Annotated in this window: 94 protein-coding genes and 2 tRNA genes (2 of these 96 only partly in view); 43 read left to right on the top strand and 53 right to left on the bottom strand. The window is 61.4% G+C overall.

Annotated features, from left to right (window positions below):
* From C4J83_RS02975 to C4J83_RS02950, 6 genes are all read left to right on the top strand, one after another.
* Nucleotides 1-1,824: the 3' portion of a TonB-dependent copper receptor gene (locus tag C4J83_RS02975; protein WP_124416313.1), read on the top strand. The gene continues 237 nt to the left of window position 1, outside the view; only the last 1,824 of its 2,061 coding nucleotides appear in the window; its start codon lies off the left edge, out of view; the stop codon is at nt 1,822-1,824.
* A gap of 117 nt (nt 1,825-1,941) precedes the next feature.
* Nucleotides 1,942-3,324 carry a PepSY-associated TM helix domain-containing protein gene (locus C4J83_RS02970; RefSeq protein WP_124416312.1) on the top strand — a complete coding sequence of 461 codons (1,383 nt, stop codon included), beginning with the start codon at nt 1,942-1,944 and terminating at the stop codon, nt 3,322-3,324.
* A 151-nt stretch (nt 3,325-3,475) separates the two neighbouring features.
* The gene (locus C4J83_RS02965) at nt 3,476-5,584 is read left to right on the top strand and encodes a TonB-dependent receptor (RefSeq protein ID WP_124416311.1); all 2,109 of its coding nucleotides are present in this window, start codon (nt 3,476-3,478) and stop codon (nt 5,582-5,584) included.
* Nucleotides 5,585-5,724: 140 nt separating this feature from the next.
* Entirely contained in the window at nt 5,725-6,513 is a 789-nt protein-coding gene (locus C4J83_RS02960; RefSeq protein ID WP_119737830.1) for an ABC transporter ATP-binding protein, read from the top strand.
* Entirely contained in the window at nt 6,510-7,457 is a 948-nt protein-coding gene (locus C4J83_RS02955; RefSeq protein WP_124416310.1) for an ABC transporter substrate-binding protein, read from the top strand. The genes C4J83_RS02960 and C4J83_RS02955 overlap by 4 nt, the downstream gene beginning before the upstream one ends.
* Nucleotides 7,454-8,464 carry a FecCD family ABC transporter permease gene (locus tag C4J83_RS02950; protein WP_119737834.1) on the top strand — a complete coding sequence of 337 codons (1,011 nt, stop codon included), beginning with the start codon at nt 7,454-7,456 and terminating at the stop codon, nt 8,462-8,464. The genes C4J83_RS02955 and C4J83_RS02950 overlap by 4 nt, the downstream gene beginning before the upstream one ends.
* A gap of 7 nt (nt 8,465-8,471) precedes the next feature.
* On the opposite strand, the gene C4J83_RS02945 is transcribed toward C4J83_RS02950, so the two are convergent.
* Nucleotides 8,472-13,046 carry a hypothetical protein gene (locus C4J83_RS02945; RefSeq protein WP_124416309.1) on the bottom strand — a complete coding sequence of 1,525 codons (4,575 nt, stop codon included), beginning with the start codon at nt 13,044-13,046 and terminating at the stop codon, nt 8,472-8,474.
* A gap of 259 nt (nt 13,047-13,305) precedes the next feature.
* Here C4J83_RS02945 and urtA point away from each other — a divergent pair, with 259 nt between their 5' ends.
* From urtA to ureC, 11 genes are all read left to right on the top strand, one after another.
* Complete coding sequence (gene urtA / locus C4J83_RS02940) at nt 13,306-14,571, top strand: urea ABC transporter substrate-binding protein (RefSeq protein WP_124416308.1); 1,266 nt, start codon at nt 13,306-13,308, stop codon at nt 14,569-14,571.
* Between the two features lie 141 nt (nt 14,572-14,712).
* On the top strand, nt 14,713-16,215 hold the full coding sequence (gene urtB / locus C4J83_RS02935; protein WP_124416307.1) for an urea ABC transporter permease subunit UrtB: 1,503 nt from the start codon (nt 14,713-14,715) through the stop codon (nt 16,213-16,215).
* A complete protein-coding gene (gene urtC / locus C4J83_RS02930; RefSeq protein WP_119737840.1) occupies nt 16,215-17,294 on the top strand; it encodes an urea ABC transporter permease subunit UrtC in 1,080 nt (359 codons plus the stop codon). The genes urtB and urtC overlap by 1 nt, the downstream gene beginning before the upstream one ends.
* A complete protein-coding gene (urtD, locus tag C4J83_RS02925; protein ID WP_124416306.1) occupies nt 17,291-18,151 on the top strand; it encodes an urea ABC transporter ATP-binding protein UrtD in 861 nt (286 codons plus the stop codon). Before urtC ends, urtD begins: the two co-directional genes overlap by 4 nt.
* 166 nt (nt 18,152-18,317) lie before the next feature.
* Entirely contained in the window at nt 18,318-19,016 is a 699-nt protein-coding gene (gene urtE, locus C4J83_RS02920) for an urea ABC transporter ATP-binding subunit UrtE (protein ID WP_106577671.1), read from the top strand.
* 31 nt (nt 19,017-19,047) lie between these two features.
* Nucleotides 19,048-19,887 carry an urease accessory protein UreD gene (locus C4J83_RS02915; RefSeq protein ID WP_124416305.1) on the top strand — a complete coding sequence of 280 codons (840 nt, stop codon included), beginning with the start codon at nt 19,048-19,050 and terminating at the stop codon, nt 19,885-19,887.
* Between the two features lie 161 nt (nt 19,888-20,048).
* The gene (ureA, locus tag C4J83_RS02910) at nt 20,049-20,351 is read left to right on the top strand and encodes an urease subunit gamma (protein ID WP_003171437.1); all 303 of its coding nucleotides are present in this window, start codon (nt 20,049-20,051) and stop codon (nt 20,349-20,351) included.
* A 9-nt stretch (nt 20,352-20,360) separates the two neighbouring features.
* Complete coding sequence (locus C4J83_RS02905; RefSeq protein ID WP_124416304.1) at nt 20,361-20,873, top strand: GNAT family N-acetyltransferase; 513 nt, start codon at nt 20,361-20,363, stop codon at nt 20,871-20,873.
* A 5-nt stretch (nt 20,874-20,878) separates the two neighbouring features.
* A complete protein-coding gene (locus C4J83_RS02900) occupies nt 20,879-21,412 on the top strand; it encodes a GNAT family N-acetyltransferase (protein ID WP_124416303.1) in 534 nt (177 codons plus the stop codon).
* Nucleotides 21,409-21,714: an urease subunit beta gene (locus C4J83_RS02895; RefSeq protein WP_049710249.1), complete on the top strand. Its 306-nt coding sequence runs from the start codon at nt 21,409-21,411 to the stop codon at nt 21,712-21,714. The genes C4J83_RS02900 and C4J83_RS02895 overlap by 4 nt, the downstream gene beginning before the upstream one ends.
* A gap of 119 nt (nt 21,715-21,833) precedes the next feature.
* Nucleotides 21,834-23,534: an urease subunit alpha gene (gene ureC / locus C4J83_RS02890; RefSeq protein WP_106577666.1), complete on the top strand. Its 1,701-nt coding sequence runs from the start codon at nt 21,834-21,836 to the stop codon at nt 23,532-23,534.
* A gap of 16 nt (nt 23,535-23,550) precedes the next feature.
* Here ureC and C4J83_RS02885 read toward each other — a convergent pair whose 3' ends face one another.
* Both C4J83_RS02885 and C4J83_RS02880 read right to left on the bottom strand, forming a co-directional pair.
* Complete coding sequence (locus tag C4J83_RS02885) at nt 23,551-28,713, bottom strand: dermonecrotic toxin domain-containing protein (RefSeq protein ID WP_124416302.1); 5,163 nt, start codon at nt 28,711-28,713, stop codon at nt 23,551-23,553.
* Between the two features lie 120 nt (nt 28,714-28,833).
* A complete protein-coding gene (locus C4J83_RS02880; protein WP_106577664.1) occupies nt 28,834-29,778 on the bottom strand; it encodes a DnaJ C-terminal domain-containing protein in 945 nt (314 codons plus the stop codon).
* Nucleotides 29,779-30,016: 238 nt separating this feature from the next.
* Between C4J83_RS02880 and C4J83_RS02875 the strand changes: the two genes are divergently transcribed.
* Complete coding sequence (locus C4J83_RS02875; protein ID WP_012721959.1) at nt 30,017-31,285, top strand: Hsp70 family protein; 1,269 nt, start codon at nt 30,017-30,019, stop codon at nt 31,283-31,285.
* A 245-nt stretch (nt 31,286-31,530) separates the two neighbouring features.
* Here the strand turns inward: C4J83_RS02875 and C4J83_RS02870 are convergent, their stop codons facing one another.
* The gene (locus C4J83_RS02870) at nt 31,531-32,025 is read right to left on the bottom strand and encodes a peptidylprolyl isomerase (protein WP_119737857.1); all 495 of its coding nucleotides are present in this window, start codon (nt 32,023-32,025) and stop codon (nt 31,531-31,533) included.
* Nucleotides 32,026-32,773: 748 nt separating this feature from the next.
* Between C4J83_RS02870 and C4J83_RS02865 the strand changes: the two genes are divergently transcribed.
* On the top strand, nt 32,774-33,043 hold the full coding sequence (locus tag C4J83_RS02865; protein ID WP_177416143.1) for a hypothetical protein: 270 nt from the start codon (nt 32,774-32,776) through the stop codon (nt 33,041-33,043).
* 42 nt (nt 33,044-33,085) lie between these two features.
* Here C4J83_RS02865 and C4J83_RS02860 read toward each other — a convergent pair whose 3' ends face one another.
* The 3 genes from C4J83_RS02860 to C4J83_RS02850 all read right to left on the bottom strand — a co-directional run bounded on the left by C4J83_RS02860 (nt 33,086) and on the right by C4J83_RS02850 (nt 35,477).
* On the bottom strand, nt 33,086-34,099 hold the full coding sequence (locus tag C4J83_RS02860) for an AI-2E family transporter (protein WP_106577662.1): 1,014 nt from the start codon (nt 34,097-34,099) through the stop codon (nt 33,086-33,088).
* Nucleotides 34,100-34,305: 206 nt separating this feature from the next.
* Nucleotides 34,306-34,617, bottom strand: coding sequence for a PsiF family protein (locus C4J83_RS02855; protein ID WP_106577661.1), 312 nt, complete (start codon nt 34,615-34,617; stop codon nt 34,306-34,308).
* 71 nt (nt 34,618-34,688) lie between these two features.
* Nucleotides 34,689-35,477: an AraC family transcriptional regulator gene (locus C4J83_RS02850; RefSeq protein WP_119737859.1), complete on the bottom strand. Its 789-nt coding sequence runs from the start codon at nt 35,475-35,477 to the stop codon at nt 34,689-34,691.
* Between the two features lie 97 nt (nt 35,478-35,574).
* Here C4J83_RS02850 and C4J83_RS02845 point away from each other — a divergent pair, with 97 nt between their 5' ends.
* On the top strand, nt 35,575-36,462 hold the full coding sequence (locus tag C4J83_RS02845; RefSeq protein WP_106577660.1) for a DMT family transporter: 888 nt from the start codon (nt 35,575-35,577) through the stop codon (nt 36,460-36,462).
* A gap of 114 nt (nt 36,463-36,576) precedes the next feature.
* Here the strand turns inward: C4J83_RS02845 and C4J83_RS02840 are convergent, their stop codons facing one another.
* Nucleotides 36,577-37,467, bottom strand: a complete 891-nt coding sequence (locus tag C4J83_RS02840) for an esterase/lipase family protein (protein ID WP_119737861.1) — start codon at nt 37,465-37,467, stop codon at nt 36,577-36,579.
* Nucleotides 37,468-37,545: 78 nt separating this feature from the next.
* Entirely contained in the window at nt 37,546-38,187 is a 642-nt protein-coding gene (locus tag C4J83_RS02835; protein WP_124416301.1) for an FMN-dependent NADH-azoreductase, read from the bottom strand.
* Nucleotides 38,188-38,313: 126 nt separating this feature from the next.
* On the opposite strand from C4J83_RS02835, the gene C4J83_RS02830 reads away from it, so the two are divergent.
* Nucleotides 38,314-39,225, top strand: a complete 912-nt coding sequence (locus C4J83_RS02830) for a LysR substrate-binding domain-containing protein (protein WP_164487903.1) — start codon at nt 38,314-38,316, stop codon at nt 39,223-39,225.
* Between the two features lie 98 nt (nt 39,226-39,323).
* Nucleotides 39,324-39,854, top strand: coding sequence for a ferritin-like domain-containing protein (locus tag C4J83_RS02825; protein WP_106577657.1), 531 nt, complete (start codon nt 39,324-39,326; stop codon nt 39,852-39,854).
* A gap of 1,074 nt (nt 39,855-40,928) precedes the next feature.
* Here the strand turns inward: C4J83_RS02825 and C4J83_RS02820 are convergent.
* Nucleotides 40,929-42,995, bottom strand: coding sequence for an AsmA family protein (locus C4J83_RS02820; RefSeq protein WP_124416299.1), 2,067 nt, complete (start codon nt 42,993-42,995; stop codon nt 40,929-40,931).
* Nucleotides 42,996-43,363: 368 nt separating this feature from the next.
* Between C4J83_RS02820 and C4J83_RS02815 the strand changes: the two genes are divergently transcribed.
* Both C4J83_RS02815 and C4J83_RS02810 read left to right on the top strand, forming a co-directional pair.
* A complete protein-coding gene (locus C4J83_RS02815) occupies nt 43,364-43,735 on the top strand; it encodes a hypothetical protein (RefSeq protein ID WP_119737868.1) in 372 nt (123 codons plus the stop codon).
* Between the two features lie 151 nt (nt 43,736-43,886).
* Nucleotides 43,887-44,519, top strand: coding sequence for a TetR family transcriptional regulator (locus C4J83_RS02810; protein WP_053254084.1), 633 nt, complete (start codon nt 43,887-43,889; stop codon nt 44,517-44,519).
* 5 nt (nt 44,520-44,524) lie between these two features.
* Here the strand turns inward: C4J83_RS02810 and C4J83_RS02805 are convergent, their stop codons facing one another.
* On the bottom strand, nt 44,525-44,995 hold the full coding sequence (locus tag C4J83_RS02805; protein WP_124416298.1) for a C40 family peptidase: 471 nt from the start codon (nt 44,993-44,995) through the stop codon (nt 44,525-44,527).
* 339 nt (nt 44,996-45,334) lie between these two features.
* On the opposite strand from C4J83_RS02805, the gene ureE reads away from it, so the two are divergent.
* The 5 genes from ureE to C4J83_RS02780 all read left to right on the top strand — a co-directional run bounded on the left by ureE (nt 45,335) and on the right by C4J83_RS02780 (nt 49,047).
* A complete protein-coding gene (gene ureE, locus C4J83_RS02800; RefSeq protein WP_119737872.1) occupies nt 45,335-45,835 on the top strand; it encodes an urease accessory protein UreE in 501 nt (166 codons plus the stop codon).
* Nucleotides 45,832-46,506: an urease accessory protein UreF gene (locus C4J83_RS02795; RefSeq protein WP_124416297.1), complete on the top strand. Its 675-nt coding sequence runs from the start codon at nt 45,832-45,834 to the stop codon at nt 46,504-46,506. Before ureE ends, C4J83_RS02795 begins: the two co-directional genes overlap by 4 nt.
* A 26-nt stretch (nt 46,507-46,532) precedes the next feature.
* Nucleotides 46,533-47,147 carry an urease accessory protein UreG gene (ureG, locus tag C4J83_RS02790; RefSeq protein WP_017849719.1) on the top strand — a complete coding sequence of 205 codons (615 nt, stop codon included), beginning with the start codon at nt 46,533-46,535 and terminating at the stop codon, nt 47,145-47,147.
* 24 nt (nt 47,148-47,171) lie between these two features.
* Complete coding sequence (locus C4J83_RS02785; RefSeq protein WP_119737876.1) at nt 47,172-47,744, top strand: HupE/UreJ family protein; 573 nt, start codon at nt 47,172-47,174, stop codon at nt 47,742-47,744.
* Between the two features lie 181 nt (nt 47,745-47,925).
* A complete protein-coding gene (locus C4J83_RS02780) occupies nt 47,926-49,047 on the top strand; it encodes an AGE family epimerase/isomerase (protein ID WP_119737878.1) in 1,122 nt (373 codons plus the stop codon).
* 120 nt (nt 49,048-49,167) lie between these two features.
* Here the strand turns inward: C4J83_RS02780 and C4J83_RS02775 are convergent, their stop codons facing one another.
* From C4J83_RS02775 to amaB, 9 genes are all read right to left on the bottom strand, one after another.
* The gene (locus tag C4J83_RS02775) at nt 49,168-50,073 is read right to left on the bottom strand and encodes a cation diffusion facilitator family transporter (RefSeq protein ID WP_106577649.1); all 906 of its coding nucleotides are present in this window, start codon (nt 50,071-50,073) and stop codon (nt 49,168-49,170) included.
* 196 nt (nt 50,074-50,269) lie between these two features.
* Complete coding sequence (locus tag C4J83_RS02770; RefSeq protein ID WP_064450434.1) at nt 50,270-51,034, bottom strand: SDR family oxidoreductase; 765 nt, start codon at nt 51,032-51,034, stop codon at nt 50,270-50,272.
* An 822-nt stretch (nt 51,035-51,856) separates the two neighbouring features.
* The gene (locus C4J83_RS02760) at nt 51,857-52,573 is read right to left on the bottom strand and encodes an ABC transporter ATP-binding protein (RefSeq protein WP_069786861.1); all 717 of its coding nucleotides are present in this window, start codon (nt 52,571-52,573) and stop codon (nt 51,857-51,859) included.
* Nucleotides 52,570-53,445, bottom strand: coding sequence for an ABC transporter ATP-binding protein (locus C4J83_RS02755; RefSeq protein ID WP_119737880.1), 876 nt, complete (start codon nt 53,443-53,445; stop codon nt 52,570-52,572). The genes C4J83_RS02760 and C4J83_RS02755 overlap by 4 nt, the downstream gene beginning before the upstream one ends.
* Nucleotides 53,442-54,719 carry a high-affinity branched-chain amino acid ABC transporter permease LivM gene (gene livM, locus C4J83_RS02750; protein ID WP_106577647.1) on the bottom strand — a complete coding sequence of 426 codons (1,278 nt, stop codon included), beginning with the start codon at nt 54,717-54,719 and terminating at the stop codon, nt 53,442-53,444. Before livM ends, C4J83_RS02755 begins: the two co-directional genes overlap by 4 nt.
* A 2-nt stretch (nt 54,720-54,721) precedes the next feature.
* A complete protein-coding gene (locus C4J83_RS02745; protein ID WP_053254074.1) occupies nt 54,722-55,636 on the bottom strand; it encodes an ABC transporter permease subunit in 915 nt (304 codons plus the stop codon).
* Nucleotides 55,637-55,868: 232 nt separating this feature from the next.
* A complete protein-coding gene (locus C4J83_RS02740) occupies nt 55,869-57,005 on the bottom strand; it encodes a branched-chain amino acid ABC transporter substrate-binding protein (RefSeq protein WP_106577646.1) in 1,137 nt (378 codons plus the stop codon).
* Nucleotides 57,006-57,391: 386 nt separating this feature from the next.
* On the bottom strand, nt 57,392-58,675 hold the full coding sequence (gene amaA / locus C4J83_RS02735) for an L-pipecolate oxidase (RefSeq protein ID WP_124416295.1): 1,284 nt from the start codon (nt 58,673-58,675) through the stop codon (nt 57,392-57,394).
* Nucleotides 58,676-58,846: 171 nt separating this feature from the next.
* The gene (amaB, locus tag C4J83_RS02730) at nt 58,847-60,337 is read right to left on the bottom strand and encodes an L-piperidine-6-carboxylate dehydrogenase (protein WP_124416294.1); all 1,491 of its coding nucleotides are present in this window, start codon (nt 60,335-60,337) and stop codon (nt 58,847-58,849) included.
* Nucleotides 60,338-60,490: 153 nt separating this feature from the next.
* Here amaB and C4J83_RS02725 point away from each other — a divergent pair, with 153 nt between their 5' ends.
* From C4J83_RS02725 to nadE, 3 genes are all read left to right on the top strand, one after another.
* Complete coding sequence (locus C4J83_RS02725; RefSeq protein WP_106577643.1) at nt 60,491-61,387, top strand: LysR family transcriptional regulator; 897 nt, start codon at nt 60,491-60,493, stop codon at nt 61,385-61,387.
* Between the two features lie 226 nt (nt 61,388-61,613).
* Nucleotides 61,614-62,828: a nicotinate phosphoribosyltransferase gene (gene pncB / locus C4J83_RS02720; protein ID WP_065900159.1), complete on the top strand. Its 1,215-nt coding sequence runs from the start codon at nt 61,614-61,616 to the stop codon at nt 62,826-62,828.
* A gap of 3 nt (nt 62,829-62,831) precedes the next feature.
* Nucleotides 62,832-63,659 (top strand): NAD(+) synthase, encoded by an 828-nt coding sequence (gene nadE / locus C4J83_RS02715; protein ID WP_106577642.1) that lies wholly within the window; start codon nt 62,832-62,834, stop codon nt 63,657-63,659.
* A gap of 195 nt (nt 63,660-63,854) precedes the next feature.
* Here the strand turns inward: nadE and azu are convergent, their stop codons facing one another.
* The gene (gene azu / locus C4J83_RS02710; RefSeq protein ID WP_124416293.1) at nt 63,855-64,301 is read right to left on the bottom strand and encodes an azurin; all 447 of its coding nucleotides are present in this window, start codon (nt 64,299-64,301) and stop codon (nt 63,855-63,857) included.
* Nucleotides 64,302-64,632: 331 nt separating this feature from the next.
* Here azu and C4J83_RS02705 point away from each other — a divergent pair, with 331 nt between their 5' ends.
* Nucleotides 64,633-64,815 carry a hypothetical protein gene (locus C4J83_RS02705; RefSeq protein ID WP_106577640.1) on the top strand — a complete coding sequence of 61 codons (183 nt, stop codon included), beginning with the start codon at nt 64,633-64,635 and terminating at the stop codon, nt 64,813-64,815.
* A 46-nt stretch (nt 64,816-64,861) separates the two neighbouring features.
* Here the strand turns inward: C4J83_RS02705 and C4J83_RS02700 are convergent, their stop codons facing one another.
* The 13 genes from C4J83_RS02700 to rnr all read right to left on the bottom strand — a co-directional run bounded on the left by C4J83_RS02700 (nt 64,862) and on the right by rnr (nt 83,231).
* Nucleotides 64,862-65,752 carry a transglutaminase family protein gene (locus C4J83_RS02700; RefSeq protein WP_119737897.1) on the bottom strand — a complete coding sequence of 297 codons (891 nt, stop codon included), beginning with the start codon at nt 65,750-65,752 and terminating at the stop codon, nt 64,862-64,864.
* Nucleotides 65,752-68,238, bottom strand: a complete 2,487-nt coding sequence (locus tag C4J83_RS02695; RefSeq protein ID WP_124416292.1) for a circularly permuted type 2 ATP-grasp protein — start codon at nt 68,236-68,238, stop codon at nt 65,752-65,754. Before C4J83_RS02695 ends, C4J83_RS02700 begins: the two co-directional genes overlap by 1 nt.
* A gap of 157 nt (nt 68,239-68,395) precedes the next feature.
* Nucleotides 68,396-71,686 (bottom strand): transglutaminase family protein, encoded by a 3,291-nt coding sequence (locus C4J83_RS02690; RefSeq protein WP_124416291.1) that lies wholly within the window; start codon nt 71,684-71,686, stop codon nt 68,396-68,398.
* A 188-nt stretch (nt 71,687-71,874) separates the two neighbouring features.
* On the bottom strand, nt 71,875-72,312 hold the full coding sequence (locus C4J83_RS02685; RefSeq protein WP_106577636.1) for a hypothetical protein: 438 nt from the start codon (nt 72,310-72,312) through the stop codon (nt 71,875-71,877).
* The gene (ssp4, locus tag C4J83_RS02680; RefSeq protein WP_106577635.1) at nt 72,312-73,238 is read right to left on the bottom strand and encodes an Ssp4 family T6SS effector; all 927 of its coding nucleotides are present in this window, start codon (nt 73,236-73,238) and stop codon (nt 72,312-72,314) included. The genes C4J83_RS02685 and ssp4 overlap by 1 nt, the downstream gene beginning before the upstream one ends.
* A 213-nt stretch (nt 73,239-73,451) precedes the next feature.
* A complete protein-coding gene (locus tag C4J83_RS02675) occupies nt 73,452-75,755 on the bottom strand; it encodes a YgiQ family radical SAM protein (RefSeq protein ID WP_106577634.1) in 2,304 nt (767 codons plus the stop codon).
* A 191-nt stretch (nt 75,756-75,946) separates the two neighbouring features.
* Nucleotides 75,947-77,344 (bottom strand): replicative DNA helicase, encoded by a 1,398-nt coding sequence (gene dnaB, locus C4J83_RS02670; RefSeq protein WP_017526410.1) that lies wholly within the window; start codon nt 77,342-77,344, stop codon nt 75,947-75,949.
* Nucleotides 77,345-77,454: 110 nt separating this feature from the next.
* On the bottom strand, nt 77,455-77,901 hold the full coding sequence (gene rplI / locus C4J83_RS02665; RefSeq protein ID WP_003171376.1) for a 50S ribosomal protein L9: 447 nt from the start codon (nt 77,899-77,901) through the stop codon (nt 77,455-77,457).
* 18 nt (nt 77,902-77,919) lie between these two features.
* Nucleotides 77,920-78,813 (bottom strand): YybS family protein, encoded by an 894-nt coding sequence (locus C4J83_RS02660; protein ID WP_106577633.1) that lies wholly within the window; start codon nt 78,811-78,813, stop codon nt 77,920-77,922.
* 36 nt (nt 78,814-78,849) lie between these two features.
* Nucleotides 78,850-79,080, bottom strand: coding sequence for a 30S ribosomal protein S18 (gene rpsR, locus C4J83_RS02655; RefSeq protein WP_002551829.1), 231 nt, complete (start codon nt 79,078-79,080; stop codon nt 78,850-78,852).
* A gap of 28 nt (nt 79,081-79,108) precedes the next feature.
* Nucleotides 79,109-79,531 carry a 30S ribosomal protein S6 gene (gene rpsF, locus C4J83_RS02650; RefSeq protein WP_003217491.1) on the bottom strand — a complete coding sequence of 141 codons (423 nt, stop codon included), beginning with the start codon at nt 79,529-79,531 and terminating at the stop codon, nt 79,109-79,111.
* A 314-nt stretch (nt 79,532-79,845) separates the two neighbouring features.
* Nucleotides 79,846-80,601 (bottom strand): 23S rRNA (guanosine(2251)-2'-O)-methyltransferase RlmB, encoded by a 756-nt coding sequence (gene rlmB, locus C4J83_RS02645; protein WP_010213600.1) that lies wholly within the window; start codon nt 80,599-80,601, stop codon nt 79,846-79,848.
* On the bottom strand, nt 80,598-83,231 hold the full coding sequence (rnr, locus tag C4J83_RS02640) for a ribonuclease R (RefSeq protein ID WP_124416290.1): 2,634 nt from the start codon (nt 83,229-83,231) through the stop codon (nt 80,598-80,600). The genes rlmB and rnr overlap by 4 nt, the downstream gene beginning before the upstream one ends.
* Nucleotides 83,232-83,455: 224 nt before the next feature.
* Between rnr and C4J83_RS02635 the strand changes: the two genes are divergently transcribed.
* The 4 genes from C4J83_RS02635 (at nt 83,456) to C4J83_RS02620 (ending at nt 86,542) form a co-directional block, all read left to right on the top strand.
* A tRNA-Leu gene (locus C4J83_RS02635) sits at nt 83,456-83,542 on the top strand.
* Nucleotides 83,543-83,718: 176 nt separating this feature from the next.
* Nucleotides 83,719-83,805, top strand: a tRNA-Leu gene (locus C4J83_RS02630).
* A 146-nt stretch (nt 83,806-83,951) separates the two neighbouring features.
* Complete coding sequence (locus C4J83_RS02625; protein ID WP_124416289.1) at nt 83,952-84,977, top strand: extracellular solute-binding protein; 1,026 nt, start codon at nt 83,952-83,954, stop codon at nt 84,975-84,977.
* The gene (locus tag C4J83_RS02620) at nt 84,977-86,542 is read left to right on the top strand and encodes an ABC transporter permease (protein WP_124416288.1); all 1,566 of its coding nucleotides are present in this window, start codon (nt 84,977-84,979) and stop codon (nt 86,540-86,542) included. The genes C4J83_RS02625 and C4J83_RS02620 overlap by 1 nt, the downstream gene beginning before the upstream one ends.
* 90 nt (nt 86,543-86,632) lie before the next feature.
* Here the strand turns inward: C4J83_RS02620 and C4J83_RS31245 are convergent, their stop codons facing one another.
* From C4J83_RS31245 to C4J83_RS02560, 12 genes are all read right to left on the bottom strand, one after another.
* Entirely contained in the window at nt 86,633-88,567 is a 1,935-nt protein-coding gene (locus C4J83_RS31245; protein ID WP_124416287.1) for a methyl-accepting chemotaxis protein, read from the bottom strand.
* A 139-nt stretch (nt 88,568-88,706) separates the two neighbouring features.
* Nucleotides 88,707-89,996 (bottom strand): adenylosuccinate synthase, encoded by a 1,290-nt coding sequence (locus C4J83_RS02610; protein WP_106577628.1) that lies wholly within the window; start codon nt 89,994-89,996, stop codon nt 88,707-88,709.
* A gap of 54 nt (nt 89,997-90,050) precedes the next feature.
* Nucleotides 90,051-91,238, bottom strand: coding sequence for an ATP phosphoribosyltransferase regulatory subunit (locus tag C4J83_RS02605; protein ID WP_119737922.1), 1,188 nt, complete (start codon nt 91,236-91,238; stop codon nt 90,051-90,053).
* A gap of 305 nt (nt 91,239-91,543) precedes the next feature.
* Entirely contained in the window at nt 91,544-92,410 is an 867-nt protein-coding gene (gene hflC / locus C4J83_RS02600; RefSeq protein WP_017138460.1) for a protease modulator HflC, read from the bottom strand.
* Nucleotides 92,410-93,585 (bottom strand): FtsH protease activity modulator HflK, encoded by a 1,176-nt coding sequence (hflK, locus tag C4J83_RS02595; protein WP_106577626.1) that lies wholly within the window; start codon nt 93,583-93,585, stop codon nt 92,410-92,412. The genes hflC and hflK overlap by 1 nt, the downstream gene beginning before the upstream one ends.
* 96 nt (nt 93,586-93,681) lie before the next feature.
* A complete protein-coding gene (gene hflX, locus C4J83_RS02590; protein WP_106577625.1) occupies nt 93,682-94,983 on the bottom strand; it encodes a ribosome rescue GTPase HflX in 1,302 nt (433 codons plus the stop codon).
* Nucleotides 94,984-94,995: 12 nt separating this feature from the next.
* Nucleotides 94,996-95,256, bottom strand: coding sequence for an RNA chaperone Hfq (hfq, locus tag C4J83_RS02585; protein WP_083355553.1), 261 nt, complete (start codon nt 95,254-95,256; stop codon nt 94,996-94,998).
* A 93-nt stretch (nt 95,257-95,349) separates the two neighbouring features.
* A complete protein-coding gene (miaA, locus tag C4J83_RS02580) occupies nt 95,350-96,321 on the bottom strand; it encodes a tRNA (adenosine(37)-N6)-dimethylallyltransferase MiaA (protein WP_124416286.1) in 972 nt (323 codons plus the stop codon).
* Entirely contained in the window at nt 96,321-98,234 is a 1,914-nt protein-coding gene (gene mutL, locus C4J83_RS02575) for a DNA mismatch repair endonuclease MutL (RefSeq protein WP_124416285.1), read from the bottom strand. Before mutL ends, miaA begins: the two co-directional genes overlap by 1 nt.
* A complete protein-coding gene (locus C4J83_RS02570; RefSeq protein ID WP_124416284.1) occupies nt 98,234-99,655 on the bottom strand; it encodes an N-acetylmuramoyl-L-alanine amidase in 1,422 nt (473 codons plus the stop codon). Before C4J83_RS02570 ends, mutL begins: the two co-directional genes overlap by 1 nt.
* Nucleotides 99,656-99,672: 17 nt before the next feature.
* Nucleotides 99,673-100,143 (bottom strand): tRNA (adenosine(37)-N6)-threonylcarbamoyltransferase complex ATPase subunit type 1 TsaE, encoded by a 471-nt coding sequence (gene tsaE / locus C4J83_RS02565; RefSeq protein WP_106577621.1) that lies wholly within the window; start codon nt 100,141-100,143, stop codon nt 99,673-99,675.
* Entirely contained in the window at nt 100,131-100,991 is an 861-nt protein-coding gene (locus tag C4J83_RS02560) for an NAD(P)H-hydrate dehydratase (RefSeq protein WP_119737928.1), read from the bottom strand. The genes tsaE and C4J83_RS02560 overlap by 13 nt, the downstream gene beginning before the upstream one ends.
* Nucleotides 100,992-101,054: 63 nt before the next feature.
* Here C4J83_RS02560 and queG point away from each other — a divergent pair, with 63 nt between their 5' ends.
* Complete coding sequence (gene queG / locus C4J83_RS02555; protein WP_124416283.1) at nt 101,055-102,119, top strand: tRNA epoxyqueuosine(34) reductase QueG; 1,065 nt, start codon at nt 101,055-101,057, stop codon at nt 102,117-102,119.
* Here queG and C4J83_RS02550 read toward each other — a convergent pair.
* Both C4J83_RS02550 and orn read right to left on the bottom strand, forming a co-directional pair.
* Nucleotides 102,116-102,733 (bottom strand): trimeric intracellular cation channel family protein, encoded by a 618-nt coding sequence (locus C4J83_RS02550; RefSeq protein ID WP_177410090.1) that lies wholly within the window; start codon nt 102,731-102,733, stop codon nt 102,116-102,118. The two genes, queG and C4J83_RS02550, sit on opposite strands and share 4 nt — an antisense overlap.
* Before the next feature lie 191 nt (nt 102,734-102,924).
* Nucleotides 102,925-103,467: an oligoribonuclease gene (gene orn, locus C4J83_RS02545; RefSeq protein ID WP_124416282.1), complete on the bottom strand. Its 543-nt coding sequence runs from the start codon at nt 103,465-103,467 to the stop codon at nt 102,925-102,927.
* A 108-nt stretch (nt 103,468-103,575) separates the two neighbouring features.
* On the opposite strand from orn, the gene rsgA reads away from it, so the two are divergent.
* Nucleotides 103,576-104,607 (top strand): small ribosomal subunit biogenesis GTPase RsgA, encoded by a 1,032-nt coding sequence (gene rsgA, locus C4J83_RS02540; protein ID WP_003171340.1) that lies wholly within the window; start codon nt 103,576-103,578, stop codon nt 104,605-104,607.
* A gap of 36 nt (nt 104,608-104,643) precedes the next feature.
* Here rsgA and motB read toward each other — a convergent pair whose 3' ends face one another.
* Complete coding sequence (gene motB, locus C4J83_RS02535) at nt 104,644-105,660, bottom strand: flagellar motor protein MotB (protein ID WP_106577617.1); 1,017 nt, start codon at nt 105,658-105,660, stop codon at nt 104,644-104,646.
* A 3-nt stretch (nt 105,661-105,663) separates the two neighbouring features.
* Nucleotides 105,664-106,515, bottom strand: coding sequence for a flagellar motor stator protein MotA (motA, locus tag C4J83_RS02530; RefSeq protein WP_003217532.1), 852 nt, complete (start codon nt 106,513-106,515; stop codon nt 105,664-105,666).
* A gap of 166 nt (nt 106,516-106,681) precedes the next feature.
* Between motA and C4J83_RS02525 the strand changes: the two genes are divergently transcribed.
* The 3 genes from C4J83_RS02525 to asd are packed head-to-tail and all read left to right on the top strand — an operon-like array spanning nt 106,682 to nt 109,967.
* Complete coding sequence (locus C4J83_RS02525; RefSeq protein WP_124416281.1) at nt 106,682-108,217, top strand: HDOD domain-containing protein; 1,536 nt, start codon at nt 106,682-106,684, stop codon at nt 108,215-108,217.
* A 57-nt stretch (nt 108,218-108,274) separates the two neighbouring features.
* Complete coding sequence (locus tag C4J83_RS02520; protein ID WP_124416280.1) at nt 108,275-109,090, top strand: rhodanese-like domain-containing protein; 816 nt, start codon at nt 108,275-108,277, stop codon at nt 109,088-109,090.
* A 16-nt stretch (nt 109,091-109,106) separates the two neighbouring features.
* On the top strand, nt 109,107-109,967 hold the full coding sequence (asd, locus tag C4J83_RS02515; protein WP_106577614.1) for an archaetidylserine decarboxylase: 861 nt from the start codon (nt 109,107-109,109) through the stop codon (nt 109,965-109,967).
* Between the two features lie 124 nt (nt 109,968-110,091).
* Here asd and serB read toward each other — a convergent pair whose 3' ends face one another.
* Nucleotides 110,092-111,306, bottom strand: coding sequence for a phosphoserine phosphatase SerB (serB, locus tag C4J83_RS02510; RefSeq protein WP_124416279.1), 1,215 nt, complete (start codon nt 111,304-111,306; stop codon nt 110,092-110,094).
* Between the two features lie 134 nt (nt 111,307-111,440).
* Between serB and C4J83_RS02505 the strand changes: the two genes are divergently transcribed.
* Nucleotides 111,441-112,973 (top strand): AhpA/YtjB family protein, encoded by a 1,533-nt coding sequence (locus C4J83_RS02505; RefSeq protein WP_106577612.1) that lies wholly within the window; start codon nt 111,441-111,443, stop codon nt 112,971-112,973.
* A gap of 207 nt (nt 112,974-113,180) precedes the next feature.
* Here the strand turns inward: C4J83_RS02505 and C4J83_RS02500 are convergent, their stop codons facing one another.
* A complete protein-coding gene (locus C4J83_RS02500; protein ID WP_164487902.1) occupies nt 113,181-113,888 on the bottom strand; it encodes a PqiC family protein in 708 nt (235 codons plus the stop codon).
* Between the two features lie 176 nt (nt 113,889-114,064).
* Nucleotides 114,065-115,343 carry the 3' portion of a DNA topoisomerase IV subunit A gene (gene parC / locus C4J83_RS02495; protein WP_106577610.1) on the bottom strand. It continues 986 nt past the right edge of the window, so 1,279 of the gene's 2,265 nt are visible here — the last part of the coding sequence; its start codon lies off the right edge, out of view — the gene reads right to left on this strand; the stop codon is at nt 114,065-114,067.

Genomic DNA, 115,343 nt, shown 5'->3' with positions numbered 1-115,343 from the left:
GTGCGCAACGGCGGCACCAATGGCGACCCGGTGCTGCGCGGCATGTTCGGCTCGCGCCTGAATATCCTCACCAATGGCGGCATGATGCTCGGCGCCTGCCCAGGCCGGATGGACGCACCGACCTCCTACATTTCGCCGGAAACCTACGACAAGCTCACCGTGATCAAAGGCCCGCAAACCGTACTCTGGGGCCCGGGCGCGTCGGCCGGCACCATTCTGTTCGAGCGTGAGCCGGAGCAGTTCGGCGAGCTGGGCACGCGGGTCAACGCCAGCGTGCTGGCCGGCTCCAACGGGCGCTTCGACAAAGTCATCGATGCCGCCGCCGGCGGGCCGCTGGGCTACGTGCGCGTGATCGGCAACCAGGCACACGCCGATGACTACAAGGACGGCAACAACGACACGGTTGCCTCGCGCTACGACAAGTGGAACGGCGATGTCGCCGTCGGTTTTACCCCCGACGCCGACACCCTGCTGGAACTTACCGCCGGCCGTGGCGATGGCGAAGCACGCTACGCCGGGCGCGGCATGGACGGTTCGCAGTTCCTGCGCGAAAGCCTGGGCCTGCGCTTCGAAAAATCCAACATCGGCGAGGTGCTGGATAAATTTGAAGCCCAGGTCTACTACAACTACGCCGACCATGTGATGGACAACTACAGCCTGCGCACGCCGTCCGGCACCGGCATGATGGCCGGGCCCATGGCCTCCAACGTCGACCGCCGCACCCTCGGCGCGCGGATCAAGGCCACCTGGCGCTGGGCCGATGTGCAACTGATCAGCGGCCTGGATGCGCAGACCAACGAGCACCGCCAGCGCAGCAGCATGGGCGTCGACACCTACAAGGATCTGCCGCGCAACAAGGACGCCAACTTCCACAACTATGGCGTGTTCGGCGAACTGACCTGGTACGCCGCCGACCGCGATCGCCTGATCACCGGCGCGCGCCTGGACCGCGCCTCGGCCAAGGATTTTCGCCAGACGACCGGTTCAGGGATGATGTCCCGCCCCAACCCGACCGCCGACGACACCCGCGCCGATACGCTGCCGTCTGGCTTTGTGCGCTATGAGCACGACTTGGCCGACAGCCCCACCACTGTCTACGCCGGGCTGGGCCATTCGGAACGTTTCCCGGATTACTGGGAGCTGTTTTCCCCTAATACCGGCGCGGTCGGTTCAGTGAATGCTTTCGAGGGTGTGAAGCCGGAAAAAACCACCCAACTCGACTTCGGCGCGCAGTACAAAACCGCTGACGTGGAAGCCTGGGCCTCGGCTTATGTCGGCCAGGTGCGCGACTTCATCCTGTTCGACTACACGCCCGGCATGATGGGCACCACCTCCCAGGCGCGTAACGTCGATGCCCGCATCATGGGCGGCGAACTCGGCGCGGCGTACAAGCTGACGCGCCACTGGAAGGCCGATGCCAGCCTCGCCTACGCCTGGGGCAAGAACACCAGCGACGGCAAGGCCCTGCCGCAAATGCCGCCGCTGGACGCGCGTTTCGGCCTGACCTACAGCGAAGACGACTGGAGCGCCGGTGCCTTGTGGCGCGTGGTGGCAGCGCAAAACCGCATCGACCCGAACAAGGGCAACGTGGTCGGCAAAGACTTCGACAAAAGCGGCGGCTTTGGCGTGTTCTCGCTGAACGCGGCGTACCGCATCAATAAGCACTTCAAGGTCAGCACCGGCGTCGACAACCTGTTTGGCAAAGCCTATGCCGAGCACTTGAACCTGGCCGGCAACGCCGGCTTCGGCTACCCGGCCAGCGACCCGCAAGCCATCAAGGAACCGGGGCGCACGCTTTGGACCAAGGTGGACATGAGCTTCTAAAAGCTTCGCGAGCAAGCCCGCCCCCACACTTGGAATGCATTTCAAATGTGGGAGCGGGCTTGCTCGCGAAGGCGGCATAACTGAATAAAATTTTTAAAGCCTTTGCGGAGCATCCTGATGACCACTCAAAAGATTTCCTTCTACAACCTGGCCTGGCGCTGGCACTTCTACGCCGGGCTTTTCGTCGCGCCTTTCATGGTGCTGCTGGCCCTCACCGGCATCATCTACCTGTTCAAACCCCAGCTCGACCCGCTGATGTACGCCGACCTGCTCACCGTGCAAAGCGCCGAACACGCCTTGAGTGCCGACGAGCAATTACAGCGTGCGCAGGCAGCCTTTCCCCAGGGCAAAATCAGTAAATACCTGCCACCGGCCGACGCCACCAGCAGCGCGCAGTTCGTGATGCATGACAACGGCCGCGAAGTGACCGTATTCGTGGACCCGTACCGCGGCACCGTGCTTGGCGAACAGGATGCCAAATACAACCTGCAAGCCATCGCCCGCGCACTCCACGGTGAGCTGATGATCGGCACCGTCGGCGACCGCCTGGTGGAACTCGCCGCCGGTTGGGGCGTGATGCTGGTGGTGTCCGGCCTGTACCTGTGGTGGCCGCGCGGCAAGTCGTCGGCCGGGGTGTTATTGCCACGGTTCAACGCGCGTGGGCGCGTGTTCTGGCGCGACATGCACGCCGTCGCCGGTTTCTGGGGGGCGGCGTTTTTATTGGTGATGCTGCTCAGCGGCATGACCTGGACCGGCTTCTGGGGCAAGCAATACGCCGCGTTGTGGAATCGCTTTCCGGCGGCGATGTGGAACACCGTGCCGCAGTCGGATCAGCAGGCGCGCAGCCTCAATACCGCCAGCCAGCAAACCGTGCCGTGGGCGATGGAAAACACGCCGATGCCAATGTCCGGCGACCACGCCGAACACATGAACCACGGCGCCATGCATTCGGGCCCGGCTGCGCCAACCGTGCGTTTGCAGCAGGTGGTCGATCTGGCCAATGCTCGCCAGGTTGAGCCCGGCTACAGCATCACCTTTCCCAGCACCGCCGACGGTGTGTTCACCGTCGCGGTGTTCGCCAACGACCCACGCAACGACGCGACCCTGCACGTGGACCAATACACCGGCAAGGTGCTCGCCGATGTGCGCTGGGAACACTACAACACGGTGGCGCGCGCCACCGAAACGGGTGTGATGCTGCACGAAGGCAAGATGTTCGGTTGGGTCAACCAACTGATCGTGCTGCTGATCTGCCTGATGATTTTGCTCAGCGCGGTGAGTGGCGTGGTGATCTGGTGGAAACGCCGGCCTGCCGGTGGCCTGGGTGTGCCGCCGCTGCGCCATGACGTGCCGAAGTGGAAAACCGCGATGGGGATCATGCTCGCGCTGGCGATCATTTTCCCCTTGGTCGGCGCCTCGTTGATCGGGGTGTGGGCATTGGATCGGCTGGTATTGGCGCGCGTGTTCAACCAACGTGAATCTACCTCAGGTTCTGCATGAGGCAGGCGAGATGCCCACGGCAGAGCCCTTCTGTAGCCTTGCGCGACTTTTGTCCCGCAGCCAATAAGTGTTAACTTATAACACTTTCTGCGTTATCGTTGCTCGCCGCGCACTGCGGCGAGTACCCCTCCAAGAAGTGATTGATTGATCGATGAACAAGTACCTAGCGCCCGGCCTGTGCCTGCTCGCCCTGCACACCAGTGCCCAGGCCCTGACCCTGCCCGCCAGCCCCGTCACCGCAACCGCCGTGGATGACCAACGCGTCGACCTCAACACCCCGACCACTGCGGGCTCGCGCCTGAACCTTACGGCCCTGCAAACCCCTGGCAGTGTTGAAAGCCAGACCGGCGAAAGAATCCGCGAACGCGGCGACGCCAGTGTGCAGGACGCTATCTCGCGCGCCACCGGCATCAGCCGCACCGGCACGCCGGGCGACGGCGGCACCTCGTTGCAGGCGCGCGGCTTTACCGGGCAGAGTGCAGTGCTGCAACTGTACGACGGCCAGCGCATGTTCGATGGCGCGGGCACGTCCACCTTCCCGGTAGACACCTGGTCGGTTGAACGCGTGGATGTGTTGCGCGGCCCCGCCTCGGTGATCTACGGCCAGGGCGCCACGGGCGCGGTGATCAACACCCTGCCGAAAAAGCCGTTTGAGGGCGAGATCGAAAACCACCTGCGCCTCGGCTACGGTTCCTATGACCGCCAGCAGCAAGCCCTGGACAGCGGCGGCTCGCTGACCGACACCCTGAGCTACCGCCTCAACATCAACCGCCTGCGCAGCAACGGCTTCGTCGCGCGTGGCGACTCTGCCAGCGACTTTGTCAGCGGCGCCCTGCGCTGGCAGCCGGCCGACAACCTGAGCGTCACCCTGGCACACGACTATGGCGACCAGACCCCGCAGAATTACTACGGCACGCCGCTGATCAATGGCCAGTTGCACAAAAGCCTGCGCGACAAAAACTACAACGTCAGCGACGACAAACAGCACTACAACGACCAGTGGACACGCCTGACCAGCGAGTGGCAGATCAACGACAACGTCACGGCCACCAACGAGCTGTCGTACCTGAAAAACCAGCGTCGCTGGCAAAACGCCGAGAGCTACAACTATGTGGACGGCGGGCTCGTACGCCAGAGCTACCTGGGCATCAAGCACGATCAGGAGCAGGTCGGCGATCGCCAGACCTTCACCTTCAAACACACCCTGTTGGGCCTCGACAGCCAGACCGTGACAGGTATCGAGTACAACCGTATTCGCTTCCGTCTGGCGAGCAACGCGCCCTTCGACGACCTGCCGGGTGGCGGCCAGCCGGTGGACATCAACCATCCCGTGCCACAACCGTTTGAAAGCGACAGCCCCTTTATTGCGCAGTCGGTCAGCACCACCAAACAGCTCGCCGCCTTCGCTGAAAACCGCCTGCAACTGACCGATAAACTGTCGCTGATCACCGGCGCGCGCCGTGACTATCTGCACATCGACAGCAACGACCTGACCACAGCGAACCAGGACGCCGACAGAACCCTCACCGGCAACAACTGGAAAGCTGGCCTGGTCTACGCGATCACCCCGGACACTTCGGTCTACGGCCAATACGCCACCAGCACCGACGGCGTCGGCAGCCTGATCAGCTTGAGCCCGAGCCAGCAGCAGTTTGGCTTGTCCACTGCCAAGCAAGCCGAAGTCGGTATCAAGCAGGCATTCTGGGACTCGCGCGGCGAGTGGACGCTGGCGGCCTATCACATCGTCAAAAAGAAGCTGTTGACCAACATCCCCGGCACCACGCTGCAACAACAAGTCGGCCAGCAATCCTCGACCGGCCTGGAAGCCAGCCTCGACCTGCAACTGCCGAACGCCTGGCAATTGCAAGCGAACGCCGCCATCGTGCGGGCCAAGTACGACGACTTTTCCGAAGTGGTGAATGGCCAGGCGGTGTCCCGCGCCGGCAACCGCCCGGTGGACGTCCCCAACCGTACTGCCAACCTGTGGCTGAGCAAGGCCGTGACCGATAATGTGCGCGCCGGTGCCGGGGTGCGTTACGTCAGCGCGCGGTATGCCGACACCGCCAACAGCAGCGAGGTGCCGAGCTACACCGTGGCCGACGCGACCGTGTCGTGGAAGGCGATGCGCAACACCACGCTGGGCCTGGAGCTGAACAACCTGTTCAACCGCACTTACGCTGTCAGCCAGTACAACAACGGCCAGCAGTGGATTTTGGGTGAGCCACGTTCATTCTTCGTGACGGTGGATTACACCTTTTAACGGATACACCATGGAACCCTGTGGGAGCGGGCTTGCTCGCGAATGCGGTGTGTCAGCCATCACGTCTTTCACTGAACCACCGCCTTCGCGAGCAAGCCCGCTCCCACGTTGTTTGATCTGCGCTGACCTTGAGAATATGAATGGCCTCACTCTCACTCACCGACCTGACCTGGACCCCGCCGGGCCACGACCACTGCAATCACCAGTTCCAACTGCGTGACGCCAGCCTGCAGGTCGGTGCGGGGGAGTTTGTCGGGCTGATCGGTCCCAATGGCAGTGGTAAAACCAGCCTGTTGCGCTGCGCCTATCGCTTCACCAAACCGGAGCACGGCGACGTACTGCTCGAACACCAAAACGTCTGGAAGCACAGCGCCAAGTGGTGCGCACAACGCATCGCCGTGGTGCTGCAGGAATTTCCCGACGCCTTCGGTGTACGCGTGGATGAAGTGGTCGCCATGGGCCGCACGCCTCATAAAGGCTTGTTCGATGGCGACACGCTTCACGACCGACAATTGATTCAAGCAGCGCTGGCATCAGTCGGCATGCAGGGCTTTGAAGACCATGCGTTCGCCACCCTCTCGGGCGGTGAAAAGCAGCGCGTCATCCTCGCCCGCGCGTTGGCCCAGCAACCGCAATTGCTGATCCTCGACGAACCGACCAATCACCTCGACCCGCGTTATCAGCTTGAGCTACTGCGGCTGATCAAACGCCTGAACATCGGCACCCTGGCGAGCATCCACGACCTGAACCTGGCCGCCGCCTTCTGCGACCGCCTGTACGTGATCAACCACGGGCGCATCGTCGCCAGCGGCACACCTCACCACGTGCTGACCGCCGAATTGCTGCGTGACGTGTTTGGTGTTGACGCACTGATCGACACTCACCCCTTGTCCGGCTACCCCCGAATCACCTGGATAACCCAACCATGACCCTGCGCGCCCTGTTGTCTCTCGCCCTGATGTTCGGCACTGCCCAAGCGTTCGCCCAAGCGACCCATTACCCGGTGACCGTCAAAAGCTGCAACCGCGACGTGACCTTTCAGCAAGCGCCCAAACATGCGGTCAGCCACGACATCAACATGACCCAGATGATGCTCGCGCTCGGCCTCAAGCCGCAGATGGCCGGCTACAGCGGAGTGACCGGCTGGAAGTCGGTCACTCCGCAAATGGCCAGCAGCCTCGACGGCCTGCCGGAGTTGGCGAGCAAGTACCCGTCGGTGGAAACGCTGCTCAATGCCAACGTCGATTTCCTCTTCGCCGGCTGGGACTACGGCATGCGCGTGGGCGGCGACCTCACGCCGCAAACCCTGCAACCTTTGGGCATCAACGTGTATGAGCTGACCGAGTCGTGCGCCTTTGTGATGAAGCGCCCCGCCGCCACCCTGGAAGACACCTATAACGACCTGCGCAACCTGGGCAGGATCTTCGACGTGCAGGACCGCGCCAATGCCTTGATCGCGCAGATGCAGGCGCACGTTGCCGAGGTGCAAAGACACCTGCCCGCCGAGAAGCCTCGCGTGTTCCTCTACGACAGCGGCGAAGACCGCGCCATGACCTCCGGCCGCCTGGGCATGCCGCAGGCGCTGATCGAGGCCGCCGGTGGGCGCAATATTCTCGATGACATCGACGCCAGCTGGACCCGCGTCAACTGGGAAACGGTGGTGGAACGCAACCCGCAGGTGATCGTGATCGTCGATTACAGCGAAGTCACAGCCGAGCAAAAGGCGCACTTTCTGCTCAACAACCCGGCCCTGCAATCGGTGGACGCCATCCGTAATCAGCGCTTTATCGTGATCCCCTACGTGCAGGCCACGCCGGGCATCGATAACGTGCTGGCGGTGGAAACCCTGGCCAAGGGGTTCCACGGCGAATGATCACGCGGCGCTACGTACTGCTGTTAAGCGCCCTGGGTGCGTTGCTGTTGGTCTCCTGCGTGATTTCGCTGGGGTTCGGCTCGGCGCGGGTGCCGGTAGACGTGGTGTGGCACATTTTGCTGAACAAGGCGTTCGGCCTCGGTGAAGTGAATTGGAGCACCGGGCAGGAACACATCGTCTGGCTGATCCGCGTGCCGCGCATGCTGCTCGGTGCACTGGTGGGCGCCGGGCTGGCGCTGATCGGTGCGGTGTTGCAAGCGGTGACGCGCAACCCGCTGGCCGACCCGCACCTGCTGGGCGTGACCTCCGGCGCCACCCTCGGCGCGGTGATCGTGGTGCTGCATGTGGGGGAAATCATCGGCCTGCTCACGCTGCCCATCGCCGCCTTTATCGGCGCGCTGCTGAGCATGCTGGTGGTGCTGGCGGTGGCGAGCCGCAACGGGCGACTGGAGAGCGATCGCCTGCTGCTGTGCGGCGTGGCCGTGTCGTTTGTCATGATGGCGGCAGCCAACCTGTTGCTGTTCATGGGCGACCACCGCGCCGCGTCGGCGGTGATGTTCTGGATGCTTGGCGGGCTCGGGCTCGCACGTTGGGAGCTGCTGACGATTCCGTGTATCACGGTGCTGCTGGGCCTGTTGTTGTTGCTGAGCATGGCGCGCCCGCTCAATGCCTTGATGGCCGGCGAACAGACCGCCGTGACCCTCGGCCTCAACGCACGCACTGTGCGGCTGAAGGTGTTCCTGGTCGCCTCGTTGATGACCGCAGTGCTGGTGTCGATCAGCGGCTCCATCGGTTTTGTGGGGCTGATGGTGCCGCACATTGCCCGGCGCCTGGTCGGCGCCGAGCATCGGCGTCTATTGCCGGTGTGCGTGCTGCTGGGCAGCGTGTTCCTGGTGTGGGTCGACGTGGCCGCACGCACGCTGATCGCCCCCGAGGATTTGCCGATCGGCGTGGCCACGGCGGCGATTGGCGGGCTGTTTTTTATCGGGCTGATGCGCAAGCGCTGATAACACCTCAGAGTTCGTCCTTGTCCCGACCGTACTGGACGTCCAGCGGGTCAGGTTCGGCCTGCAGGTTGGCTTGCCACGCCGTGCCCAACACCCCTGCGTGGGTCCAGAAGGCGTCGGTTTCCAGCACCGCAAGCTGGCCGGCCGCCCACAAACCGCTGACCAACGCGCTGGGCAAAACCGACGCACCGGCACTCAGCAATTGCGTCTCGGCCGCCGTAAAACCGGGCACATACTTGAGCAGCGCGCCGCCTCGGCACGTCAGGTACACACTCTCGGCGACGGGGCGGTTGATCTTGACGATGTCCAGGTACGACCTCAGCTCGTTGCCGGAGACAAAATTGTTCAGCAGCTTCCATTCCTGCGCCTGCAGGTTCGGCACGGCAGCCATGCCTTTGTAGAAGGCCTGGACGGCGTTGACGGCGTAGCCGAACAGCGGGTGGGCGACGGTGACCTCAAGCCCGGCGCGCTCGAACCGGAACAGTTTCACAATCGTGTCCTGCAGCCAGGCGTGGCGGTCCTCTATCGGGTCAAGTGGCACAAACCCCGTAATCCCGGGACAGGTCAGCACCGCGCCGAGGTATTCGACGCCCTTGAACGGGCCCACCTGTTTACGAGCCCAGCGCGCCGCGTCATCGGCATGACTGAACAACGGCCCACAAAATGACAGCACGTGCGGGTTGTGTTCGAACGGCCAGGGTTCGGCGTTGGGCTGCCACTGCGCCGTCACGGCCTGCTCCTTGCCCCACACGGTGCTGCGCACCCGCACCTCCAGCGCGCCCCTGGTCGCCAGTTCTCTGACAAAGCTTGCGACGGTCGAGCTGCCCTCAAGCATGCGCCGGGCGATGGCGCCCGCTTGGCTGAGCATCGCGTAGGCCAATTGCCGGCCGTTCTTGTTGACCACATAGCTGAGCAGCGCCCCGTCGGCACACAGCAGGTAAAGCGGCAAGCCTCGGCTTTTGGACACATTGCTGACGAAGCCGACGCCACCGGCCAACGCCTGGGGAGTGAAGAAGCTGGTGGCCATGGCATCGCTGGGCGGCGCAATCGCAGCGGTAGAGGCGCATAAATACAGGCCATCCAAGCCATAGCCCTGGGGCAGCAAGCCGTCGGCAAAAACCTGTGCGAGCCGCGTGTAATCCCCGCGCACCAGCGGCAGAGTGGTCATGTAGGCATTTTTATTGACGGCCTTGAGCACGTAACCGAACTGCACCTCTGGCCGGGGCGATGCCAATCGTTGTGCATAACGTACGGCGTCGTCGGCGCGGGCAAAGATCGGGCTGCACGGCGCATCGGCGAATACCTGCTTGATCTCCAGGGCCGGCAGGGTCGCCAGATTCGCCACGAAAGGCGCGCTCACGCGCCGGGCAAACCCCCACAACGCATTGCCCTTGATAACGCGCAGGTCGCCGGCCTTGGCGACCTGGCCGACGAAGTCACCCGGCAGCAGGGTACCGGCCCGCAGTTGGCGTTCAACCTCGGTGTCTACTTGGTTGCCGTTCAGTGGGTTCAGGGGCACCAGACGCGCTTTCAGCGCCGCTTCCTCCACCGAGCCGGTCAACTGGTAACGCAGGATCGTGCCGTGGGGCCCGAACAGGTATTCGCGCTGTATGCGCGGGTCACGGTGCAACAGGTTCGACAGCACGGCGGTGGGCAACATGCTCTGGTAGATAGCCTTTTGCTCGGCGGCCAACAGCATTTGCGTCTCCTCGCCAAGCACCGAGCGGTAGCGCGCCACGACAGTGCTGCCATGGGGATAAAGCCCGCCAGTGACGGCCACATCGGGGTACACCCAGTTCAGCGCAACACCCTGGGGCGGCAAGGCCAATGGGTCCGTCGCCACGTACAGGCCATCCGCCTGCCGCAGCAGCACTCCGCCGTACGTGCGGCGGCGTCCCTCGCCGATAATGTCGGCGGCATAACGCGCCGCATCATCCGCGCTGGCGAAGGCCGGGCTCAACCGGCGTCGAGCCAGGTGCTCGTAGCCGGCCCAGGTACGCGATACCACGCCCGGGGTGTCCCAGCACTGGCTGGTGTGGATCACCTTGAGTTCACCTCGGTCGGCCCAGTCGCGGACAAAGGCTTGCGCCGTCTTCTGGCCCGAAATCAACAAGCGTTCGTCTTCCTCAAGGACCCTGTCCACCGGGCCGCCACTTCCCACGTTGAAGGGCAGCGACACGTACCGCAGCAAGGCGCCCTCCTCGGTCGAGAAGTACACCGGCAGGTTTTTGCCATGGTTATATTTTTCGCCCGCGCGCTTGGTGTCGTAGAGGGCGACGTACAGCACCTTGGGCATCACGAAGTAGCGGGTCAGCCAGGCGGTCGGGGCAGGCAGGCCCGCCGGTTGCCACTGCTGCGAACGAAACAATCCACACAGAACGAACCCGTCAGGAAAACGGAAATCGCCGCCCGCAATCGGGGCAAACACACGGTTGAGCTTGAACAGGGCATTCTGGTCGCCCGCGCCTGCGACCTCGCTCGCCAGGTATTGCTCGGTGTCCTTGTGCTTGAGAATAAAACCGAAGTACGCCTGCTCGGCAAGGTTGCGCCCATGAACCCGTGCGTGAAGGTTGCGAGCGGCCGCGTCTGCGCTGGCAAACAGCGCGCCATAGGTCGCGTAGTCCGGCGCGCCGACTCTTGGCGCATAGTCAAAATACGCAGTCCAGTCGTCATAGACCGGCGAGCGCGGGCCCCACAAGGCATTGCCCAGGATCACCCGCAAATCACCGGCTTCAGCCAGCACGATGACCCATTGCGCAGGCTTGACCTGCCCGCTGTCCAGCCGTTGCTGAGCGGCACTGCCACCCGGTTGCGGCGCAGTTTGGCTCAGCAGCCGTTGCTCAGCACTGGAAAAACTCGGCGTGTACGCCAGTAAACAATCCTCGGCGGCCGACAGATAGGCCGGCTGCCTGTGACTGATCACAGCGTGGATTTCATCGGCGGAAAAAACCTGCAGGTTGATCAGCGCGTCTTCACGGCTCCAGCGTCGTTGCGCCACCCACTCGGGGTCGATCATCGACAGCCCGGGGTGCGAGCCGTAACGCGCAAATACCTGATACGGCTCAGGCGGAATCATCGGGCCTTGCCCATCCGCAGAAAAAAACAGCAACTGGGCGAACGGGTTGGCATCACTTGCCTCAGGCGCGGTGATAAAGAAATGTCCTTTAGCGTCTTTGAGCACGTAGCCGCCGTAGGCATGCTCGCGGCGCCGCCCTATCTGCTCGTGCGCATACACCGCCGCATCGTGAGCCGAAATAAAGGCGCGGCTTATCACCGCCCGCGAAACACCGTCCAGCACTGCCGAGCGATTGTCTACCGGGCCGACCGTTCGCCAAAGCAACCCCGCCGCCACTACCGACACCGTCGTTGAGGCAATCACCCGGCGCACATAGCCACGCGGGCTCAGCGAGCCGGCCAGCAGCGCGGCCTGGGCGCCGTTGTCGTCAACATCAGCGCCGGCCAGGTCGGTCTCGGCGCCGGGCACTTGCAGTTTGAGCAGTGCGCCATCCGACGCCTGCAGATACAGCTGGAGCCCACGCGCCTTGTCCTGCAGCGCCAGGGTCGCGCGCGACTGGGTGATGGCGGCAGCCACTTCGGCGGGGGTAAAGAAGGTGGAATACAGCCAGGGTTCACGTGCGGGAATGTCCACGGCCAAGGGCGTGGCGCGGTAATAGATGGCCTCCAGTCGAAAGTTTGAGGGCAGGCGTAACTGGCCATCGGCGCGCAACGGAAACCGGGCTGCGGGAGAGAACAACGGCGTGCCAAGCGCCTCGGGGTAAGTCGCCACATACGCTTCGCCGCGCGTGTGCTTAAGCACAAAGCCCTGGGCTGAGCCTTCAGGGAACAACGCGCGCGCGGCCATCAGCGCCAGGTCTGCACGCTCGAAGACCGACGTGCAGAACGGCTGTTCCTCTGTCACCTGCGTGACGGCGGCGTTGATCCGCCAGCCGTGCTTGACCCGCCCGCGCACGCCGCCCCAGTGAGCGTTGGCCACCACCACACGCAGATCGCCGGCTTGCGCGGCCTGCCAGATCAACGACTCGAAATCTGCAGAGGGCGCGAATGGCTCCTCGCCGGCAATGCGCTTTCTCAATAGCACTTCGGCCGCCGAGCCACTGCTCACGTATTTGAGCAATGAGCCTTCGGGGCCGAACACATAGTGCGCCACCACTGAACGCCGGTGTTCGATGATAAAACGCAGGTCGGCAGGCGAGAAAAAACTGATGAACACCGAGGCCTGCTCATCGCTCATGCCGGGGTTGTGCCGCTTCACCTGCGCCATGTCCGGCGGGTGCGAGTGATAGAGCGCCTCGCAGGTATAGCCCTCGGGGGCGATGAAATTATCCTCGGCGTCGGTGGCCAGCACGATCCGATGATCGAAGGTGACGTGCTGGTCGGCCACAGGCGTTGTGGCAAACCAGTAGTGGCCCTGCTTGAGAATCGCACCACCCAATTCCTTGTCGGCCGCTGCGTAGTCGGCCTGCCCATAGGCCCAACGCGCGGCATCGTCGGCGCTGATAAACGGCGGGCTCAAGACCGGCAGGGTCGGCTGCGGCGCAGCGACTCTTGGGGTACGTGGCATAAGTTCAGTCCTTGGAAAGTGAGGAGCGGTCACTGTTCCATCAACGCGATTCCAGGCGGCGCTAGATAGTTGTCGACCCCGGCACCACTTCAGCGCACCCCGTGCACGCCCATCCCGCCAGCGCGCCGATCTGGTGCGCGCGCCCGGCCCTGCAGCGTCCGTCTGCTGCGCAAACAAGCGCCCGCGTGCACCTCGGCACAGCCTTTGCAAAAGCCTGTGCAATGCCCTCATAACAACTTGAGTTTCTGGAGATCGCACCATGAAGCGTCGCAGTTTGATCAAGGCTTTCACCCTGTCCGCCTCCATTGCCGCCATGGGTCTGACCTGGACCGTGCAGGCCGCCGAGACCATCAAGGTCGGCATCCTGCACTCGCTGTCCGGGACCATGGCAATCTCCGAGACCTCGCTCAAAGACATGGCGTTGATGACCATTGACGAGATCAACGCCAAAGGCGGCGTGAACGGCAAGATGCTCGAGCCAGTGGTGGTCGACCCTGCATCGAACTGGCCGTTGTTCGCCGAAAAAGGCCGTCAGCTGCTGACCCAGGACAAAGTCGCCGTGGTATTCGGCTGCTGGACCTCGGTGTCGCGCAAATCCGTGCTGCCGGTGTTCGAAGAACTCAACGGTTTGCTGTTCTACCCCGTGCAATACGAAGGCGAAGAGATGTCGCCGAACGTGTTCTATACCGGTGCGGCGCCCAACCAACAGGCGATCCCGGCGGTGGAATACCTGATGAGCGAAGAAGGCGGCGGCGCCAAGCGCTTCTTCCTGCTCGGCACCGACTACGTGTACCCGCGCACCACCAACAAAATCCTGCGCTCGTTCCTGCACTCCAAAGGCGTAGCCGACAACGATATCGAAGAGGTCTACACCCCGTTCGGCCACGCCGATTACCAGACCATCGTGGCCAACATCAAAAAGTTCTCGGCCGGTGGCAAGACCGCGGTGATCTCCACCGTCAATGGCGACTCCAACGTGCCGTTCTACAAAGAGCTGGCCAACCAGGGTTTGAAAGCCACCGACGTACCGGTGGTGGCCTTCTCCGTGGGTGAAGAAGAACTGCGCGGCATCGACACCAAGCCACTGGTGGGCAACCTCGCCGCCTGGAACTACTTCCAGTCGGTGGAGAACCCGGTGAACAAGAAATTCGTCGCCGACTGGAAGGCTTACGCCAAGGCCCACAACCTGCCGGGCGCGGATAAAGCGGTGACCAACGACCCGATGGAGGCCACGTACGTCGGTATCCATATGTGGGCGCAGGCGGTGGAGAAAGCCAAGTCCACCGACGTCGACAAAGTGCGCGAAGCCATGGCCGGGCAGACCTTTGCCGCGCCGTCGGGCTTCACCCTGACCATGGATAAAACCAACCACCACCTGCACAAGCCGGTGATGATCGGCGAGATCCAGTCTGACGGGCAGTTCTCGGTGGTGTGGCAGACCCAGGAGCCGATTCGTGCGCAGCCATGGAGCCCGTACATCCCTGGCAATGACAAGAAGCCGGATTACGCCGTCAAGAGCAACTAAGGCCCCTAGCGCAGATTAAAAATGTGGGAGGGGGCTTGCCCCCGATTGCGGTGCATCAGGCAACACATGCAGTGCCTGACACCCAGCCATCGGGGGCAAGCCCCCTCCCACACTGTCCGCGCATGATCAGGACATTTTGTTATGCCCACTGCCCTGCACCGTTTCATCCTCACGGCCTTGTTGCTGCTGCCTTTGGCGGTATATGCAGGCGACGCCGAAGACTTCCTCACTGCCAACCCGCCCCAACAAGCCAAGCTCCTCCAGGACTGGGCCGCCCAGCCTGACCCGGCACGCATCGAGCTGGTGGACGCCCTGCAACAAGGCCAGATCACGCTCAACGGCGAAACCAAAACCGTGCGCCTGAACAACCGCCTGCGTGGCTTGATCGACAACGTGCAGGCCAGTCAGCAGTTGCTCGCCGCCGACCCCAAGGTGCGCCTGGCCGCCGCGCAAACCCTGCAAAAAACCGCGCAGCCTGCGCAGCTCAAATTCCTCGACCAGCAAGTGGCCGCCGAAACCAACGAAGACGTGCACACCGCCCTCAGCCTGGCCCTGGCCAACCTGCAATTGGTTGATACCGACCCCGTGGTGCGCCTTGCTGCCGTGCGCTTGCTCGGCAGCACCGGCGACCCGCTGGCGCGCACGCGCCTCGAAGCCCTGCTCGCGCCGGGGGTCGAAACCGACGCCGCCGTGCATACCGCCGCCGAGACCAGCCTGGCGCAGGTCAAACGCAAATTGATGGTCGGCGAGATCCTCGGCCAGGCCTTCAGCGGCATGTCCCTGGGTTCGATTCTGCTGCTTGCGGCCCTGGGCCTGGCGATCACCTTCGGCCTGCTCGGCGTGATCAACATGGCCCACGGCGAGATGCTGATGCTCGGCGCTTATTCGACTTACGTGGTGCAACTGATGATGCAGCGCTACGTGCCAGCGGCCATCGAGTTCTACCCATTGATCGCGTTGCCGGTGGCGTTTTTTGTCACCGCCGCCATCGGCATGGCCCTGGAACGCACCGTGATTCGTCACCTCTACGGCCGTCCGCTGGAAACCCTGCTCGCCACCTGGGGCATCAGTTTGATGCTGATCCAGTTGGTGCGCCTGGTGTTCGGTGCACAGAACGTCGAAGTCTCCAACCCGCAGTGGCTGTCGGGTGGCATTCAAGTGCTGCCCAACCTGGTGCTGCCGTACAACCGCATCGTGATCATTGCCTTCGCGCTGTGCGTGGTGGTGCTGACCTGGCTGCTGCTGAACAAGACGCGCCTGGGCCTCAACGTGCGTGCCGTCACCCAGAACCGCAACATGGCCGCCTGCTGCGGCGTGCCCACCGGGCGTGTGGACATGCTCGCCTTTGGCCTGGGCTCCGGCATCGCCGGCCTGGGTGGCGTGGCCCTGAGCCAGGTTGGCAACGTCGGTCCGGACCTGGGCCAGAGCTACATCATTGACTCGTTCCTGGTGGTGGTGCTCGGCGGTGTCGGCCAGTTGGCCGGTAGCGTGATGGCCGCCTTCGGGCTGGGCATCGCCAACAAGATTCTCGAACCGCAGATCGGCGCCGTGCTCGGCAAGATCCTGATCCTCGCGCTGATCATTCTGTTTATCCAGAAACGCCCGCAAGGACTCTTCGCACTGAAAGGACGGGTGATCGACTGATGAACCAGCCATTGATGCTTACGGCCACGCGAAAGGCCGGCCCCACGCTGACAATAGCCGTCGGCGCGGTGATCCTGATCCTGCTGCTGGCGTTGCCTTTGTGTTCGCTGCTGGCGCCGGAAAACCCGCTGCACGTGTCGGCCTACACCCTCACGCTGGTGGGCAAGATCCTTTGCTACGCCATCGTCGCCCTGGCCCTGGACCTGGTGTGGGGCTATGCGGGCATGCTGTCCCTCGGCCACGGTTTGTTCTTTGCCCTCGGCGGTTATGCGATGGGCATGTACCTGATGCGCCAGGCCTCCGGCGATGAGCTGCCGGCGTTCATGACCTTTTTGTCGTGGACCGAACTGCCCTGGTATTGGGTTGGCACCGAGCACTTCCTCTGGGCGATGTGCCTGGTGGTATTGGCGCCGGGGTTGCTGGCGCTGGTGTTTGGCTTCTTCGCCTTCCGCTCGCGGATCAAGGGCGTGTATTTCTCGATCATGACCCAGGCTTTGACCTTTGCCGGGATGCTGCTGTTTTTTCGCAACGAGACCGGGTTTGGTGGCAATAACGGCTTCACCAATTTCCGCAGCATTCTGGGCTTTGGGATTACCGAACCGGGCACGCGGGCGGTGCTGTTTTTTGCCACGGTCGTGTTGCTGGTCGCCAGCCTCTACACCGGCTGGCGCCTGGCGCAGAGCAAGTTCGGCCGCGTGCTCACCGCCCTGCGCGATGCCGAGAACCGCTTGATGTTCTGCGGCTATGACCCGCGTGGCTTCAAGCTGTTTGTGTGGGTGTTGAGCGCGGTATTGTGTGGCCTGGCGGGCGCGTTGTATGTGCCGCAAGTGGGCATCATCAACCCCAGCGAAATGTCGCCGACCAACTCCATTGAAGCCGCCGTGTGGGTGGCCTTGGGCGGGCGTGGCACGCTGATCGGGCCATTGCTCGGCGCCGGTGTGGTGAACGGCATGAAGAGCTGGTTCACCGTGGCCTTCCCGGAATACTGGCTGTTCTTTCTGGGGGCGCTGTTCATCCTCGTCACCTTGTATTTGCCCAAGGGCGTGATCGGCCTGTTGAAGAAACGGGGTGAACAATGAGAGTCACAGCGACGGCGGAATTTATGCTCGAACCCATTCTTGAGCCAAACAAAGACGCGGGCAGTAGCCGCGATGCGATCGGCCTCGGCCAGGCCGCCGGCAAGGGCCTCAATACCCGCCACGGCACAATCCTGACCCTGGAAGACATCAGCGTCAGCTTCGACGGTTTCAAGGCGCTCAACGACTTGAACCTCTACATCGGCGTCGGCGAATTGCGCTGCATCATCGGCCCCAACGGCGCGGGCAAGACCACGCTGATGGACGTGATCACCGGCAAGACCCGCCCCAGCCACGGCAAGGCCTGGTTCGGCGAAACCCTCGACCTGACAAGCATGAGCGAGGTGCAGATCGCCCAGGCCGGCATCGGCCGCAAGTTCCAGAAACCCACCGTGTTCGAAGCCCTCAGCGTGTTCGAAAACCTGGAGCTGGCGCAGAAAACCGACAAATCCGTGTGGGCCAGCCTGCGCGCACGCTTGAGCGGCGAGCAAAAAGACCGCATCGATGAAGTGCTCGACACCCTGCGCCTGAGCGCCTCGGCGCAGCGCCCGGCGGGCTTGCTGTCACACGGGCAAAAGCAGTTCCTGGAAATCGGCATGCTGCTCGTGCAAGACCCGCAGCTATTGCTGCTGGACGAACCCGTGGCGGGCATGACCGACGCCGAAACCGAATTCACCGCCGAACTGTTCAAGCGCCTGGCAGGCAAACATTCGCTGATGGTGGTGGAGCACGACATGGGCTTTGTCGGCTCGATTGCCGACCACGTGACGGTGTTGCACCAGGGCAGCGTGCTGGCCGAAGGGTCGCTGGAACACGTGCAGGAAAATGAGCGAGTGATCGAGGTTTACCTCGGTCGCTAACCCAAGATGCGGGCTGCTTACTGTAAGAACCGATGCAGATGTGGGAGCTGGCTTGCCTGCGATGGCATCACTCGGTCCATCAGGCATATCGAGTTGCCTGCATCGCAGGCACGCCAGCGCCCACAGTTGATCCGGTTCCTACCAGGGATTTGAGGAGAATTTGAACATGCTGCAAGTCGACAAGCTGCATCAGTACTACGGCGGTAGCCATATCCTGCGCGGGCTGTCTTTTGACGTGAAGATCGGCGAGGTCACCTGCCTGCTCGGCCGTAACGGTGTGGGCAAAACCACCCTGCTCAAGTGCCTGATGGGTTTGCTGCCGGCCAAAGAGGGCGCCGTGAACTGGGAAGGCAAAGCCATTACCGGGCTCAAGCCGCATCAGCGCGTGCACGCTGGCATCGCCTACGTGCCACAGGGCCGGGAGATTTTTGCGCGGCTGACGGTGGAAGAGAACCTGTTGATGGGCCTGTCGCGCTTTCCGGGTTCTGAGGCCAAGCAAGTGCCGGCGTTTATCTATGAATTGTTCCCGGTACTGCTGCAAATGAAACACCGGCGCGGCGGTGACTTGTCCGGCGGCCAACAGCAACAGTTGGCGATTGGCCGCGCCCTGGCCAGCCGCCCGCGCCTGTTGATCCTCGATGAGCCCACCGAAGGCATCCAGCCGTCGGTGATCAAGGAAATCGGCATGGTGATCAAGAAGCTCGCCGCACGCGGCGATATGGCGATCCTGCTGGTGGAGCAGTTCTATGACTTCGCCGCCGAGCTGGCGGACCAATACCTGGTGATGTCACGCGGCGAAATCGTCCAGCAAGGCCGCGGTGAAAATATGGAAAGTGAGGGTGTACGCGGGCTGGTTACCATCTAATCTGTAGCGTCCTGACGATAAGCACTCAACCATGAACCTGCCCGTTTCCCCTGCCCTGTTCACCCCCAGCTGGCATGCCGAGCTGGACCTCGGCTACGCGCGTTTCGGCGACACCACGCGCCCGGTGATGCGCCGCCACCTCGGCCCGCTGCGCGTGCAAAAGCACCTGTACGCCGAAGGTCCCCAGGTGTGCCAGCACATCATCGTGCACCCGCCCGGCGGGATTGCCGGCGGTGATCGCCTGGACATCCGCGCCCATGTTGGCGCCGGTGCCTGGGCGCAATTGACCAGCCCCGGCGCAGCCAAGTGGTACCGCGCCAGCGGCCCGGCCTTTCAACAGCTTGAATTGACCGTGGAAGCGGGCGCCACGCTGGAGTGGCTGCCCCAGGAAACCATCGTGTTCAGCGCCGCCCAGGCCGAACTCACCACCCGCATTGACCTGCAAGGCGATGCCCGGCTGTTCTACTGGGACGTGGTCGCTCTCGGCCGGCCAGCCAGTGGCGAGCGTTTTGACCTGGGCCACTTTCAAGCGCACCTGGATATTCGCCGCGACGGCCAGTTGCTCTGGCATGAGCGCCAGCGCATTGTAGGCGCCGACGGGTTGCTCGACTCGCCCATCGGGCTGGACGGGCAACCGGTGTTCGCCACACTGCTGCTCACTGGCGATATCGAGCCTGACTTATTGGAAAGCTGCCGCGCCTTGCCCCATGCGGTGCGCGGCGACCTGACCCAACTGCCCGGGCTGCTGGTGGCCCGCTGTTTGGCCAGTGAAGCGCTGCTGGCGCGGGGCTGGTTGATTGATCTGTGGAAACTGCTGCGTCCGACCGTACTGGGGCGAGAGGCGGTTCCACCAAGAATTTGGAGCACATGACGATCTGAAGTGGAACCTGTCCCCTGTGGGGGCTGGCTTGCCTGCGATGCAGGCAACTCGGTATAGCTGATGTACCGAGGTGATGCCATCGCAGGCAAGCCAGCTCCCACTCTCGGATCTCTGTTGTTTTTAAGAATGCTGTCTATGAAGGACCTTGAACCATGGATTTGACCCCACGGGAAAAAGACAAACTGCTGATCTTCACCGCAGGCCTGGTCGCCGAACGCCGCCTGGCACGAGGCGTGAAGCTCAACTACCCGGAAACCATCGCCTACATTTCCGCCGCGTTGATGGAAGGTGCCCGCGATGGCCGCACCGTCGCCGATTTGATGCACTACGGCACCACCCTGCTCAGCCGCGAGCAAGTGATGGAAGGCATCCCGGAAATGATCCCGGATATCCAGGTGGAAGCCACCTTTCCCGACGGCACCAAGCTGGTCACCGTCCACCAGCCTATCGCGTGAGAGCCGATCATGATTCGTGATGCAACCGAGCAAGACCTGCCGGCCATTCGAGACATCTACAACGACGCGGTGCTCAACACCACGGCGATCTGGAACGAACAACCCGTCGACCTGGCCAACCGTCAGGCCTGGTTCACGGCGCGTCAGGCCCAGGCGTACCCGATCCTGGTGGCGGTGGAAAACGATGAAGTCACCGGCTACGCCTCGTTCGGCGACTGGCGACCCTTTGAAGGCTTTCGCTACAGCGTCGAGCACTCGGTGTATGTGCGCAATGACCAGCGCGGCAAAGGCCTCGGCCCGCGTCTGATGCAAGCGCTGATCGAGCGCGCCCGCAGCGCCGGCAAACACGTGATGGTCGCAGCCATCGAAAGCGGCAACCAGGCGTCTGTTCGCCTGCATGAGCGCCTGGGTTACACCACCACCGGGCACATGCCGCAAGTGGGCATCAAGTTCGGCCGCTGGCTGGACCTGACCTTTATGCAACTGACATTGAATCCGGGCGCCGAACCGCCCAAGGAGTGAGATCGATGAACACTGCTCAACTGCGTCGAGTAAATGCTGAAAGTTTTGCCCATTACCGTCTGGGCTTGATCGAGCTGTTGCTGGACGCGGTGAAGCATGGTGCGTCGGTGGGCTTCATGGCGGACTTCGATGAAGCCCAGGCCCGCGACTATCTGAAGGGCGTACAAGCCAGCATCGAAGACGCCAGCCTGCTGCTGTGGGTGGTGGTGCGCGATGAACAGGTGATCGCCAGCGTGCAATTGGCGCTGTGCCAGAAAGCCAATGGCCTCAACCGCGCCGAAGTGCAAAAACTGTTGGTACACAGCAGCGCCCGCCGCCATGGCCTGGGCCAGCAATTGATGAGCGCTCTGGAACTCGCCGCGCGCCAGCACAAGCGCGGCCTGCTGTACCTGGACACCGAAGCCGGCTCCGGTGCCGAAGCCTTTTACCAGTCGCTGCGCTACACCAAAATCGGTGAATTGCCCGACTACTGCCAAAGCCCGGACGGGCGCTACAGCCCGACCGCCATCTACTTCAAGACCCTGGGGCAACCTGCATGATTCCTGGTGAATATCAGATCCAGCCTGGCGATATCGAACTGAATGTCGGCCGGCGTACCGTCACCCTCAGCGTGGCCAACAGCGGCGACCGGCCGATCCAGGTGGGTTCGCATTACCATTTTTTTGAAACCAATGACGCGCTGACGTTTGACCGCGCGGCGAGCCGTGGCATGCGCCTGAATATTCCGGCCGGGACGGCGGTGCGGTTCGAGCCGGGGCAGAGCCGTGAGGTCGAGCTGGTCGATTTGAGCGGCGGGCGGCGGGTGTTCGGATTTGCCGGACGGATCATGGGCGACCTTTAGGGCCTCATCGGGGGCAAGCCCCCTCCCACATTTTGACCGCGTCCACAAACCGAAGGTGGGAGGGGGCTTGCCCCCGATAGCGGACTCACATTCAACATAATTTTTCAGGGTTCACACACATGAAAATCAGCCGCCAAGCCTACGCCGACATGTACGGCCCCACCGTCGGTGACAAGGTCCGCCTGGCGGACACCGAGCTGTTCGTCGAAGTCGAAAAAGACTTCACCGTGTATGGCGAGGAAGTGAAGTTCGGCGGCGGAAAAGTCATCCGCGACGGCCAGGGCCAAAGCCAGTTGCTCGCCCATGAGGTCGTGGACACGCTGATCACCAACGCGCTGATCATTGACCACTGGGGCATCGTCAAGGCCGACGTCGGCCTGAAGAATGGCCGCATTCACGCGATCGGCAAAGCCGGCAACCCGGATATCCAGCCGGGCGTAACCATGGCCATCGGCGCCAGCACCGAAGTGATCGCCGGAGAAGGCATGATCCTCACTGCCGGCGGCATCGACTCCCACGTGCATTTCATCTGCCCGCAGCAGATCGAAGAAGCGCTGACCAGCGGCGTCACCACCATGATTGGCGGCGGCACCGGCCCGGCCACCGGCACCAATGCCACCACCTGTACGTCAGGCCCGTGGCACCTGGCGCGCATGCTTCAGGCCAGCGATTCGTTCCCGATGAACATTGGCTTCACCGGCAAGGGCAATGCCAGTTTGCCGCAGCCCTTGATCGAGCAGGTCAAGGCCGGCGCCATCGGTTTGAAGCTGCACGAAGACTGGGGCACCACGCCTGCGAGCATTGATAACTGCCTGAGCGTCGCCGATGAGTATGACGTGCAGGTCGCGATCCACAGCGACACGCTGAATGAATCCGGCTTCGTCGAAACCACGCTCGCCGCGCTCAAGGGCCGCACCATTCACACCTACCACACCGAAGGCGCAGGAGGCGGCCACGCGCCAGACATCATCAAGGCCTGCGGCTTCCCAAACGTGCTGCCCAGCTCCACCAACCCGACCCGGCCGTTCACCCGAAATACCATCGACGAGCACCTGGACATGTTGATGGTCTGCCATCACCTGGACCCCAGCATTGCCGAAGACGTGGCCTTCGCCGAAAGCCGCATCCGCCGCGAGACCATCGCCGCCGAAGACATCCTGCACGACCTCGGCGCGTTCTCGATGATCAGCTCTGACAGCCAGGCCATGGGCCGCGTCGGTGAAGTCATCACGCGCACCTGGCAGACGGCCGACAAAATGAAAAAACAGCGCGGTCCGTTGCCGGGTGACGGCGAAGGCAACGACAACTTCCGCGCCAAGCGCTACATCGCCAAGTACACCATCAACCCGGCGATCACCCACGGCATCAGCCATATCGTCGGCTCTATCGAAGTCGGCAAGTGGGCCGACCTGGTGCTGTGGCGCCCCGCATTTTTTGGCATCAAACCGACCCTGATTCTCAAAGGCGGCGCGATTGCCTCAAGCCTGATGGGCGACGCCAATGCGTCGATTCCCACGCCGCAGCCGGTGCACTACCGCCCCATGTTCGCCAGCTTCGGCAGTTCGTTGCATGCCACCAGCCTGACCTTTATCAGCCAGGCGGCGCAGGCAGCCGGATTGCCCGAAGCTCTGGGCCTGAAAAAGCAGATTGCGGTGGTCAAGGGGTGTCGCGACGTGCAGAAAACCGACCTGATCCACAACGACTACCTGCCGGCTATCGAAGTGGACCCACAGACCTACCAGGTCAAGGCCGACGGTGTACTGCTGTGGTGCGAGCCGGCCGACGTGCTGCCGATGGCGCAGCGTTACTTCCTGTTCTGACGCCTCGGCGGCCAGGTCATGGGGTTCTGCCCAAGGCCTGGTCGCTGAGCTGACGCAGCAGGTTTTTGCGCGCCACGCCCATTGCGCTCAACTGCGCGAAGTACACCTCATCCGACATCACCTGCCCCGGGCTCAGCTCGCTGGCAGGCAACCCCAGGCGCCGTCCGGCTTCTTCGATGGTCTTGCGCAGCGCGAGTTTGTGCGGCGCGGCCAGACCGCCGTCGGCAGCCCACGTTTGCTGCGCCACCAGCAAGTCGTCCAGGGCATCGGCCTTGGCTTTCAACTCATCGAACTGCGCGCGGTTGGCACCTTCCAGGTAAGTGCACCAGAAATCCTGTTCCAGCAGGTTTTCCCTGAGCAGGTCACCTTGCTCCAGGCGCGTGACACGCTCAAACGCGGCATCCAGCATCGCCGCCGTGACGTCCGGCTCGCGGAACATCATGCTGCGCGACTGCCAGGGCAGGTCCAAGCGTTGCGCGAGCCCGGTGACGTACGCCAGGTGGATCTCGACTTCGTCAATCGGGCGCAACACCCTGCCCTGCGCATCGCGGTGAACAATCGGGTCGCCATTGCCGTTGTACTGGGCAAAGCGCCGGCCGCTCTTGAGCAATTCGCCTACGCGGGCATGGGCAATCCGGCCAAGCTCGTCCAGGCGTGATTTGCCCTTGGCGAGGTCCAGCAGTTCAAGCCCGACCAACTGCTCATTGGGCACCGAATAAGCTTCGCTCAGGAGCACTTCAACCCCCATGGCGTTGAACAGTTGCGCACCGGCATCGACACAGGTGGTGGGCGCACTGGCCATCTGGAACAGTTTGTCGCGCAGAGAGGCATCGGCGTACGCGGCCTCCAGCATGCGCCAGACTTTAGCCGCCAATTCATGCTTGTAGGCCGGGGAGGCCGCGTCGGACGACTCGGAGAGCTTTCTGATTTCGTCAAAAAAACCCTCGGCGCCCGGCGACGCCTCCAGTGCGTCCCACAGCGGTTGCTTGGCTTCCCACTGCGTCGGCGTCAGCTCGCCCTTCCAGTGGATACTGTCTTGCGCGCCCCGTGGCGGAAACCGACGTTCGGGGTCCAGGCCAATCGATTCGATATACAGCTTGAGCCTGGCGAGCACGTCGGGGCTCAACAGGTTGCGGTCTACCACCGTGCGGGCAATCAGCGCCGCGCGGTCAGAGCCGGGTGCCACATCGGGTATACGGCTCAACCGATTGGCAGTCATGTTCAGATAGAACCCACGCGGCCTGACCCGCCCGAACAGGCCGGTGGGCCAACGGTCCAGCCCGGTATTGCTCAGCAACAGCATCTGCAGGTTGGGCATTTGGCTGACATCCGGCGCCAACCCCAGCGGGTTGCCTTCGAGTTCGAGCATCCACAGGCTTCGCAGTGCACGTAACTGCGCCACGCCGTGCGCGTCCAGCACGATGTGGTTTTCCGAGAGGCTCAATACCCCCAGGCGCGGCATCCGCGACAGCGGCGCGGGCAGGCGGGTCAACCGGCAATTCTCCAGATTGAGGCTGGACACGCCGGTGAAGTACGTGAGGAAGCGGTGGTTATCATCGCCAAAATCGCTTTCGGACAGGTTCAATTCACTGACGTGACCAAAGCGGGCCGTCAACGCCGGCAAACTGTCGAGCTGGCGGCGAATGCGCACCCCACTCAAGTCGATCTGCTGGCCCAGGTAGTTGCCCAAGTGATCGATATGCCGGGGCCCGATGCCACGCCAGGCGTCCTTGAGCGCGCGCACAATTTTGCTGCGCACCTGCAGTTGCCGCCGGTAAGCGGCACTGCCGAATTCACCGACACCTTCGATAGGCGCGCTCAGCCAGGTTTGCAAGGTGTGATCCAGGGTCTTGTATTCACCTTCCAGGTTCTTGAGCCACTGGTCATTGAAGGGGTCGTTGTCTGCGCGCAATTGCGTCAGTTCTTCGGTGCTGATGTCCGGGAACAATGCACGCACACGCTCCTCAATAATCTGCCCCCAGGTGCCTTGCCCTCTGCCGCTCAGCGGATACCCGCGGCGGCCGTCCGGCAGTCGCCGCGCCGGGACAAAAAATGGCCGGCTGTCGGGCTGCATCCCCAGTACCTTGAGCAATTGCTGACGGGGCAGCGCATACCGTTGAATCAACGCTTTTAGCGCCAGCCCTTGCCCAACATGAGGCAGGCCCAACGACGTCCGGTGCGCGTCAGTCAGCGCGTGCTGCAACGAGTCGTAGAAACTGTTGATGCCATGCAAGGCGTTGGCCTCCTCGTCGAAGGCCTGGTACTGCCCGTCCGCTACCTGCACGATCACTTTGCGGTGGGAGGCATTGACGGGCCCATAGCTGGCCCGCAACGCGCCATTGAACCCCTCGGCACGCACCTCCAGGCGCAAGTCGTCTTGCCAGCCCGGCAGGGTTTCCAGGGTATTGAGCACCAGCGCCTCGGTGTCCGGGTTGGCCAGGGCATCCAGGTAAAGGCCTGCATAGGCGCGAACCAAACGCATCTGGCGTTGCAGTTGATGCGCCTGCGTGGCCAACGCCAAAGGCACTTTGCCGCGGGTTTCAAGCGCGCTCACCTGACTGGGCCGCGCCCGCGCCAGCAGCTCGCGGGCCATGATCGCGGGCACCCCTTTGAAGTCGCGCTGCAACAGCTGCACAGCCTTTTCGGTGGGCGGTTGCTGGTCGGCATAGAAGCTTTGGAACAGCGTGGATCGATACTGCCGGGCGTGCTGCGCCAGCCGGTTCTGCAGCAACGTCGCACGCTGCAACGGGTCGTGGGGCGCGTGTTGCCCGAGCAGCTCGCGGGCATGCTCATCACTGAGCGCACGCGCCACCCGCTCGGGGAGCTTGCCCGCCATCAGGTCCGGAAGGCTCATCCGGATCACCTTCTGAACCGGCGTAATCCCATCGCCATAAAGCACCGCGTCGCCGCCCTCGCCCCTGAACCCCTCAATCGCCCAGGCACGCGGCCAACCTGGCAGGTGCACCATCAGCGCCGCCGCATAGCTGGCCAAACGGCTCGATAAACGCCCACGGTCGATTTGCTCACTCACACTCACCGCATCGGCGTACGCACGAAACTGCCGCGCGGTGTCGATCAACACCGCAGGCACCGGTTCACTTTCGACATGCAAGCGGCGCAACACGCTTTCGTCAACGTCACTGACCCGCCGAATCTGCTCAAGCTGGGCGTCGCTCAAGCCATCCAGAAACGGCCCGAGGCGCCGCATCAGACGCGGCTGCTCCCAGCCCAGCGGATACTCCGCCTCATGCACCCAGCCACCGGCACCGTTATGGCGCACCTCAGGCTGATAAGCCTCCAGCCGGCCAGGATGCTGGAGGCGACTTTTACCGGGATACGGCTCGCGCTTGAGCACAAACGTCCTGCCTTCCAGGTTCAGCACGTGCTGATTGGCACGTCGATATACGCCCTCCTCAGAGGCGACAGACTCAGGCGCCAAGGCAATGTCCGCCACATAGGGCTGGATGTCGGGCTTCCATAAACGGGTTTTCCCGCCGGGCAGCCGCACGCTTTTAAGCTGTTCGATAAACGGCGACACCGTGAAGTGAAACGCCACGCCACCGGCGGCCAGCATCGCCAGGTTTTCCACGACATCGTTGAGGTGTGACCAGCCAGCTTCACGGTCCCCTTGCGCCATGTCGAAAACACCCTCGAAGGTCTCGTACAGCAACTGCCCGGCCGTCACCGCGAGCATGGCGTAACCCAGCGGCGGCACTGCCATCGAGACCACATTGACCACCAACAGCCCCAGGTTCAGGTAGTGCGACAGGCGCCTGGAGCGGTCGCGCGCATCCGCTTCGGCTGTCGGGATGGCCTGTGTTTTAGCATCGTCGAACAGGCGCAGCAGCATGCCTTCATACAGCTCCTCCCACAGCTCGACCTCTTCCCAGATCTGTTTGAACGCTACGCCATTGATGTGCAGATTCGGCCCGCTGACCGGCACGCGCGAGGTGTGCGCCGGGTCGCCCAGGCTTGAGCTCGCCCAGCGCGTCTCGGGCGCCAGCACACCCGACCAGAAGCGCCCTTGCTCGGAGCGCAGCCACTGGGCAGCCTGCGACTGCAGCGGCGCGTCGACGACCAGTTCGGTCAGCCGATGAAAATAATAAGGTCGATCTTTTTGCGCCACGAAGCGGCTGAAAAACAGTTGGAAGTCGTTGGGCGACCATGGCTGCGAACGGTCGGCCCGGGCTGCCCCCTGAGTCAATCGGTCGGTCATGGCCTGCACAAACGTCGAAGACGTTTCGTAGCGTTTGATCGGGTGCTGCGGGTCGTTGGGGAACCAGGCGATAAACCAGGTGCTGTAGCGGTATTTGACGCACGGCTCGATCAACACGCAGCCCTGCAAACGCAGGTTCATCACGGTTGGCGTGCGATACCAGAGCTGTTTGTCGCCGACCCGGATGTTTTTCTCGCCGCTGGCCACGCGCATCAGCAAGGCGAAATCGCTGTCGCCAATGTCGCCCTTGAGCAGCGCCAGATGGGCTGCGGCGCTGAACGCATCTTTTTGGGCGGTGAGATAGCGCTGGCGCAAGACGGCCTGGGACACCACGTCATCAGAACGCAAATGCGACTGCAGGTAGGCCTGGTACTGGCCGCCCAGATCGAGGTCGCGACACAGCCGGGCAAACGCTTCAAGCCTCATGCGCGTGGGGTGCCGCTCGAAATGGCCGCGCTCATCGGGTTGAGTGATAAAGCCGGACGCGCTGTTGAAATAACCGATGGCTGTTTCAGGCGCCTCGAAATTGTTTAGGGCCGCCTGCAGCAGGGAGAAGGTCTTGGGCACGAAACCCCCGGTCGCTCTGCCGAACGTATCCTGGACCGGGCTATAGAGGCGCACAAAGGTCTGCTCTACGTCCAGTTCATGCCCCGCTTGTTTCAACGCGGTTTCCAGCAACGGCCGGGCAAACGCAACGAGCGTCTGGACCTTGCCCTGGAGCTTTTCCCAGGCGTTGGTTGACTGCCAGGTGGCGTCCAGCACGGTTTTGAGGGCGTCTTTTTGCGCCGGTGTCGCTTGCGCATACCAGGGCGCTACAAGGGGTTTGACGCCGCGCAAGCCAGAACGGTTTTGCGTAGACGCCTGCACCAGATACGGCGGGATGACAGAGGACAGAAACGCGTAATGCTGCCCTTGGTCCCCCGGCAGCGCGAGCGCCGGGGGAAGGGTGATGTGAAGGTCCATGGCGGGTTCCCTTGGGAGGTGATAAAGCGCTGGAGCTTATTCACCACCCGCCATTGGCTGGGCCTATCTATGCAGTGCTGCCCCTGCAGTGCTCGGCGCCTGGACGCAAGGGTCCTGGCGTCAGCTGTTCCAGTTTTCTCGCGGATCGAACGCGGCTTTTTTCGCCAGTTCCTGCCACAACGCCTTGACCTCATCGTCGCTGGTTTTCGGCATCACGGCCTTGAGCTGCACGAACAGGTAACCGCGCTGCCCGGCCTTGTTCAGCAGGCCATGACCTTTGGCGCGCATGCGTTGGCCGTTCTGGCTGCCGGCCGGCACCTTGAGGTTGATCTTGCCGGTGAGGGTCGGCACGGCCACTTCTGCGCCCAAGGCCAATTCCCATGGCGCCAGGGGCAGGTTGATGATCAGGTTTTCACCGTCCACTTCAAACCGTGGGTGCGGCGCAAACTTGATGATCAGGTACAGATCGCCATTGGCGCCACCGCCAATGCCCGGCGCACCCTGGCCCTTGAGGCGGATGCGCTCGCCGTCGGCCACGCCGGCGGGGATTTTCACGTTCAGGCTTTTGGTGGTGTTGCTGACGTGACGACCCGAGGCGTCGTATTGCGGCACCTGGAAGCTGATCTGCTTGGACTCGGTGGACAGCGTCTCTTCAAGGAATACCGACAGCTGCATTTCCACGTCCTGGCCCTTGCGCCCGGTTGGACGGCGCTGACCGCCGCCAAACGCGTCGCCGCGCGAGCCGAAGATCGAACTGAAGAAGTCCGAAAAGTCGCCCGCGTCCTGGCCGCCGCCAAAGCCGCCACGGCTCTGCCAGCCCGGCGGCCCCTGGAACGGCTGGCCATGTTGGCCATATTTGCGCAGTTCGTCGTATTCCGCGCGCTTATCGGCGCTTTTAAGCGCTTCATAGGCTTCGGACGCGTCCTTGAATTTCTCTTCGGCGTCTTTTTCCTTGCTCACGTCCGGGTGATATTTGCGTGCGAGCTTGCGATAGGCGGCCTTGATTTCCTTGTCATCGGCGCTCGGCTCGACACCCAGAATCTTGTAGTAGTCTTTGAAATCCATCGGCGGTTCACCATCCTTAATCGAGATCGCACAGCCCGGGGCACAACGTGCGCTGCATTGCACCTGTTGAGTGATGTGGCCTGGGGGTGCGTCAAAGTGTTATCGGCGCTAGCCGTATGCAACAGATGTGGGGGCAAATCCCGCACTTTCAAGCACGATTTAACGGATGGTCGGCCTACGCATCCGTGCCCGACTGGCATACACTGCGCGGCCGTTTTTCAACCGGAACCCGATAGACATGAAAAACCCATCCCCAGCCCGTGCCTGCGGTATCGACTTCGGCACGTCCAACTCCACCGTCGGCTGGATCCGCCCCGGCATGGAAACGCTTATTGCGCTGGAGGACGACAAGATCACGTTGCCGTCGGTGGTGTTCTTCAACTTCGAGGAGCGCCGCCCGGTGTACGGTCGCCTGGCCCTGCACGAGTACCTGGAAAACTACGAAGGCCGGCTGATGCGCTCGCTCAAGAGCCTGCTGGGTTCCAAGCTGATCAAGCACGACACCAGCGTACTCGGCACGGCAATGCCGTTCACCGACCTGCTGGCGCTGTTTATCGGCCAGCTCAAGAGCCGCGCCGAAGCCAACGCCGGCCGTGAATTCGAAGAAGTGGTACTGGGCCGCCCGGTGTTTTTCGTCGATGACGACCCGATGGCTGACCAGGAGGCGGAAAACACCCTGGTCGATGTCGCCCGCAAAATCGGTTTCAAGGACATTTCCTTCCAGTACGAACCGATTGCAGCAGCGTTCGACTACGAGTCCACCATTGAGAAGGAAGAGTTGGTACTGATCGTCGACATCGGCGGTGGTACGTCCGACTTCTCGCTGGTGCGCCTGTCACCGGATCGCCGTCACAATGACAACCGTCACGACGACATCCTTGCCACCGGCGGCGTGCACATCGGCGGTACCGACTTCGACAAACAGCTCAGCCTGCAAGGCATGATGCCGCTGTTCGGCTACGGCAGCCGCATGAAAAGCGGCGCCTACATGCCCACCAGCCACCACATGAACCTGGCCACCTGGCACACCATCAACTCGGTGTACTCGCAAAAATCGCAGCTGGCCCTGGGCAGCATGCGCTACGACATCGAAGACACCGGCGGCATCGACCGCCTGTTCAAGCTGATCGAACAGCGCGCCGGGCACTGGCTGGCCATGGAAGTGGAAGAAACCAAGATCCAGCTGACCCACGAGGACAGCCGCCACGTGCTGCTCGACCGGGTTGAGCCGGGGTTGAGCGTGGAACTGAGCCGCGCGCTGTTCGAGTCGGCCATCGATGGCTTGCTCGAGCGCGTGCGCAACAGTGTCACGCAGCTGCTGACCGATGCGTCGGTCAGTGTGGCGCAAGTGGACACGGTGTTCTTTACCGGGGGTTCCAGCGGCATTCCGGCACTGCGCCACAGCATTTCGGCGATGTTGCCGAATGCGCGGCACGTGGAAGGCAATATCTTCGGCAGTATCGGCAGCGGTTTGGCGATTGAGGCCAGCAAGCGTTACGGCAGCTGACCGGCCCCGATTTCACCAACACAGCAAATCCAACATGTGGGAGCGGGCTTGCTCGCGAAGGCGGTGGTTCAGTCGATATCTCTGTCGACTGACACACCGCTTTCGCGAGCAAGCCCGCTCCCACATTTTTGACCTGCGAACGCTCGAAGCCCCAGTCGTCATCGCCCCCCTCGTGGGGAACGGGCTTGCCCCGCGTTGGACTGCACAGCAGCCCCAAGACGATCCACGGCCGCGCGTTGTTGTTATTAGACTTCGCCGCTGCTTGAAATCGTGATCCTGCTCTTGGGTGCACCGCTATCCAACCCTAACTGCTCAATCGCCTTCACCAAATCCATACCTTCGACGACTTCACCGAACACGACGTGTTTACCGTCCAGCCAACTGGTGATAACTGTGGTGATAAAAAACTGGCTACCGTTGGTGTTCGGACCTGCGTTAGCCATGCTCAACAAACCTGGCTTGTCATGTTTCTTATAAAAGTTTTCGTCAGCAAATTTTTCTCCATAGATAGACTTGCCGCCTGTGCCGTTATGTCTGGTGAAATCTCCGCCTTGCAACATAAAGTTCGGAATGACCCGGTGAAATATGGACTTTGCGTACCCAAACCCATTTACGCCTGTACAAAGTTCGCGAAAATTTCTGGTGGTTTTCGGGACAATGTCGTCATAGAGCCGCATGACGATTCGACCTGCGGGTTTGTCGGCGATAGTGATATCAAAATAAACATCCGGCCCGGCCATAAAATCACCCTTTCCTTGTCAGTCATTAAAGAACAGGAAATACCCGGTATTTTCTGTTATCCGTTGATGTGCCACAGAAGTAAGGTAGGTGTTACGAGCCGGTTAAAAAACTGTGAAGAATGACAGTTTTTTAGATGGTTTCGCGATCAGCCCAAAAGCCAATGCCCACTCGAGTTGGGCACTGTTTGAGCAGGCGATTGATGGGTCGTTAGGACAGCTGACCGGCCCCGATTTCACCAACACAGCAACAAAATGTTGGAGCGGGCTTGCTCGCGAAGGCGGTGTGTCAGTCAGGACATCTGATACTGAACCACCGCTTTCGCGAGCAAGCCCGCTCCCACATTTAGGCCTGCACACACCCTAAATCCCAGTCGCCACAGCCCTCCTGTGGCGAGGGAGCTTGCTCCCGCTGGGGTGCGCAGCAGCCCCAAAACCATTCAACCCACTCTCCCGCCTGAATGCTGTAACCAAGCCATCCTGCGCCTTGCACCATTGACTCAATGACGTTTATAGTCCGCCCGTCGCCCCCATGGCGATCAGGTTTGGCGACCTGAATCCACGTTCAAAAATGCCTGCTTTCTTGGCAGGCATTCTTGTACCCGCAAAGCTGCGTCTATGGTAGCTGTGCGCGGGAGACCTTCGGGTCTGCCGGTTCCGTGGTTTCCGGTTCGCCAACCTGCGTACAGCTGCCACCCTATTGTTTGGCGACAATCGAGTGGAAGCTCCCTATAGACCACGGAGTTTCACTATGAATCGTTACATGCCCTTAACCGGCCACGACTGCACCATCCCCGCGTTAATCATCGACACCCAAGCCCCTCTCGATGTGCTCTATGAAGCCGCCGCCTTTCGCATTCGCGCGGTGACACAGCTGTTGGAGAACCTCGCTTTTCGAGAGGAGATCAGCAGCGACGCCGTGGTACTTCACGACTTCGCACAACTGATGGCTATCCCATTGCGGGATGGGTGTGACTTGATGGATGTGATTGGGCGCCGGCTAACTTCACAAGCGTCCTAAGCGGGAACAGGGCGGCTCTTCAGTCGCCCTGCCGGAACACAGTCAAACCATGCCGGCGAGCTTCAGCTCACTCTTCAGGTACGCATAGTAAATCGGCCCCGCCACCACACCCGGCAGGCCGAATGCGGCTTCGAACACCAGCATCGCCAGCAACAATTCCCACGACTTGGCGCTGATCTGCCCGCCAACGATGCGCGCGTTGAGGAAGTACTCGACCTTGTGGATCACGATCAAATACCCCAGCGCCGCCACTGCGACCCAAATCGACAGCGACAACGCGACGATGGTGATCAGCGTATTGGAGATCAGGTTGCCGATCACCGGCAGCAGGCCGACCAGGAAGGTCAGCACGATCAGGGTCTTGGTCAGCGGCAGGTGAATCCCGCACAGCGGCAGCACGATCCCGAGGAAGATCGCAGTGAACAGGGTGTTGAGCGCGGCGATCTTGATCTGGGCGAAGACGATGTTGCGAAACGCCTGGACCAGCAGGTGCAGGCGGTCGAACAACGCGGCGGCCAGCGGTTTGCGCTTGGTCAGGTCGGGCACGCGCTGCAGGGCAATGATCGCGCCCAGCACCATGCCGATGAGCAGGGTGACGAACATGTGGGCAGCGTCTTTGCCGACCAGTTGCAGTTCGCTCAGGTGCTTGCTCAGCCAGTCGCCGATGGCCACGCGAAACTCGGCGGCGCTGGCGGGCAGGTAGGCGTCGAAAAACGGCGGCAGCTGGCCGCGCGCGCGATCGACCACGCCCATGAATTTGTCGAGGGAAGCCCCGGGATTTTCCGCTTCGTGGAGCAGGAAACTGATGGCGCCGGCAAAGATCAGGGCCAGCACGCTGACGATCAAGGTGCCGAGCAACGCCACAGCGAGCCAGCGCGCGCGCCGACCTTCGATCAGCCGCTGCAATTGCGGGGTGAGCATGTTGACCAGTTCATAAACCAACAGGCCGGCCAGCAGGCTGGGCAGCAGCTTGAGCGGCAGGACCAGCAGTAATCCACCGAAAATGATGATGCAACTGACCAGCAACAACACGTGACGCTGAGAAAACGTTGGCATACAGCCTCAAAACGAACGGCGTTAAAGGATGGGCAGTCTGCCAGCCTTGAGGGAATCAAGCGAGAGGCCAGGGTGTGAATGCGATCAACTGTGGGAGCTGGCTTGCCCGCGATAGCATCACCTCGGTTTGCCTGATACACCGAGGTGTCTGCATCGCGGGCAAGCCCGGCTCCCACACCTGAACGCCAGCGGGCGCGAAAGCGTGATCAGCTACCCTTGAGGCAAGTGCTCATAAAGGTCTTGCGTGCATCGCCGGTCAACGCCTTGGTTTTCGCCGTGGCATTGCAGTCTTTCATCTTCTGCTGCTGGGGCGTCAGGGTCTTGGCGTCGTTGGCTGCCGGAGCGGCCTTGAGGCACGTGCTCATGAATGTTTTGCGCTCGTCGCCCGTCTTGCCTTTGGCTTCGGCGTTGCAGGTGGTCATTTTTTGTTGCTGGGCGGTCTGTGCGGCGGTGGCGGCAAACCCTTGGGAACACAGCAGCAGGCCCATCATCAACAGCGGAATACGCAGCATCTTCATGGAGTTTTCTCCCTGTTACCGTGCCGGGGGGCACGGCCTACGCAGGAGTGTAGTCAAAGCCCGTTACATCTTCACCGACCGCGAATATTAGTTCGACGATACTGCTCCGGTGTGCAGCCGGCGTGGCGCTGGAACATCGCGATGAACGCCGAGGCGGTGCTGTAACCCAGGTCAAATGCCACGTGTTGCACGCTGCGCTCGCTGTCGAGAGCTTCGATGGCGGCGAGGTAGCGCAGGCGCTGGCGCCATTCGCCAAAGCTCATGCCCAACTCCCGCACAAATTGCCGCGCCAGGGTGCGTTCGCTCACATGCACCTGCTCGGCCCAGTGCGCCAACGGGCGGTTGTCCCCGGGCGCGGCCTGCATGCCTTCAAGCACACCGAGCAGGCCGGGGTGACGCGCGTAGGGCAGGAAGCAATCGTGAATCGGCGCTTGTTTGAGTTGGTCCACCAGCACCTGGGCCAAACGGATATCGGCTTCGGTCTGCGGGATATTGACGTCACGCTGGGCAAAGTCGCTGAGGATGGCTTTGAGAATCTCGCTGATCGCCAGGGTGCACGGCGCCTGCGGCAATTGCTCGCAGAGTTCCGGGGCCAGGCCTACCGAACGATAAACAATCGCCTGGGCGTTGTAGGAGCTGTGCTCGGTGTTCGGCGGGATCCACACCGCGTACTGCGGCGGCGACATAAAGCGGCTGCCGGCCACCTCCATGCGCATCACGCCGTTGGCCGAATAGTCCAGCGAACCCCAGAAATGCCGGTGCGGGGTGCACTCGGTATCGGGGGCGAAATCGGAGTAACGGAAGTAGACCGGGCTTGGCAGGCTGTGGAAATCCGCGAGGCGTACGGTGTGTCTGGCCATATTGTCTGGATACAAAGGTCGGTTGTCTGGATCGCAGTATAGGCTTCGATCCAGACAGGGGATAATCCCGCCTCATCAACACACCTGGTTCCTTTCAATGCAATACGCGTATCCCCTGCTGGCCATCTTCATTTGGGCCGGTAATACCGTGGTCAACAAACTGGCCGTGGGCACCCTCTTCCCGGCAGAAATCGGCTTTTACCGCTGGTTGCTGGCGGCGCTGCTGTTTACCCCGTTCATGCTCAAGCCGGTGATCGCCAACTGGACGCTGATTCGCCCGAACCTGGGCAAGATCTTCATCCTCGGTGTATTGGGCATGGCGGTGTATCAAAGCCTGGCCTACTACGCCGCGGCCCTGACCTCGGCGACCAACATGGGCATCATCCTCTCGCTGATGCCGTTGATGGCATTGACCGCCGCCATTATCAGCCTCGGCCAGCGCCTGACCTTCGGCGCGCTGACCGGTGCGGTACTGTCGTTTGCCGGCGTGGTGGTGGTGGTGTCGGCCGGCAGTCTGGGCGCGTTGCTGCAACACGGGCTCAACCTGGGCGACGCCATGATGCTGATCGCCACCCTGGCCTATGCGGTTTACAGCACGCTGCTGAAAAAATGGCAGTTGCGCCTGCCGCCCCTGGTGTTGCTGTATTTGCAGGTGCTGGTGGCGGTGGTGGTGCTGTTTCCATTGTTCCTGTTCTCGAACAAGGCTGGCCTGGGCTGGGCGAATATTCCGCTGGTGCTGTATGCCTGTCTGCTCGCCTCGATGCTCGCGCCGTTGGCGTGGATGCATTCGGTGAAGACCTTGGGGCCAAGCCGCACCACGCTGTTTTTCAACCTGTTGCCGTTGATTACCGCGCTGATTGCGGCGGTGGTGCTCAAGGAAGAGCTGGCGATGTACCACTTGGTGGGTGGATTGCTGACATTGGGCGGGGTGATTTTGTCGGAGCGCTGGACCACGCCGGTGCGCCAAGAGGTCAGCGTCGCCTGATAGACCGCTATCGCGGGCAAGCCCGGCTCCCACAGCTGACCGTGTTCCAACCTTGGAATGGGGGCGAATGTGGGAGCTGGCTTGACTGCGATGAACGATGACGCGGCCCACCTGCTAAACCCCGGCAGCCTTCAACCGCTGCGCATGTTCAACAAACAACCGAATCGGCTCCGCCCCCTTGCCTACCAGCCCCATCGACTGGTTGACGATATCAAAGTGGTCGAGCGGGTAGTCATCGCCAATCACCAGCCCCAGGTGTGAGCTATACCGCCCGACCATGCCGTCGCACTGGCCTTTTTCGCGCACAAAACTGCGCGCAAACAACCGACAACTGCGGTGTGTGCCGTCCAGCAGGTTACGCCCGCGATCGGTCTTGCCCGGCTGCAAGGTGCCGGACCACGAGTAATAACGCACGCCGTTGACCACCTCGGCGCCCTGCCCGCCCCATGTTGACGGCAAACCCTGGGGGAACTGACGGTTGAACAGCGCCACGCCTTCGCAGGTCAGGGACTGGTGCGAGGCCTGCACATCCACCTTGAAGCGCGGCCCGCGATAGCCGGTCTCAAGCACGCCCATCACCCAGGCAGCCAAATGCAGCACCGCGCTTACGAGCCGGCCCTTCCAATGGTCTGCGGGGTAATGAACCTGGAAGTGGTCTGCCAATTCCGAGCCATGGTTAGGCCCGGCCACCGATGTCACCGACGCCACCCAATCTGGACGCCTGGCCGCCGCGTAACGTGCCGTCAGCGAGCCCTGGCTGTGCCCGATCAGGTTGACCTTTTCGGCACCTGTTTGCCGGCGAATGCGCTCGATCTGGGCCAGCAACTGCTCGCCGCGCACCTCACTGGCGTTCAGCGGTGCCACCTGCACCGGGAATACCTGCGCGCCGCCCGCCTGCAACGCCGGGACAATGCCGTACCAGTAGGGGAACAGCCCCAGGCGCACAAAACCCAGCATGCCGGGCACCAACACAAGCGGGTAACGCGTGGCGAGGGATTCGTCCATGCAGCGGATATCCTGATCGGGAAGACGATACGGTCATCCTAGACCACGCGAGATGACCGCCCCGTGACCGCCAGCGCTTTAGAAATGCCCCGCCAGGTCGTGCAGCTGGCGCTCGGCTTCCTCACAGGCACGCAGGAACACGCTTTTGTCCGACTCTTCACCTTCGGCAGCGATCACCCGAATGTCATCGATGCCGATGTAACCCAGCACCGTGCGCAGGTGCGGGTCGGCGTGGTTCATCGCCTCGTTTTCGCCACCGGGGCCAAACCCGTTGCCGCCGCGGCTGGTGATGATCAGTGCGCGCTTGCCCTTGAGCAACGGCTGGTAGTGCGCGATGCCCTGGCTGTCGTGACTGATGTCGAAGGTCAGCCCCATGCGCACGATTTGATCGATCCAGGCCTTGAGGCCGCTGGGTACACCGAAGTTGTACAGCGGCATGGAAATCACCAGCCGCTCATGTTCAATCAGCTCGCCGACCAGCTCGTCACTCAGTTGCAGGTCGGCCTTCATCACCTTCGGCAGGGACTGCGGCTCGGGGTAAAAATTTGCCGCGACGAACGCCTCGCTGACATGCGGAATAAAAGCCCGACCGACTTCGCGCCGGGTGATCTGCGCATCAGGGTTGGCCGCCTGCCAGGCATCGAGAAACGATTCGGCCAAACGCCGGGAGTGAGAACGTTCGCCACGCGGGCTGGCGTGGACCACTAGTATTTTTTTCATCTGTTAGAACCTTCACAGGGTAGACTCGGGCAATCGGTATAACTGCCGCGCTTGCTCGCAAATCTAGAGCCGGGCGCGCTGACCGACAAATGAGCAATAGTTATTCCAGATGAATTCATCTCATTCATGGAGCCCCTGATGTTTGCCTCGCTGCCCCTTACTGCCCTGCGCACCTTTGAATCAGCCTCGCGCCTGTTGAGCTTCAAGGCTGCTGCCCAGGAACTGTCGGTCACACCCACGGCGGTGTCCCACCAGATCCGCGCGCTGGAAACCTGGCTGGGCGTGCGATTGTTCGAACGCCTGCCGCGGCAGGTGCGCCTGACCGAAGGCGGCGAGCGCTTGTTTCACAGCGTGCACGGCGCCCTGCTGGACGTGGCGCAAAGCGTCGACAGCCTGCGCCCGCAGCGCAGCGCCGGCCATCTCACGGTGTCCACTACGCCGGCGTTTGCAGCCCTGTGGCTGGTGCCTCGACTGGGACGCTTCTATACCGCCCACCCGGATATCAATTTGCGCCTGGACACCCAGTGCGAGGTGGTCGACCTGCAGCAGGACGCCAGCATCGATCTGGTGATTCGCTACAGCATCGGCGATTACCCGAATCTCTACGGCCAGTGCCTGTTCGATGAGTGCTTTGCGGTGTATGGCGCGCCTGACGTGGTCGCGCGGGCCAGCGCGCAAGTGCCGACGCTGATCAGCGTGCGCTGGCACAATTCCCGGCTCTATGCCCTCGGCTGGCAAGCCTGGTGCGAAAAGGCCGGCGAGACTTGGCTGAACCACGCACTGCCGTTGCGCGAATACGACGAAGAGCATTACGCGCTGCAGGCGGCGATCGCCGGCCAGGGCTTGGTGCTGGCGAGCAATATTCTGGTGTCGGAAAGCGTTGCCACCGGCTTACTGGTGCCCTACCGGCCGCAGATCAGCGTGCAAGGGGCCGGTTACAGTGCGCTTTGCGTGCCGGGCCGTGAACGGCATCCGCCGGTGCGCGCGTTTTTCCAGTGGGTACAGGCGCAAGCGAAGCTGCCCGGTCAGGCACTTTAAAATCCGATAAAACTTTTTGCGTCGCGCAGCACTCACAACTTGGAGCGATCACGCCGGCAGAGCGTGGCGTAAAACCGGATTAGCACCAGGAGATTGAGATGACTGAAGCACATTTGACTGACGTTGCGACCCTGCGCTCACGCGCCCGCCAGAACGTCGAAAACGGCGCCGTCACCGAAGGCTACGACGCTGACCGCGAAGAAATCATTCGCCTGCTCAATGCGTCGCTGGCTACCGAGCTGGTGTGCGTGCTGCGCTACAAACGCCACTACTTCATGGCCACCGGCCTGAAAGCCAGCGTCGCGGCCGATGAGTTCCTGGAGCACGCCACCCAGGAAGCCGAGCACGCCGACAAACTGGCCGAGCGCATCGTGCAGCTGGGCGGCGAGCCGGAATTCAACCCCGACTTGCTGTCGAAAAACTCCCACGCTCAATACGTGGCCGGCAACAACCTGAAGGAAATGGTCTACGAAGACCTGGTAGCCGAGCGCATTGCCGTGGACAGCTACCGCGAAATCATCCAGTACATCGGCGACAAAGACCCGACCACGCGTCGCATCTTTGAAGAAATCCTGGCCCAGGAAGAAGAACACGCCGACGACATGGCGGATATTCTGCAGGACCTGTAACCCGCCACACCGCTGAACCCTTGTGGGAGCGGGCTTGCTTGCGAAAGCGCTGTGTCAGTTGATGAAGGTATCTGAACCACCGCTATCGCAGGCAAGCCAGCTCCCACATTTGGTTTTGGGTTGCGTCAGTTACTTTTTTAGCGTGTTTGGCGGCTGATCAGGGGGGATATTTTGCCAGCCCTGCCATCCGCCACACCGCTGAACACTTGTGGGAGCGGGCTTGCCCGCGAAAGCGGTGGGCCAGCCAATAAAGATATCGACTGAACCACCGCTATCGCAGGCAAGCCAGCTCCCACATTTGGTTTTGGGTTTCGTCAGTTACTCTTTCACCGTGTCCGGCGGCTGATCAGGGCGGATACTTTGCCAGCCCTGCCACCCGCCACACCGCTGAACCCCTGTGGGAGCGGGCTTGCTCGCGAAAGCGGTGGGCCAGTCAATGAAGATATTGACTCAGCCACCGCTATCGCAGGCAAGCCAGCTCCCACATTTGGTTTTGGGTTTCGTCAGTTACTCTTTCACGGTGTCCGGCGGCTGATCAGGGCGGATACTTTGCCAGCCCTGCCATCCGCCAAACCGCTGCCCCCTTGTGGGAGCGGGCTTGCCCGCGAAAGCGGTGGGCCAGCCAATAAAGATATCGACTGAACCACCGCTATCGCAGGCAAGCCAGCTCCCACATTTGGTTTTGGGTTGCGTCAGTTACTCTTTTAGCGTGTCCGGCGGCTGATCACGGCGGATACTTTGCCAGTCCTGCCACCCGCCACACCGCTGAACCCCTGTGGGAGCGGGCTTGCCCGCGAACGCGGTGGGCCAGTCAATGAAGATATTGACTCAGCCACCGCTATCGCAGGCAAGCCAGCTCCCACATTTGGTTCTGGGTTTCGTCAGTTACTCTTTCACCGCGTCCGGCGGCTGATCAGGGCGGATACTTTGCCAGCCCTGCCATCCGCCACACCGCTGACCCCCTGTGGGAGCGGGCTTGCCCGCGAAAGCGGTGGGCCAGCCAATAAAGATATCGACTGATCCACCGCTATCGCAGGCAAGCTAGCTCCCACATTTGGCTTTGGGTTTCGTCAGTTACTTCACGGTTTTCGGTGCTTTGCCTTCCTTCATCTGCTGCAGCAACGGTGCGCACTGGTTCGGCTCATCGCCGCTCGGTGCTACCAATGCCAGCAACCCGGCGGCTGGGCCGGCGATGACGCCCAGCGCGACCATGCCGGCGCCGCGCAGGGCCAGAGGAATGGCTTTCACGCCCGCATTAGGCTTGATAAACGGACCGTTGACGTACAGCGGCGAACGCAGGGAGAACAGCCGAAAGCCCTTGGACTCCGGCGTGATGGTGAGGTCCAGCTGTTCGGTCGCCATGTTCGCCGTGCCGTCGATGTAGATGATCGCGTTCTCGGTATCGAACACAAACAAGCGTGTCGTGGCCAGGCCGGTCTTGATACCGAAGTCTGCCGCCGCGCAGTTGATCTTCACTTCCTTGTCGCCAAACAAGCGGCCCACCACGTAGTTGCCTACGTTGAGCCCGGCAATTTCCATCAGCCCACGGCTGATCGCGCCATCGTTGATGAGCATTTTCAGGTCGCCGTTGGACGTGCCCAGCAGCGCCGCCACGGAATTGCCGCGCCCGGAAATGTCCGCGTCGCCGTTGAGTTCACCGAAGCTGGTTTTCATTGGCTCGAAGGTTGGGAACAGCTGCTTGAGCTTGAAGTTACGCGCCGTGAGTTTGGCGCGACCTTCCATCGGCACGGTGCGGCTGTTCAAGCGAATCTGCGCATCCAGCTTGCCGCCGGCGACGCCGAAACGCAGCGGTTCCAGGCTGAGTTCGCCGTCATTGAGCACCAAGTGGGTGTAGAGGTCGGTGAACGGTAATTCGGCGCTGTGCACGATGCGCTTGCCGGTGAACTCTACGTCGGCGTCCATCTCGCGCCAGCGCTCGGTGCGGAACTCTTCCACCGGCAGCACTTTGGTCGCCGGTTGCTTGCTTTCACCACCGCGGGCTTTTTGCTTGGCGTTGGAGTCGGCGCCGATCAAGGGCGCAAGGTCCGCCATCAGCAGTTGGTTGGAAACCAGCGCGCCACTGAGTTTGGGCCGTGGCTGGCTGGCGACGTAAGCCAGGTTGCCATGGATGTCGCTGTCGCCGATCTTGCCGTTGAAGTTCTCGTAGCGGAATGACGCGCCGCTGGTTTCATGCAGTTTGGCGATCAGGTGGCCGTCAGTGGAATAGGCCGGCGAGTCTGGCAGCGTCACGCCGGTCAGTGGGTACAGATTGCCCAGGCTGCTGCCGGCGAGTTTCAGGCGCAGGTCCAGGGCGCCAAGGTTCAGCGGGTCGGTCAGGGTGCCGGCCAGCGCGATGCTGGTGTCGGCGATTTTCACCTGGGCTTGCAGCGGGAACGGCTTGGCCGCGTCCTGCAAGGCGAGCAGGCCGCCGATCTTGCCCGTGCCCTCGAGTTTCTGGCCGTGGTACTGGCCTTTGACCTTGAGGCCAAACGCGTAGTCCTGAGGCGCCGAACCTTTTTCCAGGGCCTTCTTGGCATCGGCGTCGCCGACGATCTCGCCGAAGGGAATTGGTTTACCCAGCGGGTCAATGATGACGTCCAACTGACTCTTGAGCGTCTGGTCGTCCAGGGTCACGTGGCCCTTGTCGAAGCCGATGGCACCGATGTCCACCACCCAGCTGGACGGCTCGGCGTTGGGGTCTTTGGGATCGAACTTGAAGGTCCAGTTGGCGCGACCGTCGGCCAGGCGCTGCAGGTCGGCACTCGGCTCGGTGAGGTCGATACGTGGAATCACGACACGCTGCGCCAGCAGCGCCAGCGGTGAAATGCGCAGTTCCACACGTTTGAGCGTGACCATCTGCGGTTTTTTCGACCAGTCCGGGTTACCCAGCGTCAGGTCTTCGGCAATCACGTGCGGCCACGGCACCCAGGCACGCCAGCCGCCTTCGTCAGGCTCACGCGCCCACACCACCGCCAGGTTGCCATTGATGGCAAAGGGGCGATGCAGTTCTTCGGAGACCTTGGCATTGATCGGCGGTTTTATGCGGTTCCAGTCAAAGAACACCAGCACCAAGACCACCACGGCGATTAACAGAACGAAGCTGGCGCAGCTCCAAGCGACGATTTTACGAGTGCGCGTCATTGCACAGGACTCCTGGTTACGACTGAGGGTGCGCGTTGCCACGCACCTTTTGACTACAGCTTATAAGGCTACGACTGACAAATGGCGTGGGGGTTTAGCCCAAGTACGAATTCCGAGCAAAAAAAGCGATTCCTCCTACAGCTCGAATCGACCAAACCATCAACAATGCACCGGTGTTACCCATGAACGGGTCGAAAATACCCACCATGGTGCAAAACCGCGGGCTTGAGAGGCGCGTTCTAGAGCCTCTGATGGGAACAATCAATTCTGTTGATTATTACCATTGTGTTTATGAACTTTTATATCGACTTATCGAGAGTAGCATTAACCCTGTACCCACTTTATCGCCCTCCTAAGGAGCAACCCTCATGAAACGCCAAATACTCGCTACTGTTCTGCTGTCTGTTCTGGCTTCCAGCGCCTTTGCCCTGCCAGCCGCTGAACAAGCCACCCCACAGAACAAAGCTCAAGCCGTTCAATCCAGCCAAACCCTGGCTCGCAGCGGTTCGCAAGAAGACGAAAACCGTGACTACGCCAAAGGCGCCGTTGCAGAAAATGGTTCGGAACACGCCAACAAACGTGCTTACACCGAAGGTGTTGCTGAAGGTGGCCGTGATCGCCTGGAACAGAAAGGTCTGGTAGAAGGCGGTGCTGAACAAGCCAACAAACGCGCCTACACCGATGGCGTTGCCGAAGGCGGTGCTGATCGTCTGCAAGAACTGCATCAAGCACAGAGCTAAGCCCGTGGTGGCCGAGAAAAAAGCCCGATCAGCCGATCGGGCTTTTGCTTTTTGACAGACCGCCTCACGCCTCACTCCCGCCAAGTTCGACGCCGACGAAGCTGTTTTGCTAGAGTGCGTCGCTGTACTTGCCGACAAAGTCCGCCCGCCGATGCTGCCCCGCGCTGAACAGAAGCAACAGACCCGCCTCGCTTTGATGGACGCAGCCCGCCATCTGATGGAGTGTGGCCGCGGGTTCGGCAGCCTGAGCCTGCGCGAAGTGGCCAAGACCGCTGGCATTGTGCCGACCGGCTTCTATCGCCATTTTGACGACATGGATCAGCTGGGCCTGGTGCTGGTAAGTGAAGTCGGCCAAACCTTCCGCGCCACAATTCGCCTGGTACGCCACAACGAGTTCGTGATGGGCGGCATCATTGATGCATCCGTGCGGATTTTTCTGGATGTGGTGTCGGCCAACCGATCGCAATTTTTGTTCCTGGCCCGCGAGCAATACGGCGGCTGCCTGGCCGTGCGCCAAGCCATCGGCGCCTTGCGCGAAGACATCACCAGTGACCTGGCGGCTGACCTCACGCTGATGCCCAAGCTCCAGCACCTGGATGCCGAAGGCCTGCACGTGATGGCCGACCTGATCGTCAAAAGTGTATTCGCCACCCTGCCCGACATTATCGACCCGCCGGCCCAGGCCCTGCCTGCCCACCTCACGCCCCAGGCGAAAATCACACAGCAATTGCGCTTTATCTTCATCGGCCTCAAGCATTGGCAAGGCCTGGGCAGCACCGAGTAAGCCGATCAGCCCGCCGCGTGAAAGCGTTTGGCGGTGGTGTAGTGCTTTTTCCAATAGCGGCTGCTCAACGAATCGATGCGCACGCGTTTGCCGGTGCTGGGCGAATGGATAAATTTGCCTTTGCCCACATACAGGCCGACATGGCTGACCTGCCCACTGCCATTGCCTTTGAAAAACACCGCATCGCCCGGCTTGAGCGCGGCTCTCTGAACCGTCGCGGCGCTTGATCGGTGCATCTGCGTTGTAGTGCGCGGCAGGCGGATGTTGGCTTCGGTCTTGAACAGGTAGACCAGCAGGCCGCTGCAATCGAACCCTTGGCCGACGCTGTTGCCGCTGCCGTTATAGGGTGTGCCGAGCAACGCATGGGCGCGGTCGACAACACGCGTGATCGGCGCGCCAGGCAGCGCATTGGCCGCAACCGACCCCGCGGCGCACCACAGACTGAAAATGACCAGACACGTAAAGCCTTTGAACATGATCGACGCCGCGGTGAATTAAGGACGGCGGATATCCTAATGAAACAGCCCGTAGGTGCTTGAACGCCCTATCCGGCGTTCGTGTAGGTCAATTCCTGGAAAATTCCAGCACGAATCAGATGAAAGAAATTTCATGCAGCGCGCTACGGATCTCAACGCAAAACGCCCACATCCGGTGCTATAAATCCTGTCACGCACCAATTAGAAGCACTATCAGAATCGACTGACGCCCTATTCGGTGGCACGCCGGTGCTTGCCTACAAGGATTTCCCACGCGCGTGCGTGATTGGCAAGCCCCTTGCTCTAGCACTCTTATCGCTCATAGCTGGAAGCCTCCTGATGCTGGTGATCCACCGCCGAATCGCGCCTCAAACCCTTTGGGCCGCTGAGCTGCTGCTGAATTTCGAAGCACGCAGCAAAAGCCGGCTGCGCTGTTTCAGTGCTGACGGCGAAGACGTCGGCCTGTTTCTGGAGCGCGGTCAGCCGCCGTTGCATGATGGCGAGTTCCTACAGGCTGAAGACGGACGCGTCGTACGCGTCGTCGCGCGCCCTGAACAACTGCTGCACGTCACCTGCAGCAGTGCGTTTGAATTGACCCGCGCCGCCTACCACCTCGGCAACCGCCACGTCGCCCTGCAAGTGGGCGATGGCTGGCTACGCCTGCTGGATGACTACGTGCTCAAGGCCATGCTCGAACAGCTCGGTGCGCAGACCGAAACCCTCGAAGCGCCGTTCCAACCGGAACACGGCGCCTACGGCGGCGGCCATCATCATTCGCGCCATGGCGACGAAGACTTCAACTACCCGCCCAAGCTGCACCAGTTCGGCGTACGTCCATGAACCCAGCCTGGGCGCTGTTGCGTCTGGCCAGTCCGCAATTGCCGATTGGTGGCTACAGCTATTCCCAAGGCCTGGAAATGGCCGTGGAAAATGGCCGCGTCAATGATGCCGCCAGCGCCCGTCGCTGGATCAGCGACCAGTTGCTGCTCAACCTGGCGCGCTTCGAAGCGCCCTTGCTGCTCGCCCATTGCCGCGCGGCGGCGGACCAGGACTGGCCGCGCCTGACACAGTTATGCGAAGAACACCGCGCCAGCCGCGAAACCCGCGAGCTGTACCAGGAGAGCCGGCAAATGGGCTACTCCCTGCAGCAACTGCTCAGTGGTTTGCCGGAACTGGACGCCGCCGCGCGCGCATTTGTGGACAGCTGCGCCGAACCGCACCTGGCCCTGGGCTGGGCGCTGGCGGCCCGCGCGTGGCAGATCAGCCCGGATGACGCCCTCGCCGCCTGGCTATGGAGCTGGCTGGAAAACCAGCTTGCCGTGCTGATGAAAACCTTGCCGTTGGGCCAGCAAGCCGCCCAGCGCCTGACCAGTGAGCTGCTGCCATTGCTGCAGCAAGCCCAACACGACGCCAGCCGCCTGGACCCCGACTCTTTTGGCAGCGCCGCCTTCGGCCTGTCCCTGGCGTGCATGGCCCATGAGCGCCAGTACAGCCGCCTGTTCCGTTCCTAAGCCCTTTTACTTCTGTGGAGAAGCACATGAACACACAACCCTTGCGTGTCGGCATCGGCGGCCCGGTGGGCTCCGGCAAGACGGCCCTGACCCTTGCGCTCTGCCTTGCGCTGCGCGATCGCTACAACCTGGCCGTGGTGACCAACGACATCTACACCCGCGAAGACGCCGACTTCCTGGTGCGCAACCAGGCCCTGGCGCCGGAGCGCATCATCGGCGTGGAAACCGGCGGCTGCCCGCACACCGCGATTCGTGAAGATGCCTCGATCAACCTCGAAGCAGTGGACCAGCTCAATCGCCGCTTCCCCGGCCTGGACCTGATTCTGGTGGAGTCCGGCGGCGACAACCTGTCGGCCACCTTCAGCCCTGAACTGTCAGACCTGACTATCTACGTGATCGATGTGTCGGCCGGCGACAAGCTGCCGCGCAAGGGCGGGCCCGGTATTTGCAAATCCGACCTGCTGGTCATCAACAAGATCGACCTGGCGCCGCTGGTGGGCGCCTCGCTGGAATTGATGAACAGCGACACTCAGCGGATGCGCAACGGCAAGCCCTTCGTGTTCAGCAACCAGAAAACCGGCGTCGGCCTGGATGAAATCGTCGCCTTTATCGAACGTCAGGGCTTGCTGACCGCAGCCTGACATCACCCTAAAAGGAGCCTGTTCATGGGTCTCAACAAACTTCTCGCGACCGCAGCCTTGCTGCTCACCCCGGCCCTCGCCTTCGCTCACCCCGGGCATGGTGATAACGGGCTGGTAGCCGGCATCAGCCACCCACTGGGCGGCATCGATCACTTACTGGCCATGGTCGCCGTCGGCCTCTGGGCGGCGCAGCAAAAAGGCAACGCACGCTGGGCGCTGCCTTGCGCCTTTGTCGGCACCATGCTGATTGGCGGCCTGCTGGGCTTTGAAGGCCTGGAACTGCCGGCACTGGAAAGCGGGATCGCGGCCTCGGTGCTGGCGCTGGGCCTGGCCGTGGCGCTGGCGGTGCGGCCGCCACTGTTCGTCGCGGTGGCTGCCACGGCGTTGTTTGCACTGTTCCATGGCGTGGCGCATGGCTTGGAGCTGCCGGACATGTCCAGCCCTTGGGCGTATGCGGCCGGTTTCGTCGGCGCGACGGCGGTGTTGCACGCGGCCGGGTATGCGGTGGTGCGTTTTCTGCCGGCGGCGGCTGCGCCGTTGGTGCGGGTGGCCGGGGCGGCTTCGGCGGCGACGGGGGTTTGGTTGCTGGCGGGCTGATGTGCGGCGCTGCTGAAGGCCTCTTCGCGAGCAAGCCCGCTCCCACATTTAACCGCGTCCTGGCGTTGGAAAGCGGTCGAATGTGGGAGCGGGCTTGCTCGCGAAAGTGGTCTCAAAACCACCAGCCATCCCAAGCCTGCTACCATGCGCGCCTACACCCCTGCCGTGACGACGCCAGCCGATGCCCACCGCTCCAAGTTCCGCCTCCCAGCCTTCGTTGAATGCCGTGCTCACGCACTTCCATGACCTGATCGTGCCGCTGTGGCAGGGCCCGGGCTGGAATGCCGAGCTGGCGTTGCCCTATGAGGCGCTGGACGCCCATCACCAGCCTTTGCCCCCGCAACGCTACCGGGCCATGGCCTGCGCGCGGCAGCTGTACCTGTTCGCCAGCCTGATCGGTGAGCCCCAGTCGGCGTTTGCCGAAGCGCGCGCGGCGGCGCTGTTTCGCTCCCTGCAACGGCACTTTCACGACGCCGAGCACGGCGGCTGGTTCTACAGCATCGACGCGCACGGCAAGCCGCTGGATAAGCGCAAAGACCTCTACACCCACGCCTTTATCATCTTCGCCTGTGCCCACTACTGGGCCAAAGTGCGTGAACCGTTGGTGGAATCGGTGCTCGATGCGGCGCTGGCCGTGGTCGCCGACCGTTTCGCCACAGGCGACGGCCTGTACGAAGCAGTATTGGAACGCAACTGGTCATCCCTCAAGTCCGGCCCGCTGCAAAACCCGCTGATGCACTTGGCCGAAGGCTTTCTCGCCACCCTGGCCGTGCGTGAAGACGCCGTCACCCAAGATGCACTGCTGGACCTTGCCACGGCCATGCAGAAGCGCTTCATCGACCGCCAGCACGGCGTGATGATGGAAAAACCACTGGGCGCTGTGGATAACTGGTTTGAGCCGGGCCACCAGTTCGAATGGTTCTTTTTGCTGGCGTCTTCAGACGTGCTTCGCGGCACCGCGCTGCATGCCTCGTTGACGCGGGCGTTTGCCTACGCCGAGCTCAAGGGTGTGGATAAATCGAGCGGCGCGGTCAGCGGCATGCTCGCCCTGGACGGCACGGTGCGCGATGGCACTCAACGGATCTGGGCCCAGGCTGAATACCTGCGCGCGCTGACCTTGCGGCCTGCCAGCGAGGCGGTGCTGCAACGCCAATTGCTGGCGCTGCAACAGCACTTTTTGCATGACAAAGGCTGGCATGAATGCCTGGATGCCAAGGGCGCCGTGAGCCGACGGGACATGCCGTCGACCACGCCGTATCACTTGGCGACCTGCTATCAGGGTTTGATCCAGTATCTAGGCTGACTTTAAGGGCCTCTTCGCGAGCAAGCCCGCTCCCACATTCGGCCGCATTCCAAGGGCTGGCCGCGGTCAAGTGTGGGAGCGGGCTTGCTCGCGAATGCCTCACCTCGGTCTATCTGCCTGTTAGGCAATCCACTTGCGATCCCCGGTAAAGCTGATCGTCAGCCACCGCGCCGCATCCGGCGTGCCCAGCGCTGTGGATATCTCTTCGCGCAGCGCGTCGAGGGTCGCGACATTGTCCACCGGGTAATCCGCCGGCAGCACCACATGAATCTCGATAAACCGCGCCCGCCCGTGTTTTTGCACGTAGGACTCGTAGTCATCGAAACCATGCTTGGCTAGCGCCGCATCCATCACTTCGCGCACCTTGTCGTCCAAGTGATCGGGGGCAATCCCCAGCACTTCGCGCAAGGCCGGGCGCAAGATCTTGAACGCCGGCGCCAGCATGCTCAGGGCCAACAGGATCAAGATCAGCGGGTCGACATACACCGCCCACTCGTCATACCCCTGAGACTTGAGCAACAGCGCGGCGAGAAAGCTGATCAGCAAGCCCACCGAAAGCATCGCGTCCACCAGCCAACTGATGTTGTCGAACTGGATCAGCGAAGATTTCAGCTTGCGATTGCGGTAGCGCACGTAGAAGAAGTAGGCGAATTCGACGACGGTAAACACCGCCGCATAGACAATCACCAGGCCCAACTCGATCTCGCGCCCGCCATTGATAATGCCGAACACGCCGTTGAGAAACGCGTAGATGGCAATCAGCAGCAAAAAGCTGCCTTCAATCAGCAATACCATCGGCTCCAGGTGCCAATAGCCAAACTGGAAACGCTCGTTGCTTTTTTTGGCGATCAGCTTGGCCGTGATCAGCATCAACACCTTGATGGCGGTGGCGATCAGCGAGAAAAAGCCGTCGAACAGAATGGATTGGGCGCCAGATATCACACCCGTGACAATCCCGGCGATCGCTACCGCGAACATCAGGATCGTCGATTGTTTGAGCAGTGCCTGCTCACCTCGGTTGCTCACATTTCCTCCCGTCAAAACCTTTAAACCGCACAGTGCGGAGGGGTTTTCAGGGGTGGAGTGTACCTTATGTCGTGTTTTGGCCGATTTGACGCCATCGGGGGCAAGCCCCCTCCCACACTCAACCGAGTTTCAACTTTGAAATGCGGTCAATGTGGGAGGGGGCTTGCCCCCGATGGCAGCGACTCGGTCTTAAGCCTTACTTGGCCCCACGCTCAATCGCAAACCCAGCCCAAGTCTGGCTAACCGGCATCAATTCCAACCGGTTGATATTCACGTGCGCCGGCGTGTTCAGCACCCAGAAGATGGTGTCGGCAATGTCCTGCGGCTGGATCGGCTCAGCACCGGCGTAGGTCGCGTCGTAACGCGCCTGGTCGCCGCCGAAGCGCACCAGCGAGAATTCACTCTCGCACAGGCCTGGTTCGATGTTGGTCACGCGCACGCCGGTGCCTTGCAGGTCGCAACGCAGGTTCAGCGAGAACTGCTTCACGAACGCCTTGGAGCCGCCATACACGTGGCTGCCCGGGTACGGGTAGCTGCCGGCGATGGAACCCAGGTTGATGATCCCGGCGCCACGGCCGTGAGCGATCAGGCGTGGCAGCAGCAGGCTGGTGGTGGTCAGCAGGCCTTTGATGTTGGTGTCGACCATGGTTTCCCAATCGTCGAGGCTGCACTTGGGCGCAGGGTCAGTGCCCACGGCCAGGCCGGCGTTGTTGATCAGCCCGCGCAGCTTGGCGAACGATGGCGGCAGGTTGGCGATGGCGTCTTCCATGCCCTTGCGGTCACGAACGTCCACGACCAGCCCGTGCACTTCGGTTTGCTTGGAAAGCTCTTCGACCAGTGCATTCAAACGGTCGGCACGACGGCCGGTGAGCACCAGTTTCCAACCGGCGTCGGCAAAGCGGCGGGCGCAGGCTTCGCCGAAACCTGAGGTTGCGCCAGTAATAAACAGCGTGTCGGACATGGTGTTCTCCTTGCGGGCATCTGGGAAAAAGTTGCCAGCAGAATGCCCTTACGCCGCGATTGCGGCAACCGCTGTGCACACACCTTCATGCCATGCTGGTCAATTTTTAACCATCGCGAGCGAGGCCTTATAGACCGTGGCCTGCAGCCATATGCGCGCAGGTTATCCACAACTGCGCCCACAGTCTTTGGGGGCAAGTACAAAAAGCCAAAAGCCGCTGTGTACAAGGCCTGCAGGCAGTTTTAGAAAGTTTTTTGCTTGACCTTGGACGGGCCGTATGTAGGCCCGGTTAACAACGGCAAACTCGAACGATGGCTCCAGGCCAGTCATTCCGGCCTCTGCGGCCGTCTTTCCAGAGTTTAGTCACAGACTTATCCACAGGCCAAGACGACATAAATCGGTCATATACCTGTGTCTTTAAACAGGTTGACAAAGCGCTCGACAGGTCCCGAAAAAACCGCTGATCAATAAACAACCACCGCCCTGCAAGCCACGGTTTTAAAGGCGTCCAGCCAGCTACTCCCACGTTACCCACAGCCGGTTCCACAGCGGATGGGGACAAGTCAAAACTGTGACAAAACAGGGATTTGCGGCGGCTATATGTCGCGCTTTGGAGGGTGGCTGGATTTGTTTTCCACAATTTGGCGGGGAGCCTGTGGACACCCCAAAAACAAATGTGGGAACCGGCTTTATGTGGGAGCCGGGCTTGCCCGCGATAGCATCACCTCGGTTTGCCTGACAGACCGAAGTGTTCGCATCGCAGGCAAGCCAGCTCCCACATAAAGCTGGTTCCCACAGGGGTTATTGCATCAAGCCTTCAGATCAGTGCCCGCCCAAGTAGGCATTACGCACTTCCTCGTTCACCAGCAGCTCCTTCCCAGTGCCGGTCAGGCGAATCTCACCGTTGACCATCACATACGCCCGGTCCGACAAGCGCAACGCATGGTTGGCGTTCTGCTCCACCAGGAAGATGGTCATCCCGGTCGCCGCCAGTTCACGCAAGGTCGCAAAGATCTGCTTCACCACAATCGGCGCCAGGCCCAGGCTCGGCTCGTCGAGCAGCAACAGCTTGGGCCGGCTCATCAGCGCGCGGGCGATGGCGAGCATTTGCTGCTCGCCACCAGACATGGTCATGGCGCGCTGGGTGCGCCGCTCCTTGAGCCGCGGGAACAACTCGAACATGCGCTGCATGTCTTCCTGCGCGTACTTGTCGCCGATCGGGATGGTGCCCATCAGCAGGTTTTCCTCGACGGTCATGTCGGGGAACACCCGCCGCCCTTCGGGCGACTGCGCAATGCCGTTGGAGGCGATGTAGTGGGACGACTTATGGGTAATGTCGACGCCGTTGTAGAGGATCTGCCCGGACTCGGCGCGCGGTTGGCCGAAAATCGACATCAGCAGCGTGGATTTACCCGCGCCGTTGGAGCCGATCAGGCTGACGGTTTCGCCTTCGTTGATGTGCAGCGAGACTTTTTTCAGGGCCTGGATCGGGCCGTAAAACACGTCCAGGTCCTTCATTTCGAGGATAGGTGCACTCATACCAGCTCCTCTTCGTCGGCGCCCAGGTAGGCGGCAATCACTTTCGGGTCGTTGCGGATCGCTTCCGGGCCGCCCTCGGCGATCACGTTGCCGTGGTCGAGCACCACAATGTGGTCGGAAATACTCATCACCATGCCCATGTCGTGTTCGATCAGCACCACCGTGAGGTCGTGTTCGTCGCGCAGCAGGCGAATCATCGCGCTGAGCGCTTCGGTTTCCTGTGGGTTAAGGCCGGCTGCCGGTTCGTCCAGGCAGATAATCTGCGGCCGGGTGCACATGGCACGGGCGATTTCCAGGCGGCGCTGCTGGCCGTAGGAAAGCTCGCCGGCCAGGCGGTTGGCGCAGTCCACCAGGTCGACCACCTCCAGCCAGTAGAAGGCGTGGTCGAGCGCATCGCTCTCGGCCTTGCGGTAGCCCTTGGTGTTAAGGATACCGGCGAGCATGTTGCGGTTGACCCACATGTGCTGGGCCACCAGCAGGTTCTCCAGCACCGACATTTCCTTGAACAGGCGAATGTTCTGGAAGGTGCGCGCCAGCCCGGCACGGTTGACCAGGTGAGTGCCGCCAAACATCTTGTAGTAAACGCGGCTGAAAAAGCTTTTCGGCGACACAAAGTCGGTGACCTTGAAGCGCTCGCCCAACAACTGGATCACGTTGGTCTGCTTGCCGCGGATGTTGAGTTGAATCTTGCCGCCACTGGCCTTGTAGAAACCGGTCAGGCAGTTGAACACCGTGGTCTTGCCGGCGCCGTTGGGGCCGATCAGGGCGAAGATCGAGTTGCGTTCGACCTTGAGGCTTACATCGCTCAAGGCCTTGATGCCACCGAAGTGCATCATCAAATGTTCCACGGACAGGACGACTTCCTTGCTCATGGCGCCACTCCTTTACGTGGGGTCACACCGGTACGGCTGATGCGAATCAGGCCGCGTGGCCGCCAGATCATCATCACCACCATCAACACGCCAAACAGCAGCACGCGGTACTCCGAGAAGCTGCGCAGCAACTCCGGCGCGACGGTCAATACAAACGCCGCAATCACCACGCCGACCGTCGAGCCCATGCCGCCCAACACCACGATGGCCAGGATCAGAGCCGATTCGAAGAAGGTGAACGACGACGGGTTGACGAAGCCTTGATAGCTGGCAAAAAACACCCCGGCCAAACCAGCAGTCGATGCGCCGATGGTGAACGCCGAGAGCTTGACCAACACGTGGTTCAGGCCCATGGAACGGCAGGCGATTTCATCTTCGCGCAAGGCTTCCCAGGCGCGGCCGACCGGCATGCGGGTCAGGCGATGCTTGATATACAGCACAGCCAGCACCACCAGGAACAGCACGATGTAGATGAACATGAACTTGATATTGGGGTTGTAATCGATGCCGAAGAACTCATGGAACGGTATTCCACCGTCCTTCGCCTTGCGCCCGAACTCAAGGCCCAGGAAGGTCGGCGAAGGCACCGGCATGCCGTTCGGGCCGCCGGTAAACGACAGCCAGTTGTTCAGCACCAGGCGGATGATTTCACCGAAGCCCAAGGTCACGATGGCCAGATAGTCACCGTGCATTCGCAGTACCGGGAAGCCGAGTATGCAGCCCGCTAACGCGGCGGCAATGGCCGCCAGTGGCAGCACGCTCCAAAAGCCCAGGCCCAGGTATTGATAACCCAGCGCCAGGCCGTAGGCACCAATGGCGTAGAACGCCACGTAACCCAGGTCGAGCAGACCGGCCAGGCCCACCACGATGTTCAGGCCCAGGCCGAGCAACACGTAGATCAGCCCGAGAATGACCACGGTCAGCAGGTACTTGTTGGCGAAGATCGGGAACACGATGGCGATCACGATCAGCGCCGGGATGATCCAGCGCAGGCGTGATTTGTAGTCGGGCGGCAACACGTGCACGCCGGAGCCACTGCTCTCGAAACCCTGCAGAATCTTCAGGCCCTTGGGGGTTTGCAGGAACAGGCTGAGGGCAAAACGGCCAGCCATCACAATGGCGACCAGGATCGCCACGCGCGCCGGTTCCAGGTTGAAGCTGTAGCCGTCGAGCACCACGCCGACAATCGGACCGAAAACGATCAACGAAATCAGCCCGGCGAGGACCGTATCGACCACACTTTTCTTGATATCGATAGATTTGGCAGCAGACATGTTTACACCTTCGCCACGAGCGGACGACCAAGCAGGCCCTGAGGACGGAAAATCAGAATCACCACCAGCAGGGAGAAACTGAACACGTCTTTGTAGTCAGAGTTGATCAACCCCGAGAACAGCGACTCGGAGATACCCAGGATGATCCCGCCGAGCATGGCCCCAGGCAGGGAACCGATGCCGCCGAGTACCGCTGCGGTAAACGCCTTGATGCCGATGATGAAGCCGGCGTAGAAGTCGAACGTGCCGTAGTTGAGGGTAATCAGCACGCCAGCCAGGGCCGCCATCGCTGCACCAATCACGAACACGTAGGAGATCACCCGGTCGGTGTTGATGCCGAGGATCGACGCCATCTTGCGGTCTTGCTGGGTCGCGCGGCACATGCGGCCCAGCTTGGTGTACTTGATGATGTAGGTCAGCAGCCCCATGCCCAAAAACGCGGCCACCAGGATGAACACCTTGGTGTAGGTCAACTGCACGAACCCACTGCCGATATCGACGCGCCAGGCGCCGGCCAGCAGGGTAGGAATGCCTTGTTGTTTCGCGCCCTGAGCGATCTGCGCATAGTTTTGCAGGATCAGGGAGATACCGATGGCGCTGATCAGCGGTGCCAGTCGGGTGGAGTTGCGCAGCGGTTTGTAGGCGACACGCTCGATGACCCAACCGTAAACGCCGGTGACGACCACGGTGAATATCAGGGTGCCGAGAATGAGCAGCGGGAAGGATTCGATGCCGAAGTAAGCCAGCAGTGCCAGACTGATCGCCGCGAGGTAAGCGGAAATCATATAAACCTCGCCATGGGCGAAGTTGATCATGCCAATGATGCCGTAGACCATTGTGTAGCCGATGGCGATCAGGCCATAGACCGACCCGAGGGTCAGGCCGTTGACCAGTTGCTGCAGGAAAATACCATCCATAACGCAATCTCACGCGGTGAGCACCTGCACACCGGTGGGTGTGCGGCGCTTCTGGAGGAAAAGACAGACTTGTCGCCTGACACGATGGTGCGAGCAACCGCGCTCCCTGTGGGAGCCGGGCTTGCCCGCGATGACGGACTGACAACCAACACCTGTGTTGAAGGTGAAACCGCTATCGCAGGCAAGCCAGCTCCCACAGGGGATCGAGGCGCTTAAACGATCGTGCTTGTTCTTACTTCTGCTTTTCCAGCTGGTGGTATTTGCCGTCTTTATCCCACTGGTAAACCACGTAGTCGGAGATCTTCAGGTCGCCCTTGGCGTCCCAGTTTTTCTCGCCCATCACGGTTTTGACCGGGTGCGATTTCAGCCATTTGGCGGCGTCTTCGCCTTTATTGGACTTGGCGCCGTTGAAGCCGGCGGCCAGGGCCTGGATCGAGGCATAGGCGTACAGGGTGTAGCCTTCAGGCTCGGTGCCGTTTTTGCGGAACTCTTCCACGACGGTCTTGCTGTCTGGCAGCAGGCGCGGGTCGGCGCCGAAGGTCATGTAAACGCCGTCTACGTATTGCGCGCCGCCTGCGGTGGCGACCAGTTCGTCGGTGACGACGCCGTCATCGGACATGAACTTGACGTCCTTGAGGCCCGCTTCACGGATCTGGCGCACCAGTGGACCGGCTTCAGGGTGCAGGCCGCCGAAGTACACCACATCAGCACCGGTGGAGCGGATTTTGGTGACCAGGGCGCTGAAGTCTTTCTCGCCACGGGTCAGGCCTTCTTCCAGCACCGGCTTGACGCCACGCTTGGTCAACTGCTGAGCGGTGGCGTCGGCCAGGCCTTTGCCGTAGGTGTCTTTGTCGTTGATGACCGCGACTTTCTTGCCCTTGAGCACGTCGACGATGTAGTCGCCGGCGACGATGCCTTGCTGGTCATCACGCCCGCACATACGGAACACCGCGCCCAGGCCACGTTCGGTCACCTGTGGGTTGGTGGAGCCCGGGGTGATCATGATGATGCCGGCTTCGTCGTACACCTCGGAGGCCGGGATGGTGTTGGAGGAGCAGAAGTGCCCGACCACGCCGATCACTTTGTCCTGGTCCGCCAGGCGGTTGGCTACGGCCACGGCCTGCTTCGGCTCACAGGCGTCATCGCCGGCCACCAGCTTGAGTTGCTCGCCGTTGATCCCGCCGGCCTTGTTGATCACATCGGCTGCCGCTTGGGCACCCTTCATGTACTGCTCACCGAAAGCTGCGTTGGCGCCCGTCATCGGCCCCGCTACGCCAATCTTCACATCAGCTTGAACAAACGCAGAAACACCCAGCGCCGCTGCAACGGCGAGGGCCAGAAAACCTTTCTTGTAAAACGTCTGGGACATGAGTGGTGCTCCGAGGTTTTTGTTTATTGGCACTACGATTTCACTGCGAACCTTCAACTGAAACTTTCAGGGAAAGCCCAGAGCAAGCCGCGTGCCATTACGTTTTTATTCTTCAAAAAGACACGGTGTCATTGTTATTACAGGCGTTTCGACTCCTTTTGCCAGGACGTGCAACCGTCTAGCATCGAGAGGTGCAACCTATGGCACGAAAAAGTACAACCCTGGCAGGTCGCACCTGCAACCAGACGGATAAACGACAGTTCCTACGCCTGTAACAATGTGCGTAACGGAACTGCACATTTACAGTGCGTGATTGCTACGACTTGCACCAATACAGATTAGTAGCCTGCTAAGAAAATGCAGGCATCTGACAGGTATTTCGCTGATCAGATCACGATCCGCAGGCATTGGCCCGCGTGGTACAGCGAAAATCCGGCTTCATACAGGCAGCTGCGCAGACCCACGCCGGCCAGCGGTTGCATCGGTGCAAAGGGAATTGGCAGGGCTTGGGGATTCTGGTGACACAAATAGTCGGCAAATGCCTTGCCCACCACGCTGCCGGTGGTCACGCCCCGCCCGTTATAGCCGGTCACCGCCACCAGGCCCGACGCGGGTTCGAACAGACGCATCAGGTGGTCCGGGGTGAAGGCGATGCAGCCGGTCCAGGTGTATTCCCATTGCACCGATTTGAGGTACGGGAAGTAATGCTGCTGCACCCGATCGGCCCACGCCTTGAGGAACCACGCAGGTTTCTGATGACCGTTGCCCAGGCTGCCGAGCAACAGGCGGCCGTCTGCATCGCGGCGGATGCTGCTCAACACCTGGCGCGTGTCCCACGAACCCTGCCCGCCAGGCAGGATCTGTTTGGCAGCCTCGTCCGTCAGCGGCGCCGAGGCGACCTGGTAGTAATAACCTGGGAAAAAGTTGCGCCGCAGCTCGGTCCATTCGCCTTCGGTGTAGGCATTGGAAGCAATCACCACTTGTGCAGCCTGCACCGAGCCCTGCGCGGTTTGCACCGACCAGTTTGCGCCCTGGCGCTCCAGTTGGGTGACCGGGGAATGGTCGAAAAGCTGCCCACCCAGGCCAACCGCCGCATTCGCCAAACCACTGGTGTAGGCCATCGGGTTCAAGGTGCCCGCGCGCCGATCCAGCAGCGCGGCGGCGATCTTTTTGGTGCCGGTGGCGTGTTCGCAGGCTTGCCCGGTCAGCAACTCAACCGGCGCGCCACGGCGCTTCCATTGTGCTTCACGACTGCGTAAATCCGCCTCGCCACGGGCATTGTGCGCCATGTGCAACGTGCCCTCGCGGCGCAGTTGGCAGTCGATGCCGTACTTGTCGATCAAGCTGAACACCAACGATGGCGCTGCGCCCAACATGCGGTTGAGCTGGCTGCCCACCGCCTCGCCAAAACCGGCTTCGATCTCGTCCGGCGGAATCCACATGCCGGCGTTGACCAGCCCGACGTTACGCCCCGAACCGCCGTGGCCGGTGCGATGGGCCTCCAGCACGGCGACGCTTTTACCTTGCTCCAGCAAATGAACGGCGGCCGACAACCCGGTGATTCCGGCGCCGATCACGCATACATCCACCTTGACCTCGCCCTTGAGCGCGGCCCGGTCCGGGCGGCCAGGGGTCAGGTGCTCCCACAAACATGCTTCGCGTAATGCCATTGCCAGACTCCGATGAGACCCAACAAACCACTTTTCCGAACTGCAAATGAAGTCAAATGTGGGAGCGGGCTTGCTCGCGAAAGCGGTGTGTCAGTCAACAGATATACAGCTGATCCACCGCATTCGCGAGCAAGCCCGCGCCCACATTTTCAACCGCGTTTCGACAGGGATTCAGTCGAAGGTAATACCCTGCGCCAGCGGCAATTCCAGCGAGTAGTTAACGGTATTGGTCTGGCGACGCATGTAGCCGCGCCATGCATCCGAACCCGACTCCCGCCCGCCGCCAGTCTCTTTCTCTCCGCCAAACGCGCCACCGATTTCCGCACCGCTCGGGCCGATGTTGACGTTGGCGATGCCGCAGTCACTGCCTACCGCCGACATGAACTGCTCGGCTTCACGCACATCGGTAGTGAAGATGCACGACGACAGGCCTTGCGGCACGGCGTTATTCAAACGCAGGGCTTCGGCAAAGTCGCTGTAGCCGATCACATACAGAATGGGCGCGAAGGTTTCGGTGCACACCACGTCGCTTTGCTCGGGCATTTCCACAATCGCCGGCGACACGTAGTAGGCATTCGGGAATTTATCTTCCAGCTGACGCTTGCCGCCGAACACCTTGCCGCCTTCGCTCAAGGCCTGCTCCAGGGCGTCCTGCATGTTTTCGAAGCCGTGTTTGTCGATCAGCGGACCGATCAGGTTGCCTTCCAGCGGGTGGCCGATGCGCACCTTGGAATACGCCGCCTTGAGGCGGGTGACGATTTTTTCTTTGACCGACTCATGCGCGATCAGGCGGCGCAGGCTGGTGCAACGCTGGCCGGCGGTGCCGACGGCGCTGAACAGGATGGCGCGTACGGCCATGTCCAGGTCGGCGCTTGGGCCGAGGATCATTGCGTTGTTGCCGCCCAGCTCGAGAATGCTGCGGGCGAAGCGGGCGGCGACTTTGGGCGCCACTTCGCGGCCCATGCGGGTGCTGCCGGTGGCGCTGATCAGTGCCACGCGCGGGTCATCCACCAGCGCGGCGCCGGCGTCGCGGCCACCGATGATCACTTGGCTCAGGTACTCGGGCGCATCGGTGAATGTTTTCAGCACACGCTCGAACAGCGCCTGGCAAGCCAGCGCGGTGAGCGGGGTCTTTTCCGACGGTTTCCAGATCACGGCGTTGCCGCACACCAGCGCCAGCGTGGTGTTCCACGCCCATACGGCCACCGGGAAGTTAAAGGCGCTGATCACGCCGACCACGCCCAGCGGGTGCCAGGTTTCACGCATATGGTGGCCCGGGCGCTCAGAGGCGATGGTCAAGCCGTACAACTGGCGCGACAGGCCGACGGCGAAGTCGCAGATGTCGATCATTTCCTGCACTTCACCCAGGCCTTCCTGGGTGATCTTGCCGGCTTCCCAGGACACCAGCTCGCCCAGGTCTGCCTTGTATTCACGCAATACGTCGCCGAACTGGCGCACCAGCTCGCCACGGCGCGGTGCCGGCACCTTGCGCCAAGCCTCGAATGCATGCTCGGCGCGACTGACCTGTTGCTCCACCTCGGCGGCGCCTTCCCAGTGCACACTGCCGATACGGCTGCCGTCGATCGGCGAATGCACGGGTTGTTTTCCCGACTGGTACAGCGCCGGGTTCACCCCGAGACGATCAAGCAATGCGGCAACCATGGGTCACTCCTTCAATTCCAAACAGAAAATTCGCGCCGCCACAGACACGGCGATCCAGGCCTTATTTGTAGCTGGCCCAAGACTTGCCAACAAACGACGATTAGGCGAGATATCATTCCGTTTATTCATGCAAAGAATAAAAAGAGGCGCGCCGTGCTGAACAAAAGACATTTGCCCTCGATCACCGCCCTGCAGTGTTTCGAAGCCGCCACCCGCCACCTGAGCTTCACCCGCGCCGCCGAGGAACTGAACCTCACGCAAAGCGCAGTGAGCAAACAGGTCGCGCAGTTGGAAGAATTGCTGCAACACCTGCTGTTTCGCCGGGTGCGCCGCCGCTTGCAGATGACCCCGGCGGGTGATTTGTACTTGGTGGAAGTGCGAAAAATCCTCACGCAGGTGGAGATGTCCACCCATTACCTGCGCTCCTACGGCGGAGAGACCGAAGTGCTGCGGGTGTCCACGCCCTACACCTTCGGCGCGCGCTGGCTGGTGCCGCGCCTCAAAGGCTGGCGTTTACGCCATCCGCACATCCATTTGGACCTGTGCAACGAGCAGGAGCCGGACGAACTGCTGCAAGGCAAGGCCGACATGGCTTTTTACTTCGGCCAGGGCTCACGGCCCGGCACCGAGAGCCTGAAACTGTTCAGCGAAGCATTGGTGGCGGTGTGTGCGCCGGAAAGCCTCCCTGCGCAGCCGTTCACCGACCCCACGCAACTCAGCGACCTGGTACTGCTGCAGAACGCCTCGCGGCCCCAAGGCTGGCATGACTGGTTCGCCAGCCAGGGTTTCCACACCGAGCACAGCTACCACGGGCCGCGTTTCGACACCTTCTATATGTGCATTCGCGCGGCGCAAGTGGGCTGCGGCGTGGCCTTGCTGCCGCGCTTTCTGGTGGAAGAAGAATTGGCCGAGGGCAAGCTGGTGATTCCCTGGCAGCACGCATTGCCCAGCCAGGATGCGTATTACCTGGCGTATCCGGAGCATTCGGCGGAGGTGCCCAAGGTGCGCGATTTTGTGAAGTGGATGATGGAACAGGTAAAGCCTGTTTGAGGTGCGTCGCCTGCAATACCGCCTTCGCGAGCAAGCCCGCTCCCACACTTGGAATGCATTCCAAGTGTGGGAGCGGGCTTGCTCGCGAAGGCGCCAGTGGCCACAACAACAGTGCCAAGCTGAAAAAACACTGGCAAAACCCCACGGGTCTATGCGCCACTAGCGCCATTCCTTAATAGTGCGTAAAGGTCGGCGCCCATCGTCGACCCGTCTGGAGATTCCCGTTATGAGCGAGAGTGTGTTTGCCGATCGCATCGTGCAGAACTTGCTCGACACCGACTTCTACAAGCTGACCATGATGCAGGCGGTGCTGCACAACTACCCGAATGTGGAAGTTGAATGGGAGTTCCGTTGCCGCAACAGCGAAGACCTGCGCCCGTACCTGGCGGAAATCCGCTACCAGATCGAGCGCCTCGCCGAGCTGAGCCTGAGCCCGGATCAATTGGGCTTTCTGGAGCGCATCAGCTTCATGAAGCCGGACTTTTTGCGCTTCCTGGGGCTGTTCCGCTTCAACCTGCGCTATGTGCAAACCGGCATCGAAAACGGCGAGCTGTTTATCCGCCTGCGCGGGCCGTGGCTGCATGTGATCCTGTTTGAAGTACCGATGCTGGCCATCGTCAGCGAAGTGCGTAACCGCTACCGCTACCAGACCGTGATCCTCGAACAGGCCCGCGAGCAGCTGTACCGCAAATTCGACTGGCTGACCGCCAACGCCAGCAGCGACGAGCTGTCGGAACTGCAAGTGGCCGACTTCGGCACGCGCCGGCGCTTCTCGTACCGGGTGCAGGAAGAAGTGGTCAGCGTGCTCAAGCACGACTTCCCAGGCCGCTTCGTCGGCACCAGCAACGTGCACCTGGCCCGCGAATTCGACATGAAGCCGCTCGGCACCATGGCCCACGAATGGATCATGGCCCACCAGCAACTCGGGCCGCGCCTGATCGACAGCCAGATCGCCGCGCTCGACTGCTGGGTCCGCGAATACCGAGGCCTGCTGGGCATCGCGCTGACCGACTGCATCACCACCGATGCTTTCCTCGGCGACTTCGACTTGTACTTCGCCAAGCTGTTCGACGGCCTGCGCCACGATTCCGGTGACCCGGTGCAGTGGGCAGAAAAGGCCATCGCTCACTACCACAAGCTCGGCATCGAGCCGATGAGCAAGACGCTGGTGTTCTCTGACAGCCTGTCGCTGCCCAAGGCCCTGGAGATTTTCCGCGCGTTGCGCGGTCGCATTAATGTCAGCTTCGGCATCGGCACCAACCTGACCTGTGACATTCCAGGGGTTGAGCCGATGAGCATCGTGCTTAAAATGACGGCCTGCAATGGCCAGCCCGTCGCGAAAATCTCCGATGAAGCGGGCAAGACCCACTGCACCGATCCGAATTTCGTCGCCTATTTGCGTCACGTTTTCAAAGTACCTGCCCTTTCCAGCAAGGAGTGAATCATGCAAGCCGTACAGCGTGAGATTGCGCAGCAGCTCAAGGTCCAAGCCCCGTTCAAGGACCAGGCCGCCCTGGAGGCCGAAGTTGCCCGCCGCGTGACCTTTATCCAGGATTGCCTGCGCAATTCCGGGCTCAAGACCTTGGTGCTGGGCATCAGCGGTGGCGTCGACTCCCTGACCGCCGGCCTGCTGGCCCAACGTGCGATGCACGAACTGCGGGCCAGCAGCGGCGACGAGGCCTACCGTTTCATCGCCGTGCGCCTGCCTTACGAAACCCAGTTCGACGAGATCGACGCTCAGGCTTCGGTGGACTTCATCGAACCGGACGAGCGCCACACTGTGAACATCGGCCCGGCGGTCAAATCCCTGGCCAATGAAGTGGCGGCCTTTGAAGGCAAGGCGGCGGTGTCGCGTGATTTTGTACTGGGCAACACCAAGGCGCGCATGCGCATGGTGGCGCAGTACACCATCGCTGGCGCGGCCGGTGGCCTGGTGATCGGCACCGACCATGCGGCGGAAGCGGTCATGGGCTTTTTCACCAAGTTTGGTGATGGTGCCTGCGACCTGGCGCCATTGAGCGGGCTGGTGAAAAACCAGGTACGTGCGATTGCTCGGCACTTTGGTGCGCCGGAATCGCTGGTGGAGAAGATCCCGACGGCCGACCTCGAAGACTTGTCGCCAGGCAAGCCGGACGAAGCATCCCACGGCGTGACGTACGCCGAGATTGATGCCTTCCTGCACGGCGAGCCAGTGCGTGAAGAGGCGTTCAAGATCATTTGCGACACGTATCGCAAGACCGAGCACAAGCGGGTCATGCCATTCGCGCCGTGAGGTGAGCCAGATAGTTTTGTACTGATTGTTAGATCGCCTTCGCGAGCAAGCCCGCTCCCACATTTGAACGCATCCTCATGCTGGAACTCGATCAAGTGTGGGAGCGGGCTTGCTCGCGAAGAACGATAACGCGGTACTACAGACCGCCCACAAAAAAGCGCCCCGCAAGGCGCTTTTTTTTCGACCGGAATCGGCTTACTTGACGGTCACAGTGCCTTTCATCATCGAGATGTGGCCTGGGAACGAGCAGAAGAACGCGTAATCCGTACCGACGGCCAGTTTCGACACATCGAAGGTCACGGCGTCTTTCTCGCCAGCACCAATGATCTTGGTGTGGGCGATGATGCGGGTGTCGCCGTCTTTGAGGTAATTCTTTTCAATGCCGGCGGCCATGCCGTCGCTGGCGATGCCAGGCATGTCGGCGGCGGAGCTCAGCACCCAGTTATGGCCCATGACGTTCTTCGGCAAGCTGCCGGAGTGTTCCAGGTTTACGGTGAACGTCTTGCAGCTCTTGTCGATGGTGATTTCTTTGGTGTTGAAGGACATCTGGTCGGTGGAATCAACAGTGACCGCGCACTCTGCAGCAAGCAACTGGCCGCTCGCCAGTGTCAGCAGGGAAACAGCAACGATTTTGGCAAACATGTGAATCTCCATGGCAGGGTTTAAAAAACGCGTATTGCGACAAGGGTGCCTCAGGCAGGCCTGAATTCTTATGATCTGCATCAACAGATTGTATACAACTTTAGGCTATCAGACTGATCAACACAATCTACCAGCCAAAGTTCGACCACCTGCCTATGATCGGCTCATCCCCCTTGGAGCCCGCGCCATGCATCTGAATCAACTGTTCAACGGTCTGCTGGCCGCGTACGCCTGCGGTAAGTGAAGGCCAACCGCGCCGCTAAGCTGCTACCATAGCGACCCAAGGCAGCTGCGCGCCGCCACCCTCACCTTCGACCCTAGAGGATCGCCCATGGCCAAACCTAATTACTCCTTCGCCAAACGTCAGAGAGACTTGGCCAAGGAGCAGAAGAAAGAGGAAAAGCTGCAACGCAAGAAAGCCGCTGCAGATGAAGAAGCAAGTGCACTGAACCCGGATGCCGAAGGTGAAGTGGCAACCGACGAAACCGAGACACCGAAAGACCCGGCTGAATAAATTCTGTTGAGGTGAGCAGGCCTTCCCTGCTCGCCTCAATCCAATGCTATTGCAGCGGCATCACCGTCACCCGCACCTCCGGGTCATGGTTCCCTCCTCCCAGAATCACCCCCCGCAACGGCGACACATCCGAGAAATCCCGGCCCCAGGCCAAGGTGATGTGCTCCAGTGCCGGCTGCACATTGTTGGTCGGATCAAAATCTACCCAGCCCGACACCGGGCAAAACACCGAAACCCACGCGTGCGACGCATCGGCGCCGATCAGCCGTGGCTGGCCGGGCGGTGGCTGCGTAAGCAGATAGCCACTGATGTACCGCGCCGCCAGGCCACGCGAGCGCAGGCACGCGAGCATCAGGTGGGCGAAGTCCTGGCACACGCCGCGTCGGCGCTCCAGCACTTCCACCAGCGGCGTGGCGACCTGAGTGGCTTCGGCATCGAAGGTGAACTCGCTGAAAATCTTCTCCATCAACGCCTGCACGCCGAGCAGCAACGGCTCGCCGGGCGGAAAACAGCTTTCGGAAAACTCGACGAAGGTTTTTTTCAGGTGCACGTAGGGCGACTCGAAGCGATAGCGGCAGGCTTCGATCAGTTCGGCTGACAGCGGCTGGCTGCTGTAAGTCAGGCTGTCGCGGGTTTGATCCCAGGCCGGCGACTGCTGAAAATCCAGCGCAGGCCGCGCCAGCACTTCGACGGTCAGCCCTGCATTCACCAGCAGTTCATCATGGGGCCGTTCGAACGCCAGCCGGGTGATCGGGTTGCCGAACACGTCCAGCTCATCGCGCCGCGCCGTCGGCTCCGGGCTGATGTCCAGTTGCTGCGAACTGCAACGCTGCCACGCGCACGGCCGTGGCCACAAGTGCGCCAGCTGTTGCGCCAGCGACACCGGGCTGTCGTAGTGGTAGTGAGTATCGTGAAAAATCTGGTAGCGCGCACTCATCACACCGACACCGTCTGCTGGCTGACATCATCCACATGGGCAAAATGGCGCAACGCCAGGCGATCCGACACTTGCCCACTCTCATCGGCCACCGCTTGCAGCAGGTCAGCCAGGCCACCCAACGCGGCACGCACGCTGGACTCGCCGAACAGCGGGTTCTCCAGGCAACCCAGGTCAAAACGTGCCAGGCGCTCCACCAGCGGCGCCAGCCCGGTTTCTCGAGGCACACCGAAGTCATCGTTAAGACGACGTAACGTGCGGCTGACCAGTTTCAGCTGGAACAGCACCGCATGCGGGTTCTGCTCATCCAGCAACAACAGGTCAAGCACCGGGATCAGCTGCGGCACCGCCAGGTAGCGCGAGCGATAGGTGATGCTGCTGTTACCCAACTCCAGCAGCCACTCAAGCCCGGCCTGATCAAACACCGCCACGCCACGCAGGAACGCCGCCAGGCTGCTGCTCAGGAACTGCAGGCGCTCGATGCGCCGGCCCATCATCAAGAAGCGCCAGCCTTCATCACGGGTCATGTCATCCAGGGCAAAGCCGGACAGCGCCGCCAGGGACATCACCAGGCGGTTGAGGAAATCCAGCAGTTCGCCGAAGTCCGGGGTCTGGCTTTCCAGCTCCAGGGCTTCGCGCTGCAGCTCGACCAAGGCCTGCCAGTTTTCCCGCGACAGCTTGCCGCGCACCTGGGACGCCGCCCACTGCAGACGCTGCAGGTTGGCGCGCAGGCTCGATGGCCAGTCATCGCCAAGCAAGGCGGCAAGCAGCCGCTCGGGCAATTCCCCTTCTTCGGGCAGCAAGCGCAGGGTCTCGCCCAGCTCGACCGCCGCCTGCAAGGCCAGCGGATCGTCACCGTCCACATACCGCGCCAGCACAATCCGCAACCAGCGCGCACTGTCATCACACCGCTCGCAGTAACGGCCGAACCAAAACAGGTTTTCCACCACGCGTGACGGCAGGTAGGGGTCGCGGCGCACCAGATCGTGGGCGCCAATTGGCCGCTGCGCGCGCCACTGCTCGCTACCGGCAGCGCGTTCGCCCAGCACCCACGTGTCTTTGCTCGCGCCGCCGCGTTGCATCGATACCACCTCGGCGTCGGCCTCGGCCGCCACACGGGTGAGGCCGCCGGGCAGCACGCGATAACCTTCGTCGCTGGCCACCGCGTACACGCGCATGCCGATGGCGCGGTGCTGCAAATGGTCATCCACGGTATGCCACACCGGCGCCTGGGACAGTTGCGCCAACTCCTGGGCGACATACGCATAAGGCCGCGCACGCATACGTTCGGCCAGCGCCTGGCGTTGTTCGTCGTTCAAGTCGCGGCCAAATACCGGGGCGAAACTTTGCGATGGAAACGCCGGTTTGATCAGCAGCTCGGGCAGTTTCTCCAAGGCCTCAGCGAGCACCGGCGCCTCACCGCACCACCAGGTGGCGATGGACGGCAGGATCAATTCTTCGCCAAACAGGAACTGGTTGATCTTCGGCAAAAAGCCGAGCAAGCCCGGCGACTCCAGCACGCCGCTGCCCAGGGCATTGGCCACCAACACATTGCCTTGGCGCACGGCATCCAGCAGGCCGGGCACGCCCAGGGCAGAGTCGGTGCGCAGCTCCAGCGGGTCGCAGAAGTCGTCGTCCAGGCGACGCATGATCGCGTGCACCCGGCGCAGGCCGCTGAGGGTTTTCAGGAACACGGTGCTGTCGCGCACGGTGAGGTCGCCGCCTTCCACCAACGGGTAGCCGAGCTGTCGCGCCAGGTACAGGTGTTCGAAATAGCTCTCGTTGAAACGCCCCGGCGTGAGCAGCACGATCAGCGGTGATTGGTCGTCGCAGGAAGCCTGGCGGGCCAGGGTTTCCTGCAGCGTGCGGAAGAAACCGGTGAGGTGCTGAACCTGCAGGTCACGGTACAAATCCGGAAAGGCGCGGGACACGATGGTGCGGTTTTCCAACGCATAACCTGCGCCAGAAGGCGCCTGGGTACGGTCGGCGGTGACCCACCAGCGGCCATCCGGGGTGCGCGCCAGGTCCACGGCGTACAGGTGCAGAAAGGTACCGTCCGGCGGCTGGATGCCCTGGCACGGCCAGAGGAAGTTGTTATGCCCGAACACCAGCTCAGCCGGCAGCAGGCCTTCTTTGATCAGGCGCTGCGGGCCATACAGGTCGGCCAACACGGCATTGAGCAGGCGCGCACGCTGGGCGATACCGGCCGACAAGTGCCGCCATTCATCGGCGGCCAGTACATGCGGGAGCAGGTCCAGCTCCCATGGGCGATCGGCGCCCTTGGGGTCGGCGTAGACGTTGTAGGTCACGCCGTTTTCCTGGATCTGCCGGGTCAGCAGCGCCTGGCGCTGGGCCAGTTGCGCGGGCGTGCTGCGTTGCAGGTGATCAAGCAAGCGCTGCCAATGGGCACGCACCGCGCCACTGTCGTCCAGCAGTTCGTGGTAAGTGCCCGCGGTCAGCGGGTAGCGGTCGAGCAAGTCGGACATGGAACGCTCGGCAGAGGCAAGGGAAGTCAGGTTAACTCACATTCACTGCAATCTATTGTGGGAGCTGGCTTGCCTGCGATTGCGATTTCCAGCCACCTTATTGGCTGGTTGATATATCGCTATCGCAGGCAAGCCTGCTCCCACATTTAAATCGCATTCAGTCATTTTTATTGGGGAAACGCCGCAAATCCAGGGTCATCGGTAGTTCGTCATTGATAACCAAAGGAGGCACAGGCAACTTGCCAGGGCTATGCCCCAAGCGGAAAAACCGCGCCATACGCCGGCTCTCTGCCTCATTGGCGTTCACCGGCAAGCTGTCGTAATTGCGCCCGCCGGGATGGGCGACATGATACTGGCAGCCGCCCAGCGAGCGTTGCATCCAGGTGTCGAGCAGGTCGAACACCAGCGGCGCGTGCACCGCGATGGTCGGCTGCAGGCAGTTGGCCGGTTGCCAGGCGCGGTAGCGCACGCCGGCGACAAACTCACCCACGCGCCCGGTCGGCTGCAGGGGCACCGGAATGCCATTGCACGTCAGCAAATAGCGTTGTGGCGGCAGCCCGCTCAACTTCACCTGCAAGCGCTCAAGCGACGAATCCACATAACGCACCGTGCCGCCCACCGCGCCCTCCTCGCCCAGTACGTGCCAAGGCTCCAGAGCCTGGCGCAGTTCCAGTTCGATGCCGCTGACGGCGTAGTCGCCGACCTTGGGGAAACGAAACTCCAGGTGCGCGGCAAACCATTCGGCTCGCAGCGGGTAACCGGCGGCGTTCAGTTCGACGATCACGTCGGCGAAATCCTGCTCGATGAAGTGCGGTAACAGGAAGCGGTCATGCAGCTCGGTGCCCCAGCGCGCCAGTTTTGGCGGCGCGTACGGCTCACGCCAGAAACGCGCGACCAAGGCGCGCAGCAGCAATTGCTGGGTCAGGCTCATGCGCGCATGCGGCGGCATTTCAAATGCGCGCAGCTCCAGCAAACCCAGGCGGCCGGTGGCGCCGTCCGGTGAGTAGAGCTTGTCGATGCAGAACTCGGCGCGGTGGGTGTTGCCCGTCACGTCGATCAGCAGGTTGCGCAGCAGGCGGTCGACCAACCACGGCGGGCATTCTTCGCCGGGCTCGGGCATCTGCGCGAAGGCAATTTCGAGCTCGTACAGCGCGTCGTTTCGCGCCTCATCCACTCGGGGTGCCTGGGAGGTCGGGCCGATAAACAGCCCGGAAAACAGGTACGACAGCGACGGGTGGTTATGCCAGTAACTGATCAAACTGCGCAGCAAGTCCGGGCGGCGCAGGAACGGCGAATCCTTGGGCGTGGCGCCGCCGAGCACAAAGTGGTTACCACCGCCGGTGCCGGTGTGGCGACCGTCGATCATGAATTTCTCTGTGGTGAGGCGGGTTTGCCGCGCCTCTTCGTAGAGAAATTCGGTGCGCTCGACCAACTCGTCCCACGTGGCGGACGGCTGCACGTTGACCTCGATCACACCCGGGTCCGGCGTGACCCGGAAGTTGCTCAGGCGCGTGTCGAACGGCGGCTCGTAGCCTTCCAGCAACACCGGGCAATGCAGCTCCTCGGCGGTGGCTTCGATGGCGGCCACCAGTTCGAGGTAGTCCTCGACGCGCTCCAGCGGCGGCATAAACAGATACAGCCGCCCTTCGCGCGCTTCAGCGCACAAGGCAGTGCGGGTCAGCCAATCGGCGGACTCGTCCACCTTCGGCACGCGCTCATCGCTGGGCGCGGGTTCGCCGTGGCTTTGCAAGTGTGAAGCACTCGGCAGCGCCGGCTGATCCTGGTTCGGGTCGGTCGGATGCACAAACGGGTACTCCGCCGCCGTCACCCAAGGCTGCGAGGCCAACGGCAGGCGATAGCCCAGCGGCGAATCGCCCGGCACCAGGCGGCAGTGGTTGTCGCGCAGGTACCAGCGCCCACTCTGCCAGCGGTCATTGGCGGCCGTGCGCGCCAGCGGCAACACTTGGCCGATGACTTTATCCAGGCCCTGGCTGAAGACTTTGCGCAGGCGTTCGCGCTCCAGGTCGTCGCTCAGCCGTGGGTCTTGGGCGGTGACATTCTGCGGCAGCGCGCCTTCGCGCCACAGGTAATAGAAATTGTCTTCGTAGGCCGGAAACACGAAGCGCGCCGGCAACTTCAGGCGCTCGGCGACGCTGGCCAGGAAGCGTCCGGCCATCACGCCGTCGGCGCCGTAATCCTGCTGTTCATCGGCGATCAGCGCGCTGTTGTGCCAGATTGGCACGCCGTCGCGGCGCCAGTAACAATTGAGCGACCAGCGCGGCAGTTGCTCGCCGGGGTACCACTTGCCCTGGCCGAAGTGCACCAGCCCCGTGGGCGCGTAGTGTTTGCGCATGCGCTGGAACAACTCGGCAGACAGGCGACGCTTGTCCGGCCCCAGCGCAGCGGTGTTCCATTCGGCGCCATCGGGGTCGTCGATGGAGACAAAGGTCGGCTCGCCGCCCATGGTCAGGCGTACATCGTCCTTGAGCAGGTCGCCGTCGATCTGCCGGCCCAGCGCCTGGATCGCCAGCCACTGCTCTTCGGTGTAGGGCTTGGTAACCCGAGGCGCTTCCCAGATTCGTTCAACCGACATCTCGTGGGTAAATTCGCACTCGCAAGGCTCCACCAGCCCACTGATCGGCGCAGCGGACGACGGATCGGGACTACAGGCCAACGGGATATGACCTTCACCGGCGAACAACCCGGAGGTCGCATCCAGGCCGATCCAGCCGGCGCCGGGCAAATATACTTCGCACCAGGCGTGCAGGTCGGTGAAGTCGACGTCGGTGCCGGAAGGACCGTCGAGGGCTTTGACGTCGGCGGTCAGTTGGATCAGGTAGCCCGACACAAAACGCGCCGCCAACCCCAGATTGCGCAGCAACTGCACCAACAGCCAGGCCGAATCGCGGCAGGAGCCAGAAGCGTTTTGCAGGGTGAACTCCGGGGTTTGCACACCCGGCTCCATGCGGATCAGGTAGCCGATATCAGCCGCCAGGCGCTGGTTGAGGCCGACCAGAAAGTCCACGGCCGGCAAGGGCGTGCGGTCGATGCCGGCCAGGTAGGCGGCAAACTTCGGCGTCAGCGGCAGGGTTTCCAGGTACGGCGCCAGCTCGCGCTGCTCATCGGCGGCGTAGCTGAAAGGGATCTTTTCGGCGTAGGGCTCAAGGAAAAAGTCGAACGGATTGAATACCGCCATCTCAGCGACAAGGTCGACTTCAATGCGCAGCTGGTCAGTCTTTTCCGGGAACACCAGGCGCGCCAGGTAATTGCCCTGAGGGTCCTGCTGCCAATTGATGAAGTGCTGCTCGGGCAGCACTTTGAGTGCGTAGGACAAAATCCGCGTGCGGCTATGGGCAGCCGGGCGCAAACGCACGATCTGTGGGCCGAGTTCGACAGCGCGGTCGTAGCGGTAATGCGTAACGTGGTGCAACGCGACATGAATCGACACGGCGGCCTCCTGCGAGCCAGGGCATGGACACAAAGCGCGCAAGACTTATGCCAGAGCGGCCGTCATTGCGCTTTATCGTAAGACCCGCTGCAGTACAGCACCAAAACGGCGCCGTCGTCAGTGCGATGGTGCATACGCTGCACATCTTTGTGGCGTGTGCGCGCGATTGGGGTGGTGAATCTACCCAGTCAAGCAGCCTTGGACGCGTTGCGCAGGCGCCGTACCTCAACCAATTTCCTGACCATCGCCCGATAGCCCTTGCTGTTGATCAGCAACAACCCGAGCAATGGCCAGAACAGGCTTTCACTGTAGATAAACCAGTGAGGGTGAAACTGCAGCGTCGGCAGCACCACCAGCAGGCACACCACAAAAAAGCCGACCATGCCCCACACCGCCCAGGCGTGCCCGCGCACGACCAGGAAGTTGCTGTTGACCACGAACAAGGCCGCGAAGATCACCACGAACCACGAGACGGTGGCATTGGTGGCCATGGGCACGTCGGCAAAATAGGTGGCGGCCGCCAGGGAAATTGCGCCGGAACCGCCCAGGCAACCGGCGAGAATCACGCCGATGAACGAGGGAAAATGTTCCAGCAAAAAGGGTTTCAATGACGGGACGCCACTCATTATTCAAGCTCCTCGTACAACCCTATCGCCAAGGTTTTGAGCTGTTTGGGGTTGTCCGAGCGCGCCAGCCCCCAGACGCTCAGCCCTGCACTGAAAGCATCGCCGAGCTGGACGATGGTGGCGTGCTTGAGCTGCGTGTGGGTAAAGCGCTTGGGCAAATCGCCGCGCAATTGCAGCAGCTTGCGCATCTTGGTCGACATCTGTGGGTCGGCGATTTTCAGCAGCTCTTTTGTCAGCTTTTCCCGCTCCTGACCGTTCAGGCCTTTGAGCACTTGCCGCAGGGTTTTGCCGGTGGATGCACGGGCCACATTGACCAATTTGACCGTGGTCAGCGCAGACGCACCCACGCCCACCAAGGCAGCGCCATCCATGATCTTGGTAGCGGTCTGGTACCACTCCTCGCTGTCCAGATAATCATTCATGCCCGGGTTGACGATTTCATTGCGGGTGCGAAAAGCGCCCATCAGGCAGGACGCCGTACTGGCGGTGGCGCTGGTATAGCCAATGACGGTGATGACCGAGCTGGCACCACCGCTGAACGGCACCGCGATGGTGCCGCTTAACATCACCAGCCAACCCAGCACCGCGCCGCCGCAGGACAAGGTGGTGTTGAAGGCTTCGCTGATCAACCGCGACTCGCGCGCGTTATTCATCACTTGGTCAGCAAACTGCGCTGGCGCGACGTATTTCTGCGCCTCACGCACAATGATGCGCTTGGGCTGAATGCTGCAGATGGGCTTGAACTCACGCAGGGTGACGACATTGAAGTCGGCGTCGATATACACCACGCCTGCACCAACGATGTTGGGGTCGGCGTCGATGGCAGCAAATATCCGCGGCAGGTTGAGTTCGCTTTCGATGCGCTGGCGCGCCATGAATTGCGAGCGGTTGGAGTCCATGCCGATACCGGCCAGGGGGTTGCCCATGGGGGGTGATCTTCCTTGAAATGGGTGATGACTGAACTGACGCCTTCGCGAGCAAGCCCGCTCCCACATTTTTCCGAGTTCCAGCATGAGAATGCGCTCGAATGTGGGAGCGCGAAGGCGATTCAATGCGCGCCACCTTAACAAACACACTACCCACCGACTAGAAAGCAAAACGCCAGCACGAGGCTGGCGTTTTGCATATTCAAGCTGCGATCAACGCGGCACGACCGGCTTGCGCGCAGGCTTGCCGCCTTTGCCCTTGGCCGCGTCGGCGCGTTCCTTGGCCGCCTGCTTGTTGCGCGCCATGGCCGCCGCCTTGGCTTGTTCGCGCTTGTCCCACGGGTTGCTGCCGTCGCTGCCACGTGGCGGCAGGCCGGTGTGCTGGGTGAGGATCCTGGTGGTGGTTTCCTTGGCGACCTTGTGGCTGCCGGCCGGCGTCGAGTTCTTGCGACGCGCGCTCTGGTAGCTGTCGGTGGCCGGCTGGTGCAGCGGGATCAACTGGTCCTTGCCCGGCCCGATCAGGTCGGCACGGCCCATGCGGGTCAGCGCTTCACGCAGCATTGGCCAGCCCTTCGGATCGTGATAGCGCAAGAAGGCCTTGTGCAGACGGCGCTGCTCCTCGCTCTTGACGATGGTCACCGCGTCGCTCTTGTAGGTGACCTTGCGCAGCGGGTTCTTGCCCGAGTGGTACATCGCGGTGGCGGTGGCCATTGGCGAGGGGTAGAACGCCTGCACCTGGTCGGCGCGGAAGCCGTTGCCCTTGAGCCACAGGGCCAGGTTCATCATGTCTTCATCGGTGGTGCCCGGGTGGGCCGCGATGAAGTAAGGAATCAGGTACTGCTCCTTGCCCGCTTCCTTGGTGTACTTCTCGAACATGCGCTTGAACTTGTCATAGCTGCCAATGCCCGGCTTCATCATCTGGTTGAGCGGACCTTCCTCGGTGTGTTCCGGGGCGATCTTGAGGTAGCCACCGACGTGGTGGGTCACCAGCTCTTTGACGTATTCCGGCGACTCGACCGCGAGGTCGTAGCGCAGGCCGGAAGCAATCAGAATCTTCTTCACACCCGGCAACGCACGGGCGCTGCGGTACAGCTGGATCAACGAGGAGTGGTCGGTGTTCAGGTTCGGGCAGATGCCAGGGAACACACACGATGGCTTACGGCACGCGGATTCGATTTCCGGGCTCTTGCAGGCGATGCGGTACATGTTCGCGGTCGGGCCGCCGAGGTCGGAGATCACCCCGGTGAAGCCTGGCACTTTGTCGCGGATCTCTTCGATCTCGCGAATGATCGACTCTTCGGAACGGTTCTGGATGATGCGGCCTTCATGCTCGGTGATCGAGCAGAAGGTGCAGCCGCCGAAGCAGCCACGCATGATGTTCACCGAGAAGCGAATCATGTCGTAGGCCGGGATCTTTTCCTTGCCGTACACCGGGTGCGGAACACGTGCGTAAGGCATGCCAAACACGTAGTCCATTTCTTCGGTGGTCATCGGAATGGGCGGCGGGTTGAACCACACGTCCACTTCGCCATGCTTCTGCACCAGGGCGCGGGCGTTGCCTGGGTTGGTTTCCAGGTGCAACACGCGGTTGGCGTGGGCATAGAGCACCGCGTCACCACGGACTTTTTCTACCGATGGCAGGCGGATCACGGTCTTGTCGCGGGTCATGCGCGGGCTGGCCAGGATCTGCACGACCTTGGCTTCTTCCGGATCATCCTGCGGGCCTTTTTCCTGCTCGATGGCGCAGGCCTGGGTGTCCTGGGTGTTCACGTACGGGTTGATGATCTTGTCGACCTTGCCCGGACGGTCGATACGCGTGGAGTCCACCTCGTACCAGCCTTCCGGCGTGTCACGGCGAATGAACGCGGTGCCGCGCACGTCGGTGATGTCTTCGATCTTGTGGCCCCACGACAGGCGCTGGGCAACCTCGACAATCGCGCGCTCGGCGTTGCCGTACAGCAGGATGTCGGCGGCGGCGTCGATCAGGATCGAGTTGCGCACGCGGTCCTGCCAGTAATCGTAGTGGGCGATGCGGCGCAGGGAGGCTTCGATGCCGCCGAGCACGATCGGCACGTTCTTGTAGGCTTCCTTGCAACGCTGGCTGTACACCAGGCTCGCGCGGTCCGGGCGTTTGCCGGCCATGCCGCCTGGGGTGTAGGCGTCGTCGGAGCGGATTTTCTTGTCGGCGGTGTAGCGGTTGATCATCGAGTCCATGTTGCCGGCCGCGACGCCGAAGAACAGGTTCGGCTCGCCGAGCTTCATGAAGTCGTCTTTGGACTGCCAGTTCGGCTGGGCAATGATCCCGACGCGGAAGCCCTGAGACTCCAGCAGCCGGCCGATGATGGCCATGCCGAACGACGGGTGATCCACGTACGCATCACCGGTGACGATGATGATGTCGCAGGAATCCCAGCCAAGCTGATCCATCTCCTCCCTGCTCATCGGCAGGAATGGCGCAGGACCGAAACATTCGGCCCAGTACTTGGGATAGTCAAATAACGGCTTGGCTGTTTGCATGACGGTGACCGGTGTTGAGATGAAAAATCGCGGGCGCGGAATATAGCACAAATTTTGACCAATTCCGACGGTAATGGTCGGAATTGTGGTGACGCTATCGCGGGCAAGCTCACCCCCACATTTGAAGGTGTTCACCGTTCAAGTGTGGGAGCGGGCTTGCCCGTGATGAGGCCTCTACAGGCGCGGGAGAATTATTCGTCGTCGTCGAAGTTGTAACTGCCCGGCGCGAGGTTCTCGAAGCGCGTGTACTTACCGATGAACGCCAGGCGGATAAAGCCGATCGGCCCGTTCCGCTGCTTGCCGATGATGATCTCGGCAATGCCTTTATGCTCCGTTTCGGGGTGGTACACCTCGTCCCGGTACACAAACATGATCACGTCAGCATCCTGCTCGATCGCTCCGGATTCGCGCAGGTCGGAGTTCACCGGGCGCTTGTTGGGACGTTGTTCCAGGGAACGGTTGAGCTGCGACAGCGCCACCACCGGGCAGTTGAATTCCTTGGCCAGGGCTTTGAGGGACCGGGAGATTTCGGAAATTTCGTTGGTCCGGTTGTCGCCACTGGAACCCGGGATCTGCATGAGCTGCAGGTAGTCGATCATGATCAGGGCAATGTCGCCGTGCTCACGCACCAGGCGGCGAGTACGCGCACGCATCTCCGAGGGGCTGATACCCGCAGTGTCATCGATGAACAGCTTGCGGTCATTGAGCAGGTTGACCGCCGAGGTCAGGCGCGGCCAATCGTCGTCTTCCAGGCGACCGGCACGTACTTTGGTCTGGTCGATCCGCCCGAGCGATGAAAGCATACGCATGATCAGCGATTCGCCTGGCATCTCGAGGGAGTACACCAGTACGGTCTTGTCGCTGCGCAGCACGGCGTTTTCCACCAGGTTCATCGCAAAGGTGGTTTTACCCATGGATGGACGGCCGGCGACGATGATCAAGTCGGACGGCTGCAGGCCGCTGGTCTTCTCGTCGAGGTCGGTGTAGCCGGTGGAAATACCGGTGATGGCGTTGTCGGTATTGAACAGCGTGTCGATACGGTCGATGGCCTTGGTCAACAGGTCGTTGACGCTGACCGGGCCGCCGGTTTTAGGCCGCGCCTCGGCGATCTGGAAGATCTGGCGCTCGGCTTCGTCGAGGATCTCGGCGGCAGTGCGGCCTTCGGGGTTGAAGGCGCTGTCGGCGATTTCGGTGCTGATGCCGATCAACTGGCGCAGGGTGGCGCGCTCGCGAACGATCTGGGCGTACGCCTTGATGTTGGCGACGGACGGCGTGTTTTTCGCCAGTTCGCCCAGGTAACCCAGGCCGCCGACTTGAGAGGTCTGGCCTTCCTTGTCCAGCTGCTCGGCCAGGGTCACCACGTCGATCGGTGAGTTCTGGTCGGCCAGCTTGGCGATGGCGCGGAAGATCAGCCGGTGGTCATGGCGATAGAAATCACCGTCCGAGACTTGATCCAGCACGCGTTCCCAGGCGTTGTTGTCCAGCATCAAGCCACCGAGCACGGCCTGTTCGGCCTCGATGGAATGCGGCGGCACCTTCAGGGCAGCGGTTTGCAGATCGTATTGCTCAGGAGCTGAAATATCGTTCATGGCCACTTGGAATTAGGGGATTGTAGAAAAACAAAAGGCACGACCTGTAAACAGGATCGTGCCCGATGTTAACTGGCTGACACGCTAGGTGCCAGTCAGTTAGGTGCTGCTTAAGCTGCTACCACGACAACGCGTACGGTGGCTTCAACTTCGGCGTGCAGGTGCACGGCTACGTCGAATTCGCCTACGTTGCGGATGGTGCCGTTCGGCAGACGAACTTCGCTCTTCTGCACTTCAACGCCGGAGGCGGTCAGTGCATCAGCGATGTCGTGGGTGCCGATCGAACCGAACAGCTTGCCTTCGTCACCGGCGGTGGCAGTGATAGTCACTTCCAGCTCAGCCAGTTGGGCAGCGCGAGTTTCGGCCGAAGCTTTTTTGTCTGCTGCTGCTTTTTCCAGCTCAGCACGACGCTCTTCAAACGCAGCCAGGTTGGCAGCGGTTGCAGCGGTGGCTTTGCCGTATGGCAGCAGGTAGTTACGACCGTAGCCGGCCTTAACGTTCACTTTGTCGCCCAGGTTGCCCAGGTTGGCGACTTTTTCCAGAAGGATCAGTTGCATGTGAAAATCCTCTAACTTTTAACCTTCACCGTTCGCGTTATCAGCGTCTTTCGACGCCAGACGACCGCGAAAATCAATCAGGCCGTCGACAATGGCCAAAACCACGAGTAACGGATAGATCAGCTGCATGAACAGCAACAGCGTCACGTACAACCCCACCAGCCAAAACTTGGCCAGGCGCTTTCGCGCAACCAACCCATGAATCAGGGCCAGCCCGGCAAACACCAGCGGTACGCTGCAAATCGGCGCCAGCAAGGCTATCTGTGGACCGAAGTTCGGCCCGACAACCATGCACGCCAGCAACAACATCGCCGGTCCCGCGGGAATTCTGATACTGCGAAACTCGCGACCAAAACCACCCGGGTTGTACAACAACGCCTGCCAATAACGCCCAAGAATCAGGCTCAGCACGCTGACGACCTGCAACAATGCCGCAATCAGGCCGGTCAGGACCGGAGCAATCAGTGACACAAACCGCGCTCGCTCATCTACCGACAAATGCTGGTAGAGATCCCCGAGGGCCAACGGCAGGATCTTGACGATTTCCTGCGACAGCGCCTCGATTTGCGGGCGGAAAGCCGCGCCAAGCATCACTGAGTACACCAACCCCAATGCCACGCTGACCAGCAGCGTGCGGACCCAGGACTCACTTGCGCGTAAAACCAACGCAAGGCTCGATGACCCCAGCAGTACCAGAAGTACGCGTGGATCACCCATTTGCAGCCACCAGATCAAGGCCGGCAACAAACCCAGGGCAAGAACGCCAAGGGCGTCCTTCAAACCGCGCCGCAGCAGCACAAGGCAACCGGCGGCAGCACCCAACCAATAAAGCAGCGGCAATGCCGCACATCCAGCCACTACCAGAGTGGCCTGCACGCGACCGCGCATGATGAACTCAGCTAAGGCGCGCATGCATTCAATCCCTTACTACTTGTCGACTGCCCGGTCTCAGCGGCCGTGGCTGTCGGTGTAGGCCAGCAGGGCCAGGAAGCGGGCGCGCTTGATAGCGGTGGCCAGCTGACGCTGATAACGTGCTTTGGTACCGGTGATACGGCTTGGAACGATTTTGCCGGTCTCGGATACGTAAGCTTTCAGAGTGTTGAGATCTTTGTAATCGATCTCTTTCACGTCTTCAGCGGTGAAGCGGCAGAATTTACGACGACGGAAGAAACGTGCCATTTGATAGGCTCCTTAAAAGGTCCGTGGATTACTCGTCAGCGTTATCGCTGTTGTCGCTGTCATCACTATCAGCGCTTTCGGCGCCTTCGTGCTCAGGACGGTCGCGACGCTCACGGCGCTCACTGCGGTTTTCTTCAGCCTTGAGCATCTCGGATTGGCCGGTAACGGCTTCTTCGCGACGGATGACCAGGTTACGGATCACTGCATCGTTGTAGCGGAAGTTGTCTTCCAGCTCGGCCAGGGCCTTGCCAGTGCACTCAACGTTCAGCATCACGTAGTGAGCCTTGTGAACATTGTTGATTGCGTAGGCCAGTTGACGACGGCCCCAATCTTCCAGACGGTGGATTTTGCCGCCGTCTTCTTCGATCAGCTTGGTGTAACGCTCAACCATGCCGCCGACTTGCTCGCTTTGATCCGGGTGGACCAAAAAGATGATTTCGTAATGACGCATGAATGCTCCTTACGGGTTGTAGCCTGCCGCTCAAAAACGGTCAGACAAGGAGTGAATGACACTTATGGATCTTGCCGCAGGGAGGCACATAGATGCCTGCCAGGAAGGCAAGGGGCGCAATTGTAGAGAACGGGGAGAAACGGCGCAAGGTGATTGGTGATTATTTGAACAACACGCAATCCAGGCAAACCCAAAGCAACTGCGGGAGCTGGCTTGACTGCGATGACAATGGCTCAGGCAGCATCTGTGCTGACTGACACACCGTCATCGCGGGCAAGCCCGGCTCCCACAGGGTCTTGCGTCGCTCTCAAGCCTTATTTCTTGGCTTTAGCCTTGGCGCCACGCTGGCGCTGGGCTTCGAACAGGCAGACGCCCGTTGCGACTGAAACGTTGAGGCTGCTGACGCTACCGGCCATCGGCAGGTGCACCAGGTAGTCGCAATGCTCACGGGTCAGGCGACGCATGCCTTTGCCTTCGGCGCCCATGATCAGGATGGTCGGGCCGGTAAGGTCCTGGTCGTAAATGCTGACCTCAGCCTCGCCTGCCGTGCCCACGACCCACAAGCCGCGCTGCTGGAGTTTCTCCAGTGTGCGCGCCAGGTTGGTCACGGCCACCAGCGGAATCACTTCCGCCGCGCCGCAGGCCACTTTACGCACGACCGGCGTCAGGGTGGCCGACTTGTCTTTGGGCACGATCACCGCCAACGCGCCGGCAGCATCCGCCGAACGCAGGCAGGCGCCAAGGTTGTGCGGGTCGGTCACGCCGTCCAGCACCAGCAGCAGCGGTGCACCTTCGGTACGGTCGAGCAGCTCGTCGAGCATCGCCTCGCCCCAAACCTGGCTCGGACTGACGTCCGCCACCACGCCTTGGTGAACGCCTTCTACCCACACGTCCATTTCACGACGCTCGGCCTGGCCGATGGCAACTTTATTCTGGGTCGCCAGCTCGACCAGCGCTTGCACGCGCGGCTCGCTGCGACCTTCGGCCAACCACACCTGCTTGACGCGCTTAGGGTGATGACGCAGCAGTGCTTCTACGGCGTGCACGCCGTAGATTTTTTCCAGACTCATGACTTGGCCTTAGGTTTGCGCGACCCGCCGCTTTTCGCGGGGGCCGAACCCGCTTTGGGCGGGCCTTTACGATGTTTGCTCGGCTTGCTCGACGGTTTTTCCGCCTCGCGGGACTTTCCCCCAGACGCCGCTTTACCACCGCTTTTGGCTTCGTTGAGCAACTGCTGCTTCAACTCGCGGCTCTTGCGCAGCTCGGCATTTTTGGCCGCAGCATCGCTAGGGCGGTAGGCTTCGGGGGCCTTGTCCTTGGCAGACGAACGACGAGCAGGTTTGGCTGACGCAGGCTCGGCGACCGCTGCTTTAGCAGGAGCACCTTTGCCTTTGCTGGCCGGCGCAGTCGTCTCGGCGCCACGCTTTTTACGGCCAGCCGGCTCGGCTGGTTTATCAGGCATGCCGAAGTCGATCTTGCGCTCGTCGAGGTCGACGCGCATGACCTGCACTTCCACCGTGTCGCCCAAACGGAAGCTGCGACCGGTGCGCTCGCCCGCCAGGCGGTGATGCACAGGGTCGAAGTGGTAATAGTCGCCCGGCAACGCGGTAACGTGCACCAAGCCTTCGACGTAGATGTCGGTCAGCTCGACGAACAGGCCAAAGCCGGTCACGGCGGTGATCACACCCGGGAACGATTCGCCCACACGGTCCTTCATGAACTCGCACTTGAGCCAGTTCACTACGTCGCGGGTGGCCTCGTCGGCACGGCGCTCGCTCATGGAGCACTGCTCGCCCAACTGTTCCAGGGCCGCTTCGTCGTACGGATAAATCCGTGCTTTGGGAATGGTCATGGCACCGGCGCGCTTGACGTGCGGGGTGTTCTGCTTGGAATGGATCACGCTGCGGATCGCGCGGTGCGTGAGCAGGTCCGGGTAACGGCGAATCGGCGAGGTGAAGTGGGTGTACGCCTCGTAATTCAGGCCGAAGTGGCCCTGGTTATCCGCGCTGTACACCGCCTGGCTCAGGGAGCGCAGCATCACGGTCTGGATCACGTGGTAATCCGGACGGTCCTTGATACTTGCCAGCAGTGCCTGGTAGTCCTTCGGCGTCGGGCCGTCCTTGCCTTTGTGCAGGGACAGGCCGAGCTCACCGAGGAACGCGCGCAGCTTCTCCAGACGCTCCGGCGGCGGGCCGTCGTGCACGCGGTACAGTGCAGGAATCTCGTGCTTTTTCAGGAATTCGGCAGTGGCCACGTTGGCGGCCAGCATGCATTCCTCGATCAGCTTGTGAGCATCGTTGCGCGTGGTCGGGGTGATCGCCGCGATTTTGCGCTCGGAGCCGAAGACAATCCGGGTTTCCTGGGTTTCAAAATCGATCGCGCCACGCACATGGCGAGCGCCCAGCAACACCTTGTACAGCGAATACAGCTGCTTGAGGTGCGGCACGACATGGCCGTACTCACCGCGCAAGGCTTTGGCTTCGCTGGTTTTCGGCTGTTCCAGAATGGTGCTGACCTTGTTGTAGGTCAGGCGCGCCTGGGAGTGAATCACCGCCTCGTAGAACTGGTAGTCAGTCATTTCGCCGGTTTTCGAGATAGTCATCTCGCACACCATGGCCAAACGGTCGACTTTCGGGTTCAGCGAGCACAGGCCGTTGGACAGCTGCTCAGGCAGCATCGGGATCACGCGCTCCGGGAAGTAAACGGAGTTGCCGCGCACCTGGGCTTCGTTATCCAGGGCCGAACCGATCTTCACGTAGCTGGACACGTCGGCAATCGCGACGAACAGCTTCCAGCCACCGGAGAACAGGCGCAGCTTGCCAGGCTTGGCTTCGCAGTAAACCGCATCGTCGAAGTCGCGGGCATCTTCGCCGTCAATGGTGACGAACGGCAGATGGCGCAGGTCGATGCGTTTTTCTTTGTCTTTTTCTTCGACTTCCGGCTTGAGCTTGGCGGCTTCTTTGAGCACAGCCTCTGGCCAGACGTGAGGGATATCGTAGGTGCGCAATGCAACGTCGATTTCCATGCCCGGCGCCATGTAGTTGCCGACCACTTCAACGATGTCGCCCTGCGGCTGGAAGCGCGCAGTTGGCCAGTGAGTGATTTTCACCTCGACGAACTGACCGACTTTGGCAGCGCCATTGCGGCCCGGGGTGATCAGCACTTCCTGCTGGACCTTTGGGTTATCCGGCACGACAAAGCCGATGCCGCCTTCTTCGAAGTAACGGCCGACGATGGACTCGTGGGCACGCGACACCACTTCGACGATCACGCCTTCACGGCGACCGCGACGGTCGAGGCCGGAAACGCGCGCCAGGGCACGGTCGCCATCGAACACCAGACGCATTTGCGCAGGGCTCATGAACAGGTCGTCACTGCCGTCGTCCGGGATCAGGAAGCCGAAGCCGTCACGGTGGCCGGCGATGCGGCCAAGGATCAGGTCGAGCTTGTCCACAGGCGCGTAAGTGCCTCGGCGGGTGTAGATCAGTTGGGCATCGCGCTCCATGGCACGCAAACGGCGGCGCAGGGCTTCGAGCTGGTCTTCGGTGGTCAGACCGAATTCTTCAACCAACTGCTCGCGGCTAGCAGGCGAACCACGATCGGCGAGATGCGCCAGGATCAGTTCGCGGCTAGGAATAGGGTTTTCATATTTTTCCGCTTCACGAGCGGCCTCGGGATCGAGGGACTGCCAATCGGCCATTAGAGAGTTTTCACCTTGTCTATATGCGGGTTAGTTTGGCATACGCGTATTGAAACGGGAAATTTCAGGCATCAACAAGCGTTTTAAAGGCCTTTGTCGCCGTCAGAACGCACCTTGCACGACCTTTGGCGAAATTTTCCAGGATTTTTTCATAGCGGGGCTTTACAGCTCAAAATCGTCTCCGTATAGTGCGCGCCATCGACGACGGCAACGTTGTTGATGCTGCCCAGGTGGTGAAATTGGTAGACACGCCAGCTTCAGGTGCTGGTGATCGCAAGGTCGTGGAAGTTCGAGTCTTCTCCTGGGCACCAATTTCAAACTCAAGGTTCTGCCTCGAGTCTCCCAAAAACCCGCGAAAGCGGGTTTTTGCGTTTCAGGTCTTTGATTTTTAACGAGAATCTCGATTTATATTTTTGAATCAGGGGTTTACAGATCAAAAAGCCCTCCGTATAGTTCGCTCCATCAACGGCGCAAGCGTTGTTGATAAGCCCAGGTGGTGAAATTGGTAGACACGCCAGCTTCAGGTGCTGGTGATCGCAAGGTCGTGGAAGTTCGAGTCTTCTCCTGGGCACCAAATTCAGATCAAACCCGCGAAAGCGGGTTTTTTCGTTTCCGGTGTTTGAAAACCTGCCTGGCGATTTCCCCCGCTTGTCCGCACTTGAGAAGTTTTATCGTTTATCCTTGTAAGAATTTGTTGCACTCAAGTGAGGAAAACCCCGGATGATGATCCGCGATACCCGTCTCAAGACATCCCTTCTGCGTGGCCTGACCATCACTCTGCTCGGCCTGACCCTGCTCTCGCCCGCTGCCTATTCTGCCGACAAGGTTGCACTGACCTTGTACAACGGCCAACACAAGGAGGTCGGCGATGAACTCGCCAAAGCCTTCGAAGCCAAGACCGGCATTCACGTCAACGTGCGCAAAGGCAGCAGCAACCAGCTGGCCAGCCAGGTCGTCGAAGAAGGCGACCGCTCCCCTGCCGACGTGATCTACACCGAAGAATCGCCGCCACTGAACAAGCTTGGCGAACAGGGCCTGCTGGCCAAGATCGATGCCAGTACGCTCGACGTATTGCCCAAGGATTATGTCGGCAGCAACGGCGACTGGATGGGCGTCACCGCACGCACCCGTGTCGTGGCGTTCAACCTAAAGCTGATCGCCGAAAAAGACCTGCCCAAGTCGGTGCTGGATTTCGCCGGCCCCGAGTGGCAAGGCAAAGTCGGCTTCGTACCCACCAGCGGCGCGTTCCAGGAACAAGCTGTGGCGATCATCAAGCTGCACGGCCGAGAAGCCGCTGAAGAATGGCTGACCGGCTTGCGCGCCTTCGGCAAGGTCTACAGCAACAACATGGTCGCCCTCAAGGCTGTGGAAAACGGCGAAGTCGCCACCGTGCTGGTGAACAACTACTACTGGTTTGCCCTGAAGAAAGAAAAAACCAACCTGGATTCCCAACTCCACTACTTTACCGATGGCGACGCCGGTGGCCTGATCACTGTGTCTTCCGCCGCCGCGCTGAAATCCAGCAAGCACCCCAAGGAAGCCCAACAGTTGCTCGCCTTCATGGCCAGCGAAGAAGGCCAGCGTGTGATCACCAACACCTCGGCCGAATACCCGCTGCGCAAGGGCATGGAATCCAACCGTGGCCTTAAGCCTTTCAGCGAGCTGCAACCGCCGAAAGTCACCCCTGCGGACCTTGGCAACGCCGAAGAAGCCCTGGACCTGGAACGTGACGTTGGCTTGAACTGATGAACCCATCGCTACCCGCCCCCGCCTTGCGCGGGGGTTTCAGCCCGCGACGCAAGCGCCCGTCGATCTGGCTGCTGATTCCCGTCCTATTCCTGGTTGGCCTGAGCCTGTTGCCGTTGGTGTATGTCGGCACAAAGGCCTGGCAGGCGGGCTGGGCACAAGCGATGCATCTGTTATGGCGCCCCTATGTGTTCGGGCTGCTGCGCAACACCCTGGCGCTGATGATCGGCGTGACGGTGGCCTGCGGCGTGATCGGCCTGTCGCTGGCCTGGCTACTGGAACGCAGCAACCTGCCGGGCCGACGCATCTGGGGCGTGATCCTGTGCCTGCCGTTTGCAGTGCCGGCGTTTGTCAGCAGCTTTACCTGGGTCTCGCTGAGCGCCAACTTCGAAGGGCTGGGCGGGGCGATCCTGGTGATGACCCTGTCCAAATACCCGCTGGTGTTTCTGCCGGTGGCGGCGACGCTGCGCAATCTTGATCCCTCTCTGGAAGAATCAGCCCGCACCCTGGGGCTGAATCGCTGGGGCGTGTTTTTGCGTGTCACCCTGCCCTTGCTGTGGCCATCGCTATTGGCCGGGGCACTGTTAATTGCGCTGCACATGCTGGTGGAATTCGGCGCGCTGTCGATCATCGGCCTGCAAACCTTTACCACCGCGATCTACCAACAGTTCGAGCTGGAGTTCAGCAATGCGAATGCCGCGATGCTCTCGGCAGTGTTGCTGGTGATGTGCCTGACGCTGCTGTGGCTGGAACTGCGCGTGCGCGGCAAGGGCCGGCACGTGCGCATCGGCCAGGGCGCGGCGCGGCATGCCGAACCAGTGAAGCTGGGCAAGTGGGCGCCACTGGGCCAGCTGTATTGCCTGGCGCTGGCGATCATTGGCAGCGGCATTCCACTGGGAATGCTCGGGTACTGGCTGGCGGTGGGCTCATCGGCAGCCTTCCCCGTGGCCCAGATTGGCGAAGCATTGCTGTCCTCCCTTGCGCTGTCGCTGGGCGGCGCCGCGCTTTGCCTGGTGCTGGCCGTGCCAGTGGGGCTGCTGGTGGTGCGCTACAAAGGCCAATTGGCGATCTGGGCCGAGCGCCTGCCCTACCTGCTGCATGCCCTGCCCGGCTTGGTGATTGCATTGACGCTGGTGTATTTCGCACTGCATTACGTGCCGGTGCTGTACCAGACTTCCGCGCTGCTTTTGATTGCCTATGCATTGCTGTTTTTGCCACTGGCACAGGCGCCGATCCGCACGGCTTTGAACAAGGCGGCGCCGCAACTGGAAGAGGCAGCGCGCACGCTGGGCGCCTCGTCGTTCAGCGCGTTTTGCCGGGTGACCTTGCCGATTATTTTCCCGGCATTGGGCGCGGCATTTGCGCTGGTGTTTCTGGATGCGATGAAGGAATTGACCGCGACGCTGCTGCTCAGTCCGACGGGGTTGAACACCCTGGCGACAGCCGTGTGGGCGCACACCTCGAATGTGGAGTTCGCGGCGGCGGCGCCCTATGCGGCGTTGTTGATTCTGGTGTCGGGGTTGCCGGTGTATCTGCTCACGACTCGGATGTATCTGAGCCGCTGAAATAGCTTTCGCGAGCTAGCCCGCTCCCACACTTGAAACGCATTCCATGTGGGAGCGGGCTTGCTCGCGAAAGGGCCCTCCCAGGCGACATCAAGCCCTGAACTGCCCCAGGCTCGCCTTCAACTGCGCCGCCAACCCATCCAGCACCTTGCCACTGGCGGTAGTCTCAACCACCGCCTGCGCAGCACGCTCGGCCTGGGCATGAATCACCTCGACCCGCCCACGCACCGCGTGCGCACCCTGCGCCTGATGCTCAGCCGCGCGCGTCGCCAACCCAATCGCTGCGTGCACCTGCTCCACCGAAGCCTGCACCGTCTGCTGCAAGCGCACGCTGTCGCGCAGCACCAGCAAACCTTCATTGGCCTGACGCCCGGCCTTGCCGATGGTTTCTACCGCCTCGCGCGCGCCTTGCTGCAATGCCACGATGTGCGCCTGGATATCCCCGGTTGAGCTTTGGGTTTTACTCGCCAGCGCCCGCACCTCATCCGCGACCACCGCAAAACCACGCCCGGTCTCACCGGCACGCGCAGCTTCGATGGCGGCGTTGAGCGCCAATAGGTTGGTCTGCTCGGCAATGCCGTGAATCACCGTGAGCACCACTTCAATCTGCTCGCTTTGCTGGGCCAGCCGCTCAATGACCTGGGAGCCGGCTTGCACCTGCCCGGCCAACGCTTCGATCAGGCTGCCGACTTCCGCCGACGTTCGCGAGTTTTCGTCTGTGGCCTGACGAATATCCACCACCTGCTGCAACGCCGCCTGCATCGCATGGCTTTCGGCCTGGGCCTCATCGGCCATTTGCGACAGTGCCCGCAAGCTCTCCGCCACTTCATCGCGCTGCAAACCGGCCGCCGCATCGGCGCCGGCATTGCGCAACGTCATCGCGCCGATTTCCACGCCGGTGCGCTGAGCCACATCGCCGGCCTCGCGCACGATGGGCTGCAACTTATCCACAAAGCGATTGACCGCCGAAGCCATGTCGCCGATCTCGTCCTTGCTACTGATTTGCACGCGCTTGGTGAGGTCGCCCTCGCCCGCCGCCAAGTCATCCATCGCCGCAATCAGCAGCTTCAGACGATTGACCACGCGACGCCCAAGCACAATAGCGATCAGCAGCAACACGCCGAACCCCACAATCGCCAGCCCCATGCCGATGCGCCAACGCAAGGTGCCTGCAGCCTCCTGCACGGCGCTGGTGGTGTTGGCGGTCATTTGCGTGGCGGTGGCTTGCGCCGATTGCAGGCGCGCGCCCATGGCAGCTGCGCTGTCTGCGGCAGCGCCCTTGAGGCTGTCGCCCACCAGTTGATCACTGCTGGCGATCAGTGCGGCAAAACGTTTGTCCAGCGCTGCCAGGTCGGTCTCCACCGCCGCGGTCGACACCCCCATGCGGACCTTGCCAATCTCTACGCCATTGGGGCTGATCGACGCTTCGACGTAGAACACGGAAGGGTCGTTTTTCGCCGCGTCCAGGACCTTATCCAGCGCACGGTCGCCCTGACCTTTTGCCAGTAACGCCTGGTTGATCGGGTTGTCACGGTTCAGATAACGGGTCAGATGCTCGCCGGCCGCATCGTCGTAGACCACGAACAGCACGTTGGGATTGCGCTGAGCGCGACGGGCAAACTCCGACAGCGTCGGCACGTCGCTGTCCCACATGGCGCGCGGCGCCACCGAGGCCAGCAGTTGCGCCATGTCGTTGGCCGAGTCTTGCAGGTCTTTTTCCAGGGTCGCACGCAGTTGCTTCTGCTCATCCTGCAAGCGCGTGGATAGCCCCGCCGTCAGACGCTGGCGCGTGCTCGAAGACAGACTGTCCAGACTGGAGGTGACTTCCTTGCCGGCTTGCGCCAGCTCGCCGGACAGTTTCTGGCTGTCGATACCCAGGCGGTTGCCCAGATCAGCTTCCAATGCAGTGACCGTGCTCCGCGTCAGAGCGACAGCGACCAGCACTTGCACCAAAAGAGCGATACCAAGGGTAACGAACACCGGCCGCAACAACCGGCTTTGTAACAATGAGAGAACGGCAGACACTGGGAATCCCTCCACCACGGGTGCCATTAATTTGATAGCACCGCGAAAGAAAGAACCATAGCAAGGGTCGTGCCGTTTACCAGACAGATACGACAAAGGGCTCCCGAAGGAGCCCTTTGCTTTTTACATCAACAGCTTATTAAGCGAACGGGTGACGCAGAACGATGGTCTCGTTACGGTCCGGGCCCGTCGAAATAATGTCGATTGGCGCGCCGATCAGCTCTTCAACGCGCTTGATGTAAGCACGAGCGTTGGCTGGCAGCTCTTCGAGGGTTTTGGCACCCACGGTGGACTCGGTCCAACCCGGCACTTCTTCGTACACAGGCTGCAGGCCCACGTAGCTGTCAGCGTCGGTCGGCGCAACGTCCTTACCGTCGGCATCTTTGTAGCCGATGCAGATGTTGATGGTTTCCAGACCGTCGAGCACGTCCAGCTTGGTCAGGCAGATGCCCGAGATGCTGTTCACATCGATAGCGCGACGCAGGATAACCGCGTCGAACCAGCCGCAACGACGAGCACGGCCGGTGGTGGCGCCAAACTCATGACCTTGCTTGGCCAGGTGCGCGCCGACTTCGTCGAACAGCTCAGTCGGGAACGGGCCCGAACCTACGCGCGTGGTGTAAGCCTTGGTGATACCCAGGATGTAGTCCAGGAACATCGGGCCGACACCCGAACCGGTAGCAACGCCGCCAGCGGTGGTGTTGGAGCTGGTCACGTACGGGTAGGTGCCGTGGTCGATGTCGAGCAACGAACCTTGGGCGCCTTCGAACATGATGTCTTTGCCGGCACGGCGCAGGTCGTGCAGCTCAGCCGTCACGTCGAGCATCAGCGGCTTCAGCAGCTCGGCGTATTCCTTGCACTCGGCCAGGGTCTTTTCGAATTCAATGGCCGGCTCTTTGTAGTAACCAACGAGCATGAAGTTGTGGTAATCCACCAGTTCACGCAGCTTGTCTTCAAAGCGCGGCATGTTGAGCAGGTCGCCCACACGCAGGCCACGACGTGCAACCTTGTCTTCGTAGGCTGGGCCGATGCCGCGACCGGTAGTACCGATCTTCAGCTCGCCACGGGCCTTTTCACGGGCCTGGTCCAGCGCAACGTGGAAGGACAGGATCAGCGGGCAGGACGGGCTGATACGCAGGCGCTCGCGCACCGGTACACCCTTCTCTTCCAGCTTGGTGATCTCGCGCAGCAGGGCGTCAGGTGCAACCACCACGCCGTTGCCGATCAGGCACTGTACGCCTTCGCGCAATACGCCCGACGGGATCAGGTGCAAGACGGTTTTTTCGCCATCGATGACCAGGGTGTGGCCAGCGTTGTGGCCACCTTGGTAGCGCACTACGGCGGCAGCATGTTCGGTCAGCAGATCAACGATCTTGCCTTTGCCCTCATCACCCCATTGGGTGCCCAGGACTACGACATTCTTACCCATAACACTTGTCCTCATTCGCGCAAACTTGGTGCCGGCGATGGCCGGCAGGAAAACTCAAGAAGCCAGTGGCGATACTTGCCAAAGCCCGTTCTGCAGAATCAATTGCCGGTCGCAGTCCGCTTCACGGGCGGCGGCCAATGGCTGCCCAGGCAAAGCCTGGACGACACGCTGACCCTCACTGCGCAACTGGCAAACCTGCTGCCAGAGTGCTGCGTCCGTGCTGTCGGGCATCCAGACGCCACCAGACGGCAGCTCGACCTCAGCACGCCCCAGGGTCACCAGGGTTTTCAAATCAGTGGAAAAGCCGGTCGCCGGACGGGCGCGACCGAAGTCGGCGCCGATGTCGTCATAGCGACCGCCTTGGGCGATGGCCTGGCCAACACCCGGTACAAACACGGCAAACACCACACCGGTGTGGTAGTGGTAGCCGCGCAACTCGCCCAGGTCAAAATACAGCGGCAGTTGCGGGAAGCGCGCCGACAAACGCTCGGCAATCGCCAGCACGTCATCGAGCGCCGCCAATACGAGCGCCGGCGCATTGGCCAGGCGCTCGCGCGCAGCCACCAGCACTTCACGACCACCGCACAGATCAACCAACGCGCGCAGCATGCCGGCGAGGTCTGCAGGTACACCCTCGGTAAGGGCGATCACTTCATCGATTGCCTTGCGTTGCAGAGCATCGAACAACTGCTGCTCAACTTCACCAGACAAGCCGGCCGCGCGGGCCAAGCCACGGTATATACCAACGTGGCCCAGGTCCATGTGCACATCCGGCACGTCAGCCAGTTGCAGCATGGCCAACATCAAGCTGATCACTTCAACGTCGCTGCTCGGGCTGGCATCACCGTACAACTCGGCGCCCAATTGAATCGGGCTACGCGAAGACGACAAGGCACGCGGCTGCGCATGCAGCACGCTGCCGGCATAGCAAAGACGGCTGGGACCTTCGCGGCGCAGGGTGTGCGCATCGATCCGCGCCACTTGCGGCGTGATGTCGGCGCGAAAGCCCATTTGCCGACCCGATTGCGGGTCGATGACCTTGAAGGTGCGCAGATCCAGGTCCTGGCCCGCGCCGGTCAGCAGGGATTCCAGGTACTCGATATGGGGGGTCACGACAAACTCGTAACCCCAGCTCTGGAACAGATCCAACACCTGGCGACGCGCTACTTCAATGCGCGCAGCTTCTGGTGGCAGTACTTCTTCGATGCCATCTGGCAGCAGCCAGCGGTCTACCGTTGCCATTACGCCATTCCCCTATGATCCGGGCGGCCAGCCCTCGGCCGAGCCCTGAGTGAAGCAGAAAATGCCCGGCCCCTGCATAAACAACGCGCAAGAACGACGTGACGAAATGGCCTGCTAGCGGCCTCGTCGGGCACTTTCCTCGAAAAACCTGTGGCGTCTGCAACGCACCACAACAATCAAACATGCAGACGCAAAAAAGCCGGGAATTTCCCGGCTGCCGCATCATACACCCGTTTTCTGAAAGGATCACCCCGCCAGGCATTTTAGCCGCCCGACGGAGTGTGTCCTACAGAATCACCGGCTGGTTACTTGGACTTTTCCAGGTAGCGGAAGAAGTCGCTGCTTGGGTCCAGTACCATGACGTCGGTTTTGTTCGCGAAGCTTTCACGGTAGGCGCGCAGGCTACGGTAGAACGCGTAAAACTCCTGATCCTGACCGTAAGCCTTGGCGTAGATCGCCGCAGCTTGAGCATCGCCATCACCACGGGCCTCTTCAGACTCGCGATAGGCTTCTGCCAGCAGTACACGGCGCTGACGGTCGGCATCCGCACGGATACCTTCTGCCAACTCGTTACCCTTGGCGCGGTGCTCACGGGCTTCACGCTCACGTTCGGTGCTCATACGCTCGAACACGCTGCGGTTCACTTCCTTGGGCAGGTCGATCGCCTTGACCCGGACATCAACAACCTCGATGCCCAGTTCTTTCTCAGCCATGGTGTTCAGCGAACGCGTGATGTCAGCCATCAGCGCATCACGCTCACCGGATACCACCTCGTGCAGGGTGCGTTTACCGAACTGGTCACGCAGGCCCGATTCCAGACGGCGCGACAAACGCTCGTCGGCAATCTGCTTGAGGCCGGATGTCGCGGTGTAGAAGCGCTCGGCATCCTTGACGCGCCACTTGGCGTAGGCGTCAACCATCACGGCTTTCTTTTCCAGGGTCAGGAAGCGCTGTGTCGGTGCATCCAGGGTCATCAGGCGGCCGTCGAACTTGCGCACCTGGTTCACGTAGGGGACTTTCACATGCAGGCCCGGTTGGACATCCGCCTGGACCACACGACCGAATTGCAGCAACACCGCGCGCTCGGTCTGAGACACGATGTAGAAGCAGTTCCAGGCAGCGATGACCACGACGACGCCCACAATCAGGGCGGTCAGCGATTTATTGCTCATCAACGACTCTCCCTGGTACGTGTTTGCTGTTGCAGCAAGTCAGCGGCCGCACGGGCGCTCGCTTCGTTGGCAGCAGCGGTCGAACCGGTAGCCGGTGCGCTGGTGCTGCTACGACCACCTTCGATCATCTTGTCCAGCGGCAGGTACAGCAGGTTGTTCTGCCCACCTTTGCTACCGGTCACGAGAACCTTGCTGGTGTTGCTGAAGACTTCCTGCATGGTGTCCAGGTACAGACGCTCACGCGTGACTTCCGGAGCCTTGCGGTACTCGGCGACCAGCTTGGTAAAGCGATCCGCCTCACCCTTGGCGCGGGAAACCACTTCGTCGCGGTAACCATTGGCATCCTCGAGGATACGCTGGGCCTGACCGCGCGCTTCCGGCACGACGCCGTTGGCATAGGTCTCAGCCTGGTTGCGCGAACGCTGCTCGTCTTCACGGGCGCGGATCACGTCGTCAAAGGCTTCCTGCACTTCGCGCGGTGCAGCAGCGCTCTGTACGTTCACCTGGGTGACAGTGATACCGGTGCGATAAGTGTCGAGGAACCGCTGCAGGCGCTCCTTGATCTCGCTGGCCATCAATTCACGACCTTCGGTCAGCACCTGGTCCATGGCGGTAGAACCGACCACGTGACGCAGTGCACTTTCGGTTGCGTGTTGCAGGCTGATTTCCGGCTGATCAACGTTCAGCACGAAGTCCTGCAGGTTGCTGATCTTGTACTGCACGGTCAGCGGCACTTCGACGATGTTCTCGTCTTCGGTCAGCATCTGGCCCTGCTTGGTGTAGGCACGCTCACGCGTGACGTTTTCCATGTACTTCTTGTCGATCGGGGGGAAGTAGATATTCAGGCCCGGGCCGACAGTCTCGTAGTACTTGCCGAAGCGCAGCACCACGGCCTGCTCCTGCTCGTCCACGACGTAAACCGCGCTGTACAGCCACACGGCTGCGAGCACGACAAGACCCAGGCCCAGCAGGCCATAGCCACCGCCCTTGCTTGTGCGACCGCCGTCGTCACCACCACGTTTTTTCCCACCACCGAACAACCCATTCAGGCTTTCCTGCAGCTTTCGGAAGGCCTCGTCGAGATCCGGTGGCCCCTTGCGGTCGCCATTATTGCGGCGCTTACCACCCCAAGGATCCTGATTATTCGAGTTGCCACCCGGCTCATTCCAAGCCATAGCGCTCTCCATCTGATAAAGCAAAGACGCACCCACGGCGCGCCGACCAATGCTACAGAATGCCTGCTACTGCGGCACAACCGCTTTCGGAGGCTTTTATTGCAAAGTGTGTTGTTCGATGAACTCCGTCGGCACCACACCTTCACGGCTGACCAGCCGATTCAGCTCCGAGCGCGGCAATCGAACGGCCAGCAAGCTGACACCTTCTTCGTCGTATTCTTCTTTCTGTACGGCGCCCAGCTCGAAAAACTGTGCACGCAGTCGAGCAAAACGCTGAGGCAAGCGCAAGGTGCCGACAAACAAATCGCTGCCCAGCAACTCGGCAATGGCTTGTTCAAGCAACTCCAAACCACTGCCATCGCGCGCCGACAGCCAGACCCGCTGGGGCTTGCCGTCTTCATCACGCTGAATTTGAGGCTCAACGCCTTCAAGCAAATCGAGTTTGTTATAGACCTCGAGGATCGGCAAGTCCTGTGCACCAATCTCGCCCAGCACCACCATCACCTGCTCGATTTGCAACATGCGATCCGGTTCGGCCGCATCGATCACGTGCAACAGGAGGTCGGAATTGCTCGACTCTTCGAGCGTAGACCGAAACGCCTCGACCAGCTTGTGAGGCAAGTGACGAATGAAACCCACGGTGTCGGCCAGGACAATCGGCCCCAGGTCGTCCAGTTCCAGACGGCGCAAGGTCGGGTCGAGGGTGGCGAACAGTTGGTCGGCCGCGTACACGTCCGATTTCGTCACGTTATTGAACAGGGTGGATTTGCCGGCGTTGGTGTAGCCCACCAGGGAAACGGTAGGGATGTCCGCCCGCATGCGGCCGCGACGCGATTGCTCACGCTGGCTGCGCACTTTTTCCAGACGGCCCTTGATCTGACGCAGGCGAACCCGCAGCAGACGGCGGTCGGTTTCCAGCTGGGTTTCACCCGGACCGCGCATGCCGATACCGCCACCCTGACGCTCAAGGTGAGTCCAGCCGCGAACCAGCCGGGTGCTCATGTGGTCAAGCTGGGCCAGTTCGACCTGGAGCTTGCCTTCATGGGTGCGGGCGCGTTGGGCGAAAATATCGAGAATCAGACCGGTGCGGTCGATCACGCGACACTCGAAAACACGTTCGAGGTTGCGTTCCTGACTGGGCGTGAGGGTGTGATTGAAGATCACCAGATCGGCTTCTTCAGCATGGACCAGGTCGCGCAGTTCCTCGACCTTGCCGCTGCCGATCAGGAATTTGGCGGTTGGCCGATGACGCGGTACGTTAAAAAACGCAACGGTCTCGGCGCCGGCCGAATTTGCCAACTCCTGAAACTCCTGCGGATCTTCGCGCGCCTCAGGGTCCTGTCCATCCAAGTGAACGAGGATTACTCGCTCACCACCACCGTGGCGCTCAAAGAACAAAGGAGACTCCTATCAGGCGTTACCTGGCTCAGCGTCACCCTGTTCGGTATCGGTTGCGCTAGGCAGACGGATAGGACGAACGGGAACGACTGTCGAGATAGCGTGCTTGTAAACCATCTGGCTGACGGTGTTTTTCAGCAGGATCACGAACTGGTCGAACGACTCGATCGTGCCTTGCAGCTTGATCCCGTTGACCAGGTAGATGGAAACCCCCACTTTCTCTTTACGTAAAGTATTCAAGTAAGGGTCTTGTAGCGAATGCCCTTTTGACATGTGCCGCACTCCTTTAAGGATCAATAATAAAATTCGGAAAATAGATAGCTTATGGCCGTCACACCCCCAAGGATAGACGGCAATTGCAAGGACTCAGCTCAATATGGAGACCGTTCCCAAGTATTTCAAGGCGCGTGACAGATTGTCGCTGTCCAGGCTGTCCAGCCAGTGCAAATCGCTCCAGCTGCGCAACCAGGTGAACTGGCGTTTCGCCAATTGGCGCGTGGCAATGATGCCGCGCTCCTGCATTTCGGCTGACGTCAGCTTGCCATCCAGATGATCCCAGACTTGGCGGTAGCCAACAGCACGTATCGACGGCAACCCAGCATGCAGGTCACCTCGGGAACGCAGTGCTACGACCTCATCCACAAACCCCTGTTCCAACATAATTGTGAATCTTTGTGCAATTCGTTGATGCAGCACCTGACGATTTGCCGGAGCAATGGCCAGATTCGCCACAGTATAGGGCAATACTGCCTGTCCAGACGCGCCTGCGTCAGCACTTTGCGCAGTTTGTTTCAGCCGATGTTCAGTCATGGTCTGGCCGCTGACGCGCCAGACTTCCAGGGCGCGAGTGAGGCGCTGCGGGTCATTGGGATGAATGCGCGCCGCCGACACCGGGTCAACCGCCGCCAATTGGTCGTGCAGGGCTTGCCAGCCAAGGCGTACAGCCTCTTCCTCGAGTTCAGCGCGCACTTGAGCGTCAGCCGGCGGCATATCCGCCAGGCCTTCCTGCAACGCCTTGTAGTAGAGCATCGTGCCGCCCACCAGCAGCGGAATATTGCCCCGCGCGGTGATTTCGGCCATGGCGGCCAAGGCATCGGCGCGAAAATCTGCCGCAGAATAGCTCTCGGCCGGGTCGATGATGTCGATCAGCTTATGCGGATATTCGGCCAGCAGCGCTTTTGAAGGCTTGGCCGTACCGATGTCCATGTCCCGGTAAACCAGGGCAGAGTCGACACTGATCAGCTCGCACGGCAACACCTTGGTCAGCTCAATGGCCAGGTCAGTCTTGCCGGCAGCCGTGGGGCCCATCAGGAAGATTGCGGGGGGCAAGGCGCTCATCAACGGCCGCGCAAGAACAGTTTGTCCAGATCGTCCAGGCCCATTTGGGTCCAGGTCGGTCGGCCGTGGTTGCACTGGCCGCTGCGCTCGGTGTTTTCCATGTCGCGCAGCAAGCCGTTCATTTCTGGCAAGGCCAGGCGCCGATTGGCGCGAATCGCGCCGTGGCAGGCCATGGTGCCAAGCAGTTCGTTGATGTGGGCCTGGATGCGGTCACTGGTGCCGTACTCCATCAAATCAGCCAGCACGTCGGCGACCAGACGGTTAGCTTCAGCTTGCTTGAGCAGCGCAGGAATCTGGCGGATCGCCAGGGTTTCCGGGCCCAGGCGCTGCAGTTCGAAGCCCAGTTTCTGGAACACGCCGTGGTGCTCTTCAGCGCAATCGGCTTCACGCTGGCTGACGGCCAGGGACTCCGGCACCAGCAATGGCTGACCGCTGAGGCCTTCGCTGGCCATGGCGATCTTCAAGCGCTCGTACATGATCCGCTCGTGGGCGGCGTGCATGTCCACCAGCACCAGGCCGTGGGCGTTTTCCGCGAGGATGTAGATGCCTTTGAGTTGCGCCAGCGCATAGCCCAGCGGCGGGATATCACCGCCGCCTTCTGGCAACGCGACAGCATTGGGCTCGGCACCCGGCAGCGGCGCAAAAAACTCACGATAGGCCGCCTGGGCCTCTGCCACCGGCACTGCCGACTGCGGACGCGGTGTGTATTGATACTGATAGCCGGCACCGGAGCCGGAACCCGGTGCGGTATAGCTCGGCTGCGGCTGCGGCGATTGCAGCAGGTTGGCCGCCAGGCTCATTTCGCCTTGAGGGCCAAACTCACCGGCTTCCGGGCCGCTCGGCCGCACCACCGCCGTCACGATCGGCGCAGACAGCTGATCATCCGGGCGCACATCGCCCAGGGCGCGGTGCAAAGTGCCATAAAGGAAGTCATGCACCATGCGCCCGTCACGGAAGCGCACTTCGTGTTTGGTCGGGTGCACGTTGACGTCGACCACCGAAGGATCGACCTCAAAAAACAGCACAAACGTAGGATGCCGCCCATTGAACAGCACGTCGCGGTAGGCCTGACGCACAGCGTGGGCCACCAATTTGTCGCGTACCGCGCGGCCATTCACAAAGAAATACTGCAAGTCCGCCTGGCTACGGGAAAAGGTTGGCAAGCCCACCCAGCCCCACAGCCGCAAGCCATTGCGCTCGATCTCGATCGGCAACGCCTGCTCCAGGAAACCCGCGCCGCAGATTGCCGACACACGCCGAGCGCGCGCCGCGTCGTCATGGGCTTCGTGCAGACTGAGGATGGTCTTGCCGTTATGGCGCAAGTGAAACGCCACGTCGAAACGCGCCAAGGCCAGGCGCTTGATGACTTCTTGCAGATGATCGAATTCGGTTTTTTCGGCCTTGAGGAATTTGCGCCGCGCCGGGGTATTGAAGAACAGGTCGCGCACTTCCACCGAAGTGCCCACCGGGTGCGCCGCCGGCTGAACCCTGGGCGCCATGTCGCGGCCTTCGGTTTCCACCTGCCAGGCCTGCTCGGCGCTGCGGGTGCGCGAAGTCAGGGTCAGACGCGCCACCGAGCTGATAGACGCCAGGGCCTCACCGCGAAAACCCAGGCTCATCACCCGCTCAAGGTCTTCGAGGTCGCGAATCTTGCTGGTGGCGTGACGCGCCAGGGCAAGCGGCAGGTCATCGGAGGAGATGCCGCTGCCGTCATCGCGCACGCGCAGCAGCTTGACGCCGCCCTGTTCCACGTCCACATCAATGCGCTTGGCGCCGGAGTCGATGCTGTTTTCCAGCAGCTCCTTGATCACCGACGCCGGGCGCTCAACCACCTCGCCCGCGGCAATCTGGTTGGCCAGGCGTGGGCTGAGCAGCTCGATGCGCGAGCCACTGTTCAAGACTGATTCGCTCATTACTGCGCCGCCAATTCGGTGCCAGGGATGGTCAACACCTGGCCGACTTTCAACTCATCGGTCTTCAGGTTATTGGCGCTGCGCAAGGTAGCGGCCGACACCTGAAAACGCACGGCCAGCATCGCCAGGGTGTCGCCAGGCTGCACGCGATGGTCACGTGGGCCCTGGGCGATTTTCCCGGAGTCACGCAGCCAGGCGATGTAAGTGCCCGGCGGCGGGTTCTGTTGGAAGAACTGACGAATGCCGGCGCTGATCGAGCGCGCCAACGCCTGCTGGTGGCTCGCACTGGCCAGCTTCGAGGCCTCGTTGGAGTTGGAGATAAACCCGGTTTCGACCAGGATCGACGGAATGTCCGGCGACTTCAACACCATGAACCCGGCCTGCTCCACGCGCTGTTTGTGCAGCGAGGTGACGCGACCGATGTTGCTCAGGACCTTTTGGCCAACGTTCAAGCTGGAGGTCAGCGAGGCGGTCATCGACAGGTCGAGCAGTACGCCAGCGAGCATTTTGTCTTTGTCGTCGAGGGACACGTTGCCAGCCCCGCCGATCAAGTCGGAACGGTTTTCGCTGTCGGCCAGCCAGCGCGCGGTCTCGGACGTGGCGCCGCGATCCGACAACGCAAACACCGAAGCACCAAAGGCGGCGGCCGATGGCGCGGCGTCGGCGTGGATCGACACGAACAGGTCGGCGCCCTTCTTGCGAGCGATCTCGGTACGGCCACGCAAAGGAATGAAGTAGTCGCCGGTACGGGTCAGCTCGGCGCGATAGCCTTTCATGCCACTGACCTGACGTTGCAGTTCACGGGCGATGGCCAGCACCACGTCTTTTTCATGCTGGCCGCGCGAGCCGGAGGCGCCCGGGTCTTCACCGCCGTGACCGGCGTCGATCACCACGATAATGTCGCGCTTGCCCGCAGGTGCGGGCGGCGGCGGTGGAAGCTTGACCTGAGGCTGCGATGGATTGACCGGCACGGCCGGCACAGTCGCCACGCTTGGCGTCGGCGCAGGCGGCGGCGCGGCATCGGCGGCATTGTCGAACAGGTCGACCACCAGGCGGTTGCCGTATTGGGCGTTCGGCGCCAGCACAAAGCTTTTCGGGGTCACCGCCTTTTTCAGGTCGATCACCACCCGCAGGTCGGTCGGCGTGCGCTGCGCCGAGCGCATCGAGGTAATCGGCGTGTTGGCGGTGGAGACTTTCAACGGCGCGGCCAGGGTCGCACCGTTGATGTCGATCACCAGCCGATCAGGCGCCGTGAGGGTAAAGACGCTGTGCTGGACCGGGCCAGACAGGTCAAACACCAGTCGCGTGTTATCCGGCGCTCGCCACAGGCGAACACTTTTCACCTGTGAAGCAGCCAGAACATTGAAAGTCATTGCCGCAAGCAACACCCCTACGACAGCAACCATCGCGCGAAAGCGCATACCTAACCCCACCAATTTTATTTGAATTCCAGTGCCAGAGCGGCGCACCACGACTCACCGCGCGCGCTCTGGGGCAACAACTTCAGCTGACGTCCGTGGTCATGCGGCGTAATGGTAATGGTCAGGTCCGGCTTTGGCAAAAAGCCTGTGCCTTTATCTGGCCACTCGATCAGGCACAACGCGTCTTCGTCGAAGTAATCACGGATGCCCATGTATTCCAGTTCTTCCGGGTCGACCAGACGATACAGGTCAAAATGGAAGGCGCGAACTTTACCGATCTCGTAGGGTTCGACCAGGGTGAACGTCGGGCTTTTTACCGCGCCCGTGTGGCCCAACCCGCGAATAATGCCGCGTGACAGCGTGGTCTTGCCCGCCCCCAGGTCGCCTTCGAGAAAGATCAGCCCCGCGCCGTTTGTGACGTGGGCGATGCGATTTCCGAACGCAACCATGGCGTCTTCATCGCCCAGAAAAAGCGTTACTTCAGACACGGTGACTGCTCCTCCAGCAATTGACGAATGGCAGGTATCAGGTCACTGGCAGCCAGCCCGCGACCGAAAGTGCCTTGGCGATCCCCCGCCGTGGCGTGCAACCACACCGCCAGGCAGCTGGCTTCATAAGCCGGCATGCCCTGGGCCAGCAACGCGCCGACCAGACCACTCAACACATCCCCCAGACCCGCCGTGGCCATCGCCGGATGGCCCTGGTCACAGCGCGAAACACGCCCGTCCGGGCTGGCAATCAAACTGCCAGCACCCTTGAGAATAGCCACTGCATTGAATTTCTGGCTCAACGCGCGCGCCACCTTAAGGCGATCGGCCTGAACCTCGGCTGTCTTCATGCCCATCAAGCGCGCTGCTTCGCCAGGATGTGGCGTGATCACCGAGTTGGCCGGCAGGCTGACGCTGCCGGTAGCCAGTTGATTCAAGGCGTCCGCATCCCAGACTTGCGCCTGTTTGGCGTTGGCGGCGACGGATAACAAGCTTTTGCCCCAGGACGCCTCACCGAGGCCTGGACCGATGACGATCACCGAAATTTTTTCCAGCAGCCCCATCAACTGATTGGCCGAACTCACGCCAACGGTCATGACTTCCGGCAGGCGCGCCAGGGCGGCGGGAATGTGTTCAGGGCGCGTGGCCAGCGAGACCATGCCCGCGCCACTGCGCAAGGCGCTTTCGGCGCTCAGCAGCGCGGCGCCGCCAAAGCCGTGGTCGCCGCCGATGACCAGCAGGTGACCGAACTGACCTTTATGGGCGTCCGGGGAGCGTGCAGCCAGTTGCGGCAAATGGCCGTGCAATAGAGGCTGTACGTCGGTTATTGCGTGTTTTGTCTGCGGCATGCGTCTTCAAGCTCCGATGTCTGGCAGAATTATACCTATCTAACCTGCGGTTTCCCTTGTCTCATGCCTGCCATCACCACCGATCTGCCCGCCCTCGCCCAATCGATCAAAGACTGGGGCCGCGAGCTGGGCTTTCAACAAGTCGGCATCAGCGGCCTGGACCTGGCCGAGCATGAGCAGCACCTGCAACGCTGGCTCGACGCGGGCTACCACGGCGAGATGGACTACATGGGCGCCCATGGCAGCAAACGCTCGCATCCCGAGGAACTGGTGCCGGGCACTCTGCGCGTGGTCTCGCTGCGCATGGATTATCTGCCAGGCGACACCCAAATGGCGCAGTTGCTGGCCAAGCCAGAAAAAGCCTACATCTCCCGTTACGCCCTTGGCCGCGATTACCACAAGCTCATCCGCAAGCGCGTGCAGCAACTGGCCGATCGCATTCAGGCCCAGATCGGCCCGTTTGGCTTTCGCGCGTTTGTCGACAGCGCGCCGGTGCTGGAAAAAGCCATCGCCGAGCAGGCCGGTCTCGGCTGGATCGGCAAAAACACCCTGGTGCTCAATCGCAAGGCCGGCAGCTATTTCTTCCTGAGCGAGCTGTTTGTCGATTTGCCACTGCCGGTAGATCCGCCTCACGCCACCGAGCACTGCGGCCGCTGCACCGCTTGCCTGGACATCTGCCCCACCAACGCGTTTGTCGGCCCCTATGTACTGGACGCGCGACGCTGCATTTCCTACCTCACCATCGAGCTCAAAAGCTCAATTCCTGAAGACCTGCGCCCGCTGATCGGCAATCGCGTGTTCGGTTGCGATGACTGTCAGATCGTTTGCCCGTGGAATCGTTTCGCCCGACCTACCGCCGAAGGCGATTTCAAGCCTCGGCACAACCTGGACAACGCCGAGCTGGCCGAACTGTTTATGTGGGACGAGGATAAATTCCTCAGCAGCACCGAAGGTTCGCCGCTACGCCGCGCCGGTTATGAACGCTGGCTGCGCAACCTGGCCGTTGGGCTGGGCAATGCGCCGTCGAGCATTCCAGTGCTGGAAGCTTTAAAGGCGCGCCGAGATTACCCATCGGACTTGGTGCGCGAACATGTCGAGTGGGCGCTCAACCAGCACGCTGCACGCTAGTGCACGTCGTCGTTGTAGACGAACTTGGGCATTTCCCAGTGAAAACGGATGGCCAGCAGGCGCAACAGAAAGCCGCTGAACAAGGTCAGCAGGATCGCTTGTTCGCTGGGCAGCTGCAGATAAAGGCACAGCATGTAGAACCAGGCGGCAAGGAACGACACGCTGGCGTACAGCTCACGGCGGAAGATCAGCGGGATGTCGTTGCAGAAAATATCCCGCAGGATGCCGCCGAATACGCCAGTAATCACCCCGCTGACTGACGCCACCAACATGCCGTGGCCCATTTCCAGGGCGGTCATGCAGCCGATCAAAGTGAACGCCACCAGGCCCACGGCGTCCAGCGCCAGGAACAGTGACCGCAGATGGCGCATCAACGGTGCGATAAAGATCGTCACCAACGCAGCGATGGAGGTCAACACCAGGTATTCCGGGTGTTTGACCCAGGTCAGCGGGTAATGCCCAAGCAATACATCGCGTACCGAACCACCGCCCAATGCCGTGACGCAGGCAATCAGCACCACCCCAAACCAGTCCATGCCCCGCCGCCCGGCGGACAGCGCGCCGGTCATGGCTTCGGCGGTGATGGCGATGAGGTAGAGCATCAACAGCATGATGGCGATCCTTGCAATGAGGCGCGCAGTCTAATCATTTGGTGATGGCACCAAAAGGGGGCGCCAGGCGAAAGACCGCGTCGCGCCCTTCGCGAGCAAGCCCGCTCCCACATTTAACCGAGTTCCACCTTTGGAATGCAGTCGAATGTGGGAGCGGGCTTGCTCGCGAAGGCGCCGGGCCAGGCGCCACAGATTCAGGCCTTGATGAAATGCTTGCGGTAATGCTGCAACTCAGCAATCGACTCGCGAATATCATCCAACGCCAAATGGGTGCTGCCCTTATGGAAGCTGTCTTTGACCTCTGGCGCCCAGCGTGCGGCCAGCTCTTTCAAGGTGGACACATCCAGGTTGCGGTAGTGGAAGTAGCTTTCCAGCGCTTTCATGTGCGTATAAAGGAAGCGACGATCCTGGCAGATGCTGTTGCCGCAGATCGGTGACTTGCCCTTGGGCACCCATTTTTCAAGGAAGGCGATGGTTTCAGCTTCGGCGTCGCGCATGCTGATGCGGCTGTCACGCACGCGCTGGGTCAGGCCGGAGTTGCCGTGGGTGCGCGTATTCCACTCATCCATGGTGGCGAGGACGGCGTCGCTGTGGTGAATGGCGATCACCGGACCTTCGGCCAAGGTGTTGAGGTTGCTGTCGGTGACAATCGTCGCCATCTCGATGATGACGTCGGTGTCGGGGTTCAGACCGGTCATTTCCAGATCGATCCAAATCAGGTTCTGTGGGTTTTGCATGGCTTGATTCTCTTGGCACCTTGGCGTAGCTGCGCAGTTTAGCAGGCAGGGGCGTGCTAGACTCGCGACCGTTTTACCTAACTTTTGCATTATCGACACGGAACACCCATGGCCAAACGCCAGCTCAATCGTCGCCAAAACTGGCGCATCGAAAAGATCCAAGGTGAGCGCGCTGCTCGCGCCGCCAAACGTGAATCCTCCGCCGTAGAGGCGCTCGAGGGCGGCGACCTGGGCCCCGAACAGACGGGTCTGGTGATCGCGCACTTTGGTGTGCAGGTCGAAGTCGAGGCGCTGGAAGGCGAACTCGCAGGCTCTGTTTCCCGCTGCCACTTGCGCGCCAACCTGCCTGCGCTGGTGACCGGCGACAAGGTCGTGTGGCGCGCCGGCAACCAGGGGATCGGCGTGATCGTCGCCCAGTTGCCGCGCACCACCGAATTGCGCCGCCCTGACAGCCGCGGCCAGCTCAAGCCGGTGGCCGCCAACGTCGACATGATCGTGATCGTGTTCGCGCCGCTGCCCGAGCCGCATGCCAACCTGATCGACCGCTACCTGGTCGCGGCCGAGCATGCCGGCATTCGCCCGCTGTTGCTGCTGAACAAATTCGACCTGATCGACGAGCAGAACGCCCCGGCGCTCAACGCGTTGCTGGCGGTCTACCGCACGCTGGGTTACCCGGTGCTGGAAGTCTCGGCGCATCACGGCAATGGCATGGAACAGCTGCAACAGCAGTTGGACGGGCGCATCAGTGTGTTCGTCGGCCAGTCGGGCGTGGGCAAGTCGTCGCTGGTCAACAGCTTGTTGCCGGAAGTCGACACCCGTGTCGGCCCGCTGTCGGAACTGTCCGGCCAGGGCACCCACACCACCACCACCGCGCGGTTGTTCCACTTCCCGGGCGGCGGTGAGCTGATCGACTCCCCGGGTATTCGTGAATTTGGCTTGGGCCACGTCAGCCGCAGCGATGTGGAAGCGGGCTTCATCGAGTTCAACGACCTGATCGGCACCTGCCGCTTCCGCGACTGCAAACACGACCGCGAGCCCGGTTGTGCACTGCTCAAGGCGCTGGAAGACGGTCGCGTTCAGCAGCAGCGCATGAACAGCTACCGGTCGATTATTGCAAGCTTGCCCGAGAGCAGTTACTAAACCGTTGTGGCGAGCCCGCTCGCCACAATCGCTCTGTTACGACCCAGGCGCCGTAGGATCTTTCACCCCACCATCATCAAACAGGTTCAGCTTCTGCCGCAGCTCGTGGGCCGGCAGCGGCTCCTGCCCTGGCGGAATCGCGTTCGGGTCGGCCGGCACTTCGCCCGGTGCGCCCTCGCCTTGGGTCGGTGCTGCCGGCGCTGCGCCCTGATCGCCTTCGATCGCACGCTGGGCCTTTTTGGTCAGCACGACAATATCAATCCGACGGTTGATCGGGTTGAACGGATCTTTAGGATCAAATAGCTGCGACGACGCAAAACCCACCACACGTGCCACTTGCGGGTCCGGGTAGCTGCCCGCGACCAGCGCACGGCGGGCGGCGTTGGCGCGGTTGGCCGAGAGTTCCCAGTTGCCGAAGTCACCCTGGCCCGCATACGGCTTGGCGTCGGTGTGGCCGCTGATGCTGATCTTGTTCGGCACCGCCTTGATGGTGTCAGCCATGGCCAGCAGGATGTCTTCAAAATAGGGTTTCAGGCGCGCGCTGCCAGAGTCGAACATCGGCCGGTTGGCGGCGTCGGTGATCTGGATGCGCAAGCCTTCCGGCGTGATTTCGAAAGAAATCTGATCCTTGAATTTCAGCAGCTGCGGATTCTCTTCAACCTTGGTCTGCAGTTCCTGCAGCAACAATTCCAGACGTTCCTGCTCGACCTGCTCGGCCATGGCCTCGACGGTATCGCGCTCGATTGGAATGTTTTCCTGCGGCGATTCGGTCTTGACCTCCGGGTTGATGGTGCGCTCGGGCGCCAGCTGCGGCGAGCCGCCCAGGTCGATGACAAACGGTGTTCCGCTTTCCGAAAAGCCAATCGGGTCTTTGAAGTAACCGGCGATGGCGATCTTCTGTTCGGGCGTGGCGGTGGACATCAGCCACAGCACCAGGAAGAACGCCATCATCGCCGTCGCAAAGTCGGCGAAGGCGATTTTCCAGGCGCCGCCATGGTGCCCCGCAGCGAAGCGCTTGACGCGCTTGATGATTATCGGCTGGTTGTTTTCCATGACTTAGCGACCGCGAACCGCTTGTTCCAGCTCGGCAAAACTTGGGCGATGTTTCGGGTACAGCACCTTGCGCCCGAACTCCACCGCCAGCGATGGCGGCATGCCGGACGCCGAAGCCACCAGGCAGGCCTTGATCGCTTCGTACAAATTCACTTCTTCCTTGGCATCATGGGCCAGGGAGGTCGCCAGAGGGCCGAAGAAACCATAGGCCGCGAGAATACCGAAGAAGGTACCCACCAGGGCCGCGCCCACGTGCATGCCGATGGCCTTCTGGTCGCCTTCGCCCAGGGACGCCATGGTCACCACGATGCCGAGTACCGCCGCGACGATACCGAAACCGGGCATGCCGTCGGCGATGCCGGTCACGGCGTGGGATGGGTGTTCCAGCTCTTCTTTGAGGCTGAACAACTCCATGTCGAACAAGCCTTCCAGCTCGTGCGGCGCCATGTTGCCGGAGGACATGATGCGCAGGTAGTCGCAGATGTAGGCGGTCATGCGCTCGTCTTTGAGCACCGCCGGGTACTTGGCGAAAATCGGGCTGGCGGCGGCGTCTTCAATGTCGCCTTCGATAGCCATCATGCCTTCGCGGCGACTCTTGTTGAGGATCTCGTAGATCAGCCCCAGCACTTCCAAATAAAAGGTGTGGGAGAAGCGCGAGCTGAACATGCCCAGCGACTTCTTGATCACGTGCATGGTCATGTAGCCGGGGTTGGCCTGCAGGAATGCGCCAAACGCGGCACCGCCGATGATCAACACTTCGAAGGGCTGGATCAGCGCAGCAATTTTACCGTGGGACAGGACGTACCCACCGAGCACACTTGCGATGACGACGATGATGCCGATAATTTTAGCCATAGGAGATTGGTACTTGCGCCGTCGGGTTCATGGACATATTGGGTGAAGCTGAAAACTCTTGTTCTACTTATCGGCAAAACTGCGCCAGACTATAGCCCGTTAAGGCGAAAAGCCAATTCGGCCCGTTCCGGGCGTGTAGAACGCAAGTGATGATCGCGCCCCAATCATGGCTAATGAAACGACAGCTCCAACGACAAAACCCACTACCCTCGCGGCTTGGATAAAGCGCCTGGACGATGTGCTGCTGCCTGTTCCTCAGGCTAGTCACGAACGCGTGTGCAAGGCCATCCGCGATAGCCGTAGTTCTTTACGGGATATTGCCGAGCTGATGCAACACAGCCCGGCGCTGGTGCTCAGCGTGATGCGCGAGGCTAACGGCCAGGCCCATGGCAGCCTGTCGGGGCCGGCGGAAAACCTCGAAGTGGCGCTCAACCGCCTCGGCCTCAAACGCGCCGAGGAGTTGCTGGCGCGCCTGCCCTCGGTGCCGGAAAAAGACATTCCGGTGGCCCTGCGCCAACTGCTGCTGGTGAGCCAGCACGCCTCCCAGCAAGCCAACGGTTTGTTCGCCAGCCGCCTCGCGCGGTTGTGGCAAGACATTCATTGGGGCAGCCTGCTGTTTCTGTCGCCGCTGTGGCCGATGGCCGTCGCGTACCCCAAGCTTCTGGAAGAATGGGAACTGCGGGTGATCCACAAAGGCCAGTCGGCACACAAGGTCGAACAGGCACTGTTCGGTGTGCGCCTGCTGGACTTGTGCCGCGGTTTGACCGAAGCCTGGCACCTGCCGATCTGGGTCTCCCAAGGCTACAACATGCTGCTGACTGAACAGCGCTTGCTGGTCAAGGCGCTGCGCATCGCCCGTGAAGACGACGCGCTGCGCCAACAGCAATTGCTCGACGCCGAACCCAACCTGCGCCGCTGGCTGAACCAGCCGGCCAACACTGTGCTGCTGGCCAACGGCCTGGCGATGTCCGCGCAGGAATCCTGGACTTGCCCGCACACCGAGCGCTGGCAGTACCTCACGGCGCTGTACCTGCAAGAGCCGCTGAGTGACGTGCAGCAACAGGTTCACCAGCAAGCGGTGACCAGCGCTCGCACAACCTTGATGCCTGACCTCTGGCACCCGGCGTTGTCGCTGATCTGGCCGTGGCATGTGCAGAAAATCCATCGCGGCCTGTTGCCGGCGCCGCCGCCCACTGCCGAGGCACTCGCCGTGTGGCGCAAGCGTTGCACCGAGCTGCTGGTCGAACCGAGCCGTTTTGCCAATGCCATGCACCTGACCAACTGCGCCCGAGAAGCCCTGGTCGCCAGTGGCATGCAGCGCGTCTTGTTGTTCATGGCGGACCGCGCCCTGAGCACCTTGCGCGTTCACCAGGCTGACGGCTTGCCCAGGGACGCGGCGAACCTGAGCCTGGACGTGGTCAACAGCACGCTGCTGCAGCGCCTGCTGGAAAAGTCTGCCCAGATACGCCTCACGCCAGACAACCACGCACAGTTCTCGGCCTTGCTGCCGCCGATCCTGCGCCGCCTGTTCAATGGCGAACACCTGTTGCTGCGTTCGTTGAGCTGCAACGGCAAGGTCGTGATGCTGATGGTCGCCGATCAGGGCGGTGGCCCCTTCTCGGAAACCACCGTGCAGGCCTTCGGCAAAACCGCTCAATGCATCGAGAAAGCGCTGCACAGCTTTACCAACCGCAGCGCTTGATGCTTGCGCTACAATCGCCCTCTTTTATCGCCAACAATTGTGCCCAGGAGACCTCACATGCCTGACTTCTCTGGCTTGCCGCTGGTGATCGAGTCCAGCGACCTGCTCGGTCAACTGGATGCCGAACACCTGATTCTGGTGGACCTCACCAGTGCTGCCCGCTACGCCGAAGGGCATATCCCCGGCGCGCATTTCGTTGACCCCAAGCGCACCCAACTGGGCCAGACGCCCGCACCCGGTTTGCTGCCGCACAAGGCCGACCTCGAAAAATTGTTCGGCGAACTGGGCCACACCCCGGATGCCACCTACGTGGTCTACGACGACGAAGGCGGCGGCTGGGCCGGGCGCTTCATCTGGTTGCTCGACGTGATCGGCCACCAGAAATACCACTACCTGGACGGCGGCCTGCTGGCATGGCTGGACGGTCAGCATCCGCTATCCACCGAGGTGCCCGCCCCTGTCGGCGGGCCGGTGAGCCTGACCTTGCACGACGGCCCTACCGCCACCCGCGAATACCTGCAAAGCCGACTTGGCGCGGCCGACCTGGGTATCTGGGACGCACGCGGCCCCCTGGAATACTCCGGCGAGAAAGTGCTCGCAGCCAAGGGCGGACACATCCCCGGCGCGGTGAACTTCGAATGGACCACCGGCATGGACAAGGCGCGCAGCCTGCGTATCCGCCGCGACATGCCGCAGATTCTGGAAGACCTCGGGTTGACCAAAGACAAAGAAATCATCACCCACTGCCAGACTCACCACCGCTCTGGCTTCACCTACCTGGTGGCCAAGGCGCTCGGTTATCCGCGAGTCAAAGGTTATGCCGGTTCCTGGGGCGAATGGGGCAACCACCCCGACACCCCCGTTGAGATTTAAGGTTTAAGGACAGTTAATGAAAAAGCAGTTGTTTATCCTCAGCCAGTACTTGCTGCCGCACCACTTGCTCTCGCGACTGGCCGGCTGCATCGCCGAGTGCCGCGTGCGCTGGTTCAAGAACGCCTTCACCGCCTGGTTCGCCAAGCGCTATCAGGTGGACATGTCCCAAGCCCTGGTTGAAGACTTGACCGCCTACGAGCATTTCAACGCCTTCTTCACCCGCGCCTTGAAAGACGGCGCGCGCCCGCTGGATCAAACCCCAGGCGCGGTACTCAGCCCGGCCGACGGCGCCGTCAGCCAGCTTGGCCCAATCGAACACGGCCGCGTGTTCCAGGCCAAGGGCCACAGCTTCAGCGTGCTGGAATTGCTGGGCGGCGATGCCGCATTGGCTGCACCGTTTATGGGCGGTGATTTCGCCACTATTTACCTGTCGCCCAAGGACTACCACCGCGTGCATATGCCGCTGGCCGGTACGCTTCGCGAGATGGTCTACGTGCCAGGTCGAATTTTCTCGGTCAACCAGACCACCGCCGAAAACGTGCCTGAGCTGTTTGCCCGTAACGAACGTGTTGTCTGCCTGTTCGACACCGAACGCGGCCCGATGGCGGTGGTGTTGGTGGGTGCGATGATCGTCGCGTCGATTGAAACCGTATGGGCCGGGCTGGTGACGCCGCCAAAACGCGAGCTGAAAACCTTCCGCTACGACGAGGCTGCACGCGCACCGATTCACTTGGAGAAAGGCGCAGAACTGGGCCGTTTCAAGCTGGGTTCGACTGCAATTGTGCTGTTCGGGCCGGACCAGGTTAAGTGGGCCGAAGAACTGGTGGCGGGCACGCCGGTACAGATGGGCCAGGGCATCGCCGCTCCTAAAGCCTGACACCAAACCCAATATGGGAGGGGGCTTGCCCCCCGAAAGCTGTGTTTCAGTCACCTCATCGGGTGACTGACTCATCGCAATCGGGGGCAAGCCCCCTCCCACATTTTCAACTGCGTTTTGCCAGTTACAACTGACCGTCGCGGTCGCGCAAGCCCAGCAGGTACAACACGCCATCCAGCCCCAACGTCGAGATCGCCTGCTTGGCCGATTGCTTGACCAGTGGCTTGGCGCGGAACGCCACACCCAACCCGGCAATTGCGAGCATCGGCAAGTCATTGGCGCCGTCACCGACCGCAATGGTCTGTTCCAGACGCAAACCTTCCTTATGCGCCAATTCCCTCAGCAAATCCGCTTTGCGCTGCGCGTCGACAATCGGCTCCACCGCCACGCCCGTCACCTTGCCATCCACCACTTCCAGCTCGTTGGCGAACACATAATCGATGCCCAGCTTGGCCTGCAGTTGCTTGGCGAAGTAGGTAAACCCGCCCGATAGAATCGCGGTCTTGTAGCCCAGGCGCTTGAGCTCGGCGAACAGGGTTTCGGCGCCTTCGGTCAGGCGCAACGAGGCGCCGATCGAGTCCAGCACGCTCACATCCAGGCCTTTGAGCAGCGCCAGGCGCTCCTTGAAGCTGGCACGGAAATCCAGCTCACCGGCCATGGCGCGCTCGGTAATTTCAGACACTTGCTCGCCGACACCGGCAGCCTTGGCCAGCTCGTCGATGACTTCGGCTTCAATCAGCGTGGAGTCCATGTCGAACACCGCCAGGCGGCGGTTGCGGCGGAACAGCGAGTCTTCCTGGAAGGCGATGTCAACATTCAGCTCTTGAGCCACGCTCAAGAACTCGGCGCGCAGGGCTTGCGGATCCGCCGGTTCGCCGCGCACGGAAAACTCGATGCAGCCCTTGCCCTTGTCGGCTGGCGTATCAAGCGGCATGCGACCCGACAAACGGTCGATATGATCAATATTCAAACCGTACTGGGCGGTAATCGAGCTGACGCGCTGCAATTGCTCGGCGGTAACTTTGCGAGTCAGCAGCGTGACGATGTGGCGTTTTTTGCCCTGGCCTTCCACCCAATGCTGGTAATCGACTTCGGACACCGGCGTGAAACGCACCTGCTGATCGAGCTTATACGCCGTAAACAGGATGTCCTTGAGCACCGAAGAAGCCTGTTCGGTACTCGGGATTTCCACGAGGATGCCGAACGAGAGGGTGTCGTGGATCACCGCCTGGCCGATGTCGAGAATGTTCACACCACCCTGGGCCAGCACACCGGTAATGGCTGCGGTGAGACCCGGTCGGTCAACACCTGTGATGTTTATCAGGACAATTTCGCGCAAAGCGCACCCCCAGGCTGGAAAAAAACCGCATTCTACCCACTTTCAGTGACCATCGGGCACAGCCAGCGCTTTGCCGGTCCCAGGCCTGTCGCTATACTGCGCGTCAACTTCACGGACTAAAGAGCCGAGCTCAAGTGAACCGGCCTACGCCAGTAAAAACCGATAACTTCTTCCTGCTGATCTTCCGGGCACTGCGCCACCGCCGTGTACCGATCGCATTACGCATCGCCAGCCATAACGTGATCCTGGTCGCTCTGGCCCTGGTGATCTATGCCTGCGTGATGGGCTTGCAGTTCAAGCAGGCCATGCACGAGCAAGCCGACGCCCTGGGCGAGAGCCTGACCACTCAAACCGCCACGTCGGCGACTGAGCTGCTGGTGTCCAACGACATTCTCAGCCTCAACGTGCTGCTCAACAACCTGACCAAGAACCCGTTGGTGGCCCACGCCGCGATTTACAGCGTGGACAACCGGATCATGGCCGAAGCCGGGCAACGCCCGAAAAACGGCCTGCTGGGTGAAGCCGAAGGTTTGTATTCGAGCAACATCACGTTTCAGGATGTGAAGGCCGGCCAACTGCGCATCAGCCTGGACATGCAGCAATTCCAGCAGCCGATGACCATCAGCCTGCAAAGCATGGGCATCCTCAGCGCGATCCTGTTGGCATTGGCCCTGGCCTTGAGCTTGCGCCTGGGGCGGCATATCTCCACGCCGCTGATGCAGCTGCGCATCTGGCTGCGCGATATTGACGAACACACCCCGGCCACTGATCGCCAGGATGAGATCGGCGACCTCGCCCGCCAGCTTCACGCCAGCTTCGCACCCGAGCCGGTAGTGCCCGAGGTCGAGCCAGAACCCGAGTACGACGACACCGATTACGACGACGAACCCGAGTTTGAAGTGCGCGACCTGCGTGATCCAGGCTTTGACGAAAGTGCGCCGGTGGCAGGCCTCAAGCCCGCGCCCCGCCAGGTCATCAAGGCGGAGGAAGATGAACTGGATGACGAAGACCCGTTCTCCGACCTGCGCGATACCTCGGCCGCCACCGCGGCCGTCGTGCCTAAGCCTGCGCCGGTGAAGAACACCGAGCCTCAGCACAGCGCCGTATTAGCCGTGCAACTGGGCGCCCAGGACCAACTGCGCCGCCTGCCCCGCGCCCGCCTGACGGAATTGCTGGAACGCTACCGCGACTGCCTGGACCAGGCCGCCTCGCTGTATCAGAGCGAACTGCACACCCTGAACGACGGCAGCACGCTGATGCTGTTCCACAGCGAAGACAGCGGCGAAGATTACCTGACCAACGCCATTTGCTGCGGCGAGTTGTTGCGCGCCCTCGGCCATGCCCTGCAGATCGAAGTGGCCGACAGCGGCATCACCTTGCAGCTGCAGCTTGGTTTGACCGTGGGCGATGATCTGTTTGGCATGAGCCAGATCGACCTGCTGCTGACTGAAATCGCCCAGGATGCGCTGGCCTTGTCGCAACACAGCCGCAACCTGCTGCTGGTGGAGCGCAAGATCAGCGAAGACGCGTTGATTCGCCAACGCGCGCGTATCCGCCCGATTGCCAGCCCTGAAGGCGCCAGCTGTGTGGAACGCTTGATGGAGCCGTATCCGTCGATGCTGGAGCGGCAGTTGGCGCGGATGCATGAGACCCGTACCAAGTCCTGAAGACACCGCCCAGCCCACTGAGCAGTGGGCTTGTGTGGGAGCGGGCTTGCTCGCGAAGGCGGCGTGTCAGTGGCCAGGCTTATCGACTGATCCAACGCATTCGCGGGCAAGCCCGCTCCCACATTAATCTGCAGCGCAACTCAAATCCCGGACAAACAAAAAAGGCCCGCTGAATAAGCGGGCCTTTTTGTTTGTCTGCGATTCAGATCAGAACCTGAACACTTCCATGTCCGTACGAATCGGCGTAGCCATCGGCATCTTCGGCTTTTCCGGCGCTGCGGGCTTGGCCTGAGCCGGGGCTTGCTTGCGCGGTGCCTCGGCAACCGGCGGCTGGTTGGCCAATGGCTTGAGCGCCACCGACAACTGCTGCGCCAGATGCTGCAACAACACGCCCTGGGCCTGGACCTGGGACGCGGTGGTGCCGCTGTGTTCTTCCTGCAAATGCACGATGCGGTTATCGCGCACCTGGCCACGGCGGTCGATCAGACGCCACTGCGCGTCGAGGATGGCCGGCTGCGAGGCGCCCGAGTCAAGCCGCGTAATGGTCAGCAACACCTGCACATCCGGAGTAAAGCCGGTTGGCGCAGGCGCAAGCACCACACGCTGACTGTCCAGATGACCGGCCACTTGGCGCAACATCAACTGGTTGATGTCGGACGACAAACTGCCCGCCCAACGGCCGTCAGTGGAACCTTGCAGGCTGCCGTCGTTCTGACGTTGCAGCAGGGTTTCGCGTTGCAGGTAATCGGCAACGACTACCGGGCCAAGCAATACGGCCATGCCAGCGGTTTGCGCTGGCTGAGCTGGACTTCCGCTGTCCAGCTGGTACAGCGACACCGGCTGGTGCGTGCTGCAACCCGCCAGCCCCAAAAGGCCAGCGAGCATCAAAAATAAAGGAAGGCGTGGAGCAGTCATCATCCCATCCAGGTGGCTGCCACAAGGCGAACCACAATGTAATACTAAAAATACCCTAAACACGCTCGGCCACGCCGGCGCTGGAAAGGCCATATCATCCGTGAATATGCGCCATGACTCCAGCGCGAAAGCGTCGATCTACGCGTTAAATCGTAGATCGAGGGCTCTAATACGCCTTAAACCGGCGTTTCGACCAACAAAGCATCCACTCGCTGGAAGCCCCGCGGCAGTTTGTTACCGCGCCGCCCACGCTCACCCTTGTAATGTTCCAGGTCGTCAGCACGCAGCGACAGCGTGCGTTTGCCAGCCTGAAGTACCAGGGTTGAGCCTTCCGGGATCACTGCAATGTCGGTCACGTACTCTTCGCGACTGGCCACCCGCTCCCCGGGAATCCCAATAATCTTGTTGCCCTTGCCTTTACCCAGCTGCGGCAAGTCACTGATCTTGAACACCAGCAGACGCCCTTCGGTGGTCACCGACGCCAGCCAGTTGCTCTCGCGGTCTTCCACTGTGCGCGGCAGGATCACCTTGGCGTTGTTGGGCAAGCTCAACAACGCCTTGCCCGCCTTGTTCTTGGCCTGCAGGTCTTCACCCTTGACCACAAAACCGTAACCCGCGTCGGACGCGATCACATACAGCGAATCATCATCGGGCAGCAGCACGCATTCGAAACTCGCCCCCGGTGGCGGTGTGAGTCGCCCGGTCAGCGGCTCGCCCTGGCCACGCGCTGAAGGCAACGTGTGCGCCGGCACCGAGTAACTGCGCCCGGTGGAATCGATAAACACTGCAAATTGGTTGGAACGCCCGGCAGCCGCGGTCTTGAAGCCATCACCGGCCTTGTACGAGAGGCCGGTAGCGTCAATATCATGCCCTTTGGCGGAGCGAACCCAACCCTTTTCCGACAGAACGACGGTAATTTTCTCGTTAGGCAACAGCTCGGTTTCTGTCAGAGCTTTCGCTTCTGCGCGCTCGACGATTGGCGAGCGACGGTCATCACCATAGGTTTCGGCATCTTTGATCAGTTCGCTGCGCACCAGCTTCTTGAGCTTGGCTTCGCTGCCCAGCAGCGCTTGCAGCTTGGCTTGTTCCTTGAGCAATGCATCCTGCTCGTCGCGCAACTTCATCTCTTCCAGGCGCGCCAACTGACGCAGGCGGGTGTCGAGAATGTAGTCGGCCTGGATCTCGCTCAGCTCGAAGCGCGCGATCAGCTCGGCTTTCGGGTGCTCGGCGGTACGAATGATATGGATCACTTCGTCCAGGTTGAGATAAGCAATCAGCAAGCCGTCCAACAGGTGCAAGCGACGCTCGACCTTGTCGAGGCGAAATTGCAGGCGGCGGCGCACGGTTTGTATGCGGAACTCCAGCCACTCCACCAGCAAGTTGCGCAGGTTTTTCAGCTGCGGCTTGCCATCCAGGCCGATGATGTTGACGTTGACCCGGTAGCTCGACTCCAAG

Origin of the sequence: Pseudomonas sp. LBUM920 (genome assembly GCF_003852315.1) — a bacterium.
GTDB lineage: Bacteria > Pseudomonadota > Gammaproteobacteria > Pseudomonadales > Pseudomonadaceae > Aquipseudomonas.
This window is presented reverse-complemented; position numbering and strand designations above follow the sequence as displayed.

Excerpts from the sequence above, each read along its gene's own strand:
- C4J83_RS02970 (WP_124416312.1), top strand. The coding sequence starts at position 1,942 with ATGACCACTCAAAAGATTTCCTTCTACAACCTGGCCTGGCGCTGGCAC.
- C4J83_RS02965 (WP_124416311.1), top strand. The coding sequence starts at position 3,476 with ATGAACAAGTACCTAGCGCCCGGCCTGTGCCTGCTCGCCCTGCACACC.
- C4J83_RS02960 (WP_119737830.1), top strand. The coding sequence starts at position 5,725 with ATGGCCTCACTCTCACTCACCGACCTGACCTGGACCCCGCCGGGCCAC.
- C4J83_RS02955 (WP_124416310.1), top strand. The coding sequence starts at position 6,510 with ATGACCCTGCGCGCCCTGTTGTCTCTCGCCCTGATGTTCGGCACTGCC.
- C4J83_RS02950 (WP_119737834.1), top strand. The coding sequence starts at position 7,454 with ATGATCACGCGGCGCTACGTACTGCTGTTAAGCGCCCTGGGTGCGTTG.
- C4J83_RS02945 (WP_124416309.1), bottom strand. The coding sequence starts at position 13,046 with ATGCCACGTACCCCAAGAGTCGCTGCGCCGCAGCCGACCCTGCCGGTC.
- urtA (WP_124416308.1), top strand. The coding sequence starts at position 13,306 with ATGAAGCGTCGCAGTTTGATCAAGGCTTTCACCCTGTCCGCCTCCATT.
- urtB (WP_124416307.1), top strand. The coding sequence starts at position 14,713 with ATGCCCACTGCCCTGCACCGTTTCATCCTCACGGCCTTGTTGCTGCTG.
- urtC (WP_119737840.1), top strand. The coding sequence starts at position 16,215 with ATGAACCAGCCATTGATGCTTACGGCCACGCGAAAGGCCGGCCCCACG.
- urtD (WP_124416306.1), top strand. The coding sequence starts at position 17,291 with ATGAGAGTCACAGCGACGGCGGAATTTATGCTCGAACCCATTCTTGAG.
- urtE (WP_106577671.1), top strand. The coding sequence starts at position 18,318 with ATGCTGCAAGTCGACAAGCTGCATCAGTACTACGGCGGTAGCCATATC.
- C4J83_RS02915 (WP_124416305.1), top strand. The coding sequence starts at position 19,048 with ATGAACCTGCCCGTTTCCCCTGCCCTGTTCACCCCCAGCTGGCATGCC.
- ureA (WP_003171437.1), top strand. The coding sequence starts at position 20,049 with ATGGATTTGACCCCACGGGAAAAAGACAAACTGCTGATCTTCACCGCA.
- C4J83_RS02905 (WP_124416304.1), top strand. The coding sequence starts at position 20,361 with ATGATTCGTGATGCAACCGAGCAAGACCTGCCGGCCATTCGAGACATC.
- C4J83_RS02900 (WP_124416303.1), top strand. The coding sequence starts at position 20,879 with ATGAACACTGCTCAACTGCGTCGAGTAAATGCTGAAAGTTTTGCCCAT.
- C4J83_RS02895 (WP_049710249.1), top strand. The coding sequence starts at position 21,409 with ATGATTCCTGGTGAATATCAGATCCAGCCTGGCGATATCGAACTGAAT.
- ureC (WP_106577666.1), top strand. The coding sequence starts at position 21,834 with ATGAAAATCAGCCGCCAAGCCTACGCCGACATGTACGGCCCCACCGTC.
- C4J83_RS02885 (WP_124416302.1), bottom strand. The coding sequence starts at position 28,713 with ATGGACCTTCACATCACCCTTCCCCCGGCGCTCGCGCTGCCGGGGGAC.
- C4J83_RS02880 (WP_106577664.1), bottom strand. The coding sequence starts at position 29,778 with ATGGATTTCAAAGACTACTACAAGATTCTGGGTGTCGAGCCGAGCGCC.
- C4J83_RS02875 (WP_012721959.1), top strand. The coding sequence starts at position 30,017 with ATGAAAAACCCATCCCCAGCCCGTGCCTGCGGTATCGACTTCGGCACG.
- C4J83_RS02870 (WP_119737857.1), bottom strand. The coding sequence starts at position 32,025 with ATGGCCGGGCCGGATGTTTATTTTGATATCACTATCGCCGACAAACCC.
- C4J83_RS02865 (WP_177416143.1), top strand. The coding sequence starts at position 32,774 with ATGAATCGTTACATGCCCTTAACCGGCCACGACTGCACCATCCCCGCG.
- C4J83_RS02860 (WP_106577662.1), bottom strand. The coding sequence starts at position 34,099 with ATGCCAACGTTTTCTCAGCGTCACGTGTTGTTGCTGGTCAGTTGCATC.
- C4J83_RS02855 (WP_106577661.1), bottom strand. The coding sequence starts at position 34,617 with ATGAAGATGCTGCGTATTCCGCTGTTGATGATGGGCCTGCTGCTGTGT.
- C4J83_RS02850 (WP_119737859.1), bottom strand. The coding sequence starts at position 35,477 with ATGGCCAGACACACCGTACGCCTCGCGGATTTCCACAGCCTGCCAAGC.
- C4J83_RS02845 (WP_106577660.1), top strand. The coding sequence starts at position 35,575 with ATGCAATACGCGTATCCCCTGCTGGCCATCTTCATTTGGGCCGGTAAT.
- C4J83_RS02840 (WP_119737861.1), bottom strand. The coding sequence starts at position 37,467 with ATGGACGAATCCCTCGCCACGCGTTACCCGCTTGTGTTGGTGCCCGGC.
- C4J83_RS02835 (WP_124416301.1), bottom strand. The coding sequence starts at position 38,187 with ATGAAAAAAATACTAGTGGTCCACGCCAGCCCGCGTGGCGAACGTTCT.
- C4J83_RS02830 (WP_164487903.1), top strand. The coding sequence starts at position 38,314 with ATGGAGCCCCTGATGTTTGCCTCGCTGCCCCTTACTGCCCTGCGCACC.
- C4J83_RS02825 (WP_106577657.1), top strand. The coding sequence starts at position 39,324 with ATGACTGAAGCACATTTGACTGACGTTGCGACCCTGCGCTCACGCGCC.
- C4J83_RS02820 (WP_124416299.1), bottom strand. The coding sequence starts at position 42,995 with ATGACGCGCACTCGTAAAATCGTCGCTTGGAGCTGCGCCAGCTTCGTT.
- C4J83_RS02815 (WP_119737868.1), top strand. The coding sequence starts at position 43,364 with ATGAAACGCCAAATACTCGCTACTGTTCTGCTGTCTGTTCTGGCTTCC.
- C4J83_RS02810 (WP_053254084.1), top strand. The coding sequence starts at position 43,887 with ATGCTGCCCCGCGCTGAACAGAAGCAACAGACCCGCCTCGCTTTGATG.
- C4J83_RS02805 (WP_124416298.1), bottom strand. The coding sequence starts at position 44,995 with ATGTTCAAAGGCTTTACGTGTCTGGTCATTTTCAGTCTGTGGTGCGCC.
- ureE (WP_119737872.1), top strand. The coding sequence starts at position 45,335 with ATGCTGGTGATCCACCGCCGAATCGCGCCTCAAACCCTTTGGGCCGCT.
- C4J83_RS02795 (WP_124416297.1), top strand. The coding sequence starts at position 45,832 with ATGAACCCAGCCTGGGCGCTGTTGCGTCTGGCCAGTCCGCAATTGCCG.
- ureG (WP_017849719.1), top strand. The coding sequence starts at position 46,533 with ATGAACACACAACCCTTGCGTGTCGGCATCGGCGGCCCGGTGGGCTCC.
- C4J83_RS02785 (WP_119737876.1), top strand. The coding sequence starts at position 47,172 with ATGGGTCTCAACAAACTTCTCGCGACCGCAGCCTTGCTGCTCACCCCG.
- C4J83_RS02780 (WP_119737878.1), top strand. The coding sequence starts at position 47,926 with ATGCCCACCGCTCCAAGTTCCGCCTCCCAGCCTTCGTTGAATGCCGTG.
- C4J83_RS02770 (WP_064450434.1), bottom strand. The coding sequence starts at position 51,034 with ATGTCCGACACGCTGTTTATTACTGGCGCAACCTCAGGTTTCGGCGAA.
- C4J83_RS02760 (WP_069786861.1), bottom strand. The coding sequence starts at position 52,573 with ATGAGTGCACCTATCCTCGAAATGAAGGACCTGGACGTGTTTTACGGC.
- C4J83_RS02755 (WP_119737880.1), bottom strand. The coding sequence starts at position 53,445 with ATGAGCAAGGAAGTCGTCCTGTCCGTGGAACATTTGATGATGCACTTC.
- livM (WP_106577647.1), bottom strand. The coding sequence starts at position 54,719 with ATGTCTGCTGCCAAATCTATCGATATCAAGAAAAGTGTGGTCGATACG.
- C4J83_RS02745 (WP_053254074.1), bottom strand. The coding sequence starts at position 55,636 with ATGGATGGTATTTTCCTGCAGCAACTGGTCAACGGCCTGACCCTCGGG.
- C4J83_RS02740 (WP_106577646.1), bottom strand. The coding sequence starts at position 57,005 with ATGTCCCAGACGTTTTACAAGAAAGGTTTTCTGGCCCTCGCCGTTGCA.
- amaA (WP_124416295.1), bottom strand. The coding sequence starts at position 58,675 with ATGGCATTACGCGAAGCATGTTTGTGGGAGCACCTGACCCCTGGCCGC.
- amaB (WP_124416294.1), bottom strand. The coding sequence starts at position 60,337 with ATGGTTGCCGCATTGCTTGATCGTCTCGGGGTGAACCCGGCGCTGTAC.
- pncB (WP_065900159.1), top strand. The coding sequence starts at position 61,614 with ATGAGCGAGAGTGTGTTTGCCGATCGCATCGTGCAGAACTTGCTCGAC.
- nadE (WP_106577642.1), top strand. The coding sequence starts at position 62,832 with ATGCAAGCCGTACAGCGTGAGATTGCGCAGCAGCTCAAGGTCCAAGCC.
- azu (WP_124416293.1), bottom strand. The coding sequence starts at position 64,301 with ATGTTTGCCAAAATCGTTGCTGTTTCCCTGCTGACACTGGCGAGCGGC.
- C4J83_RS02705 (WP_106577640.1), top strand. The coding sequence starts at position 64,633 with ATGGCCAAACCTAATTACTCCTTCGCCAAACGTCAGAGAGACTTGGCC.
- C4J83_RS02700 (WP_119737897.1), bottom strand. The coding sequence starts at position 65,752 with ATGAGTGCGCGCTACCAGATTTTTCACGATACTCACTACCACTACGAC.
- C4J83_RS02695 (WP_124416292.1), bottom strand. The coding sequence starts at position 68,238 with ATGTCCGACTTGCTCGACCGCTACCCGCTGACCGCGGGCACTTACCAC.
- C4J83_RS02685 (WP_106577636.1), bottom strand. The coding sequence starts at position 72,312 with ATGAGTGGCGTCCCGTCATTGAAACCCTTTTTGCTGGAACATTTTCCC.
- ssp4 (WP_106577635.1), bottom strand. The coding sequence starts at position 73,238 with ATGGGCAACCCCCTGGCCGGTATCGGCATGGACTCCAACCGCTCGCAA.
- C4J83_RS02675 (WP_106577634.1), bottom strand. The coding sequence starts at position 75,755 with ATGCAAACAGCCAAGCCGTTATTTGACTATCCCAAGTACTGGGCCGAA.
- dnaB (WP_017526410.1), bottom strand. The coding sequence starts at position 77,344 with ATGAACGATATTTCAGCTCCTGAGCAATACGATCTGCAAACCGCTGCC.
- rplI (WP_003171376.1), bottom strand. The coding sequence starts at position 77,901 with ATGCAACTGATCCTTCTGGAAAAAGTCGCCAACCTGGGCAACCTGGGC.
- C4J83_RS02660 (WP_106577633.1), bottom strand. The coding sequence starts at position 78,813 with ATGCGCGCCTTAGCTGAGTTCATCATGCGCGGTCGCGTGCAGGCCACT.
- rpsR (WP_002551829.1), bottom strand. The coding sequence starts at position 79,080 with ATGGCACGTTTCTTCCGTCGTCGTAAATTCTGCCGCTTCACCGCTGAA.
- rpsF (WP_003217491.1), bottom strand. The coding sequence starts at position 79,531 with ATGCGTCATTACGAAATCATCTTTTTGGTCCACCCGGATCAAAGCGAG.
- rlmB (WP_010213600.1), bottom strand. The coding sequence starts at position 80,601 with ATGAGTCTGGAAAAAATCTACGGCGTGCACGCCGTAGAAGCACTGCTG.
- rnr (WP_124416290.1), bottom strand. The coding sequence starts at position 83,231 with ATGGCCGATTGGCAGTCCCTCGATCCCGAGGCCGCTCGTGAAGCGGAA.
- C4J83_RS02625 (WP_124416289.1), top strand. The coding sequence starts at position 83,952 with ATGATGATCCGCGATACCCGTCTCAAGACATCCCTTCTGCGTGGCCTG.
- C4J83_RS02620 (WP_124416288.1), top strand. The coding sequence starts at position 84,977 with ATGAACCCATCGCTACCCGCCCCCGCCTTGCGCGGGGGTTTCAGCCCG.
- C4J83_RS02610 (WP_106577628.1), bottom strand. The coding sequence starts at position 89,996 with ATGGGTAAGAATGTCGTAGTCCTGGGCACCCAATGGGGTGATGAGGGC.
- C4J83_RS02605 (WP_119737922.1), bottom strand. The coding sequence starts at position 91,238 with ATGGCAACGGTAGACCGCTGGCTGCTGCCAGATGGCATCGAAGAAGTA.
- hflC (WP_017138460.1), bottom strand. The coding sequence starts at position 92,410 with ATGAGCAATAAATCGCTGACCGCCCTGATTGTGGGCGTCGTCGTGGTC.
- hflK (WP_106577626.1), bottom strand. The coding sequence starts at position 93,585 with ATGGCTTGGAATGAGCCGGGTGGCAACTCGAATAATCAGGATCCTTGG.
- hfq (WP_083355553.1), bottom strand. The coding sequence starts at position 95,256 with ATGTCAAAAGGGCATTCGCTACAAGACCCTTACTTGAATACTTTACGT.
- miaA (WP_124416286.1), bottom strand. The coding sequence starts at position 96,321 with ATGAGCGCCTTGCCCCCCGCAATCTTCCTGATGGGCCCCACGGCTGCC.
- mutL (WP_124416285.1), bottom strand. The coding sequence starts at position 98,234 with ATGAGCGAATCAGTCTTGAACAGTGGCTCGCGCATCGAGCTGCTCAGC.
- C4J83_RS02570 (WP_124416284.1), bottom strand. The coding sequence starts at position 99,655 with ATGCGCTTTCGCGCGATGGTTGCTGTCGTAGGGGTGTTGCTTGCGGCA.
- C4J83_RS02560 (WP_119737928.1), bottom strand. The coding sequence starts at position 100,991 with ATGCCGCAGACAAAACACGCAATAACCGACGTACAGCCTCTATTGCAC.
- queG (WP_124416283.1), top strand. The coding sequence starts at position 101,055 with ATGCCTGCCATCACCACCGATCTGCCCGCCCTCGCCCAATCGATCAAA.
- orn (WP_124416282.1), bottom strand. The coding sequence starts at position 103,467 with ATGCAAAACCCACAGAACCTGATTTGGATCGATCTGGAAATGACCGGT.
- rsgA (WP_003171340.1), top strand. The coding sequence starts at position 103,576 with ATGGCCAAACGCCAGCTCAATCGTCGCCAAAACTGGCGCATCGAAAAG.
- motB (WP_106577617.1), bottom strand. The coding sequence starts at position 105,660 with ATGGAAAACAACCAGCCGATAATCATCAAGCGCGTCAAGCGCTTCGCT.
- motA (WP_003217532.1), bottom strand. The coding sequence starts at position 106,515 with ATGGCTAAAATTATCGGCATCATCGTCGTCATCGCAAGTGTGCTCGGT.
- C4J83_RS02525 (WP_124416281.1), top strand. The coding sequence starts at position 106,682 with ATGGCTAATGAAACGACAGCTCCAACGACAAAACCCACTACCCTCGCG.
- C4J83_RS02520 (WP_124416280.1), top strand. The coding sequence starts at position 108,275 with ATGCCTGACTTCTCTGGCTTGCCGCTGGTGATCGAGTCCAGCGACCTG.
- asd (WP_106577614.1), top strand. The coding sequence starts at position 109,107 with ATGAAAAAGCAGTTGTTTATCCTCAGCCAGTACTTGCTGCCGCACCAC.
- C4J83_RS02500 (WP_164487902.1), bottom strand. The coding sequence starts at position 113,888 with ATGACTGCTCCACGCCTTCCTTTATTTTTGATGCTCGCTGGCCTTTTG.